110 protein-coding genes and 2 tRNA genes (1 of these 112 running past the window's edge) are annotated in these 113851 nt (G+C 62.3%); 66 read left to right on the top strand and 46 right to left on the bottom strand.

Features of this window, described 5'->3' with window-relative positions; all coding sequences use genetic code 11:
- From tkt to K328_RS0121215, 10 genes are all read left to right on the top strand, one after another.
- Positions 1-1788 carry the 3' portion of a transketolase gene (gene tkt, locus K328_RS0121265; protein ID WP_051285359.1) on the top strand. Its footprint begins 231 nt before the window's first position, so 1788 of the gene's 2019 nt are visible here — the last part of the coding sequence; its start codon lies beyond the left edge, outside the window; its stop codon occupies positions 1786-1788.
- 65 nt (positions 1789-1853) lie between these two features.
- Positions 1854-2861, top strand: a complete 1008-nt coding sequence (gene gap / locus K328_RS0121260) for a type I glyceraldehyde-3-phosphate dehydrogenase (protein ID WP_028467685.1) — start codon at positions 1854-1856, stop codon at positions 2859-2861.
- A 27-nt stretch (positions 2862-2888) separates the two neighbouring features.
- The gene (locus K328_RS0121255; protein ID WP_028467684.1) at positions 2889-3818 is read left to right on the top strand and encodes a class I fructose-bisphosphate aldolase; all 930 of its coding nucleotides are present in this window, start codon (positions 2889-2891) and stop codon (positions 3816-3818) included.
- A 76-nt stretch (positions 3819-3894) separates the two neighbouring features.
- Positions 3895-4536, top strand: coding sequence for a thiamine phosphate synthase (gene thiE / locus K328_RS0121250; protein ID WP_028467683.1), 642 nt, complete (start codon positions 3895-3897; stop codon positions 4534-4536).
- A 261-nt stretch (positions 4537-4797) separates the two neighbouring features.
- Positions 4798-5364 carry an elongation factor P gene (gene efp / locus K328_RS0121245; protein ID WP_028467682.1) on the top strand — a complete coding sequence of 189 codons (567 nt, stop codon included), beginning with the start codon at positions 4798-4800 and terminating at the stop codon, positions 5362-5364.
- Positions 5365-5438: 74 nt separating this feature from the next.
- Positions 5439-6242, top strand: coding sequence for an inositol monophosphatase family protein (locus K328_RS0121240; RefSeq protein ID WP_028467681.1), 804 nt, complete (start codon positions 5439-5441; stop codon positions 6240-6242).
- 150 nt (positions 6243-6392) lie between these two features.
- Positions 6393-8339, top strand: a complete 1947-nt coding sequence (locus tag K328_RS0121235) for a methyl-accepting chemotaxis protein (RefSeq protein WP_051285357.1) — start codon at positions 6393-6395, stop codon at positions 8337-8339.
- Positions 8340-8447: 108 nt separating this feature from the next.
- A complete protein-coding gene (locus tag K328_RS26510; protein ID WP_084608469.1) occupies positions 8448-9563 on the top strand; it encodes an OmpA family protein in 1116 nt (371 codons plus the stop codon).
- Positions 9564-9685: 122 nt separating this feature from the next.
- Positions 9686-10822, top strand: a complete 1137-nt coding sequence (locus tag K328_RS0121220) for a hypothetical protein (RefSeq protein WP_028467677.1) — start codon at positions 9686-9688, stop codon at positions 10820-10822.
- 12 nt (positions 10823-10834) lie between these two features.
- The gene (locus K328_RS0121215) at positions 10835-12427 is read left to right on the top strand and encodes an OmpA family protein (protein ID WP_028467676.1); all 1593 of its coding nucleotides are present in this window, start codon (positions 10835-10837) and stop codon (positions 12425-12427) included.
- 110 nt (positions 12428-12537) lie between these two features.
- Here the strand turns inward: K328_RS0121215 and K328_RS0121210 are convergent, their stop codons facing one another.
- Complete coding sequence (locus K328_RS0121210) at positions 12538-14328, bottom strand: ABC transporter transmembrane domain-containing protein (RefSeq protein ID WP_028467675.1); 1791 nt, start codon at positions 14326-14328, stop codon at positions 12538-12540.
- A 126-nt stretch (positions 14329-14454) separates the two neighbouring features.
- Between K328_RS0121210 and rpmE the strand changes: the two genes are divergently transcribed.
- Together rpmE and K328_RS0121200 are read left to right on the top strand one after the other, a co-directional pair.
- Entirely contained in the window at positions 14455-14673 is a 219-nt protein-coding gene (gene rpmE, locus K328_RS0121205) for a 50S ribosomal protein L31 (RefSeq protein WP_028467674.1), read from the top strand.
- A 225-nt stretch (positions 14674-14898) separates the two neighbouring features.
- The gene (locus tag K328_RS0121200) at positions 14899-15366 is read left to right on the top strand and encodes an Hsp20 family protein (protein ID WP_028467673.1); all 468 of its coding nucleotides are present in this window, start codon (positions 14899-14901) and stop codon (positions 15364-15366) included.
- A 138-nt stretch (positions 15367-15504) separates the two neighbouring features.
- Here the strand turns inward: K328_RS0121200 and K328_RS0121195 are convergent, their stop codons facing one another.
- From K328_RS0121195 to K328_RS0121185, 3 genes are read right to left on the bottom strand one after another with little or no spacing between them, the layout of a single operon-like run.
- Positions 15505-16113, bottom strand: a complete 609-nt coding sequence (locus tag K328_RS0121195) for a glutathione S-transferase family protein (RefSeq protein WP_028467672.1) — start codon at positions 16111-16113, stop codon at positions 15505-15507.
- Positions 16110-20663 (bottom strand): glutamate synthase large subunit, encoded by a 4554-nt coding sequence (gene gltB / locus K328_RS0121190; RefSeq protein ID WP_051285409.1) that lies wholly within the window; start codon positions 20661-20663, stop codon positions 16110-16112. The genes K328_RS0121195 and gltB overlap by 4 nt, the downstream gene beginning before the upstream one ends.
- A 16-nt stretch (positions 20664-20679) precedes the next feature.
- Positions 20680-22122 (bottom strand): NAD(P)-dependent oxidoreductase, encoded by a 1443-nt coding sequence (locus K328_RS0121185; RefSeq protein WP_028467670.1) that lies wholly within the window; start codon positions 22120-22122, stop codon positions 20680-20682.
- 352 nt (positions 22123-22474) lie between these two features.
- On the opposite strand from K328_RS0121185, the gene K328_RS0121180 reads away from it, so the two are divergent.
- From K328_RS0121180 to K328_RS0121165, 4 genes are all read left to right on the top strand, one after another.
- Positions 22475-23275: an undecaprenyl-diphosphate phosphatase gene (locus K328_RS0121180; protein ID WP_028467669.1), complete on the top strand. Its 801-nt coding sequence runs from the start codon at positions 22475-22477 to the stop codon at positions 23273-23275.
- A gap of 94 nt (positions 23276-23369) precedes the next feature.
- Positions 23370-24221 carry a fumarylacetoacetate hydrolase family protein gene (locus tag K328_RS0121175; protein WP_028467668.1) on the top strand — a complete coding sequence of 284 codons (852 nt, stop codon included), beginning with the start codon at positions 23370-23372 and terminating at the stop codon, positions 24219-24221.
- Positions 24222-24225: 4 nt separating this feature from the next.
- Positions 24226-25116 carry an MBL fold metallo-hydrolase gene (locus K328_RS0121170; protein WP_028467667.1) on the top strand — a complete coding sequence of 297 codons (891 nt, stop codon included), beginning with the start codon at positions 24226-24228 and terminating at the stop codon, positions 25114-25116.
- A gap of 188 nt (positions 25117-25304) precedes the next feature.
- Positions 25305-26225, top strand: coding sequence for an FkbM family methyltransferase (locus K328_RS0121165; protein ID WP_028467666.1), 921 nt, complete (start codon positions 25305-25307; stop codon positions 26223-26225).
- Positions 26226-26245: 20 nt separating this feature from the next.
- On the opposite strand, the gene K328_RS25330 is transcribed toward K328_RS0121165, so the two are convergent.
- The 4 genes from K328_RS25330 to K328_RS0121140 form a co-directional block, all read right to left on the bottom strand.
- Complete coding sequence (locus K328_RS25330) at positions 26246-26944, bottom strand: NUDIX hydrolase (RefSeq protein WP_036555305.1); 699 nt, start codon at positions 26942-26944, stop codon at positions 26246-26248.
- 356 nt (positions 26945-27300) lie between these two features.
- Entirely contained in the window at positions 27301-27771 is a 471-nt protein-coding gene (locus K328_RS25325) for an MmcB family DNA repair protein (RefSeq protein ID WP_036555302.1), read from the bottom strand.
- Entirely contained in the window at positions 27771-29216 is a 1446-nt protein-coding gene (locus tag K328_RS25320; RefSeq protein ID WP_084608468.1) for a pentapeptide repeat-containing protein, read from the bottom strand. The genes K328_RS25325 and K328_RS25320 overlap by 1 nt, the downstream gene beginning before the upstream one ends.
- 110 nt (positions 29217-29326) lie before the next feature.
- Positions 29327-30274 (bottom strand): hypothetical protein, encoded by a 948-nt coding sequence (locus K328_RS0121140; RefSeq protein WP_028467664.1) that lies wholly within the window; start codon positions 30272-30274, stop codon positions 29327-29329.
- A gap of 358 nt (positions 30275-30632) precedes the next feature.
- On the opposite strand from K328_RS0121140, the gene K328_RS25315 reads away from it, so the two are divergent.
- The 3 genes from K328_RS25315 to K328_RS25305 all read left to right on the top strand — a co-directional run bounded on the left by K328_RS25315 (position 30633) and on the right by K328_RS25305 (position 32313).
- On the top strand, positions 30633-31361 hold the full coding sequence (locus tag K328_RS25315) for a protein phosphatase CheZ (RefSeq protein WP_205620724.1): 729 nt from the start codon (positions 30633-30635) through the stop codon (positions 31359-31361).
- Between the two features lie 193 nt (positions 31362-31554).
- Positions 31555-32019, top strand: a complete 465-nt coding sequence (locus tag K328_RS25310; protein WP_036555299.1) for an Hsp20 family protein — start codon at positions 31555-31557, stop codon at positions 32017-32019.
- Between the two features lie 66 nt (positions 32020-32085).
- A complete protein-coding gene (locus K328_RS25305; RefSeq protein WP_051285351.1) occupies positions 32086-32313 on the top strand; it encodes a hypothetical protein in 228 nt (75 codons plus the stop codon).
- Positions 32314-32362: 49 nt separating this feature from the next.
- Here K328_RS25305 and ptsN read toward each other — a convergent pair whose 3' ends face one another.
- From ptsN to K328_RS0121085, 8 genes are all read right to left on the bottom strand, one after another.
- Positions 32363-32827 (bottom strand): PTS IIA-like nitrogen regulatory protein PtsN, encoded by a 465-nt coding sequence (ptsN, locus tag K328_RS0121120; protein ID WP_028467663.1) that lies wholly within the window; start codon positions 32825-32827, stop codon positions 32363-32365.
- Between the two features lie 97 nt (positions 32828-32924).
- On the bottom strand, positions 32925-33503 hold the full coding sequence (gene hpf, locus K328_RS0121115; RefSeq protein ID WP_028467662.1) for a ribosome hibernation-promoting factor, HPF/YfiA family: 579 nt from the start codon (positions 33501-33503) through the stop codon (positions 32925-32927).
- Between the two features lie 171 nt (positions 33504-33674).
- Positions 33675-35258 carry an RNA polymerase factor sigma-54 gene (rpoN, locus tag K328_RS0121110; RefSeq protein ID WP_028467661.1) on the bottom strand — a complete coding sequence of 528 codons (1584 nt, stop codon included), beginning with the start codon at positions 35256-35258 and terminating at the stop codon, positions 33675-33677.
- 11 nt (positions 35259-35269) lie between these two features.
- Positions 35270-36064: an LPS export ABC transporter ATP-binding protein gene (lptB, locus tag K328_RS0121105; RefSeq protein WP_036555296.1), complete on the bottom strand. Its 795-nt coding sequence runs from the start codon at positions 36062-36064 to the stop codon at positions 35270-35272.
- Between the two features lie 46 nt (positions 36065-36110).
- Entirely contained in the window at positions 36111-36950 is an 840-nt protein-coding gene (locus K328_RS0121100; RefSeq protein ID WP_028467659.1) for an LptA/OstA family protein, read from the bottom strand.
- Entirely contained in the window at positions 36950-37657 is a 708-nt protein-coding gene (gene lptC / locus K328_RS25300) for an LPS export ABC transporter periplasmic protein LptC (protein WP_156901539.1), read from the bottom strand. The genes K328_RS0121100 and lptC overlap by 1 nt, the downstream gene beginning before the upstream one ends.
- A gap of 172 nt (positions 37658-37829) precedes the next feature.
- On the bottom strand, positions 37830-38441 hold the full coding sequence (locus K328_RS0121090; protein WP_028467658.1) for a ribonuclease D: 612 nt from the start codon (positions 38439-38441) through the stop codon (positions 37830-37832).
- A 176-nt stretch (positions 38442-38617) separates the two neighbouring features.
- Positions 38618-38704, bottom strand: a tRNA-Leu gene (locus tag K328_RS0121085).
- 228 nt (positions 38705-38932) lie between these two features.
- Here K328_RS0121085 and K328_RS0121080 point away from each other — a divergent pair.
- Together K328_RS0121080 and K328_RS0121075 are read left to right on the top strand one after the other, a co-directional pair.
- On the top strand, positions 38933-39886 hold the full coding sequence (locus K328_RS0121080; RefSeq protein ID WP_036555293.1) for a complex I NDUFA9 subunit family protein: 954 nt from the start codon (positions 38933-38935) through the stop codon (positions 39884-39886).
- 566 nt (positions 39887-40452) lie between these two features.
- A complete protein-coding gene (locus tag K328_RS0121075) occupies positions 40453-40803 on the top strand; it encodes a hypothetical protein (RefSeq protein WP_028467656.1) in 351 nt (116 codons plus the stop codon).
- 413 nt (positions 40804-41216) lie between these two features.
- On the opposite strand, the gene K328_RS0121070 is transcribed toward K328_RS0121075, so the two are convergent.
- Together K328_RS0121070 and K328_RS0121065 are read right to left on the bottom strand one after the other, a co-directional pair.
- Positions 41217-41292: transfer RNA gene (locus K328_RS0121070), tRNA-Ala, on the bottom strand.
- A gap of 106 nt (positions 41293-41398) precedes the next feature.
- Entirely contained in the window at positions 41399-41830 is a 432-nt protein-coding gene (locus tag K328_RS0121065; protein WP_028467655.1) for a TIGR02300 family protein, read from the bottom strand.
- A 222-nt stretch (positions 41831-42052) separates the two neighbouring features.
- Between K328_RS0121065 and aroA the strand changes: the two genes are divergently transcribed.
- The 12 genes from aroA to K328_RS0121005 all read left to right on the top strand — a co-directional run bounded on the left by aroA (position 42053) and on the right by K328_RS0121005 (position 53435).
- Entirely contained in the window at positions 42053-43384 is a 1332-nt protein-coding gene (gene aroA / locus K328_RS0121060; RefSeq protein ID WP_028467654.1) for a 3-phosphoshikimate 1-carboxyvinyltransferase, read from the top strand.
- The gene (cmk, locus tag K328_RS0121055) at positions 43381-44013 is read left to right on the top strand and encodes a (d)CMP kinase (RefSeq protein WP_028467653.1); all 633 of its coding nucleotides are present in this window, start codon (positions 43381-43383) and stop codon (positions 44011-44013) included. Before aroA ends, cmk begins: the two co-directional genes overlap by 4 nt.
- A gap of 211 nt (positions 44014-44224) precedes the next feature.
- The gene (rpsA, locus tag K328_RS0121050; protein ID WP_028467652.1) at positions 44225-45943 is read left to right on the top strand and encodes a 30S ribosomal protein S1; all 1719 of its coding nucleotides are present in this window, start codon (positions 44225-44227) and stop codon (positions 45941-45943) included.
- A 236-nt stretch (positions 45944-46179) separates the two neighbouring features.
- Positions 46180-46461: an integration host factor subunit beta gene (gene ihfB / locus K328_RS0121045; RefSeq protein ID WP_028467651.1), complete on the top strand. Its 282-nt coding sequence runs from the start codon at positions 46180-46182 to the stop codon at positions 46459-46461.
- Positions 46462-46602: 141 nt separating this feature from the next.
- Positions 46603-46944, top strand: a complete 342-nt coding sequence (locus K328_RS0121040; protein ID WP_084608467.1) for a LapA family protein — start codon at positions 46603-46605, stop codon at positions 46942-46944.
- Positions 46945-46967: 23 nt separating this feature from the next.
- Positions 46968-47609 carry a phosphoribosylanthranilate isomerase gene (locus tag K328_RS0121035; RefSeq protein WP_036555291.1) on the top strand — a complete coding sequence of 214 codons (642 nt, stop codon included), beginning with the start codon at positions 46968-46970 and terminating at the stop codon, positions 47607-47609.
- Between the two features lie 125 nt (positions 47610-47734).
- Positions 47735-48964, top strand: coding sequence for a tryptophan synthase subunit beta (trpB, locus tag K328_RS0121030; RefSeq protein WP_028467648.1), 1230 nt, complete (start codon positions 47735-47737; stop codon positions 48962-48964).
- Entirely contained in the window at positions 48964-49800 is an 837-nt protein-coding gene (gene trpA / locus K328_RS0121025; protein ID WP_028467647.1) for a tryptophan synthase subunit alpha, read from the top strand. Before trpB ends, trpA begins: the two co-directional genes overlap by 1 nt.
- Before the next feature lie 37 nt (positions 49801-49837).
- Complete coding sequence (gene accD / locus K328_RS0121020; protein ID WP_028467646.1) at positions 49838-50758, top strand: acetyl-CoA carboxylase, carboxyltransferase subunit beta; 921 nt, start codon at positions 49838-49840, stop codon at positions 50756-50758.
- A 160-nt stretch (positions 50759-50918) separates the two neighbouring features.
- On the top strand, positions 50919-52094 hold the full coding sequence (locus K328_RS0121015) for a bifunctional folylpolyglutamate synthase/dihydrofolate synthase (RefSeq protein WP_245577622.1): 1176 nt from the start codon (positions 50919-50921) through the stop codon (positions 52092-52094).
- Positions 52095-52225: 131 nt separating this feature from the next.
- Positions 52226-52969 (top strand): SDR family NAD(P)-dependent oxidoreductase, encoded by a 744-nt coding sequence (locus tag K328_RS0121010; protein WP_028467644.1) that lies wholly within the window; start codon positions 52226-52228, stop codon positions 52967-52969.
- A 112-nt stretch (positions 52970-53081) separates the two neighbouring features.
- Positions 53082-53435, top strand: coding sequence for a cupin domain-containing protein (locus tag K328_RS0121005; RefSeq protein ID WP_028467643.1), 354 nt, complete (start codon positions 53082-53084; stop codon positions 53433-53435).
- A 136-nt stretch (positions 53436-53571) separates the two neighbouring features.
- Here K328_RS0121005 and gltS read toward each other — a convergent pair whose 3' ends face one another.
- The 3 genes from gltS to K328_RS0120990 all read right to left on the bottom strand — a co-directional run bounded on the left by gltS (position 53572) and on the right by K328_RS0120990 (position 57140).
- Positions 53572-54780: a sodium/glutamate symporter gene (gltS, locus tag K328_RS0121000; RefSeq protein WP_028467642.1), complete on the bottom strand. Its 1209-nt coding sequence runs from the start codon at positions 54778-54780 to the stop codon at positions 53572-53574.
- A 172-nt stretch (positions 54781-54952) separates the two neighbouring features.
- Positions 54953-56023, bottom strand: coding sequence for a hypothetical protein (locus K328_RS0120995; protein ID WP_051285345.1), 1071 nt, complete (start codon positions 56021-56023; stop codon positions 54953-54955).
- Between the two features lie 7 nt (positions 56024-56030).
- Positions 56031-57140 (bottom strand): S-(hydroxymethyl)glutathione dehydrogenase/class III alcohol dehydrogenase, encoded by a 1110-nt coding sequence (locus K328_RS0120990; protein WP_028467640.1) that lies wholly within the window; start codon positions 57138-57140, stop codon positions 56031-56033.
- Between the two features lie 168 nt (positions 57141-57308).
- Between K328_RS0120990 and K328_RS0120985 the strand changes: the two genes are divergently transcribed.
- Both K328_RS0120985 and K328_RS0120980 read left to right on the top strand, forming a co-directional pair.
- Entirely contained in the window at positions 57309-58079 is a 771-nt protein-coding gene (locus tag K328_RS0120985; protein WP_036555289.1) for an SDR family NAD(P)-dependent oxidoreductase, read from the top strand.
- Positions 58076-59167 (top strand): enolase C-terminal domain-like protein, encoded by a 1092-nt coding sequence (locus K328_RS0120980; protein WP_028467638.1) that lies wholly within the window; start codon positions 58076-58078, stop codon positions 59165-59167. Before K328_RS0120985 ends, K328_RS0120980 begins: the two co-directional genes overlap by 4 nt.
- Before the next feature lie 13 nt (positions 59168-59180).
- Here the strand turns inward: K328_RS0120980 and putA are convergent, their stop codons facing one another.
- A complete protein-coding gene (gene putA, locus K328_RS0120975; protein ID WP_028467637.1) occupies positions 59181-63068 on the bottom strand; it encodes a trifunctional transcriptional regulator/proline dehydrogenase/L-glutamate gamma-semialdehyde dehydrogenase in 3888 nt (1295 codons plus the stop codon).
- Positions 63069-63160: 92 nt separating this feature from the next.
- Complete coding sequence (locus tag K328_RS0120970; RefSeq protein ID WP_028467636.1) at positions 63161-64318, bottom strand: PQQ-dependent sugar dehydrogenase; 1158 nt, start codon at positions 64316-64318, stop codon at positions 63161-63163.
- Positions 64319-64567: 249 nt separating this feature from the next.
- Here K328_RS0120970 and K328_RS27115 point away from each other — a divergent pair, with 249 nt between their 5' ends.
- Positions 64568-66703, top strand: a complete 2136-nt coding sequence (locus K328_RS27115) for a protoglobin domain-containing protein (RefSeq protein ID WP_036555288.1) — start codon at positions 64568-64570, stop codon at positions 66701-66703.
- 39 nt (positions 66704-66742) lie between these two features.
- Here K328_RS27115 and K328_RS25290 read toward each other — a convergent pair whose 3' ends face one another.
- Both K328_RS25290 and K328_RS0120955 read right to left on the bottom strand, forming a co-directional pair.
- Complete coding sequence (locus tag K328_RS25290; RefSeq protein WP_051285343.1) at positions 66743-67609, bottom strand: S1 family peptidase; 867 nt, start codon at positions 67607-67609, stop codon at positions 66743-66745.
- A 5-nt stretch (positions 67610-67614) separates the two neighbouring features.
- Positions 67615-68028 (bottom strand): DUF350 domain-containing protein, encoded by a 414-nt coding sequence (locus tag K328_RS0120955; RefSeq protein ID WP_028467635.1) that lies wholly within the window; start codon positions 68026-68028, stop codon positions 67615-67617.
- 265 nt (positions 68029-68293) lie between these two features.
- Here K328_RS0120955 and K328_RS0120950 point away from each other — a divergent pair, with 265 nt between their 5' ends.
- A complete protein-coding gene (locus tag K328_RS0120950; protein WP_028467634.1) occupies positions 68294-69154 on the top strand; it encodes a hypothetical protein in 861 nt (286 codons plus the stop codon).
- A gap of 37 nt (positions 69155-69191) precedes the next feature.
- On the opposite strand, the gene K328_RS0120945 is transcribed toward K328_RS0120950, so the two are convergent.
- Positions 69192-69476, bottom strand: coding sequence for a putative quinol monooxygenase (locus tag K328_RS0120945; protein ID WP_028467633.1), 285 nt, complete (start codon positions 69474-69476; stop codon positions 69192-69194).
- Between the two features lie 39 nt (positions 69477-69515).
- Positions 69516-70253 (bottom strand): sulfite exporter TauE/SafE family protein, encoded by a 738-nt coding sequence (locus tag K328_RS0120940; RefSeq protein WP_281169444.1) that lies wholly within the window; start codon positions 70251-70253, stop codon positions 69516-69518.
- Between the two features lie 229 nt (positions 70254-70482).
- Here K328_RS0120940 and K328_RS0120935 point away from each other — a divergent pair, with 229 nt between their 5' ends.
- On the top strand, positions 70483-74070 hold the full coding sequence (locus K328_RS0120935) for an AsmA family protein (RefSeq protein WP_028467631.1): 3588 nt from the start codon (positions 70483-70485) through the stop codon (positions 74068-74070).
- On the opposite strand, the gene K328_RS0120930 is transcribed toward K328_RS0120935, so the two are convergent.
- Positions 74056-74292, bottom strand: coding sequence for a ribbon-helix-helix domain-containing protein (locus tag K328_RS0120930; RefSeq protein ID WP_028467630.1), 237 nt, complete (start codon positions 74290-74292; stop codon positions 74056-74058). The two genes, K328_RS0120935 and K328_RS0120930, sit on opposite strands and share 15 nt — an antisense overlap.
- Before the next feature lie 5 nt (positions 74293-74297).
- Entirely contained in the window at positions 74298-75692 is a 1395-nt protein-coding gene (locus tag K328_RS0120925) for a class I SAM-dependent RNA methyltransferase (RefSeq protein ID WP_028467629.1), read from the bottom strand.
- Positions 75693-75762: 70 nt separating this feature from the next.
- On the opposite strand from K328_RS0120925, the gene K328_RS0120920 reads away from it, so the two are divergent.
- Both K328_RS0120920 and K328_RS25285 read left to right on the top strand, forming a co-directional pair.
- The gene (locus tag K328_RS0120920) at positions 75763-76185 is read left to right on the top strand and encodes a DUF2946 family protein (protein WP_028467628.1); all 423 of its coding nucleotides are present in this window, start codon (positions 75763-75765) and stop codon (positions 76183-76185) included.
- Between the two features lie 68 nt (positions 76186-76253).
- Positions 76254-76781 (top strand): copper chaperone PCu(A)C, encoded by a 528-nt coding sequence (locus K328_RS25285; protein WP_051285339.1) that lies wholly within the window; start codon positions 76254-76256, stop codon positions 76779-76781.
- Positions 76782-76802: 21 nt separating this feature from the next.
- On the opposite strand, the gene K328_RS25280 is transcribed toward K328_RS25285, so the two are convergent.
- Positions 76803-77213: a YbaN family protein gene (locus K328_RS25280; protein WP_051285336.1), complete on the bottom strand. Its 411-nt coding sequence runs from the start codon at positions 77211-77213 to the stop codon at positions 76803-76805.
- 79 nt (positions 77214-77292) lie between these two features.
- A complete protein-coding gene (locus K328_RS0120905; protein ID WP_028467627.1) occupies positions 77293-78015 on the bottom strand; it encodes a S24 family peptidase in 723 nt (240 codons plus the stop codon).
- A 226-nt stretch (positions 78016-78241) separates the two neighbouring features.
- Between K328_RS0120905 and K328_RS25275 the strand changes: the two genes are divergently transcribed.
- The 22 genes from K328_RS25275 to K328_RS0120795 all read left to right on the top strand — a co-directional run bounded on the left by K328_RS25275 (position 78242) and on the right by K328_RS0120795 (position 96273).
- Positions 78242-78658 carry a DUF6362 family protein gene (locus K328_RS25275; RefSeq protein WP_051285334.1) on the top strand — a complete coding sequence of 139 codons (417 nt, stop codon included), beginning with the start codon at positions 78242-78244 and terminating at the stop codon, positions 78656-78658.
- A gap of 203 nt (positions 78659-78861) precedes the next feature.
- Positions 78862-79344 carry a hypothetical protein gene (locus K328_RS25270; protein WP_051285332.1) on the top strand — a complete coding sequence of 161 codons (483 nt, stop codon included), beginning with the start codon at positions 78862-78864 and terminating at the stop codon, positions 79342-79344.
- Positions 79310-80569, top strand: a complete 1260-nt coding sequence (locus K328_RS0120890) for a DNA-packaging protein (protein ID WP_245577621.1) — start codon at positions 79310-79312, stop codon at positions 80567-80569. Before K328_RS25270 ends, K328_RS0120890 begins: the two co-directional genes overlap by 35 nt.
- Before the next feature lie 88 nt (positions 80570-80657).
- Positions 80658-81359: a hypothetical protein gene (locus K328_RS0120885; RefSeq protein ID WP_028467625.1), complete on the top strand. Its 702-nt coding sequence runs from the start codon at positions 80658-80660 to the stop codon at positions 81357-81359.
- Positions 81360-81382: 23 nt separating this feature from the next.
- Positions 81383-82588 (top strand): DUF4055 domain-containing protein, encoded by a 1206-nt coding sequence (locus K328_RS25265; RefSeq protein WP_051285330.1) that lies wholly within the window; start codon positions 81383-81385, stop codon positions 82586-82588.
- Positions 82589-82703: 115 nt separating this feature from the next.
- Positions 82704-83513 (top strand): protein phosphatase CheZ, encoded by an 810-nt coding sequence (locus K328_RS26170; RefSeq protein WP_156901536.1) that lies wholly within the window; start codon positions 82704-82706, stop codon positions 83511-83513.
- Between the two features lie 89 nt (positions 83514-83602).
- Complete coding sequence (locus K328_RS26165) at positions 83603-84232, top strand: hypothetical protein (protein WP_028467624.1); 630 nt, start codon at positions 83603-83605, stop codon at positions 84230-84232.
- 127 nt (positions 84233-84359) lie between these two features.
- The gene (locus tag K328_RS0120865; RefSeq protein WP_028467623.1) at positions 84360-85511 is read left to right on the top strand and encodes a major capsid protein; all 1152 of its coding nucleotides are present in this window, start codon (positions 84360-84362) and stop codon (positions 85509-85511) included.
- A 110-nt stretch (positions 85512-85621) separates the two neighbouring features.
- Positions 85622-85909 carry a hypothetical protein gene (locus K328_RS0120860; RefSeq protein ID WP_028467622.1) on the top strand — a complete coding sequence of 96 codons (288 nt, stop codon included), beginning with the start codon at positions 85622-85624 and terminating at the stop codon, positions 85907-85909.
- Positions 85906-86376: a DnaT-like ssDNA-binding protein gene (locus K328_RS25250; RefSeq protein WP_051285326.1), complete on the top strand. Its 471-nt coding sequence runs from the start codon at positions 85906-85908 to the stop codon at positions 86374-86376. Before K328_RS0120860 ends, K328_RS25250 begins: the two co-directional genes overlap by 4 nt.
- Complete coding sequence (locus tag K328_RS0120850; RefSeq protein ID WP_028467621.1) at positions 86373-86735, top strand: hypothetical protein; 363 nt, start codon at positions 86373-86375, stop codon at positions 86733-86735. The genes K328_RS25250 and K328_RS0120850 overlap by 4 nt, the downstream gene beginning before the upstream one ends.
- Before the next feature lie 11 nt (positions 86736-86746).
- Positions 86747-87139, top strand: coding sequence for a phage tail terminator-like protein (locus tag K328_RS25245; RefSeq protein ID WP_036555285.1), 393 nt, complete (start codon positions 86747-86749; stop codon positions 87137-87139).
- 42 nt (positions 87140-87181) lie between these two features.
- Positions 87182-88351 carry a phage tail tube protein gene (locus K328_RS0120840; protein WP_028467620.1) on the top strand — a complete coding sequence of 390 codons (1170 nt, stop codon included), beginning with the start codon at positions 87182-87184 and terminating at the stop codon, positions 88349-88351.
- A 34-nt stretch (positions 88352-88385) separates the two neighbouring features.
- Entirely contained in the window at positions 88386-88844 is a 459-nt protein-coding gene (locus K328_RS25240) for a hypothetical protein (protein ID WP_051285324.1), read from the top strand.
- Entirely contained in the window at positions 88841-89143 is a 303-nt protein-coding gene (locus tag K328_RS0120830; RefSeq protein WP_425411532.1) for a phage tail assembly chaperone, read from the top strand. Before K328_RS25240 ends, K328_RS0120830 begins: the two co-directional genes overlap by 4 nt.
- Before the next feature lie 6 nt (positions 89144-89149).
- The gene (locus K328_RS0120825; RefSeq protein WP_028467618.1) at positions 89150-92131 is read left to right on the top strand and encodes a coiled-coil domain-containing protein; all 2982 of its coding nucleotides are present in this window, start codon (positions 89150-89152) and stop codon (positions 92129-92131) included.
- A gap of 10 nt (positions 92132-92141) precedes the next feature.
- The gene (locus K328_RS0120820) at positions 92142-93650 is read left to right on the top strand and encodes a hypothetical protein (protein WP_028467617.1); all 1509 of its coding nucleotides are present in this window, start codon (positions 92142-92144) and stop codon (positions 93648-93650) included.
- 6 nt (positions 93651-93656) lie between these two features.
- Positions 93657-94508 carry a hypothetical protein gene (locus K328_RS0120815; protein ID WP_028467616.1) on the top strand — a complete coding sequence of 284 codons (852 nt, stop codon included), beginning with the start codon at positions 93657-93659 and terminating at the stop codon, positions 94506-94508.
- Positions 94508-95542 (top strand): hypothetical protein, encoded by a 1035-nt coding sequence (locus tag K328_RS0120810; RefSeq protein ID WP_028467615.1) that lies wholly within the window; start codon positions 94508-94510, stop codon positions 95540-95542. The genes K328_RS0120815 and K328_RS0120810 overlap by 1 nt, the downstream gene beginning before the upstream one ends.
- 49 nt (positions 95543-95591) lie before the next feature.
- A complete protein-coding gene (locus K328_RS0120805; protein ID WP_028467614.1) occupies positions 95592-95840 on the top strand; it encodes a hypothetical protein in 249 nt (82 codons plus the stop codon).
- On the top strand, positions 95840-96016 hold the full coding sequence (locus K328_RS26890; protein WP_169721253.1) for a hypothetical protein: 177 nt from the start codon (positions 95840-95842) through the stop codon (positions 96014-96016). The genes K328_RS0120805 and K328_RS26890 overlap by 1 nt, the downstream gene beginning before the upstream one ends.
- Positions 96017-96036: 20 nt before the next feature.
- On the top strand, positions 96037-96273 hold the full coding sequence (locus K328_RS0120795; RefSeq protein WP_028467612.1) for a hypothetical protein: 237 nt from the start codon (positions 96037-96039) through the stop codon (positions 96271-96273).
- A gap of 30 nt (positions 96274-96303) precedes the next feature.
- Here the strand turns inward: K328_RS0120795 and K328_RS0120790 are convergent, their stop codons facing one another.
- Both K328_RS0120790 and ahcY read right to left on the bottom strand, forming a co-directional pair.
- Positions 96304-97107 (bottom strand): DUF3108 domain-containing protein, encoded by an 804-nt coding sequence (locus K328_RS0120790; RefSeq protein ID WP_028467611.1) that lies wholly within the window; start codon positions 97105-97107, stop codon positions 96304-96306.
- 88 nt (positions 97108-97195) lie between these two features.
- Complete coding sequence (gene ahcY, locus K328_RS0120785; RefSeq protein WP_028467610.1) at positions 97196-98497, bottom strand: adenosylhomocysteinase; 1302 nt, start codon at positions 98495-98497, stop codon at positions 97196-97198.
- Between the two features lie 172 nt (positions 98498-98669).
- On the opposite strand from ahcY, the gene K328_RS0120780 reads away from it, so the two are divergent.
- The gene (locus K328_RS0120780) at positions 98670-99851 is read left to right on the top strand and encodes a pyridoxal phosphate-dependent aminotransferase (RefSeq protein WP_051285322.1); all 1182 of its coding nucleotides are present in this window, start codon (positions 98670-98672) and stop codon (positions 99849-99851) included.
- Positions 99852-99868: 17 nt separating this feature from the next.
- Here the strand turns inward: K328_RS0120780 and K328_RS0120775 are convergent, their stop codons facing one another.
- The 12 genes from K328_RS0120775 to K328_RS0120720 all read right to left on the bottom strand — a co-directional run bounded on the left by K328_RS0120775 (position 99869) and on the right by K328_RS0120720 (position 109866).
- Positions 99869-100354: an RES family NAD+ phosphorylase gene (locus K328_RS0120775; RefSeq protein ID WP_028467608.1), complete on the bottom strand. Its 486-nt coding sequence runs from the start codon at positions 100352-100354 to the stop codon at positions 99869-99871.
- On the bottom strand, positions 100351-100818 hold the full coding sequence (locus K328_RS26160; protein WP_051285320.1) for an antitoxin Xre/MbcA/ParS toxin-binding domain-containing protein: 468 nt from the start codon (positions 100816-100818) through the stop codon (positions 100351-100353). The genes K328_RS0120775 and K328_RS26160 overlap by 4 nt, the downstream gene beginning before the upstream one ends.
- Positions 100819-100916: 98 nt before the next feature.
- On the bottom strand, positions 100917-101387 hold the full coding sequence (locus K328_RS0120765; RefSeq protein ID WP_028467607.1) for a GNAT family N-acetyltransferase: 471 nt from the start codon (positions 101385-101387) through the stop codon (positions 100917-100919).
- Entirely contained in the window at positions 101384-102565 is a 1182-nt protein-coding gene (locus K328_RS0120760) for an aminotransferase (RefSeq protein WP_028467606.1), read from the bottom strand. The genes K328_RS0120765 and K328_RS0120760 overlap by 4 nt, the downstream gene beginning before the upstream one ends.
- A 39-nt stretch (positions 102566-102604) precedes the next feature.
- Entirely contained in the window at positions 102605-104377 is a 1773-nt protein-coding gene (gene ptsP / locus K328_RS0120755; protein WP_028467605.1) for a phosphoenolpyruvate--protein phosphotransferase, read from the bottom strand.
- A gap of 13 nt (positions 104378-104390) precedes the next feature.
- On the bottom strand, positions 104391-104654 hold the full coding sequence (locus tag K328_RS0120750) for an HPr family phosphocarrier protein (protein ID WP_342665358.1): 264 nt from the start codon (positions 104652-104654) through the stop codon (positions 104391-104393).
- A gap of 34 nt (positions 104655-104688) precedes the next feature.
- A complete protein-coding gene (locus K328_RS0120745) occupies positions 104689-105114 on the bottom strand; it encodes a PTS sugar transporter subunit IIA (RefSeq protein WP_028467603.1) in 426 nt (141 codons plus the stop codon).
- 66 nt (positions 105115-105180) lie between these two features.
- Positions 105181-106080, bottom strand: coding sequence for an RNase adapter RapZ (gene rapZ, locus K328_RS0120740; RefSeq protein ID WP_245577620.1), 900 nt, complete (start codon positions 106078-106080; stop codon positions 105181-105183).
- A gap of 38 nt (positions 106081-106118) precedes the next feature.
- Positions 106119-106538, bottom strand: coding sequence for an HPr kinase/phosphorylase (locus K328_RS0120735; RefSeq protein WP_028467601.1), 420 nt, complete (start codon positions 106536-106538; stop codon positions 106119-106121).
- A 26-nt stretch (positions 106539-106564) separates the two neighbouring features.
- Positions 106565-108244: a stimulus-sensing domain-containing protein gene (locus tag K328_RS0120730; RefSeq protein WP_245577618.1), complete on the bottom strand. Its 1680-nt coding sequence runs from the start codon at positions 108242-108244 to the stop codon at positions 106565-106567.
- Between the two features lie 56 nt (positions 108245-108300).
- Positions 108301-109020 carry a response regulator transcription factor gene (locus K328_RS0120725; RefSeq protein WP_028467599.1) on the bottom strand — a complete coding sequence of 240 codons (720 nt, stop codon included), beginning with the start codon at positions 109018-109020 and terminating at the stop codon, positions 108301-108303.
- A 192-nt stretch (positions 109021-109212) separates the two neighbouring features.
- Positions 109213-109866: a tetratricopeptide repeat protein gene (locus tag K328_RS0120720; protein WP_028467598.1), complete on the bottom strand. Its 654-nt coding sequence runs from the start codon at positions 109864-109866 to the stop codon at positions 109213-109215.
- Positions 109867-110037: 171 nt separating this feature from the next.
- Here K328_RS0120720 and K328_RS0120715 point away from each other — a divergent pair, with 171 nt between their 5' ends.
- Complete coding sequence (locus tag K328_RS0120715; RefSeq protein ID WP_036555282.1) at positions 110038-110775, top strand: HugZ family pyridoxamine 5'-phosphate oxidase; 738 nt, start codon at positions 110038-110040, stop codon at positions 110773-110775.
- A 151-nt stretch (positions 110776-110926) separates the two neighbouring features.
- Positions 110927-112531 (top strand): phosphoenolpyruvate carboxykinase, encoded by a 1605-nt coding sequence (locus K328_RS0120710; RefSeq protein ID WP_028467596.1) that lies wholly within the window; start codon positions 110927-110929, stop codon positions 112529-112531.
- A gap of 183 nt (positions 112532-112714) precedes the next feature.
- On the opposite strand, the gene K328_RS26815 is transcribed toward K328_RS0120710, so the two are convergent.
- Positions 112715-113131, bottom strand: a complete 417-nt coding sequence (locus K328_RS26815) for a hypothetical protein (protein WP_156901534.1) — start codon at positions 113129-113131, stop codon at positions 112715-112717.
- Between the two features lie 332 nt (positions 113132-113463).
- Here K328_RS26815 and K328_RS0120705 point away from each other — a divergent pair, with 332 nt between their 5' ends.
- Positions 113464-113838: a SpoIIAA family protein gene (locus tag K328_RS0120705; RefSeq protein WP_028467595.1), complete on the top strand. Its 375-nt coding sequence runs from the start codon at positions 113464-113466 to the stop codon at positions 113836-113838.
- The last annotated feature ends 13 nt before the right edge of the window (positions 113839-113851 follow it).

Below are 113851 nucleotides of genomic sequence, written 5' to 3'. Positions count from 1 at the left end.
GCCGGCCACGGCTCGATGCTGATCTATTCTCTGCTGCACCTGACCGGCTATGAAGACGTCACGCTGGACGAGATCAAGAATTTCCGCCAGCTCGACTCGAAGACGCCGGGCCATCCGGAATACGGCCATACGAGCGGCGTCGAGACCACGACCGGCCCGCTCGGCCAGGGTCTGGCCAACGCGGTCGGCATGGCACTCGCCGAGCGCATGAACAACGCCCGCTTCGGCGACGATCTGGTTGATCACTACACCTATGTCATCGCCGGCGATGGCTGCCTGATGGAAGGTATCAGCCACGAGGCCGCCTCCATGGCCGGCCATCTGAAGCTCGGCAAACTGGTTGTGCTGTTCGACGATAACGGCATCTCCATCGACGGCTCCACCGATCTGTCGGTCTCCGACGATCAGCTGATGCGGTTCGAAGCCTATGGCTGGCATGTCAGCCAGGTCGACGGCCACGATGCAGAGGCTGTCTCCGCCGCCATCGAAGCCGCCCGTTCGGACGACCGCCCGTCCCTGGTCGCCTGCCGCACCAAGATCGGCTTCGGCGCGCCGACCAAGGAAGGCAAGTCCTCCTCCCACGGTGCCCCGCTCGGCACCGACGAAATCGCCGGTGCCCGCGAAAATCTCGGCTGGAGCGCCGCGCCGTTCGAAATACCGGCGGACGTACTCAAAGCCTGGCGCGCCATCGGCGCCGACCGGGCCGAGGCTCATATTGCCTGGACACAGCGGTACGACACGGCCGAAGCCGGAACCCGGAAGGCTTTCGACGCTGCCCTGTCCGGCAAGCTGCCCGCAGGTGCCGAGGCAGCCATCAAGGAGCTGATCGCCAAGCATGGCGAAGGAAAGCCGAAGCTCGCCACCCGCGTTGCCTCCCAGAAGACGCTGGAAGTATTGCAGCCGGCGATCCCGGCACTGGTCGGCGGCTCGGCCGACCTGACCGGCTCCAACAACACCAAGGTCGGCGGCCAGGATGCGGTCAGCGCCGGCAGCTATGGCGGCCACTATATCTATTACGGCGTGCGCGAGCATGCCATGGCCGCCGCGATGAACGGCATGGCCCTGCATGGCGGCCTGATCCCCTATGGCGGCACCTTCCTGGTCTTTACCGACTATTGCCGCCCGTCGATCCGGCTCTCCGCCCTGATGGGCCTGCGCGTCATCTACGTCATGACCCATGATTCCATCGGTCTCGGCGAAGACGGCCCAACGCACCAGCCGGTCGAGCATGTGGCCGCGCTCCGGGCCATCCCGAACCTGAACGTGTTCCGCCCGGCGGACGCGATCGAGACGGCGGAATGCTGGCTCGCCGCGCTGCAGGACGAGCATCGCCCGTCTGTCCTCGCGCTAACCCGGCAGGGTCTGCCGACGGTGCGCAGCGGCGACACCTCCGAGAACCTGTCGGCCAAGGGCGGCTACGTGCTCTCCGACGCTTCCGGTGATCGCAAGGTAACAATCCTCGCCACCGGCTCCGAGATCGAAATCGCCCTGGAGGCGCAGAAAACCCTGGAAGCCGACGGCGTTGCCACGGCCGTGATTTCCATGCCGTCCATGGAGCGTTTCAAGGCTCAGGATGCCGACTACCGCAAGCAAGTGCTCGGCTCCGGCACACTCATGGTCGCGGTCGAGGCCGGTATCCAGCAAAGCTGGGACGGTCTGATCGGGCTCGACGGTATCTTCGTCGGCATGAACTCATTCGGCGCATCCGCGCCAGCTGGCGACCTCTACAAACATTTCGGCATCACCAGCGATGCCGTTGTGTCCGAGGTCAAAAAACGTCTGGGATAATCCCATCTGCGCCGCCCATCGGGGCGGCGTTCTTGTAAGAGACTGTAAAATCTGGAGGAAAACTGATGAGCGTCAATGTTGCCATCAACGGGTTCGGGCGGATCGGCCGTCTGGTTCTGAGGGCACTCGCGGAAAGCGGACGGGATGACATCAAGGTCGTCGCCATCAACGATCTGGGTCCTGTTAAGACCAACGCGCATCTTCTTAAGTGGGACAGCAACCACGGCCGCTTCCCGTTCGATGTCACCGTCGTCGACGACACCATCGATTACGGCAAGGGCCCGATCAAGGTGACCGCCGAACGCGACCCGGCGAACCTGCCGCACAAGGAACTCGGTGTTGATATCGTGCTGGAATGCACCGGCCTCTTCACCAAGCGCGAAGACGCGGCCAAGCACATCGCGGCCGGCGCCAAGCGCGTCATCATCTCCGCTCCGGGCACCGGTGTCGATCTCACCGTCGTCTACGGCGTGAACCATGACCAGATCACGGCCGAGCACACGGTGATCTCAAACGCTTCCTGCACCACCAACTGCCTTGCCCCGGTCGCCTATGTGCTGAACGAAGCCATCGGCATCGAGCATGGCTACATGACCACGATCCATGCCTATACCGGTGACCAGCCGACGCTGGACACCATGCACAAGGATCTCTATCGCGGCCGCGCAGCAGCCAGCTCGATGATCCCGACCACCACCGGCGCCGCCAAGGCTGTCGGCCTGGTGCTGCCGAAACTGGCGGGCAAGCTGGACGGCACCTCCGTCCGCGTGCCGATGGCCAATGTCAGCCTGATCGATCTGAAGTTCGTGCCGAAGCGCGAAACCACCGTCGAGGAAGTCAACGCCGCCATCGTCAAGGCAGCGGGCGGCAAGCTGAAAGGCGTCCTCGGCACCAATGACGAGCCGCTGGTCTCCATCGACTTCAACCACAACCCGAACAGCTCCACTTTCGACCTGAGCCAGACCCAGGTGGTCGAAGGCAAGCTGGTCCGCGTGATGAGCTGGTACGACAACGAATGGGGCTTCTCCAACCGCATGCTGGACACCACCGCAGCGGTTGCGGCGACCCTTTAAAGACTTGAGAGAGAAGGACCGAAGGCGATGAAAATCACCCAACGCGTCAAGCGCATCCTCGACAATTACGAAAGCGATTGCCCGGGCACGAAAGCCAACCTCGCCCGCATCCTGATGCAGGGCAAGCTGGGCGGCACCGGCAAACTTGTCATTCTGCCGGTCGACCAGGGCTTCGAGCACGGCCCGGCCCGCAGCTTCGCACCGAACCCGGATGCCTATGATCCGCACTACCATTTCAAGCTGGCGATCGATGCCGGTCTCTCCGCTTATGCCGCTCCGCTCGGCATGATCGAGGCCGGTGCTGACACCTTCGCGGGTCAGATCCCGACGATCATGAAGGTGAACAGCTCCAACAGCCTCGCCCGCGACAAGGACGGACCGAGCCAGGCGATCACCGGCTCCGTGCAGGAAGCCGTGCGTCTCGGCTGCTCCGCCATCGGCTTCACCATCTATCCGGGCTCCGACAATGCCTTCGAGATGATGGGGCAGATCCGGGAAATGGCGGAAGAAGCCAAGGCATACGGCCTCGCGGTCGTGGTCTGGTCCTATCCGCGCGGTGGCGATCTCACCAAGAAGGGCGAAACCGCGGTCGATATCTGCGCCTATGCCGCCCACATGGCCGCCCTGCTCGGCGCCCACATCATCAAGGTGAAGCCGCCGACCGAGCATCTTGAGCTGGACGCCGCGAAGAAGTCCTACGAAGCCAACAAGATCGCCATCGGCACCATGGCCGAGCGGATCAGCCATGTTGTGCAGTCCTGCTTCAACGGCCGCCGCATCGTCGTCTTCTCCGGCGGCGAAGCGAAGGATCTGGACGGTCTCTACAACGAGATCCGCGGTCTGCGCGATGGCGGGGCCAACGGCTCCATCATCGGCCGCAACACCTTCCAGCGTCCGCGCGAGGAAGCAATGGCGATGCTGAACACCATCATCGACATCTACAAGGGCAAGGCGTAAACCTCGCCCCATACCGCTTAGACGCGGCGCCCGCTCGAAAGGGTGGGCGCCGTTTTCATATCCAGAGGCCTAAAAGATGTCCGCGAAGTCCGAGCCGCGCTGCGAGCTTTACCTGATCACCCCGCCGAAGATCGAGATCGACGCCTTTGCGGAAGACCTCGCCGCCGCCCTTGATGCCGGACCGGTCGCCTGTTTGCAGCTCCGTCTGAAGGAAGTCTCCGACGACGAGATCAAGCGGGCCGCGGAAACGCTCCTGCCGATCTGCCACGAACGCGGCGTGCCGATGCTGTTGAACGACCGCCCGGATCTTGCCCTGCTGACGGGTTGCGACGGAGTGCATGTCGGCCAGCAGGACACGCCCTACAATGAAGCCCGCCGCATTCTCGGCGACGAGGCCATGATCGGCGTGACCTGCCACAACTCCCTGCATCTGGCGATGGAAGCCGCGGAAGGCGGCGCCGACTACGTCGCCTTCGGCGCATTCTATCCAACAGAAACCAAGGAAATTCTCCACCACGCCGAAATCGAGACACTACAGAGCTGGGCCGCCATCTCCACCATCCCCTGCGTTGCCATCGGTGGCATCAATCTGGAGAACGCACCGTCGCTGATCGACGCTGGCGCGGACTTTCTCTGCGTGATCACCGCCGTGTGGAAACATCCGGAGGGACCGGCGGCTGCGGTGAAAGCGTTCAACGAGCTAATGGCACGCTCATAATCCGATCGCATCAGCTTCAAGAGCGGGAACCATCCCGGATGCGGGCCGATGGCCTCATGAGAGCGGCACTCCCTGCTAAATCAATCGTTCAAACCGTACCGGTCGCCCCTCTCCTACACAGGCTCAAGGCAGGTATGCACATGCTCCCGCCAATAGACTCCACCCGCGCAACCTGATAAAAGCGCGCCGCACCTGAAATACGAGCGCGCCTGCGCAGATTTGCGCAATATTGGCCACTTCGACTGATCGACGGACAGAGATATGAAAATCAACGGTAACGCCATCCGCATCGGTAATGTCATCGAACACAAGGACCGCCTGTGGGTCGCGATGAAGACCCAGGCTGTGAAACCCGGCAAGGGCGGCGCCTTCAACCAGGTCGAGCTGAAGGACATCCGGTCCGGCACCAAGCTGAACGAGCGGTTCCGCGCCGACGAGCAGGTCGAGCGCGTCCGTCTGGAGCAGCGTCCGGCCCAGTTCCTCTTCGCCGAAGACAATCTGTTGACCTTCATGGACAACGAGACCTACGAGCAGACCCAGATCGACAAAAACCTGCTTGGCGACAATGCGGTGTTCCTGCAGGACGGCATGGAAGTGCAGATCGAAAGCCATGAAGGCGAGCCGCTTTCCGTGCAGATGCCGGAAACCGTCGTGCTCGAAATCGTCGAGGCCGACGCTGTGGTGAAGGGGCAGACCGCCTCCTCCTCCTACAAGCCGGCAATGCTCGAAAACGGCGTGAAGATCCTGGTGCCGCCACATATCGAAAGCGGCACCCGCGTTGTCGTGCGGACCGAAGACAGCACCTACGTCGAACGCGCCAAAGATTAAGGCTGGCCCAAAAAACCAAGGCTGGATGCCGGGATAGCCCGCATCGCCCTGACCCTGTTTGAACTGGAGAGACCATGGCGAGCCGTTCGCCCGCAATCAACGTGATGGTGAAGGCCGCCATGAAGGCGACCCGCCAGCTGCTGCACGATTTCAACGAGGTCGAACAGCTCCAGGTCTCGAAAAAAGGCCCTGCCGATTTCGTCTCCAACGCCGATACCGCCGCGGAAAACACCATCGTCGACGAGCTGAAATACGCCCGGCGCAATTACGGTTTCCTGCTTGAGGAAGGCAACGAAATCGAGAGCAAGGACGAGTTGAAGCGCCGCTGGATCATCGATCCGCTGGACGGCACCACGAACTTCCTGCACGGCATCCCGCACTTCGCGATTTCCATAGCGCTTGAGGAAGCCGGCGAAATCGTCTCCGCCGTGATCTACGAGCCGACCCGGGACGAGCTGTTCTGGGCGGAAAAGGGCAAGGGCGCGTTCCTGAACGACCGCCGCCTGCGCGTGTCAGCACGCCGGAACCTCGAGGACAGCGTTTTCGCCACCGGCATCCCGACTCTGCGTGGCGGCGATCATGCATTCTACCTGAAGCAGCTTGAAGCAGTGATGACCCGCTGTTCCTCCGTGCGCCGCCTCGGCGCCGCCGCGCTCGACCTCGCCTATGTCGCCGCCGGCCGGTATGACGGTTACTGGGAACGCGGCCTCAGCCCCTGGGACATCGCCGCCGGCCTGCTGATCGTGAAGGAAGCGGGCGGCTATTGCACCGACTACCGGAACCGGGACAAGGCTCTGGAAACCGGCGAGATCGTCGCTGCCAACGATCAGGTGCACGGCAAGCTCCTGAAAGTATTGCGGGACGCGACGAAGGCCTGACCCCGCTGCCGGCCCCCTGAAAAGGGGGCCGCAACTAAACCCGCAATTACTACGTGGTATTTAGCATAATTTTTTATTAACTAATCCCCGCGATTATCTGCCCTTACTTGCGCGTCACCTTGAACGCGCCACAGGGAGCGGGGGTTCGGGATGAACCAGTTTAAGATTTCTCAGCGCGTTCAATTGATCAGCATCATCGCCCTGATCGGCTTCTTTGCCATCGGCGGTATCCTGTTCTGGGAGCAATCGGTCAGGTCGGCTAATGCGGAACGGCAGCAGGCTGCGCTTGAGCGCATGGAGAAAATCACGTCCCTCTCCATGTTTTTCCTGAATGCCCGGCGCCGGGAAAAGGATTTCCTGCTCCGTTTTGATCCCGCCTATGTCGAGAAACACAGTCAGGTTTCCGCCAAGATCCACACGACTGTCGACACCCTGGTGCCCGACCTGTCAGGACAGGACCTCGATCTCCTGAAGCAGATGACCGCGGAATACGATGCGTACAACGCACAGTTCAAAATCGTCGTGGACAACTGGAGTCGCATGGGGCTGGACGAAAATTCCGGCCTGCGGGGCGAATTGCGTAGCGCCGTTCACAATGCGGAAGAACTGATCCAACAGCATGCGACCGACGATCTCATGGTGAAGCTGCTGATGATGCGGCGGCACGAGAAAGATTTCATCATCCGCAAGGATCCTAAATATATCGGGCGGCTGAATGACCGGATCAACGAATTCGGCGAAATTCTCGAAGCCAAGGAGCTGGACGCAGCGATCAAGTCCGACATCCTGAACACCCTGAAAGCCTACAAGACGAATTTTGCTGCCTTCACGGATCTGTCGCTCGGCATCAACGAGCAAACCGCGATCATGTCCGATATCTATGCCCAGGCGGAACCGATACTTGCCAAGCTCGAAGCAAATGTTCTGGCATCCTATGAGTCCGAAATGGCGAGCGTCGCCGCGGCGAACAGGCAGACCGTGACCGTCACCTCCGCCCTCATCCTGATAATCGCCATTGCCTGTCTCGCCATCGCTCAGCTCGTAGGCCGGTCCATCAGCCGTCCGGTCGGAGCGCTGTCTGCCCAGATGCTGAAACTGGCCGAAGGTGACAAGACGATCGAGGTGCCGATACGAGGCAAGGACGAGATCGCCGAGATGGCCCAAGCGGTCCAGGTCTTCAAGGACAACATGATCCGGAACGACCAGTTGCAAGCCGAATCCCAGGCCAGGCAGCAGCAGGAACTGCAGCGGGCAAGCGATGTGGATGCCCTGACCAGCGCGTTCGACGGCGATGTCGGAAAACTGCTCGAAGCCCTCTCCGCCGCCGCCGCCACACTGCAAAGCACATCAGAGGAAATGACCGAGACCGCCGAGGATTCCGGCAACCGGGCGACCGCCGTTGCCAGCGCCACCGAAGAGACCACGGCGAACGTGCAGACCGTCGCCACGGCCACCACGGAACTGTCCGCCTCGATCGCGGAAATATCCTCGCAGGTCGCCAACGCGACCGCCGTCGCCAATGAAGCGGCACGGCAGGCAGGCGAAACCTCCACCGTGATCGACGCGCTCAGCGAAACCGCCAGCCGGATTGGCGAAATCGTCACCCTGATCCGCGAGATCGCGGAACAGACCAATTTGCTGGCCCTGAACGCGACCATCGAGTCCGCCCGCGCAGGCGAAGCTGGCAAGGGCTTCGCGGTGGTCGCCTCGGAAGTAAAAAATCTCGCCGGTCAGACCGGCAAGGCCACGGAAGATATCGCGGCCCAGATCGGCGCGATCCAGGAGCGGACCTCCGGCGCGGTCGAAGCCATCCGTTCCATCGTTCTCAAGGTCGAGGAAATGGAGAACATCACCGGCTCCATCGCGGCCGCCGTCGAGGAGCAGAATGCTGCAACCCAGGATATTTCCCGGAACATCGAGGATGTCGCGGCCGCAGCGCAGGAAGTCAGCCAGAATGTCACCTTCGTCGGCGAGGCATCGCGGAACACCAGCCGCATGGCTGGCGACGTGCTGGGCGCCTCGTCGGAGATGAACGAAAAGTCTTCCACGCTCGGTCAGCGCATCAAGGACTTCCTGCAATCGGTCCGGGCGGCTTAACTGACGATACATCAACGACACGGTAAACAGGATCGGCTGTTGTCGCGAAAAGGCCTGTTGCGATAAGGTCATCGGTGAGATTAACCCTCCACCCGAGGACGCGCTGACATGGCCGGATCAACTACCCAGGGCAAGAGCCCCGTGTTTCTTCTCCTCGCGGGCCTGGTCGGGCTGTCGGCAGGCCCGGCGCTCAGTCAGGAAACCGTCTATATCGGCGGCACCGGCAGTTCGGTCGAGGTCAATCTCGACGTGCTCGATCAGCTCGGCACGCCGCCGACGGTTCCGCAGATGCTGCAGACCGATATCCGCCGTGGTCAGGTTGCTTCCGGGGCACCGCTACCCCTGCCGGGCGAAGCACGCGCGGCAGTGTCCCGCGGTGCTCCAATGCCCCCGCCAACAAGGCCGGCCAGCAGCCAGAGCCGCCGCGTGGTCACAGCCGGATCAACCGCGACACCGCTTGCACCCGCGCCCAGGAAGCCGACATTGCCGAGCGCGCGTAGCCAGGTCAGTGCCCCGGCTCCGACAACCATAACCCCGCGCGTTCCGGCCCCGGCCCGTGTCTCCGCACCGGTCCCGAATGCACCGAAGGTGGCCAGGGCTCCAGCCCCGATCGTTGCGCCTCCGGCCAAAGTCGCTATCCAGGCACCGGCTCCGAAAGCCCCAGCCCAAGCACCGAGTAAAGCACCGGAGACGAAGACCACGATCCCGGATATCACGATCCCGGCCGCGCCCAAGGCAACCACACGGACTGCTGCCATCGTTCCGCCGCCGCCCCCCGCTGCCATAACCACACCAACCGTCGCCGCGCCGACGGTTACATCCCCGTCCGCGAAAACGCCGGAACCGGCCAAGCGGGTCGCTTCCGCCTCCCCCGCCCCGAAAGCCACATCTCCCGCACCGAAAGCCTCCAGTGGCAGCGCTATCAGCATTGCTTTCGACACCGACGCCAAATCCCTGCCGGCAAGCGCCAGCGGGACGCTGGGCGAGATTGCGGAGAAAATGAAGGCAGACACGTCGATGCGGATCCAGCTTCTGGCCTATGCCAGTGCCGGCGCACGCTCCGAAGCCAAGGCCCGGCGGCTCTCCCTGTCCCGCGCCCTTGAGGTCCGCTCCTACCTGATCGGCAAGGGTGTCGCCAGCACGCGGATGGATGTGCGCGCGCTCGGCAACCAGGCGTCTTCGGGCTCCCCCGACCGTGTCGATCTGACTCTGGTCAATCGCTAAGGACGCCGACAGGTGTCATCAATCGCCGGAAATCTGCCGCATTTCTCGTCCATAGAACCAAACAGACTACCGGGCATAAGGCTTAAGCGGCCGCGGCCGGCCACAATCAGGGGATCGATCAGGTGACCAAACCAACGCGTTTTCTCGTCCGGATGGCGATCTTTCTGGCGCTTGTCACCGTGGTCGCGGTGCTTCTGGTCGGCGCGTTGCTGGACGCCTTCATGGCGAATGCCGCGCTGAACGGCATGATCCTGGCGACACTGGTCATCGGTATCCTCTATGTCGTCCGGCAGGTCATGTCGCTCGGGCCGGAAGTCGCCTGGATCGAATCCTACCGGTCCGGTCAGCCCGGCCTCTCCATGCAGCAGGCGCCGGCCCTGCTGGCGCCGGTCGCCACCATGCTGGGCGAACGCCGGGACGACCGGGTCAGCCTGTCCGCCATGTCCCTGCGCTCCCTGCTCGACAGCATCGATTCCCGGCTTGCGGAAAGCCGCGACATTTCCCGCTACATCGTCGGCCTGCTGATCTTCCTCGGCCTGCTCGGCACCTTCTGGGGCCTGCTGCAAACAGTCGGCGCGGTCGGCACCGTAATCGGCAGTCTCAGTATCGAGAGCGGCGATATCGGCAGCGTCTTCGGCGATCTGAAGACCGGGCTGGAATCCCCTCTGAACGGCATGGCGACTGCCTTCAGCTCCTCCCTCTTCGGTCTCGCCGGCTCGCTCGTCCTCGGCTTCATGGAGCTGCAACTCGGCCAGGCCCAGAACCGGTTTTACAACGATCTCGAGGAATGGCTGTCGGGCCTGACCCGGCTCAGCTCCGGTGGTGGCGTACTCGCGGACGGAGAACATTCCGCCAGCGCCTACCAGACCGCGCTGTGGGAACAGACGGCGGACAGTCTCGACAAGCTGCAGCGGGTCATCCTGCGCAGCGAGGATGACCGCCGGCAGGCCAACACCAACCTGATGTCCCTGAACGAGAAGCTCGGCACCCTGGTCGAGCAGATGCGCAGCGATCAGGACCTGATGCGGAAGATCGGCGAGGCCCAGCTGGAGATCCGGCCGGTGCTGGCAAAGATCGCGGAAGGCCAGACAAGCGGCCGGGATGAGCTTATGCGCAGTCATCTGCGCAATATCGAAGCTTATGTCGCCCGTCTGGTCGAGGAAAGCTCCGAGGGCCGGAACCGCACCGTGGAGGAAATCCGCCAGGAGATCCGCTTGGTCGCCCGGACCATCGCGGCGCTCGCCGAAGAAGAACGCTAGGAGAGCGCGGCCATGTCCGCCCGCAGCCGCGCCTCGACGCGCGAAACCAATATCTGGCCGGGGTTCGTCGACGCGCTCGCCACCCTGCTGATGGTCATCATCTTCGTGCTGATGGTGTTCATCGTCTCGCAATTCTACCTGACCCAGGCGCTGTCCGGCCGGGACGAGGCCCTGCACCGGCTGGAAGCCCAGATCTCCGAGCTTTCCGAACTCCTGAACCTGGAGCGGGAAACCAACACCGAACTCCGCCTCAATGTCGCCCAGCTCTCGACCGAGCTGCAGGCCTCCATCTCCCGCCGCGATGCGTTGAGCCAACAGGTCACCCAGCTGGTCTCCCAGCGCGACCAGCTTGAGGATCGGCTGGCCGCTGCCGTGCACGACCGGGCAAGCATGACCCAGCGCCTGAGCGAGCTCGAGAACGGCCGTGCCGGGCTGGAAGAACGGCTGACCGAAGTCCTCAGCGAACGCGATGCCCTGATGGCCAAACTGCGCTCCGTCGAAAACGACATGGCGATCGCCAAAGCCGAGCGGGACGAAGTCACGGCCGGGCTCGAGGATGCCTTCAAGGTCATCCAGGCGGACCGGGAAACCATCACCACCCAGTTGAAGGATCTGGAGAGCCTGCGCCGCGATCTGGTCGCCCTGAAACAGGCCCGCCGGAATCTGGAAGCAGAGGTTGCCGACCTGGCCTCCCAGAAGCTCGCCCTGCAGAAGACCTTGGCCCAGAGCGAACAAGAGCGCGAGACAGCGGAACTCAGCGCCGAGGAACGCAAGCAGAGGATCGACGCGCTGGTCGCCGAGATGACCCAGGTCCGGGACCGCAGCAAGGAGCTGACCGCCGCGCTCAACGAGAGCGAGGAACGCACCCTGCTGCAGCAGAAGGAAATCGCCGAACGCGATGTCCGGCTGTCCGAACTGACAGCCGATTTCTACGATACCGCCTCCGCGCTCGGTGCCGAGAAGGAAATATCCTCCAAGGCGCAGGAAGCGGTCGCCTTGCTGAACCGGCAGATGCGGGCCCTGCGTCAACAGCTGCTCGCCCTGCAGGAGGCGATGGACGCTCTGGAAGCGAAGAACAAGGAACAGAATGTCGAGATCGTCGATCTCGGCGCCAAGCTGAACCGGGCGCTCGCCACCAAGGTGCAGGAACTGGCGAAATTCCGCTCCGAGTTTTTCGGCCGCCTGCGCGAGGTGCTGAACGACCGGCAGGGCATCCGCATCGTCGGCGACCGTTTCGTCTTCCAGTCCGAAGTGCTGTTCGACAGCGGCTCGGACCAGATCGGCCCGGCGGGCGAAATCCAGCTCCGCCAGTTTGCGGACGAGCTGAAGGATATCGCCGCCAAGATCCCGACAGGCATCGACTGGATCCTGCAGGTAGAGGGTCACACGGACCCGGTGCCGATCTTCAACGAGCGCTTCAAGAACAACTGGGACCTCTCCGCCGCCCGCGCCATCTCGGTCGTGCAGACGCTGATCTCGGAGGGCATCCCGGCCGGCAAACTCTCAGCCACCGGCTACGGCGAATTCCAGCCGATTGACGTGCGCAAGGACGAGATCGGCAACAGGCGGAACCGCCGGATCGAGATGAAGCTGACACAGCGGTAGATTTGTAACGATCATCCCGGTCGGAGAGCCGAAACCTAGACGATCACCGACCGCGCCCGCCATCCATGGATCCCGACCTGAATCGGGATCCACAGCGCCGAGGTCGCGCCCTACTCCGCCGAAATGGCCATACCCGCCGCCGCGGAATCCGCGAATTGCAGCTCGGCGAGGTGCCGGTAGAGCGGGTTGCTTTCCAGCAACTCGGAATGTTTGCCCTCGGCGATCAGGCGGCCGTCTTCCAGCACCAGGATGCGGTCGGCCTTCAGCACTGTCGCAAGCCTATGGGCAATCACAAGCGTCGTCCGGCCCGGCATGATGGCTTCGAGCGCCTTCTGCACGGCCCGCTCGCTCTCGGCGTCGAGCGCGCTGGTCGCCTCGTCGAGCAGCAGGATGACCGGATCGCGCAGAATGGCGCGGGCGATGGCGATACGCTGGCGCTGGCCGCCGGAGAGGCGCACGCCTTTTTCGCCGAGATGGGTCTGGAACCCTTCCGGCAGCGCCTCAATGAAGCTTTTCGCATTGGCGGCTTCGGCGGCGGCGATCACGTCGGCATCAGCGGCATCGGGGCGGCCGTAGCGGATATTCTCCATCGCATTGTCGGAGAAGATCACCGGCTCCTGCGGCACCATCCCGATCAGGGAGCGAAAGGCGCGCGGGTCGGCTTCGGTCAGATCGACACCGTCAATCCGGATATGCCCCGCCTGCGGATCGTAGAAGCGCAGCAGAAGCTGAAAGATAGTCGACTTCCCCGCTCCTGAAGGCCCAACGATGGCGACACGCTCGCCAGGCTTCACCGACGCGGTGAAACCGCTGAGCGACGGGGTATCAGAACGGGCCGGGTATGAGAAATCGACACCCTCGAAGCTGACGAGCCCCTTTGCCGGATCGGTCAGCGGCACTGGATTGCCTGGCGCGGAGACGTCACTCTCCGCCTGCAGGAGGCCCATCAGACGCTCCATGGCGCCCGCGGCCCGCTGCAGGTCGCCAAGGACCTCTGAGAGGGCTCCCGTGGAGCCTGCGACGACAGCAGCATAGAAGACGAAGGCGGAAAGCTCGCCGGCGCTGATCCGTCCGGCCAGAACATCCCTGCCGCCGATCCACAGAATGACGGCGATGGAGCCGAACACCAGCGAGATGACGATGGCGGTCAGGGCCGCACGGGCCCGGATCCGGCCGAGGGCGGCATTCAGCGCATTCTCGACCCGGGTACCGAACCGTTCCCGGTCCACCGGCTCATGGGCGAAGGCCTGCACGGCGCGGATGCCGTAAAGCGTTTCCTCCGCATAGGAGCCGAGATCGGCCACCCTGTCCTGAGTATCGCGGGAAAGCCGCCGCACCTTGCGGCCAAGCACGATGATCGGAATCACCACAATGGGCACGACCAGCAGGACATAGCCGGACAGCTTGGCGCTGGTGATCAGCAGCATGACCAGCGCGCCGGCGAACAACAGCGTGTTGCGCAGGGCGATGGAGACGGAGGAGCCGACCACGGTCTGCACCAGCGTGGTGTCCGTCGCAAGACGAGACAAAAGCTCGCCCGTGCGCGTGGTCTCGAAGAAGCCGGGGCTTAGGGAGATCATGTGATTGAAAACCGCCTTGCGGATATCGGCCACCACCCGCTCGCCGATCCAGGAGACGAGAAAGAACCGCGCATAGCTTGAGCCGGCCAGCAGAACCACCACCCCCATCAGGACGATCACCGCTCGGTCCAGCAGCGCCGGATCGCCCGCCGAGAACCCCTTGTCGACCAGCAGGCGGAGCCCGTTGCCCATGGCCAGCACGGTGACGGCGGCGACGATCAGCGCCACCGCCGCACCCGCGACCTGCAACCGGTAGGGCCGGACGAATGGCATCAAAGCCCTCAAGGGGCCAAGATTGCGCCGGCTATTCTGTTCGCTCATATCGGATTCCCGTAAAAACAGGTCCCTTCGCCCTTGCGCTCGGTCCCTGTCTCCTTTATATCGTCGCGCTCTTATTCACGGATTGATACCCGCGCCCATCAACGCTCGGGGGCAGGAGTACGAAAAATGAAGGCTGATATCCATCCCGAATATCACGCGATCACTGTCGTGATGACCGATGGCACCGAATACCAGACCCAGTCGACCTGGGGTAAAGAGGGCGACGTGCTTCGGCTCGAAATCGATCCGCTGACCCATCCGGCATGGACTGGCCAGCACCGGATCCTCGACAGCGGCGGTCAGGTTGCTCGCTTCAACAAGCGCTTCGCCAACCTCGGCATTTAAGACCATTTGCCGCAGGCTTCGGCCCGCGGAAACTGAAACGGGCGTCCTTCGGGGCGCCCGTTTTCGTTTGTGTATTTTTACCTCTTGAATCCGATTTTCCCCTTTCCCACGTTTTGGTCAGGCGTCGTTGCCAGTTTCGGGACGATGTCACTGTAACGCCACCCGGCCAGATATATGGCGGGTGACAGATTGACGACCATGTTGCTTGGAAAGGATATGGACCCTATGCGTACGATCGATTTTTCCCCGATGTTCCGTAATTCCGTCGGTTTCGACCGCATGGCGCAGCTTGCCGATACGGCGCTTCGCACCACTGCGGCCGGCAATCAGACAACCTACCCGCCTTACAATATCGAGAAGGTCAGCGATGACGACTACCGGATCTCGATGGCGGTCGCCGGATTCGCCGAACAGGATATCGACGTCACCGTGAACCAGAATTCCCTCATTATCACCGGTAAGGTCGAGAAGACCGACGACGGTGAGAATCGGGAATTCCTGCATCGCGGCATCGCCGAACGCGCCTTCGAGCGTCGATTCGAGCTTGCTGATTTCATCAAGGTGACCGGCGCCAATCTGGAGAATGGACTGCTCCATGTCTCCCTCGTGCGCGAAATCCCCGAAGAGGCGAAACCGCGCAAAATTGAAGTGCGCCCGTCTGTGAAGGCGATCGAAGGCAAGAAAGCGGCTTAACCCCCCACCGCTTTTCTGGCCTCGTAATGAAGAATGCCCGGACCGCTCCCCCTCGGTCCGGGCATTTTGTTTTCTGCGCGTCCGGCATCACATCACCCAACGCCATCATCCCGGTCGGAATAACGACGGGGGAGAAACTCAGGCCGCAGCGGGCTTCAGCTCGAGAGCCGTCTCGCAGCGGCTTATCCAGGCTGAGAGGTTCGGCCGGGTGGACAGGTCGAAACCGCCCTCTCCCGCCAGCCGCGTGTAAGCGAGCAAGGATATGTCCGCCACGGACAAGGCTTCACCGACCAGGAAGCTCTTGCCCGCAAGCTGGGCTTCCATATGGTCCAGCGCCGCCTCGGCCCGCTCCACCCGCCAGGCTTCGCGCTCGTCAGCCGACCGACCCTGATAGACCATGTGGAATCGGCAGACGGCGACATAGGGCTCGTGGTTGTACTGCTCCCAGAACAGCCATTCGTTCACCTTGGCCCGCAGGAACGGGTCTTCCGGCAGCAGCGCCGTATTCGCCGCCAGATAGAGCAGCACTGCGTTGGATTGGGCCAGCGTTTTACCACCGCCGAAATCCACCGCCGGCACCTGACCAGCCGGGTTCACCGTCAGGAATTCCGGCGTCCGGCTTTCCCCCGTCATGATGTCGACATCGACAAACCGGTAGCCGAGGCCGAGCCAGTCCGCCGCATAGACGATCTTCAGACAGTTTCCGGAACGCCGGTCACCATAAAGCGTGAAGGCTGGCGTACTCACGCACGCTTTTCCCGGCTGGAGTAGCTGAGCGGCTGCGGCAGGCGAGCGACCATTTCCTTCGGCACAATCTGCCAGAAATGACCCATCTCCTGGCCCCAATTGATCAACAGACGCTCGGCGAAGCGGGACTGGGTCTGCTCCACATGCTCCTGCACCAGACGCTTCAGGGCCGCTTCCCAATAATCCGTCTCGATCCGCTGCCAGAGCACCGACTCGGGATTGACGTTATGCTCGAAGCGGCCGTCCGAATCGTAGACGAAGGCCATGCCGCCGGTCATGCCCGCGGCAAAGTTCTCACCCACCGGGCCGAGCTGCACGACGGTACCGCCGGTCATGTATTCACAACCGTTCGAGCCACAGCCCTCGACCACCGCATCGGCGCCGGAGTTCCGCACCGCGAACCGTTCACCCGCCTGCCCGGCAGCGAAGAGCTGCCCCGCAGTCGCCCCGTACAGCACGGTGTTGCCGACAATGGTGTTCTCGTTCGAGGCAAAGCGCGCCGCCGTCATCGGCCGGATGACGATGGTGCCGCCGGAGAGGCCCTTGCCGACATAGTCGTTGGCATCGCCGAACACTTCCAGCTTCAGGCCCTGCACCGCGAAGGCACCGAGGGACTGGCCGGCAGAGCCGCGCAGGCGCACGGTGATGTGCCCCGGCTGAAGCCCGAACATGCCGTATTTCCGGGTGATCCGGGAGCTGAGCTTGGTGCCGATGGCGCGCAGCGTGTTGGCGATATTGTAGGTGAGCTGCATCTTCTCGCCGCCCTCGAGCGCCGGCTGCGCATCCTTGATCATCTGCGCGTCCAGCGTCTCCGGCACCTCGTTCCGGCCCTCGACCGCATTCATCACCGGCAGCCCGCCGCTATCGGCGCGCACCAGGATCGGGTTCAGGTCGAGATCGTCGAGAGACGGATCGCCGCGGCTGACCTGATGCAACAGGTCGGTCCGGCCGATCACTTCTTCCAGCGACCGGACACCGAGTTCAGCGAGAATCTCGCGTACTTCCTCGGCAACGAAGGAGAACAGGTTCACCACCTTTTCCGGCGTGCCGTCGAACTTGGCGCGCAGGCTCTGATCCTGGGTGCAGACCCCGACCGGGCAGGTGTTGCTGTGGCACTGGCGCACCATGATGCAACCCATCGCGACCAGCGAAGCCGTTCCGATACCGAATTCCTCGGCCCCGAGAATGGCGCCGATGACCACGTCACGGCCGGTCCGGAAACCACCATCGACGCGCAGCGAAACCTTGTGCCGGAGCCGGTTCAGGGTGAGCACCTGATGCACTTCGGAGAGGCCCATTTCCCATGGAATACCGGCATATTTTATGCTGGTCTGCGGGCTGGCGCCGGTGCCGCCGCCATGGCCCGAAATCAGGATCGTGTCCGCCTTCGCCTTGGCGACGCCGGCGGCAATCGTGCCGATACCGGAAGAAGCCACCAGCTTCACGCAAACACGCGCATCCGGGTTGATCTGCTTCAGGTCGTAGATCAGCTGCGCCAGATCCTCGATCGAGTAGATATCGTGGTGCGGCGGCGGCGAAATCAGGGTCACGCCTTCGGTCGAGTGCCGCAGCTTGGCGATCATCGAGTTGACCTTGATGCCTGGAAGCTGCCCGCCTTCGCCCGGCTTGGCGCCTTGGGCGACCTTGATTTCAAGCTCGCGGCAATTGTTCAGATACTCCGCCGTGACGCCGAAGCGGCCGGAGGCGACCTGCTTGATGGCCGAGCTCGGATTGTCGCCGTTCGGACGTGGCTTGAAGCGTGCCGGGTCCTCGCCGCCCTCACCGGAATCCGACTTGGCGCCGATACGGTTCATGGCGATGGAGAGGGTCTCGTGCGCCTCCGGGCTGAGTGCCCCGAGGGAGATACCCGGCGCCACCAGCCGCTTGCGGATCTCGGTGATGGAGGAGACGTCTTCCAGCGCCACTTCCTCGCCGGTCGGCTTGAAGCCAAGCAGATCGCGCAGATTGATCGGTTTCTGGGCGTAGATCTCGTTCGCATAGTTTTTGTAGAGGTGATAGCTGTCCGTCGCGACCGCGTGCTGCAGGGTATGCATCATCGGCCCGTCGAACGCATGCCGCTCGCCCTGGCGGCGGAACCGGTAAAGCCCGCCGATCGGCAGCGTCACCACCGTCTCATCGAACGCCTTGCGGTGCTGCTCAAGCGCCTTCTTCTGGATGCCTGGCAGGCCGAGGCCGGAAATCCGCGAGGACATGCCCGGGAAGAACCGGGCGACCAGAGAACGGGACAGCCCGACGGATTCGAAATTGTAGCCGCCGCGATAGGAAGACAGCACGGAGATGCCCATCTTGGACATCACCTTCAGGATGCCGTCCTGGATCGCTTTACGATAAGCGCCGACACAGTCGCTGAGCGTCTTGTCGCCGAACAGGCCGCGCGCATGCCGGTCGGCAATAGCTTCCTGGGCGAGATAGGCATTTACCGTGGTGGCGCCGACACCGATCAGCACGCAGAAGTAATGCGTATCGAGGCATTCACCGGTCTGCACGTTGATCGACGTGAATGTCCGGAGCTGCTGCCGCACCAGATAGGAATGTACCGCGCCGGTGGCAAGAATCATCGGGATTGCCGCCCGCGTCGCGCAGATCGCCTTGTCCGACAGCACGACGTGGGTGCAGCCACCACGCACCGCGTCTTCAGCCTCGCGCTGAATGCGGTCGATGGCTTCCGCCAGCGCAGATTCGCCGCCTGAGACGTCGAAGGTGCAGTCGATCTCTTCCGCCGTGTCGCCCATATAATCCCGCATCGCCTGGAACTCGGCGTTCGAGAGGACCGGGGATTCGAGCAGCAGGTGTTCGCACTGTTCTTCGGTCTCATCCAGGATGTTGCCGAGGTTGCCAAGGCGCGTGCGCAGGGTCATCACCCGGCGTTCGCGCAGACTGTCGATCGGCGGGTTCGTCACCTGGCTGAAATTCTGCCGGAAGAAATGGTGCAGGCCGCGATATTTCTCGGACAGCACCGCCAGCGGCGTATCGTCGCCCATTGAGCCGATGGCTTCCTTGCCACCATCCGCCATGGGCTGCAGGATCAGTTCCATATCCTCAAGCGACCAACCGGAAACCACCTGGCGGCGGCGCAGATCGTCGCGCTCCAGACCCGGCTTCTCCTCGTGGTGGCTCTTGATCAGCTTGTCGATCTTCGTGCTCTGCTTGATCCACTTGCCGAACGGCCGGGAGGACGCGAGGTGCGCCTTCAGTTCGGCATCGTGGTAGAGCTTGCCGCTGATCAGGTCGACCGCGATCATCTGACCCGGATCGAGCCGGCCCTTCTCGATAATGTTCTTGTCCTTGATCCGCACCATGCCGGTTTCGGACCCGGCGATAAGCAGGCCGTTGTCGGTTACGCTGTAGCGCATCGGGCGCAGGCCGTTCCGGTCCATGCCGCCGAGCACCCAGTGCCCGCCATAAGCGGCAATCGCCGCCGGACCGTCCCATGGTTCCATGACCGCGTTGCAATAGGCATAGAGATCACGCAATTCCTGGGTCAGGTTGCCGCCATCTGCGACCGCCTCCGGGATCATCATGCTCTTCACCATGGGCAGGGCCCGACCGGCCCGGACCATCAGCTCGAACACTGCATCCAGCGCGGCGCTGTCGGAGCTGCCGTCCTGGATCACCGGCTTGATATCCTCGATCTCGTCGCCGAACGTATCCGCCGCCATCCGGGTCTCGTGGCTGCGCATCCAGTTCCAGCAGCCCTTCAGCGTGTTGATCTCACCGTTATGGGCAAGCACGCGGAACGGCTGGGCAGCGCGCCAGGCCGGGAAAGTGTTGGTCGAATAGCGCTGGTGATAGATCGCGAAGTTGGAGACAAAACGCTCGTCCAGCAGATCCGGGAAGAACTCGGAAACCTGCTCTGCCAGGAACATGCCCTTGTAGATGATCGAACGGCAGGACAGGGAGCAGATGTAGAAATCGGTAATGTTTTCGGCCAGCGCGGCGCGCTCGATCCGGCGCCGGATCAGGTAGAGATCACGCTCGAACTTGATCTCATCCGCCCCGGCAGGACCGGAGACCATGATTTGCTCGATTTCCGGGCGGGTGGCGTTCGCCTTCTCGCCGATCACATCGACATTCACCGGCACCTGGCGCCAGCCGAAGATCTTGTAGCCGCGCGACAGGATCTCTTCCTCGACGATACAACGGCAGCGTTCTTGCGCTGCCAAATCGGTACGTGGCAGGAACACCATGCCGACGGCGATCAGGCTGTCGCCGACCGCCTGCCCGGCGCGCTCCACATGCTCGCGGAAGAAATCCTGCGGGATCTGCAGATGGATGCCGGCACCGTCGCCGGTCTTGCCGTCCGCATCGACCGCGCCCCGGTGCCAGATCGCCTTCAGGGCCTGGATACCGGCTTCAACAACGTCGCGCCGCGGCGTGCCGTCGATGGAGGCAACAAAGCCGACGCCGCAATTCTCGTGCTCGTCTGCCGGGTTATACGCGTGGGCGGCCTCAAGCCTTTCCACGTTCGCTTTCCAGTCAGCCACGAAGGCGTCGCCGCCGGTCATCGGAAATTGGTTATCCTGTTTCATATCGATCACCCTCGGCTCAGGAAGCGAGATCGAGCGCGGCGTTGGCCTTTTGCTCGATATAGGCATGCATTTGATCGGCAACGTCACGGCCGTCACGAACGGCCCAGACCACCAGGGAGGCACCGCGCACGATGTCCCCTGCGGCAAAGACGCCATCAAGGCTGGTCATCATGGTCGAGAAGTCGATTGAGAGCGTGCCCCAGCGGGACACCTTCAACTCGTCCTCGCCAAACATGGTCGGCATATCCTCGGGGTCAAAACCGAGCGCCAGGATCGCAATGTCGGCCGGGATCGTGAAACTGCTGTCCGCGACCACCTCAGGCGCCTGACGACCGGTCGCGTCCGGCACACCAAGATGAATCCGATGGCAGCGCACGCCGTCGACAACATCGTCACCGGTGAAGGCCTCGGGGGCCGACAGCCACATGAACTCGACGCCTTCTTCCTCGGCGTTCTGCACCTCGCGCTGGGAGCCCGGCATGTTGGCCTTGTCCCGTCGATAGACGCATTTCACCGACTTGGCACCCTGACGGATGGCCGTGCGCACACAGTCCATCGCCGTATCGCCGCCGCCGATGACGACAACGTTCTTGCCCTCGGCATTCAGGCTGCCGTCTTCGAAAGCGGGAACGCTATCGCCCAACCCCTTGCGGTTGGAGGCCGTCAGATAATCCAGCGCCGGGTGGACATTGCCGAGACCGACGCCCGGGCATTTCATGTCCCGCGCCTTGTAGACGCCCGTCGCCACCAGAACCGCGTCGTGCTTCTCGCGCAGCTCGGCGACGGTGATGTCCTTGCCGACATCGACGCCGGTATGGAAGTGAATGCCGCTCTCTTCCAGAACCCGGGTACGGCGCTGGACGACATCCTTCTCCAGCTTGAAATTCGGGATGCCGTAGATCATCAGGCCGCCGATCCGGTCATACCGGTCGTAGACATGAACCTGGTAGCCGCGCTTGCGGAGCTGCTCCGCTGCTGCGAGCCCGCCGGGACCGCCACCGATGATACCGACGCTTTCCTTACGCTCTTGCACCGGCTTCACCGGCTTCACCCAACCCTGCTCGAAGGCGGTCTCGGTGATATATTTCTCGACGGAGCCAATGGTGACCGACTCAAAGCCCTTTTCGATCACGCAATTGCCTTCACAAAGACGATCCTGCGGACAGATGCGGCCACAGATCTCCGGAAAATTGTTCGTCGCACTGGAGATCTCGTAGGCTTCTTCGAGTCGGCCTTCGGCAGTCAGCATCAGCCAATCGGGGATGTTGTTCGAGAGCGGGCAATGCACCTGACAATAGGGCACGCCACACTGGGAGCACCTGCCGGCCTGCTCCGCAGCTTGATCCTCGACGAACTCGTCGTAGATCTCGCCAAAATCCTGCCGGCGCGCATCCGCTTCGCGCTTGGATGGCATCCGCTTCGCGGTGTGGACGAACTTCAGCATACGGTCGGTGGTCATGACACTCTCTCCCATGGCCCTTCGGGCCTTATTCCTCTTCAGGCTTGCCGCCGCCCGAATTGTCATTCTGACGGCACTATACCTCATCGGGGAGCGCCTATCTACGGAAAGGAAACAAAAAGGTCAATAGTTAGGACTAATTTTCTTGACTGACGAGCATGCGCTTGCGGCGCACAACAGTATACGCAGACCATCACTAATATTTAGTACCGAAACGAGACTTTATGCAATATTCTTTCTGTCGCAACGGGATGTTATAGTCTTATGCACGTTATAGGCAGGAGATCGGGGGCTCCGGCGACATTCGTGGCATTCCTTACACCCTCGACAAAACCAAGACCGGAGCTCGACGGTGCCAATCCTTCATCTGGCTATTCTCGCCCTTGTTCAGGGCATCACCGAATTCCTGCCCATCTCATCCAGCGGCCATCTTGTCCTCGTCCCCCATGTGATGCAGTGGCAGGATCAGGGTCTCTTGCTGGACGTTGCAGTCCATGTCGGTACGCTCGGCGCCGTGATGGTCTACGCTTGGCGCGAAATCGGCATGATGCTCAGCGGCTCCTGGAAGCTGATGCGGGGGCGCGTCGATCAGGGCACACGCCTGATGCTGCAAGTCATCCTCGGCTCGATCCCGGTGGTCATTGCAGGCTACGCAATCGCCAAATATGCCGGCGGCATGTTGCGCAGCGTGGAAATCATCGGCTGGACCACGCTCGGCTTTGGTGTGTTGCTGGGGGTGGCGGACCGGGTCGGCATGACAGTCCGGCGGCTTGAGCACATGAGTTACGGCAGCGCACTTGCCATCGGCATGGCACAGGTGCTCGCCCTGATACCCGGCACCAGCCGTTCCGGCATCACCATGACCATGGCCCGCTTCCTGGGCTTCGAGCGAGCCGATGCGGCGCGCTTCTCTCTGTTGCTTTCGATCCCGGCAATCGCCGGCGCCGGCACCCTCTCCGGCATCGAACTCTGGCAAAGCGGCAATGTCAGCCTGACCCGTGACGCCCTGACAGCAGCTGGCCTCTCCTTTGCCTCGGCCCTCGTCGCCATCATGCTGATGATGACCTGGCTGAAACATGCCGGATTCATGCCTTTCGTGGTCTACCGGATCCTGCTCGGCGCCCTGCTGCTCTATCTGGTTTATGCCGCCTGACGGAAGGGATTGATGCCGGATAAGGCATCGACCGCACCCGGCGGGATTTCTAGACTTCCGACAAAACCAAACCTAATCGCCAGGGAGGCGGCATATGAAGTTCGCGACTTTTGAATTGGCGGGAAAACCGGTCTGGGGCCTGGCATCGGACAAAGGGTTGCACGCAGTCGATGCCGCCACACTCGCCCGCTATCCGAGCCTGAAGGCCGCCATCGCGGCGGACGCCCTGGCGTCGGTCGGCTCCGCCCTGAAAGACAGCGCCCCCTCGGTCACGCTGGCGGACGCGCATTTCCTGCCGGTCATTCCCGATCCGGAGAAGATTCTCTGTGTTGGCCTGAATTACGAGGCACACCGCATCGAAGGCGGCTGGCCAGAAGTCGAAAACCCAACGATCTTCGGCCGCTTTGCCAACTCGCAGATCGGCCACCGCCAGCCGATGATCAAGCCGAAGGTCTCCGACAAGCTCGATTACGAAGCCGAGCTCGCCGTCATCATCGGCAAACCAGGCCGTCACATCGCTGGGGCCAATGCCATGGATCATGTCGCGGGTTATGCCTGCTACAACGAGGGCAGCGTGCGTGACTGGCAGCGCCATACCACCCAGTTCACCCCGGGCAAAAACTTCATCGGCACCGGCGCGTTCGGGCCATGCCTGGTCACGAAAGACGAGATTTCAGATCTCGGCCCCCTGGTGATGGAAGCCCGCCTTAATGGCGAGGTGATGCAGCATACGAAACTCGACGATCTGATTTTCTCGGTCCCGCGCCTGATCAATTACATCAGCACCTTCACCGAGCTGGTCCCGGGCGATGTCATCGTCACCGGCACGCCGGGCGGCGTCGGCTCCCGCCGCGACCCGCAGGTCTGGATGAAGCCCGGCGACGAGATCGTGATCGAGATCGACAAGATCGGCTTGCTGTCCAACACCATCGTCGCGGAAGCCTGATCCAGTGGCGACGGTCATTCCCTTCGATCGGAATTTTGAGCCGCCCTATGGTGTGGTCGAGCGGCTCGCCCCCGGTCTCCGGCGGATCGTCGCCCGCAATCCCGGTCCCTTCACCTTCCGGGGAACGGCGACCTTCATCGTCGGCGAAGGGAACGTCGCCGTGATCGATCCGGGGCCGGACCTCCCCGATCACGTCTCCGCACTGCTGGCCGGGCTCGGGGAGGAAACAGTCAGCCATATTCTGGTGACCCACACCCACCTCGACCATTCCCCGGCCGCCGCGGCCCTCAAGGCCGCGACCGGCGCACCAACTTACGGCTTCGGCCCGCATGGCCGCGGTCCGGACGGCATTGAGGCTGGCGGAGACGCGGATTTCACACCCGATGTCACACTCAAGCATGGCGATGCGGTAGAGGGCAAAGGCTGGCGGCTCGAAGCCTTGCACACGCCGGGACACACCTCGAACCATCTTGCTTTCGCGTGGCCGGATCGGAAAATCCTGTTTCCCGGCGATCTCGTGATGGGCTGGTCTACCAGCGTGATCTCGCCGCCGGACGGCAATATGGGGGATTACCTCAGAAGCCTCGACTTTCTTCTGGAACGGGGCGACGAAATTTACTGGCCGACCCATGGCGGACCGATCCGAAACCCGAAACCTTTTGTCGAGGCTTTCATCGCCCACCGCCGAGACCGGGAAGAAGAGATCCTCGCCTGTCTGAGAGACGGCCTGGAATTCATTTCAGACATGATCCCGGCGATCTACGCCGATGTGCCGCCGGCCGTACACGGCGCCGCCGCACGCTCCCTGCTTGCCGCCCTGATCTACCTCGTGGAAAGTGGACGGGTACGTTGTGACGGCGCGGTCGATGAAGAGAGCCGGTTCGGCTTGCCCTGAATAGCGAGCCAAGTTTACCCCACAGCACATCACTGATAGCATTCAAATTTTAGAGCCCGCTTGCCGGGCCTAACTCGCGAGTGCCACTTCAGGCAGCGGGTCTAACCTCTGCAATCGGGGTATGTAGCTTGAGTCAAAATGAGGAAACGACCCCCAACACACATGAGAGCATTTTGGTCTCCGTCTTTATGGCCGAAAACGCAGAGCAATTTGATGTCGCGGAAGAAATCCTGTCAAAAGCGATAAGGCAACAGATTTCACCGGGACATACAGCCCTTTATCTTGGCGAACTCGCCCTTCTCAATCTTGTGCGCAAACGATACGACAAGGTACTGGATATCTGCAGGAGCCTGCTTGGCGAGGCGTCAAGTATCGAAGCACAACACCCAAGTCTCTTCATGAATCTCACCGCCAGCCAGGAGATCGCGACGTTCCTGCAGGCAGGAAACGATGTCGCTGAAGTCCCGTTCCACGGCCATACCCTGAAATTCGCGATCTCCGGGCACAACAGCGAACTCGAGATTCAGCATATCCGGCAGAAACTTTACGAGCCGGAAGAAATCGACCTTATTCTGAAGCATATGGGTGAGGACGATATCGTCCTCGATCTCGGAGCGAATGTCGGAAACCACGCCATTGCATTGGCAACGGCCCGCCCGAACGCAACAATCCACGTCTTCGAGCCGATCAAGAAAACCTGCGAGCTTCTGCGCCGGAACATTGCGCTCAACAACCTGAAGAACATCGACGCCTCGAACCTCGATATCGCGGTCGATGCCGAAGACGGTGTGCTCAACATGGTGCAGCGAATCAACCTGGCGAGCAGCCGTGAAGCCATCGAAGGCATCGGCCCTGCGATTCCGAAACGCGCCTTAAGAACGCTTTGGCCCGAGCGGGTCGATTTCATCAAGATGGACGTCGAGGGTGCGGAGCTACGCATTATCAAATCGGTGCTGGATCTCATCCGCAGAGACCGCACCAAAATCATTCTAGAATGCTACAAAACTACGGCAGAGCAGGATTTTGCAGACTTGGCCGCACTCGGCCTGGAACAGATCGAGTGCATCGAACGATCGGCCGTTTTCAACGTTCTCGTTCAACCAAAATAGCGCTCCGGCAGGCCGACTTCTCAGCTATAGCGGATATACGGCGCATCCGTTCTGTAGCTGAAGAATGGATATTTTTCCCGCGGCGCCAGGTTTTCCGCATATCTGCGCTGCACCTCCAGCAGCATGAACTCTGTCACGTCCACCAAGGGAAGCTTCAGGGCTTCAGCCAGAGGGAAAAAATCTAGGTCGCTCAGCTCACCGCTGCCGCCAATATCGCCCGTCATGTCGTCAGCCCAGGCGAAGAAGAACCGGGCATTGAAGCGCGCCTTGCGCTTCGCGGGCGTGATCGCGTGGCCAACATAGCCGAGCTTGCCAAGATCCGGCGCAACGCCGCGCTCGGCAAAATCCGTCCAGGTCTCGTGCTTGGTCGCGCCGACATCCGCTGGCCCCGCCAACAACAGGCCGGTTTCCTCGAACGTTTCCCGAACCGCCGCCACGGAGAATCCCCGCGCGCGGCGCTGGTCTTTGGATATGCGGGTGAGGACATCGGGTGCGAGATCGCTGGCGAAACCGACAGAGCGGTCCGCAGCATCGACCTTGCCGCCCGGAAAGACGTAGACACCGCCGAAGACGGCCTTCTTGGCCCGTCGCCCCATCAGGACGTTAAGGCTGTCACCCTGACGCTGGAGCACAATCAGGCTGCCTGAATCCTTCGGGCGTACAGGCTTCTGTCCGGGCTCGGCGAGGCTGGGCAGGGATTTCGGCGGGGCGCGTCTCATGAGAACTCATAAACCAAGCGTAATTGATACCGCCCAGTCTAGGCCGGTTGGAGCAAGACCTCCAACCCCGATCGCGCGCCCTTCCGAAAGAGCAGGTGTTAGATGTTGTTCATCGCACCGTAATAAGCGACGGAACCAAGCAGGCTGAGAATGCCGGCACAGGTCAGGAGGGTCTGGGTGATGCTGAACTGGTTCATGTTCGTGTTCCTTTCGAAGGTGAACGAATGCACAAACCGAATATAGGTCGCGAAGAGCCATGCAAGATTCGCATATATTGCAATGCACAATTGCGCAAAATTCATGGGTTGCACAAAACAACTTCCATTAACGCCCAACGATCACGAATAATGTCTTTCTTACACGGACACTCCCCCGCCCTCCCCGGCGGCGTCCATCAATACGGAAAGGCGTCGTGCGGCCGTTCTCGCCAGCTTCAAGGTAAGGGACTTGCGACGCGCGGCATTCAATTTCGTCATCTCCGCATCCCGGACAATCACAGCGTCATATTGATCCGCCAGAATCAGCCCGCAACGCGGATCGTCCGGCAGGATCTGGCGCGGGAACTCCGGCGTTACGGCGAAATAAAACCGGTCGCAGAAATCAAGGTACTCGTGCCATTTCCCGTCTGCATGATAGTCGGCCTGATCTGACTTAACCTCGACAATCGCGATGCCTCCGGAGGCATCCAGGGCCATGACGTCAACCCGGCGCCCGGACCGCAACGGCATCTCGGTCACATGACACCAGTCGAGATTGGAAAACAGGCGCGTAACCCCACGGGTAACCTTGAGAGTTATTTCGGGCCGGATCAGCATGCCCGCAGCCATCAGTCCAGAACGAGATTGGTCGCCCCGCGCGTATCCGCTCCGGAGAGGTCCGCACCACGCAGGTCCGCGCCGTCGAATTCGGCATCGCGGAGCACTGCCCCCCGCAGATCACAGTCCCGCAGATCGGCACCGGTGAAAACAGCGCCACTCATCTCCGCCTGATGGAAATCGCCACCGCGCAGCACAGCTTTGTCGAACCGGGCCCGATCGAAATGCGCAGGCCAATGTTGCGTTTTCGCCCCGACAATCTGGACCGGGCTTGCCTGTACGCCGACAAGCTGCGCTTCCATCAGGTTGGCGCGGCGCATGGTGGCTCCACGCAAATCCGCATTGGACAGATCCGCTGTCCGCAGATCGGCCAGCGCCATGTCCGCCATCAGCAGATTAATGCCGGAGAGATCGCATCCCGTCAGGACGCAGCATTCCATATTGGCCGCCGCCAGGTTAAGACGGCTGAGGCTCTGACGGCTGATGTCCCTGCGCGCAAGATTGGCCCGCTCGCCTTCCTTGCCGTTACTTTTGATCCAGACGTCATGGCGGACCATGATATCCGCCATTTCCGGACCGAGGGTATCCAGCAGCTTCGGCATCCGAGCAAGGCGGAACTGCGGGTCACCCGGGTTCATGTTGGAGAACACCGCTCCGGCAAGATCCGCGTCCGTCAGGTCCGTGCCGCTGAAGACCACATTGTAGAGGATGGCTCCGTTCAGGATCGCACCGGTCAGCACTGCCTCTGTCAGGTCGGCTCCTTCAAGGTCGGCCCCTGTCAGATTGGAGTGACTGAGATCTGCGCGAACGAAGCGTGTGTTGCGCAACTTCGCGTCGGTCAGGTCGGTCTGCACGATGAAGGCGTTGGAAAGCCGGGCCCTGCTCATATCCGCGCGGGTCGCGTTGGCGACAGCCAGATCCGCATCGACGGTATTGTAGGTCACCGCGACGAGATTACCCTTCCGGTCCGGCTTCAGCAGAACTCCGTCCCGGAGATCCGCCTCCATGAGCAATACATCGCAGAGATCGGCCCCGCGCAAGCAGGCGCCCCGGAGGTCGGCACGGGAAAGATCAGCGCCCTTCAGGATGGCTTCACGCATGTCGCAGGCGAAGAGATTCGCCGTCTGAAGGTTTGCCCCCTCGATATTGGCGTTTCGCAATGAGGAGCCGGACAACTCGGCACCGCGCAGGTCCTTGCCGGCAAGATCCATATATTTCAGATCGTAGCCCGGCAGGTTGGCGCGCCCGCCACCGCTCTGGCCTCGCAGAAACATACCGTGACGCTCGATAATATCCTCGAGCTCCGGAACAGAGATTTTCCTCAGGGGAAGGTCGCCAGTCGCGGAAGCGCCGAGATCCAAACGTTTTTCCGATGCCGCCCAAGCGACTTCGGACGGGATGCCCGTCACCGCATCGATGTCAGGGTCTTGATCGTTGTCAGGGTCTTGTCCTGGCAAGAAGCGCGCCTACTCTCCAACTCTGTGCATCGGCACGAAGCCTGAATGCGTATCTTTCAGTAAATTGTGTTTTGAACGTGGATTGCAAAACAATAGTGACGGAAGAGACGCTACATCCAATCCTGAGCTTGCGGAAAATTATACGCCACAAACCTGTAGGTTGATTGCACGGCCTCGCGAATCCCCTTGGAGCGCGTCGACAGATCAATCTCCCAGGTCTCAATCACCTCATCCCAGATCATGATCTTCTTGTGCAGTTCATCCCGCATCTCGCGAATGAAATTGATCTGCTTGTCGTAACTTCTCAGCACCGTAAGAATTTCACCGGTCTGGGCATCGACCTGATCGAAGATGAAGCTGAAATCGCGGATCGGCGGCTCCATCAGGGTGCGCACGCGCTGCACCTCACTGATGAACTGTCTGTCACCGCGATGCAGGGCAATCACCTGGACCAGTTTGGTTTGGATCGCACTCGCATGGGCAAAGCGGTCGCGCAGGGCTTCAATATAGGCGAGCTCACGTGCGACCCGGTCCACCAGGTCGAGCACTTCCTGTTTACGCTCCTTGCCGAGGCCCAGCTTTTCAGCAATGTCGGCAACGCCGTTCTGGATGCGTGCTTTGGTCTCTGGCTTTGCCAGCTCGGCCTGAATATCCGACTCCTCCATGGAGACATTTTCGCCGGAGACCCATTTGGCAATCTGCGCCATCAGGCGGTTCTTAGCGCGTTCGAGATGCTTTTCTTCAATCGACCAACTGGCCGAACCGTCAAGCAACTCGCGCGGTATAGTATCGCCAGGCCGGATATCCTTGACGTAATTCAGGCCCTTACGGACCGTGACAAGCAGTTTCCCGTCTTGGGAATCCTCCTCGATACCAAACTCCGTACACAGGGATTCAAGCGGGACCGACGCTTCAAGATCGCCGACTTTCACGCGCAAAGCCGGAATCCGGTCCTGACCGGTCAGCTTGAAATGCGCGCCGTTAACCTTGAAAATCTTATGCTCGAAAGCGAAGTGCGTGGACGGGTCCAGCGCGCCTTCTTCTTCAGCAGCGGTCATTTTCGCTCCAGATCACAGGGCCCAGATCACATGTAAAGGGCCGGTCGCCCTGTCTCATAATGCCGTCATACGCCAGAAGACTGAACGAATTGCTAACATCATTATCAATCTAATCCAACGTATGCCATCAACAGAACTTTGATAGACAAAATTGATTAACGGAAAATTAGGAACGCTCAGGTTATGGTGTAGTCTAATTGGAGTGGCGTCGCACAGAGTAAAAATCGGGCGCGCCCTGAAGTCTAACAAGTGCTGAGGTCGCGCCGTGGGTGATGCTAAGGGAAGAGTTTTCTCGGTGGAGCGCCGCGCTCAAGAACGCGGATATCCGGTCCAATCGCCAACCACTGCGAAGGACATCATGCCATCTTTCTCTTCCAGCGCGTTCGAAGAAGCCCTTCTCGCCGAGATTTCGAGCTTGAGAACCGAGCTTTCCGAGATTCGCAAGGCAATCGGAATGGGTGTGACGGCTCCCGAGCGGCTGCCCGAGCCTGAAGAAGAGACCCACGAAACCCAGGAAACCGGGGCGCATCAGGAAGCAAACCCGATCGACCACGATCTGCGAATCGAAATCGCGCAGATGGTCCGCTCGATCGGCAAGGCCAAGACCCAGATCGCAGCGATCAAACACCCGATGTCAGCGGAAGACCAGATGCAGACGGCTTCCCTGCAGCTGGACACGATCGTGCAGACTACGGAAACCGCGACCAACGAGATCATGGAATCGGTCGATGCCATTGAAGGCACGCTGAAGCAGATTCACGGCTTCACGCTCGACGATCCGGAAGTCCAGCAACTGATCGATCAGGCATCCAATCAGCTCATTTCGATCATCGAAGCCTGCAGCTTCCAGGACCTGACCGGCCAGCGGATCAATCAGGTGGTGAAGACACTGCGCTTCATCGAGAGCCGGATCCTGGCCATGATCGACATCTGGGGCGGCCTTGAGGCGTTCAAGGATCTGCCGATCCCCGAGGACGAATCCAGAACCGGTGACGGCGTGTCAGAGGAGGAAGCAGGCCTTCTCAATGGGCCTGCACTCGGGGCCCCGGGCCTCAGCCAGGACGATATCGACGCCCTTTTCGACTAGGGTTTCCCGCAAACGGCCTGTGCCGCGTGTCAGGGTAAATTCACCGGGAAACACGGGACTAAGGAGCCGGATCTTGATCCCGGCCCGAGGATCACCTACATGAAGTAGGCGCGTGATCAATGAGGATGCGCGCCCTGAGTGCCGCGAAGCGGGCTCGAAGATCGTCTCGCTCATGCCATGAGGGGTTGGTCCCATGTCACGTATGTCAGTTTTCAATTCTCCGCTCCTGCTCGGATTCGACCATTTCGAGCGGACGCTCGACCGGATATCGAAATCCACGGCCGACGGTTACCCGCCCTACAATATCGAGCAAACCTCCAGTGACGGCCTCCGCATCACGCTTGCCGTAGCTGGTTTCGGCTCCGACGAACTCAGTGTGCAGATCGAGGACAATCAGCTGGTCATTCGCGGCCGGCAGATCGAGGAAGACGACAGGATTTACCTGCATCGCGGTATTGCCGCGCGCCAGTTCCTGCGCACGTTTGTTCTGGCAGAGGGTATCGAAGTTCAATCCGCAGACCTCGACAACGGCCTTCTCCACATCGATCTCCGCCGCCCGATGCCCGAGGTGAAGGTTCAGACGATCGAGATCAATGCCGGCAAGAAGCCGGCGGCATCGAACACAAGAACAAAGCTCGATGTCGAGCGGGCTGACTAACGTCCGTCGACTTGCGGATTAGCAATCAGGACGTCAACAGGACATTGTCCGGAATCGGAGATGTAAATGGGAACCGAAATGAACGGATCTAACAGCGTGCGCCAGCTGAATACGCGGGACTTTGCCGCGCTCGGGCTGTTCGATATCGCTTTTGTTAAGCCGGTGACCAGTGATGGTGAAGAGAATTTCGAAATCCGCACCGCGGATGGAAAGCTGGTCGCCGACGCGCCGAGCTGGGAGGCCGCTGTCTCCCTGATCGCCGAGAACGAAATGCAGGCGGCCCGCATCCAATAGGATGCGGACACGCTTGAACCATTCAAAAAAATAAAGTGTAACGGAGGCGTCAGGCCGCGTTGCTGGCAGTCGCTTCAGTCAGAAGCGCATAGATCGCATCGACACTGTCCGCGCCGCGGATCTTCTCGCAGATCCCCTTGTCGCGCAGAAGGCGGGAGACCCGGGCCAAGGCCTTCAAGTGATCCGCACCGGCGGATTCAGGAGCAAGCAGCAGGAAAATGACGTCCACCGGCTTGTCGTCGATCGCATCGAACTCGACGGCACGGTCGGCGCGCGCAAAGATCCCATAGAGGCGATCAAGCGATGGCAGCTTGCCATGCGGTATTGCAATGCCATTGCCCATACCGGTCGTGCCCAAGCGCTCACGCTCCAACAGCACGTCAAAGATTTCTCTCTGCTCAAGTCCGGTCACGTCGGCAGCACGGCGGGAAAGCTCCTGCAGTGCCTGCTTCTTCGAGGTGACCTTCAGATGAGGGAGAACTCCCTCCGGAATTAGGATGTCCGCGATTTCCATCGGGTCTACCCTGCTCTCGTTTCATATCTGGCATCGCGCAGGCTTTCTCCATCGAGGGAGCAGCCTGGACGCCGTGCCGGTCCACAAAGGGACAAGCTCATCCCTGAGCCAGCCCCTTCGGATCGATCCAACCGATATTTCCGTCACTGCGACGGAAAATCACATTCAATTCACCGTGTGCCCTGTTCCGGAACATCACGACCTGTAGTTCCCCGAGCTCGAGACGCATTACGGCTTCTTCAACCGAGAGATCTTCAATCGAGGTCGTCATTTCTGCGACAACCACCGGCTGCCACTCATCCTCGACCACGGGTTCCGTAGCGGCTTGGTCCGCTGCGAGGACGTACTGCTGCGCTGCAACTTTTACGCCAGCCTCCCCGCGATGATGATCGCGGACGCGGCGTTTGAACCGGCGCAGGCGTTTGTCGATATGCTCGCCGGCCTTGTCCGCGGACGCATAAGCGTCCGCCGCGATACCCTGGCCGCGCACGAACATCTCGCGCCCGACATGGACAGCGATATCAGTACGGAAATCGCTCCCCTCCTTGGAAACGGTCACGCTGCCGTCGAGAGGATCGCCAAAGTATTTCTCGGAGATCGCAGTGACCAGACGCTCAATATGTTCATTGAGCGCCTCGCTGACCTGGACCTGCTTGCCTTTAATCGATAATTGCATGCTTCTTTCGCGGTCGATGAAATCGGACCTGTCTGTGTCTGGCTCGAGGCACGCAAGCCCAAAAAATCCAGCCTGAACGTCGCCCCTCCGACGAAGGCGCGGAACTTATTCGCGCCCAAGGGGAGAGTCAAGCGTTGCACTTACCGGATTCCTAAGTGCCCGACAACTAGATCAAATTCGCATCGATTTTTCGCGCCTCCTCTGAACCGACGAGGGAATTTTCATCGCTTCACGATACTTTGCGATTGTTCGACGTGCGATATCTACGCCTTGCCCCTTCAGTATTTCCACGATGCGATCATCCGATAGCACTTTGGTTGGTGGTTCCTCGTCGATCAATTTCTTGATTTTGAACCGGACCGCCTCCGCGGAAAGAGCATCACCACCCGCCGATGATGCGATGGCACTGGTGAAGAAGTACTTAAGCTCATAAATACCGCGCGGTGTCGCCATGAACTTGTTCGATGTGACTCGGCTGACGGTGCTTTCATGCATCTCGATCACCGTCGCGATGTCCCGCAGCACAAGCGGCCGGAGATACTGAATACCATGCTGGAAGAAGCCATCCTGCTGACGGACGATCTCGCCCGCCACTTTCAGGATCGTCGTCGCTCGCTGATGCAGCGAGCGCACAAGCCAGTTTGCCGACTGATGACACTCGCTTAGATACTCGCGATCGGATTTCTGTTTCGGTGCCCGGCTGATCTGCGAGAGATACGCGTTGTTCACCAGCACGCGCGGCAAGGTGTCCGGGTTCAGCTCCACAATCCAGGTTCCGTCCGGCGCCGGGCGTACCAGCACATCCGGGATGACCGCCTCGCTGGTATCCCGCTCGAAGGCGAGACCCGGCTTCGGGTTGAGGGAACGGATCTCCTCGACCATCTCGGTCATGTCCTCGACATCGACACCGCAGATCTTTAGCAGCCCCTGCATGTCGCGCTTGGCCAGCAGAGGCAGGTTATCGAGCAGGGCCTGGATCGCCGGATCGAGCCGGTTCCGGTCCTTCAGCTGCAAGGCGAGGCATTCCGAAAGGTTTCGGGCAAAGATACCGGGCGGGTCCAGGCTCTGCATTTTTCCGAGTACGGCCTCGACTGTTTCGAGGGGACAGGCAAGCTGCTCCGCCACGTCCTCGAGGTCGCCGGTATAATAGCCAGCATCGTCCAGAGAATCGAGCAGATCGGCGGCGATGATTCGCTCGTCCGGCTGCACGATATCGAGTGTTATCTGTTCGAGAAGATGCTCGCGCAGGGTCTTGTCCTGGCCGACGGACTCTTCCAGGCCCGGCAGATCCTCTCCGCCACGCCCGCCGCCGCTGCCCGCGTTCTCCCAACTACCGAGGGTCGGCGACAGGGACGGGTCCGCCTCCTCGACACTGGCACTGCTCCAGTTGTTGTCGTAATCCGCATCACCGGGATCATCGTTACCCGCAGGCAAGGATTCCGCACTTGTCCGGTCCATCGTATCGGGGCCGTCGGGCGCCTCTTCCCAGCCGCTGTCGGCGGCTGCATCGCTCGGAGCACCCTCCCCCTCGACCGCCTTGTCATAGGCCGCGATATTATCCGCCTCGAGCGCTTCAAGCGTCGCCGGCCCGTCGCCGTCATCCCGCTCAAGCAGGGGGTTCTGTTCGATTTCCGCTTCGACGAATTCGTTCAGCTCAAGATTGTTGAACTGCAGCAGCTTGATCGCCTGCTGCAGCTGCGGCGTCATGACCAGGTTCTGGGACTGCCTGAGGTCCAGTCTGGCTGAGAGCGCCAAATCCGGTCTCCCTAGAGCCTGAAGCGCTCGCCGAGATAAACCCGACGAACGTCATGATTGGACACGATCTCATCCGGCGCGCCGTCCATAAGGACCTTTCCATCATGCAGGATGAACGCTCGGTCGACGATATCCAGGGTCTCGCGCACGTTGTGATCGGTGATCAGGACGCCGATCCCGCGATCCTTGAGATGGGAGATCAGATCGCGAATTTCCCCGACCGCGATCGGGTCGATACCCGCCAGCGGCTCGTCGAGCAGGATGAAGTTCGGATGCGATGCCAGGGCGCGGGCAATCTCCACCCGGCGGCGCTCACCGCCCGACAGCGCGATGGACGGGGTCCGGCGCAAATGGCTGATCGAGAATTCGGCAAGCAGGTCTTCCAGCAACGCATCACGTTGGCTGGGATTGTCCTCGACGATCTCAAGTACCGCGCGGATGTTCTGCTCGACCGTCAGCCCCCGGAAGATCGACGCCTCCTGGGGTAGATAACCGATACCGAGACGGGAGCGCCGGTACATCGGCAGATCCGAGATATCGGCGCCATCGAGATGGATGGAGCCGTAATCCGCTGAGATCAGCCCGGTAATGACATAGAAACAGGTGGTCTTGCCGGCGCCGTTCGGGCCGAGCAAACCGACCGCCTCACCACGCTGCACGGAAAGGCTGACATCGCGCAGCACCGGCCGCGATTTATACCGCTTGCCGAGATTCCGCACGACAAGCCCGCGATTGCTGCTGACAAGGCGCGGGCCATCGCCAGCCCCCGCGGAGCTGTCCGTCTCACCGATATTGCTATCGCTCATCCCTAGCCTATGCCCCGCTTTCCGGTGTGCCGTTTGCCGTGCCGGGTCATTTCTTGCCCGACTTCGGATTGAACAATCCCCTGACCCGCTGCCGTGTGCCTTCCGGACCGGCCAGCAGTTTGCTGATACCAGTCTTGAGATTCACTTCGGCCCGTTCGCCGTTCAGCTGGTTCTCTCCCCGGGTAATCCGCACATTCCCCTGAAGGATGGCGGTCTCCGAATCAACATTGTAGATGCCTTCGTCCCCGCGCGCGACCTCCTCGGCCGTGGTGATCACAACATTGCCGACCGCGTCCATGCGTTTCGCGACCAGAGTACCCGCGGCATCTTCCTCGAAACGGGCAATCAGTGTATCGGCCCGGATCGTCCGGTCATCCTTCTTCGCCTCCGCATTTCCGCGGGCAACGGCGATCTGACGCTTGTCCCAATATTCCAGACTGTCGCGTGCCGTGATGGTCTCGGTTCCGGTTTCCAGCCGGGGCGGCTGCTTGGTGCCGAGCAGGACGGCAACCGCCTCGTCCAGATCATAAACCGCCCGCTCGCCATATCCGGTCTGCTTTTCGGAGGTAATCACCACATTGCCGATCGCCTCGATCCGATAGATGTCCGTGGCACCGCTCTGGTCGCGATAAAGCGCGGTCAACGTATCGGCGGCGACAACCACTCCGCCCCGCTCGGCCCTGGCATTGCCGCGCGCCACATACATCTGGTCTTCGCGGATCCATTCAATACCGTCATCCGCCTCGACAGTGACAGGCGCGTTGTCACCGTTGGCAGATTGAAGGGATTGGCCATAAGCACCAGCCGAGCCATAGACGATTACGGCGAGCAGGGACACGGCGCCAAAAACACCGCTGAAATACCGATGAAAAGACTGATTCTGCATTAATTCACGCCCTGGGGCTTGCCGCCCTGGAGTTGAGCCGGGAAGAAGATGATCTTGCTTTTGCCGGTGAACACAACGCGTGCGCCCCGATCATAGATCCGGAAACCCTCTCCGGTCGCGATGCCGCTCTGGCCATGGGCGCTGACCGGATCGTCGCTCCTCGCCATGCCCTTATCCAGCAACACCTGAGCGGTATCGGACGTCACCGTGTAGCCCTGATCGTGGAATACCGTCACACCGCCCGCCAGATCGATCGTTTTCTGCTTTTTATCGTAGATCCCGGTGGCGGCGGAAAGTGCCATCCATTCGTCGTCGCTGACCTCAAGGTCAGCCTGCGGATTGACCAGGTCGAGCCGGTCGTCGCCATGGGACTGCTGGCTGGCGCGGGAGGCCGTTACTTCATAGGGCCGGTGCTCCTCATCGACGCCGACATAGCGCGGCTGATCCATGCTGAGACCGTCCGTCGCCGCGACAAGGACATTCTTTACCTTGTCGCCGAGCCGGAATTTCGTGTGATCAGGGATCAATTGAGGCCAACTGACAATGAGCGCGATGATGGCCAGCGCCAATGCCGGAAGGATCAGCTTCATGAAGCCCACTAGGCGGCTGGCGCGGAACTGGTCTGCTCTCAGCGTGCGCGGGCCGTCCGGAATGAAACGCCGACCGTCGGGGTTTCCACCCACATTTTCCGCGATATGGTCGGCCATCCAATCCTCTTTCGTGAATCCCTCGGAATCACTTTGGATTCCCGCGTGCGGCACCAGTCCGTTCAGGTCGGCACCACCATGCGCGACGTTTTGGCCCGACAATTGCTTGTCTATACGGCGGAAGTATGGCGAATGAGCGCCAAAGGGTCAACGAATCCCGATGTTTCCGCCATCAATGAGAGAAAATATCCTCGCCGCCATAGCCGATCAGATCAAGCGCCGCACGGGTCGGCAGGTAGGCAAAGCTCGCAGCGGCGATCCCATCACGGCCTTCACGCACAAGCCGACGATCCAGCTCTTCGCGCAACTTGTGCAGATAGAGCACGTCCGATGCCGCATAGGTCATCTGCTCCTCGGTCAGCTCGTCCGCGCCCCAATCCGAGGATTGCTGCTGCTTTGACATGTCGACGCCGAGCAACTCCCGGCAAAGATCCTTGAGACCGTGGCGGTCCGTATAGGTGCGCACCAGCTTGGACGCGATCTTCGTGCAATAGACCGGAGCCGTCACCACGCCGAGATAGGCCTGCATGACCGCCACATCGAAGCGGGCGAAGTGGAACAGCTTCAGAACATTCGGGTCTGTCAGCAGCCGGGCCAGGTTCGGGGCGTCATGAGCGCCCTTGGCGAACTGAACAAGGTGCGCATTGCCGTCGCCTGAGGAAAGCTGGACCACGCAGAGCCGGTCGCGCTCCGGGCGCAGCCCCATGGTCTCGCTGTCGATCGCCACCACCGGCCCGAGATCGAGACCGTCCGGCAGATCGCCCTTGTGCAAAGTGATGGTCATGGGGCTCTCCTGCTCCATCTGGTCCAAGGCCTATGAACGGCCACACGCAAATCAGGTCCTACGACAGAATATCGGGACCCGCCAACGGTTTTGCGATTTCTTTCAGGAGAGATGGTGCGCCAAGGCGAAGTCGGACCGAGCACGTATCCGGGTATCAGATCGACTTTGAGGAGAGATGGTGCCCAGGAGAAGACTCGAACTTCCACGACCTTGCGGCCACTGGCACCTGAAGCCAGCGCGTCTACCAATTCCGCCACCTGGGCACAACCGGCGGGTAGGTGTCCGCCGGTGAGGCCGGGTAAATGCCAGCACGCGGCGCGTCTGTCAAAGGCTTTTTGCGGCGATATGACAATCCGGTTGCCCATCATGTCGTTGCCCGGGATTTTTGATCGCCCGGGCCGCTCTGCTATATTATAAGCGGCGGTAAGATTATGGAATGCGCCTCCGGTTTTTCTGGAACCGAAATGGCGCCCTTGAGAAGGACAACAACCATGTTCCGAGGCAAGAAGGTCACCGTTTTCGGCGGCTCCGGTTTTATCGGCCGTAACATCGTGCGCGAACTCGCGCAGCAGGGCGCCCGGGTGACCGTCGGCTGCCGCGATGTCGAGGGGGCCAAGCATCTCAAGGTTCAGGGTGTTGTCGGACAGGTGACCCCGGTGCATGTCGACGTGACCAAGGGCGATGGCATTGCAGCGGCCCTTGAGGGCGCGGATATGGCCGTCAACCTCTGCGGCATCCTGTTCGAGAGCGGGCGCAACCGGTTCGACGCCGTGCAGGGCACGGCCGCGGGCCTGATTGCTGCCGAAGCCGCGAAAGCAGGCGTCACCAGGTTCGTCCATGTCTCCGCCATCGGCGCAGATGCCAACTCGGCCTCCCGTTACGCCCGCAGCAAGGCCGCCGGCGAAGCCGCCGTGAAGAGCGCCTTCCCGACAGCGACCATCCTGCGGCCGAGCATTGTCTTCGGTCCCGACGACGATTTCTTCAACCGTTTCGGCACGATGGCGGAAGCATTTTCCTTCCTGCCACTTATCGGCGGCGGTCAGACGAAGTTCCAGCCGGTCTATGTCGATGATGTCGCCCGTGCCGCTCTTGCGGCCCTGACGTCCGACGCGGCGGAAGGCCAGACATACGAGCTCGGCGGCCCGACGACATACAGCTTCAGGGATCTGATGGAACTGGTGGTGGCGCAGACCGGTCGCAAATGCCGACTGGTCCAGATCCCGTTCTGGCTTGCCTCCCTTGAGGCAACCTTCCTCGAACTGTTGCCGACACCGCCGCTGACCCGCGATCAGGTGGTTTTGCTGAAATCGGACAATGTGGTTTCAGAAGGGGCGGCAACCCTGGCAGACTTCGGCATCAAGCCGACAGCCTGCGAGGCGATCCTGCCGACCTATCTCGACCGGTTCCGTTCCGGCGGCCGCTACAACCGCTTTCGCGCCGCCTAGAACCGTCAGCTATCGGTAGCCGGACCTGAAGGCCGGTGCGGGGCAACCCGCATCGGGGTTTCCGCGTCCAACGATGAATCTGCGTTCCCCCTGAGGATATGGCTGGGCTGCACCGGGTCGCCACGACTCCGGCAACAGAGCTCCAGAGTTGCAACATCCCTTCATGATGGGCCGGGCGATACCGGCCCACCCCGCGCGGGTCGTCCCTCATGAACGCTTTACCGCTCGTCGCACAGCGCGTCCCTCAACAATCTGAAAAAATCGCGCACACAACAAATAAAAAATCGCCTTCAACAAAAAAATTATTAAATACTTATTTTATAATACCCAGCATTTTCCTGTAATTTTATTTCTCGTCGTGCCTATATGTATAAAGTGAAGTTCTGTAATTATTTTGTTTATACGGAGAAGGGCGTCAGCATTAAAGCTGCGACTAGCTTCGGTATTTTCAAATTATTGCATCATTGACAAGACCGCGCTCACTGAGCGCGCCGTCTTCTGCCTGAAGAAACGCGACACCCGGATATGAACCTGCGGCCACGGCGCCGCCAGATGGAGTGAACACTTTGACATTACCTGAATGGGTTAAGCCGAGCATTCTTGGCTGCGGATTTGGTGCTATCGCCATCACAATAGTCGGCTTTACCTGGGGCGGCTGGATTACCAGCAGCAAGGCGGACAAAATTGCTTCCGACAGGGCGCAAACAGAAGTCGTTAAAGCCTTTGTCCCGGTCTGCGTCGCCCGATCCAAGACAGACCCGAATGCGGCCAAAATACTGGCCGACCTGGAAAAAGCGCAATCCTACCAGCGTGACGATGTCATGATGGATTCCGGTTGGGCCACACTGCCTGGCGCAGGAAGCCCGTCACGCCCGCTGGCGCTGGCCTGCATCGAAATAGTCATGGCAAAAGCCTGACCTACACCAAGCTTCTTGGCAGAATCTGCCCTTCACTAGATTTTGCCCGTTAGCGACAAGGCCCCGAATATCCCCGGCGCGCGGACCGCTTATAGATCTTGACCGGTCCCGCCCCGGGCGGCCTCTAGAACCTCTTCTGTACGCTTGGCCTGCCGATACGGCACCAAGGCGCATCAATGCGCCGAAGCTGTGAGACTCTCCGGAAGATACCTTTCAAACTGAGGCACTAACATTCGCGCCTCAAGAACGCCTACCCGTCACAAGCGCGCTGACCGCGACCAGCGGAGCCCTTTAAGAGTCCCCCACGGATCTGGCGAGCCCCAGACACGCGCCAAGCGGTTCTCAACACTCCATATTGTGAGAAATTGAGGCCCGAAATGGACGAAGCCCGCTGGTTTCCCAGCGGGCTTCGATGGTGGAGCCAAGCGGGATCGAACCGCTGACCTCTACAATGCCATTGTAGCGCTCTCCCAGCTGAGCTATGGCCCCGATAACCATGCGCCGGTTTGGGCCCCGGCGCGGGTGGGCTCGCTATGTAGCGAGCCCAGCCCAATGGATCAAGTGCTTTTTAACGATATCGTCAAAACACCCGTGATCAGAGATCTTCGTCGTCTTTTTTGACGACAACGACATCAGCGTCGTCATCGTCATCGTCATCGAGAAGAGAGTCGTCGACAACATCATCATCGTCGTCGAGATCGGCAATCAACGTGTCTTCACCGTCATCGTCATCGTCATCATCGCTGTCATCATCAGCGTCATCTGCGACGACGACCTTGTCCTCATCCGAGGCAAGCTCCTCGACACCATCGTCCTCTTCCTCGAGTTCGGCGTCCTCAGCCTCGGCTGGTTTCTTTTTCTTCACATCCGCCACCGGAACCGGACGCGCCCGACGGCTTTTCAGCACCGCCTCGGGATCGTACTCGGTTTCGCATTTTGGGCAGACGATGGGAGATTTCATCAGGTCATAGAAGCGCGCGCCGCAGGATTGGCAGGTGCGCTTGATGCCCCATTCCGGTTTCGCCACGTCGTTCCTCCGACAGTCACTTGACTCTGGATCGCTATTGCAAGAGGCGCCGAATAACTGTGATGCGCCCATCTGTCAAAGTGAAAATGCGCAACGGAGCCCCCGGAATCCCGCCAGTCGTGCCTATTTCCCCCAGACAGGCCGCCAGCCTCTGTGATAGAGAGCCTGCGGTCAACCCGAAGCCGACGCGATTTTGTCCGCGAAAAGCCCCGTGAGAATCCCATGACATCCCTTACCTCATCAAAAAGCGCTGCGCTCTCCGGAACCCTCAAGGTGCCGGGCGATAAATCGATTTCCCATCGCTCCCTGATTCTCGGCGGCCTCGCCATCGGCCGGACCGCGGTTTCGGGGCTGCTGGAAGGCGAGGATGTGCTCGCGACGGCCGCCGCCATGCGCGCACTCGGCGCCAGCGTGAACCGGCTGGACGACGGCACATGGGAAGTCTTCGGACGCGGCATCGGCACGCTCGACGAGCCGGAGGACGTGCTCGACCTCGGTAATTCCGGAACCGCCGCCCGGCTTCTTATGGGACTGGTCGCCGGTCATCCGATCAATGCCGTCTTCACCGGCGACGCTTCCTTGCGCCGCCGCCCCATGGGCCGCGTCATTACCCCGCTAAGCCAGATCGGCGCCGCCTTTCACGGCCGCGCCGGCGGCCGCCTGCCGCTGTGCGTCGAAGGCGCCACTGACCCGCTGCCCATCCGCTACACGCTTCCCGTCGCCTCGGCCCAGGTGAAATCGGCGATCCTGCTTGCCGGCCTCAACACTCCGGGCGAGACCACGGTGATCGAGCCTGAAAAAACCCGCGACCATACCGAAACCATGTTCCGCCATTTCGGCGCGGACGTGCGGGTCGAGGATCTTCCCGAGGGGCGCGTCATCACGCTGACCGGTCAGCCCGAGTTCAAGGCAAGCGATATCGTCGTTCCAGCCGATCCCTCCTCCGCCGCCTTTCCGGCCGTGGCCGCACTGATCACACCGGACTCCGACATCACCCTGCCGGCGGTCGGCCTCAATCCGCTGCGCTTCGGCGTGTTCGAAACGCTGATCGAGATGGGCGCGGATATCGAGATTTCGAACCGCCGTATCGAGGCCGGAGAGCCTATCGGCGACATCCGGGTACGTAGCAGCGCGCTGAAAGGCATCGAGGTTCCGGCGGAACGCGCGCCGAGCATGATCGACGAATATCCGATCCTCTCCGTCGCCGCCGCCTTCGCCGAGGGCGCCACCATCATGCGCGGGGTCGGCGAGTTGCGGGTCAAGGAAAGTGACCGTCTGGGAGCGATGGCACGCGGCCTTGCCGCCACGGGCGTCCGTGTCGAGGAGGGCGAGGATACGCTAGCCGTCACCGGCTCCTCGAATGGCGTGGCTGGTGGCGCAACCATCGCAGCCGATCTCGACCACCGGATCGCCATGTCCTTCCTCGTCCTCGGCATGGGGGCCCAGGCTCCGGTCGCCATCGACGATGCCAGGACCATCGACACCAGCTTCCCCGGTTTCGCCGACCTGATGCGCGGCGCCGGTGCGAAGATCAACAGCGGAGCCGTCACATGATCATCGCCATTGACGGGCCGGCAGCAGCCGGCAAGGGCACGCTTGCCCGGCGGCTCGCGGATCATCTGGGATATGCCTATCTGGATACCGGCTCGCTTTATCGCGCTGTTGCCGTGATGGTGCTGCACCGGAACGGCGCTCCCGACAATGTGGAGGCCGCCACGGAAGCGGCCCGCACGCTGGATCTCGACCTGCTGGGAAGCCCGGATCTGCGCACGGGCGAAGCCGGGGCCGCTGCCTCCAAGGTCGCGGCAATCCCCTCAGTCCGGGCAGCGCTGACAGGTTTTCAACGGCAGTTCGCCACGCATCCGCCGGGCAATGCGGGCGGGGCCATACTGGATGGCCGGGACATCGGCACGGTGATCTGCCCGGACGCCGACCGGAAACTCTTCGTCACCGCTTCTGTGGAAGCCCGGGCCGAACGGCGATTCAAAGAGTTGCAGGAACGGGGCGAGGCCGCTATATATGCGCGCGTTTTGCAGGATATGCGTGAACGTGATGCCCGCGACGCCGGTCGGAGCGATGCCCCGATGAAGCAAGCGGACAATGCGATCCTGATCGACACGTCTTCGATGACCCCGGACGAAGCTTTTACAGCAGCGCTGGACGTGATTGAAGACGCGGGCTGATCACCGCAGTCTGCGGAACGTGAGAGATGCCGGTCATTAGGTCCGATGACCGGTTTTGGAAACCAACGGTGGCTGACAGGCTCAGCCGCGTTCCAACCCTGGACCGGGTGGAACGGTTCCGCGATGCGGGACGCAAATCCAATTTGCACAGCCACCATGAACAGATGCCGGCAAACTTCGGTTTTCCGGCAAGATCCATTGAGGAGCTTACATGGCTGATACAGCCGGAGCGGTCCAAGAACCGGAAATGACTGAGAATTTTGCTGCCCTGCTCGACGAGTCGTTTGGCGACGTCACGAGCATCGAAGGCAGCGTCGTAAAGGGTACCGTTATCTCTGTAGATAACGATGCGGCCCTGATCGACGTCGGACTTAAGTCCGAAGGCCGTGTGTCGCTGAGGGAATTCGGCGACCCGGGCAAGAAAGCGGAACTGAAGCCCGGCGACATCGTCGAGGTTTATGTCGAGCGCATGGAAGACCGCAACGGCGAAGCGATGCTCAGCCGTGAGAAGGCTCGCCGCGAGGAAGCCTGGGCGGTTCTGGAAACCGGGTTCGAAAACAACGAACGCGTCACCGGCACCATCTTCGGTCGGGTCAAGGGCGGCTTCACCGTCGATCTCTCCGGCGCCGTGGCCTTCCTGCCGGGCAGCCAAGTCGACATCCGTCCGGTCCGCGACATCGGCCCGCTGCTGGGTACGCCGCAGCCGTTCCAGATCCTGAAAATGGACCGTCGCCGGGGCAACATCGTCGTTTCCCGCCGTGCCGTTCTTGAAGAGTCCCGCGCCGAAGCTCGCTCCGAGCTGGTCGCAAACCTCCAGGAAGGCCAGGTCCTCCAGGGTGTGGTCAAGAACATCACCGACTACGGCGCGTTCGTGGATCTCGGCGGTGTTGACGGCCTGCTGCACGTCACCGACATCGCGTGGCGCCGCATCAATCATCCGAGTGAAGCCCTGCAGATCGGTGCGACCGTCAAGGTCCAGGTCATCCGCTTCAACCCGGAAACCCAGCGTATCTCCCTCGGCATGAAGCAGCTCGAGGCGGATCCGTGGGAAGGTGTGGATCTGAAGTATCCGGTCGGCACCAAGTTCACCGGTCGCGTCACGAACATCACCGACTACGGTGCATTCGTCGAACTCGAGCCGGGCATCGAAGGCCTGGTCCACGTCTCCGAAATGAGCTGGACCAAGAAGAACGTGCATCCGGGCAAGATCGTCTCCACCAGCCAGGAAGTCGAGGTCATGGTCCTCGATGTCGATCCGGCCAAGCGGCGTATCTCTCTCGGTCTCAAGCAGTGCATGGCCAACCCGTGGGACGATTTCGTCACCAGCTACCCGGCCGGCACCGAGATCGAAGGCGAAGTCAAGAACATCACCGAATTCGGTCTGTTCGTTGGCCTCTCCGGCGAGATCGACGGCATGGTTCACCTCTCCGACCTCTCCTGGGAGCAGTCGGGCGAGGAAGCCATCAAGGAGTACAAGAAGGGCGACATGGTCAAGGCGAAGGTCCTTGACGTGGATACCGACAAGGAGCGCATCTCCCTTGGTATCAAGCAGCTCTCCGAGGACCCCTTCGAGTCCGGTGCATCCGATCTGCGCAAGGGTGTGGTTGTCACCTGTACCGTGACCACGCTGACCGACAACGGTCTCGAGGTTGCTGTCGGTGAAGGCCTGCACGGCTTCATCCGCAAGTCCGACCTGTCCCGGGATCGCTCCGAGCAGCGTCCGGACCGGTTCGCGGTTGGCGAAAAGGTCGATGCCAAGATCACCCAGATCGACAACAAGACGCGCAAGCTGACCCTGTCGATCAAGGCTCGCGAAGTCGAAGAAGAGAAGAAGGCCATGGCCGACTACGGTTCTTCCGACAGCGGCGCCAGCTTGGGCGACATTCTGGGCGCAGCCCTGAAGCAGCGAGAAGAAGGACAGCAGGACTAAGGCATCGCCTCTGTCCGACTGTTTCTGGAAATGCGGCGCCGCCCCTGTTTGGGCGGCGCCGTTTTCGTATTCATCGTGACAAATCCGCACTTCTGATTTCATGAAGTGCGTTTTTATTATGCAAAAGAGAGACTTACACTTGACGAACCACGATAAAATTCGGTTTTATTGTGGCGATGTCCAGTCCGGGCGCGACATGTGTGAGCTGGACTGTCAATTGGGGGAGCGTGGCAAACATGACCAAATCTGAGTTGATCATGCGTCTTGCCGAGGCAAACCCTCACCTTTACCAGCGTGACGTAGAGCGGATCGTCTCCGCTATCTTCGACGAGATCTCCGATGCCCTTGCCAGTGGCGATCGCGTTGAACTCCGTGGTTTCGGTGCATTTTCCGTGAAAAAGCGCGATGCCCGTGTCGGCCGGAACCCGCGCACCGGAGATTCAGTCCCGGTTCAGGAAAAGTTCGTGCCCTTCTTCAAAACCGGCAAGCAACTGCGTGACCGGATCAACGACGGCTAAGGCTTTTCGACTGCCTGGCAGTCGGTCGATCGAGAAAATTCACTCTGATACCGCGCCTCGGGGCTTCGATCTGGCTGTCTGATCGCCTATATTCATCTGATCGCCTGTATTCGATGGCAGTTTCGCAATCACGGTAGCGCCATGGCCCGCAGATCCTTCATCGCAAGAACAATGAGCATGCTGATCGGGCTACCGGTCGCGCTGGTCATCGTCCTGTTCGCGATCTCCAACCGCCATCTTGTCGAGGTCGGCTTCTGGCCTCTGCCGGTCATTGTCGAGGTGCCGGCCTATATTCTCGGTCTGTGCACGATGGCGTTCGGCTTCATCCTCGGTGTCGTCGCCACCTGGATCAGCGGCGGCTCGACCCGCCACCGGGCCCGTCTGGCCGAAGGCAAGGCGCGCCGGCTGGAGGAGGACCTCGATCACAAGGCGCACGAAGTCGAGGATCTCCGGAAAGCCCTGCCGGCACCGGAAAAACGCTGATCCCCGGGAAAGTCGATACATCAATGGATGTCAAAATCTGCGGGCTGAAAACGCGGGAAGCCGTCGAGGCCGCCGCCGCGTCTGGAGCCAGTCACATCGGCCTGAATTTCTTTCCGCCCTCCCCGCGCTCGATCACGCCGGAAGCGGCGGCGGACCTCGTCGCCCACGTCCCGGACGGGGTGAAGGTCGTCGCCCTCGTGGTCGATGCCGACGACGCGCTGCTCCAGGCTATCTGGGATGCAGCCCATCCGGACATCTTCCAGCTACACGGTACGGAGAGCCCGGACCGGGTGCGGGAAATCAAGGCGCGTTTCGGCGTATCGGTCATGAAGGCTATACGGGTCGCCGATGCGGCGGACGCGCGCAGCGCCGAAGCCTATGACGGGATTGCCGACCTCATCCTGTTCGATGCCAAGCCGCCGAAAGACAAGGACAAGCTGCCCGGCGGCAACGGGCTTATTTTCGACTGGATGGCACTCAAGGCCTACAAGGGCACCACGCCTTGGATGCTGGCTGGTGGGCTCGATGCGTCGAACGTCGCCGAAGCCATCCGGGTGACCGGTGCGAAAGCCGTCGACACCGCCTCCGGTGCCGAGGATGCACAGGGTGAGAAGAACCCGGACAGGATCCGGGCCTTCGTCAGTGCCGCTTTACAGGCACAATAGCACCCGAAATGCCCTTCCCAGCCTTGCCTTACAAAAGCGCTCAACGCATTATGCGGCGTTTCGCGAGCCGTCCTAAACCCGCGCCTCGAGTCCGCAAGCCCCGATCCGACGAGGAAGCCTGATAAATGGCAAGCTCCACGCCAGCCCTGAACTCATTCCGCAACGGCCCCGACGAGAACGGCCATTTCGGTATTTTCGGCGGTCGCTACGTCGCCGAAACCCTGATGCCTTTGGTCCTGGAGGTCGAAAAGGCCTACCTGACGGCGAAGGGCGATCCGGACTTCTGGGCGGAGATGGAATATTACCGGAAGCACTATATCGGCCGTCCGAGCGCGCTTTATTTCGCGCCCCGGCTGACGGAGCATTTCGGCGGCGGCAAGCTCTACTTCAAGCGCGACGAGTTGAACCATACCGGCGCGCACAAGATCAACAACGTGATGGGTCAGGCCCTGCTCGCCAAGCGCATGGGCCGGACCAAGATCATCGCCGAGACCGGCGCCGGTCAGCACGGCGTTGCGACCGCGACTGCCTGTGCCCTGTTCGGCATGGAATGCGAAGTCTTCATGGGCGCCGAAGACGTGAAGCGGCAGAAGCCGAACGTCGACCGCATGCGCCTGCTCGGGGCGAAGGTGGTTCCAGTGACCTCCGGCTCCTCCACCCTGAAGGACGCCATGAACGAGGCCCTGCGTTACTGGGTCTCGAAGGCGGAAACCCATTTCTACATCATCGGCACGGCCGCCGGCCCGCATCCCTATCCGGCCATGGTCCGCGATTTCCAGAGCATCATCGGCGAAGAAGTCCGCTGGCAACTTGAAGAAGCCGAAGGCAAGCTTCCGGACGTGCTGGTCGCCTGCATCGGCGGCGGCTCCAACGCCATCGGCCTGTTCCATCCGTTCCTGGATGACGAGAGCGTCGAGATCTTCGGCGTCGAGGCGGCCGGACACGGCATCGACAGCGGCGAGCATGCCGCTTCGCTGACCGGCGGAAACCCGGGTGTGCTGCACGGCAACCGGACTTACCTCCTGCAGGACGATGACGGGCAGATCACCGAGGCGCATTCGATCTCGGCCGGTCTCGACTATCCCGGCATCGGGCCGGAGCATTCCTGGCTGCATGAGAGCGGTCGGGTGAAATATGTCAGCGCCACCGACACGGACGCACTGAAAGCCTTCGCCCTGTGCTCCAAGCTGGAAGGCATCATTCCGGCTCTGGAGCCGAGCCATGCGCTGGCTTATGTCGGCACCATGATCGGCGATCTGGCGAAAGACAAAATCGTGGTCATGAATCTCTGCGGCCGCGGCGACAAGGATCTGGATGCGGTGATTCCGCGGCTCGAGGAAATGGGCGAACTCTGATGAATTATACCGCTTCCCGCCTGGACAAATGCTTCGCGGCTCTCAAGGACGAAAACCGCGCCGGTCTCGGCATTTTCGTCACCGCCGGCGATCCCGATGCGGAGACCTCGCTCGCCATCATGAAAGCCCTGCCCGGTGCCGGTGCCGACATGATCGAATTCGGCATGCCCTTTTCCGATCCGATGGCGGACGGCCCGTCGGTCCAGGCGTCAAGCCAGCGGTCGCTGAAGGCCGGCGGCAGTATGGTGAAGACCCTCGCTCAGCTCCGTGCTTTCCGGGAAGACGACAAGACCACGCCGGTCGTGCTCATGGGCTACTACAACCCGATCTATATCTACGGGGTCGAGCGGTTCCTCACCGACGCAATCGAGGCCGGAGCCGACGGTCTGATCGTTGTCGATCTGCCGCCTGAGGAAGACGAAGAGCTGTGCCTGCCCGCCGTCAAGCGCAACCTGCCTTTCGTCCGGCTGGCAACGCCGACAACGGACGATGCCCGCCTGCCAACGGTACTGACCAACACCAGCGGTTTCCTGTATTATGTCTCGATCGCCGGGGTCACCGGAACAGCCGAAGTTCCGATCGACATGGTCACGGCGGCCTTGGCACGCTTGCGCAAGCATACCGATATTCCGATTGGCGTCGGTTTCGGTATCAAGACGAAAGAGCAGGCCGCAGCCGTTGGCACGGTCGCCGATGCCTGCATTGTCGGATCGGCCGTGGTCGATGCCATCAGGGATTCGCTCGACGGATCCGGCAAGGCGACCGGCAAGACCGTCGGCGCCGTGACCGCGCTTGTCTCCGACCTTGCTGCCGGTGTACGGAACGCCCGGTCTTAGAACAGTATAATCACCGCAGCCTGCGGAGAGGACGGATATGAACTGGATCACCAACTCGGTCCTGCCGAAGATCAAGGCGCTGGTACAGCCGCGCGATGTTCCGGACAATCTCTGGATCAAGTGCGGCGGCTGTGGCGAGATGATCTTCCACCGCAATCTCGAGGAAAATCAGCAGGTCTGCCCGAACTGTCAGCATCACATGCGGATCGGCGCCGAGACCCGGATGAAAATGCTGTTCGACGACGACAGCTTTAACCGGATCGAGCTGCCGAAGCCGGTTCTCGACCCGCTGAAATTCCGGGATCGCAAACGCTACACGGACCGCCTGAAGGAAGCCCAGCACAAGACCGGCGAAGATGATGCGATCATCGTTGCGCATGGCAAGATGGGCGGTGCGCCGGTGGTGCTGGCCCTGTTCCGCTTCGATTTCATGGGCGGCTCCATGGGTGTTGCCGTCGGCGATGCACTTGTCCGTGCCGCCGAACTTGCGAAAGCCCAGAAAGCCCCGCTGGTGGTCTTCCCGGCATCGGGCGGCGCCCGCATGCAGGAAGGCATCCTGTCGCTGATGCAGATGCCGCGCACCGTGATCGCGCGGGAGATCGTCCGCGAGTCCGGCCTGCCCTTCGTCGTCGTGCTGACCGATCCGACCACGGGCGGCGTCACCGCCTCCTTTGCCATGCTGGGCGACATCCATATCGCCGAGCCGGGTGCCATCATAGGCTTCGCCGGGCAACGCGTGATCCAGGAAACCATCCGCGAGCAGCTTCCGGACGGCTTCCAGCGCTCGGAGTACCTGCTTGAGCACGGCATGGTCGACATGGTCGTGCACCGCAAGGACATGCGCGACACGCTGATCCGCGTCTTCTCCATGGTCCGCGATCCGTTGCCGAAAGCAGTGGTCGTCTCCCTGCCGAAAGCGGACAAGCCGGAGAACGAAGAGGACGACAGCGAGAGCTGATCGCCCGCCGGAGGATCCTGAAATTTCCGTACCCGCGCTTTCGCCGCAAACGATCCTAGACCGGCTGCAACGCCTGCATCCGAAGCTGATCGACCTGTCTCTGGACCGCCTTGAAAGGCTGCTCGGCCTGCTCGGCAATCCCGAACGCACGCTGCCACCTGTGATCCATGTCGCCGGTACAAACGGCAAGGGCTCGACCATTGCCATGCTGCGGGCGATCTACGAGGCTGCGGGCCGCAAGGTCCACGCCGACACCTCGCCGCATCTCGTCCGCTACAACGAGCGTTTCTATATCGCCGGCAGGGAGATCGAAGACGCGCCACTGGTGGATATTCTGGAAGAGTGCGAGCGGGTCAATGGCGGCACGCAGATCACCCATTTCGAGATCACCACGGCGGCAGCTTTCCTTGCCTTCTCCCGCACCCCGGCGGACGTGCTGCTGCTTGAAGTCGGGCTCGGCGGCCGGTTCGACGCGACCAACGTGATCGACAAGCCCGCCGTCTCCGTCATTACGCCAATCTCGATGGACCATATGGGTTTCCTCGGCGACACGATCGAGAAGATCGCTTTCGAGAAGGCCGGCATCCTGAAGCCCGGCGTCCCGGCGGTAATCGGCCCGCAGGACCCGGCGGCGCTCGCCGTGATCGAGGCCCGCGCGGCCGAAGTCGGCGCCCCGCTCCATCGCTACGGCCATGAATGGACGATAGCCGAGGGCGGCGACGGCATGCTTTTCAGCACCGGCGGCAAGACCCGGCGCTATCCGCGCCCGGGGCTGCTCGGCGCGCATCAGGTTCTCAATGCGGGACAGGCGCTGATGGCGGCCGATCTCGCGGAGCACTCCGTCAAGACAACCGAAGGCGCCCGCGCCAAGGGCATCGCCGAGGCGGCCTGGCCGGCCCGGATGCAGCATCTGGAAAGCGGCGCTCTGACAGAATATCTCAATCCCGGCTCCAGCCTCTGGGTTGATGGCGGCCATAACGAGAGCGCCGGCGAAGCGGTTTCGAAAATCCTCGACGGCTGGGCGGCCGAGCCCGGCGCCTTGCCGGTCTATCTGCTGTTCGGCTCGCTCAACACCCGCGATCCGGCGGCCTATCTGAAACATATGCGCGGACGGGCCCAGCGGCTCTACGTCCTGCCGATCCCCGGCGAGGAAAACAGCCTCACCGAGGACGCACTGATGGACGGCGCCAAGCGCGCCGCCCTGCCCGCCATTCCGGTATCCAGCGTCAAGCAGGCGCTGCGCGACAGCCAGAAAAAGGGCAAGTCCGTGCGCTTCCTGATCTGCGGCTCTCTCTATCTCGCCGGCCATGCGCTCGGTCTTAATCAAAACGCCTGATCTCTCGGGCGTTACCACATTTTCAGTCGTCATCCCTGCGAAAGCAGGGACCCAGCGGTCGTAGGATTGTTCCTGCGTTCCCTCGGTTCCCGTATGCACGGGAATGACAGTTTTCAAATGGGAGCAGCAGTATGGACCTCGGACTCAAGGGCAAGAACATCATCGTCACCGGCGGGACACGCGGCATCGGGCTTTCGATCGCCGATGCCTGCGCGGCAGAAGGGGCTGCGGTATCCGTCTGCGGGCGCAGCGAGGAAAGCCTGAAGAAGGCCGAAGCCTTCCTCTCCCGCCATGGCGGCAAGGTGCATACGGCACCCTGCGATGTTGCGGACGCGGATGCCGTAGCCGGTTACATCGCGGGAGCGGCCGAGACATTCGGCGGCATCGACGGGCTGGTGAACAACCCCTCCGGCTTCGGCTCCACCGACGATGAGGACGGCTGGAAAAAGAGCATGGATGTCGACCTGATGGGCGTCGTCCGGGCAACCTGGGCCGCCTATCCGCATCTCGTCACCAGCCAGGGCGCGGTACTGACCATCTCCTCGATCTCCGGCATCGGCGCTTCCGGCTCGATCCCCTATGGCGCGGTCAAGGCCGCCGTGATCCAGCTGACCCAGAGCCACGCCAAGAAATTCGCCGCCGACCGGGTCCGGGTGAACTGTATCGCCCCCGGCTCCATCGAGTTCCCCGGCGGCAGCTGGGAGCGGCGCAAAACCGAAGCGCCGGACGTCTACACCTCCACCCTCGCCGGCATCCCGTTCGACCGCTACGGCACGCCGGAGGAAATCGGCACCGTCGCCGCCTTCCTGCTCTCCCCCGCGGCACGCTGGGTCACCGGCCAGACCATCGCCGTCGATGGCGGCCAGAACCTGTAGACACCGGCGCACCGTCTCACATCGTCATCCCGACCTGCATCGGGATGACGCCCAGGGCGGGGCACGTCAAAACGGGCCGTGGCTTCCACATCTCATGAAGCAGGAGCAAGCAATGCCTCAAGCGATTAATCTCGCCGAAAAACTCACCAAGTTCAGCGATCACTGGTCGCCGAAAATCGTCTCCAGCTTCAACGGCCACGACATCATGGTCGTGAAGGTGAAAGGCGCGTTCAACTGGCACGACCATGCCGACAGCGACGATTTCTTCCTCGTCCTGAAAGGCTCCATCCGGATCGAGACTGAGCAAGGCAATGTCACGCTCAATCCGGGCGAGCTCTATGTCGTCCCGCGCGGCGTCAAACACCGCCCGGTCGCCGAAGAAGAAGCGCATCTGCTGCTGATCGAACCGGCAGGCCTGCCGAACACGGGCGATGCAGAGACGGCGGCGGTCAAAGCCACGATCTAAGCACGCCACCGTCATCCCGTTGAAAAACGGGATCCATGCTCGGCGGTTGAGCCGTGGATCCCGACCTGCGTCGGGATGACGCCGAGGCTGGGTTCGACAAAACGAGCCCCTGTCAGAACGGCCCTCCCCTCCGCTCTTAGAGCAGCAGGAAGAGCTTGATTACGACTGCATTCGCGATATCGATGAAGAAGGCCGAGACAAGCGGCAGAACGATGAAAGCCAACGGTGCTGGACCATAGAATTTGGTCACGGAGGACATATTGGCCATGGCCGTTGGGGTCGCGCCGAGTGTAAAGCCGGCGAGACCGGCACAGAGAACAGCAGCCGTATAATCGCGTCCCAAAAGACGGAAAAACAGAAACACGGTCATGACGGCGACTGCAGCCACCTGCAAGACGAGCACGAATACCAGGGCCCCGCCGAGTCCCTCGAGCGTCCAGAGCTGCATGCTCATCAGCGACATCGCCAGGAAAATTGACAGGGTGTAGTCGGAAACGATCGCCATGGCCCGGGTCCGGGACGGGAAATGGATCTTCCGGAAGATCAGCGGAACCAGGTTCGACAGCGCAATGCCGACAAAAAGACACGAGACAAAAAGCGGCAGCTTGATGCCAAACGTCTGAAGGCTCTCATCCAGCAGATAGCCAAGCATCACAGCCACATTCGTCCAGAGCAGCACCCGCATGATCGAAATGTGATTGATCCTCGGCTCGGGACCGTCGTTTTCCTCGTCCGGATGAGGAAGTCCGACGGTCAGCACACGTTCGGAGCCGCCTTCCAGGCCATTTCGTTCGATCAGCAGTTTCGCGATCGGCCCGCCGAGCAGGGCGGCCGCAACGAGACCGAGCGTTGCCGATGCGATGCCGATCTCCGGTGCCGCGGCAAAGCCGGTCGTCTCCGCAATCGTGGTGCCCCACGCGATCGAAGTGCCGTGCCCGCCGATCAGGGATGCCGAGCCGATCAGCACCGCGACGGGGGTCGGCAGGTCGAACAGGAAAGCGCCCAGCACCCCGATGCAGTTCTGCACCACCATCAGGAAGATCGCGATCATCAACAGCGTCGCCAGCAGAAAGCCGCCCTTTCCCAGGTCTTTCACCCGGGCATTCAGGCCGACCGTGGCAAAGAAGATCACCAGGAACTCGTCCCGGGCCGCGAGGTCGAACGTGATCTTGATATCGAGTGTGGCGTAGATCAGCCACGTCGCCAGCGCCACGACCAGCCCGCCCGAAACCGGCTCGGGGATGCTGAATTCCTGCAGGAAGCGGACATTCCGCGTCAGGAAAGCCCCAAGGAAAAAGACCACGATCCCCAATGTGACGGCGGGCAGTGCCGGTACCTCGATCATTTGGCTTCCTCGCGCCCTGAGCGTAATCCTTGCTTCGGATCAGTATACCACCACGCTGCGGATACTCTTGCCCACATGCATCCGCCCGAAGCCCTGTTGATGTTTTCCCGCGGCATGGTAGGGCGTCAGGCTATTGGCCGCCCCGACACTCTCAGGCACAACGGTCCGGCCCCTAGCGCGCCTTCGGACGTATCGCCAGCAGTGAGGCCGGCATGGACCGTTCCAGCCAGCTCTCGATTGCTGCACGCCGCCGCTGCAGCCATATCCCCAGCAAAACGACAAATGCTCCAATGACGGTCAATGCAATCGGGAACAGCGTCTCGTCCGGGAAGATTTTTACCGAGAGATGGCCGAGATACCAGGTCACACCCAAAGCCCCGAAGACGACGAAGATCCTGCGCCTGAGGTAGACCGAAGCGAAAATCAGCGCGAGGTTGATCAGAAAATAGCCGAAACGGGACAGCTCCGATTGCGACCCCAGCAGACTCAAGCCGCCCCAGAAACTCATTGCACCGAACAGATAGAGCCAGAATGCGAAATCGTTCCGGGTCCGTAGGTCGACCAGATAGGCAACCGTGATTATGGCAAGACCGAAAACCAGAGAAACAAGTCGCCGTTCATGCCAGGCGAATTCCTTCGTATCAAAGATAATAGGCGTCAGATCCATCGACAGATACCAGAGCATCAATCCGATGATCGCAGTGAGGAACGGAAACCGCACCCTGGTCAGCACCAGCGCGGCAACGGCTATCGTTGCCACCTCCATCGCGAACCAGCCGCCGCGAATCCAGCGGAAGAAGTCCCGGTACTTCCCCGGATCGTCGAACGCCCATAAATCGAAATGGCGATGAAGGCCGTAGACAAACAAGGGCGTGATCGCCACCGCCATAGAGATCCAGAGACCGCCGGGCGTCTTCGTCTCGGGTCCCTTGCGCCAAAGATATGTTCCGACAGAAGCATAGAACGCGGCATAGGCGGCCGCGATCAACGCGATCGTTCCGCCGCTCAGGTCTTCCCACCTGAGACCGAGCCACCAGCCCATGGCGCCGATGGCGATGAGCGCGCCCATGTAATAGAGCACGTGAACCATGTCGAAACGCCGCTCGTAAGCGGCATCTCTCGTGAGTTCCTGCCACATCCGACCGGCAACGTCTGGCGCGGCACCGACCTTTGCCGCCGCCTCGACCAGTTTGTGCCGGTCGAGGCGGATCACGCGATTGTCTGAACTGTCTTGATCACTCATCTGGGCCTCAATAAACCACCACGCTGCGGATGCTTTCGCCCGCATGCATCAGGTCGAAGCCCTTGTTGATGTCTTCCAGCGGCATGGTGTGGGTGATCAGGCTGTCGATGTCGATCTTGCCGTCCATGTACCAGTCGACGATCTTCGGCACGTCCGTCCGGCCCCTTGCGCCGCCGAAGGCGGTGCCACGCCAGGACCGGCCGGTGACCAGCTGGAACGGGCGGGTGGAGATTTCCTGGCCGGCACCGGCGACGCCGATGATGATGCTTTCGCCCCAGCCCTTGTGAGCGCATTCCAGGGCCTGGCGCATGGTGTTCACGTTGCCGATGCACTCGAAGCTGTAATCGGCGCCACCGCCGGTGAGATCCACCAGATACGGCACCAGGTCGCCCTCGACTTCCTTCGGGTTGACGAAGTGGGTCATGCCGAATTTCTCGGCGATCTCCTTGCGGGCCGGGTTCAGGTCGACACCGATGATCTTGTCGGCACCAACCATACGGGCGCCCTGGATCACGTTCAGGCCGATCCCGCCGAGGCCGAACACGACCACGTTTGAGCCCGGCTCCACCTTGGCCGTGTTCACCACGGCGCCGACGCCGGTGGTCACGCCGCAGCCGATGTAGCAGATCTTGTCGAACGGCGCGTCCTTGCGGACTTTCGCCAGCGCGATCTCCGGCATCACCGAATGATTGGCGAAGGTCGAGCAGCCCATATAGTGGAAGATCTTCTCGCCATTGATGGAGAAGCGGCTGGTGCCGTCCGGCATCAGGCCCGCGCCCTGGGTGGTACGGATCTTCTGGCAAAGATTGGTCTTCGGGTTGAGGCAATATTCGCACTCACGGCATTCCGGCGTGTAGAGCGGAATCACGTGATCGCCCTTTTGCAGGCTGGTCACGCCCGGGCCGACTTCAACCACCACGCCCGCGCCTTCATGACCGAGGATCGCCGGGAAAATACCTTCCGGATCGTCGCCCGAGCGGGTGAATTCGTCCGTATGGCAGAGGCCGGTCGCCTTCATCTCGACCAATACTTCTCCCGCGCGCGGGCCGTCCAGCGTGACGGTCTCGATGCTGAGCGGTTTGCCGGCCTGGAATGCAACGGCGGCTTTGGTTTCCATGGGATGCTCCCTCTCGTGCCTCTATCGGAATTGGAGGCATACAGTCTTTCATCAGTCCCGCTTTTGCAATGCGCGTCTCCGAGCATACTGAAACCGCCACCGCTCTCGACCTGTTCGAAAAAGCAGGGAAAGATAGAGGCAACAATAAAATTGGGAGGAGCCCGGACAATGAGTATCAAAGCAGTGATTACCGGCGGGGCCAGCGGCATTGGATATGCCACCGCGAAGAAGATCCTCGCGGACGGCGGAACCGTCTGCCTGCTGGATATGAACGAGAAGGCGCTGGCGGACGCGCAGACAAGTCTCGGCGGCGACCGGGTGATGACGGCCGCAACGGATGTCCGCGACGCGGCGGCACTGGATATTGCCATCCGTGCCGGGGCCGAGTTCATGGGCGGGCTCAATGCCTGCGTCGCCAGCGCCGGGATCGGCTACCGGGTGCCGATCCTCGAATCCGACACCAACGAATTCGAACGTGTCCTGTCCATCAACCTGACCGGCGTCTATTCGACACTCCGCGCGGCAGCATTGGTCATGGTCGAGCAGGGAAGCGGCGGGTCCATCGTCACGCTGGCGAGCGTTTGCGGTGTGCGCGGCTGTGCCGACCGGGCCGCCTATGGCGCCGCCAAGGCCGGGGTGATCAATCTGTCTGAAACCGCCGCCATCGAGCTCGCCCAGCACAAGATCCGGGTCAACGCACTCTGTCCGTCACCGATCAACACACCGCTGATCGAGGGTGTACAGGACGAACAGGCCGTCGCCGACTGGATGGTCGGCATCCCGATGGGCCGCTATGGCGAGCCGGAGGAAGTCGCCGAGCTCGCATCCTTCCTCTTGAGCGACAAGGCCTCGTACGTCACCGGCCAGTCCATCGGCGTCGATGGCGGCTGGATGGGCGCAGGATTGCATAATGCCGCCTATCGGGTGGCCGCCCAATGACCGGCGGAACAAAGGACATCAGGATTGGCGCTTTCCGGGTCCGCACCGTCACGGCGCCGCTGCCACAGCCGCACAAGACCGCGTCAGGGACACTGGATGCGGCGCCGCTGGTGCTGCTGGATATCGAGACCGATGCGGGCGTCACCGGCTCGTCCTATCTGTTTCCCTATGCCGCCTTCTTCCTCCGCCCCCTCGCGCTTCTGGTCTCGGAACTCGAGGAGCTGATAAAGGGCCAGCCCCTGATGCCGCGCGACATTTGGACAATGCTGAAGACCCGCACCCGGCTCGCCGGTTATCCGGGACTGATGGCCTGCGCCGTCGGCGGCATCGACATGGCGCTTTGGGATGCCCTGGCAAAAGCACATGGACTACCGCTCGCCTCCCTGCTCGGCGCAGAACCGCGCCCGGTCTGGGTCTATGACAGTCTCGGCCAGATGGGGCCGGAGGAGACTGCCCGGGACATCGAGCGCTCCCTGAAAGACGGCTTCCGGGCCTTCAAGGTGAAGTCGGGCGATCCCGATCCACGGGTCGATGTCGCCGTTGCCCGCGCGATCAAATCGGTCGCTGGCGACGACGCCTGGACGGCGATGGACTTCAATCAGGCCTTCACCGCAGAGGAGGCCGTGAAGCGCATGCATCTGCTCGACCATGAAGGCATAGCCTGGATCGAGGAGCCGGTCGCCTGGGACGATTTCGAGGGGCACGCGAATGTTCGCGCGGCGATTTCAACGCCAGTGCAGAGCGGCGAGAACTGGTACGGCGCCCGCGACATGGCGAAGATGGTTGAGGCCGGTGCGCTCGACCATGCCATGCCGGACGCCATGCGGATCGGCGGTGTCACCGGCTGGATGGAAGTCGCGGGCCTTGCCGCCGCACATAACATCCCGGTTTCAAGCCACCTGTTCCCGGATCATTCCGTGCACCTGCTGGCGGCGACGCCAACCGGCTACATCCTCGAATGGTTCGATCTCGCCGCCGGGATTCTGGCGGAGAGGCCGAAGATCGTGGACGGCATGGTCAGCCCGCTCGACCTGCCGGGGGCCGGGATCGTCTGGGACGAAAAGGCGATCGCGGAATACGCGGCCTAGCCGCGAATCTGCCCTAGCCGATCGACATCAGACTGGCATTGCCGCCGGCCGCCGCCGTGTTGATGCTGATGGATTGCTCCTCGACCAGCCAGTCGAGGCAGTAATCCTCCCGGCCGGATGCGAGTCCTGCGGATGACACGCCCTGCACGCCGACCAGCGGGCCGTCCCGGTCCGCCGCCTGCTTCTGCACAGTGATCAGCGCATCCGCGTCGCCCTCGAACAGCACGGCGGCCAGATCGGTCTCGGCGTGCCAGTCCGGGGTCAGGTGCACCCGGTCCTTCAGATCGGCGGGCAAGCTGCCGACCAACGCGCTGGCCGCATCGCTTTCCTGCAAGACGACCTCGTCCCCCGCCGCGAGAATGGCGGAGATCTGCCGCAGCAAACCGGCCTCGCCCGGCGCAATGGCCGCGATACGGCCTTTCGGATGCACCAGATAGCGGTTCCGCTCCCCGACCGGCCCCGGCAGGTCGAGATCGGTGCCAAGCGGCGAGCGGGCGATATAGGCCGCCGTCATCTCCGCTTCCTTCGTCCGGCCAGCCTCGCGCAGCCAGGCTTCGAGCTGGTGCGCCGGCTCCGGGCCGACATCCGGCGCCCGGTCCGAGATGGCCGACGTGAAGGGGCGGCGGGCCAGAAGACGGGTGAGATAGAGCGGGCCGCCCGCTTTCGGGCCGGTGCCGGAAAGGCCCCGTCCGCCGAACGGCTGCACGCCGACGATGGCGCCGATGATATTGCGGTTCACATAGACATTGCCGACACCGATCCGGCGGGCCACCCGGTCGATGGTCTCGTCGATCCGTGAATGCACCCCGAAGGTCAGGCCGTAACCGGTGGCGTTGATATCGTCCACCAGCGCATCCAGCCTGTTCCGCTTGAAGCGGACAACATGCAGGACCGGGCCGAACACTTCCCGCTCCAGCTCGGCGAGACTGCCAATCTCGATCAGGGTCGGCGGGATGAAGGTGCCGTGTCTTGTGTCGGCGGGCAGATCCAGTTGCTCCACCTTGTTGCCACGCTCCCGCATGGTCTCGATATGCGTCCGGATACCCGCCTGCGCTTCCGCCGTGATGACCGGGCCGACATCGGTAGAAAGCCGGTCCGGGTTACCGATGGCCAGCTCGTGCATGGCGCCTTTCAGCATCTCCAGCATGCGGTCGGCAACGTCTTCCTGCAGGCAGAGCACGCGCAGGGCCGAGCAGCGCTGACCGGCACTGTCGAAAGCGGACATGATGACATCGGCGACGACCTGTTCCGGCAGGGCCGAGCTGTCAACGATGAGGGCGTTCTGGCCGCCCGTCTCCGCGATCAGCGGGATCTGCGTGCCGTCCGGCGCGAGACGCCCGGCGAGACCCGCCTGGATCAGCCGCGCGACTTCGGTCGAGCCGGTGAACATGACACCGCGCACGCGGCTGTCAGCAACCAGCGCCGCGCCAACCTCGCCCGCGCCCGGAACCAGCTGCAACGCATCCTTCGGAATTCCGGCCTCATGCATCAGCCGGACCGCCTCGGCGGCGATCAGCGGGCTTTCCTCCGCCGGTTTCGCCAGCACCGGGTTACCCGCAGCCAATGCCGCCGACATCTGGCCGGTGAAGATCGCCAGCGGGAAGTTCCACGGGCTGATACAGACCACGGGCCCGAGCGGACGGTGGCTGTCCATGTTGAATTTCGTCTCCACCTCCATCGCGTAGTAGCGCAGGAAGTCGACGGCCTCGCGCACCTCTGCGATGGCATTGGCCATGGTCTTGCCAGCTTCACGCACGCAGATGCCCATCAGCACCGGCATGCGGGCTTCCATCAGATCGGCGGCACGCATCAGCAGGGCGGCACGCTCCGCAGGCTCCGTCGCCGCCCAGACCGGCGCCGCTGCCTCGGCGATCTCGAACGCCTTGTCGATCACAGCCTCGTCCGCATCGCGCACGGTACCGACCAGATCACGACGATCGGACGGATTGCGCACTTCGCGCACCGGGCCGGTCTCGGCGGCGCCTTCCACCGTCGGTGCCGATTGCCAGAAGGTCTCTGCGCTGGACAACAACGCGGCGGAGAGTGAGGCGAGCCGGTGTTCGTTCGACAGATCCAGACCCTGCGCGTTCGGCCGTTCCGGTCCGTAGAGCGTGCGCGGCGCGCTGATCTTCGGATGCGGTGCGCCGACCGGCTCGACCTTTAGGGCCTCCGCCACCGGATCGGCGATCAGATCGTCGATTGAAAAGGCCGGATCGGCAATCCGGTTCACGAAGGAAGTGTTGGCGCCATTCTCCAGCAGACGCCGAACCAGATAGGCGAGCAGCGTCTCGTGGCTGCCGACCGGGGCATAAACCCGGCAGGGCCGGTTCAGCTTGTCCCGCCCGACGACTTCCTCATAAAGCGGCTCGCCCATGCCATGCAGGCACTGGAATTCGTACTGCCCGGCATAATAGTTCGGCCCGGCCATCTGCATGATTGCGGCGAGGCTCTGGGCATTATGGGTGGCGAATTGCGGATAGACTGCGTCCGGCGCCGCCAGCAGCTTCTTGGCGCAGGCAAGGTAGGAGACATCGGTGTGAATCTTCCGGGTGAAGACCGGGAAGTCCTCCAGACCGTCCACCTGCGCGCGCTTGATCTCGCTGTCCCAATAGGCGCCCTTCACCAGCCGGATCATCAGCCGGTGGCCGCTGCGCCGGGCCAGGTCGATCAGGTAGTCGAGTACGAAGGGGCAGCGCTTGGAATAGGCCTGCACCACGAAGCCGATGCCGTTCCAGTCAGCCAGATCCGGATCGAAGCAGACCGCTTCCAGCAGGTCGAGGGAAAGCTCCAGCCGGTCCATCTCCTCGGCATCGATATTGAGGCCGATATCGTAGGAACGGGCGAGCAGGGCCAGCTTCTTCAGGATCGGCAGCAGCTCCTCCATCACCCGGTCCTGCTTCATCCGCCAATAGCGCGGATGCAGGGCGGAGAGCTTGATCGAGATGCCGGGACCTTCGTATATCCCTCGGCCCTTCGATGCCTTGCCGATGGCGTGGATCGCCTGCTCGTATTCCTTCAGATAGCGGGCGGCGTCCTCGGCCGTCGTCGCCGCCTCGCCCAGCATGTCGTAGGAGTAGCGAAAACCCTTCTTCTCCATGGACCGGCTGTTGGCCAGCGCCTCGGAGATGGTCTGCCCGGTGACGAACTGCTCCCCCATCATCCGCATGGCGACGTCGACGCCGCTGCGGATCAGCGGCTCGCCACCGCGCCCGATCATCTTGGTCAGGGCCGCGCCCATGCTGTCCTCGCTCTGGGTCGCGGTCAGACGGCCGGTAACCACAAGCCCCCATGTCGCGGCATTCACGAACATGGACGGGGAATGGCCGAGATGGGATTTCCAGTCGCCGTTCGAGATCTTGTCGCGGATCAGCGCGTCGCGGGTCTGCCGGTCGGGGATCCGGAGCAGCGCCTCGGCGAGGCACATCAGCGCGACGCCTTCCTGGCTGGAAAGATCATATTCGTGGATCAGGCCTTCGACGCCGCCGCGCACGCTCTTCTCGCGCAGCTCTTCCACCAGGGTTCGGGCCAGGCTTGCCGCCGCCTGCTGCCTGGCGGGCGTCAGGGATGCCTCGGAGATCAGATAGGGCAGGCATTCCATCTCCGGCTTGCGATAGGCCGCCGTGATTCGGGCCCGCAACACGCTCTGGGCCTGCACACCCTGGGCGAATTCCAGAAACGGCCGGGGGAGCTGTTCGCCGGCAGGCATGTTTTCATCGAACTCGAGATCCGCGTTGCCCGCGAGATAACCGTCCAGCGGCTCTCCCCGCTCGATCCGCTCGATGGCGCCGACGAGAGACTGCTTCACCAGCCAGTGCGGCGTGCGACCGATCCTGTCGGCGGCGGTCTTCAGCCGCGCCCGCAAGTCCTCGCTGACTTTCACGCCTATGGTCTGCGCCGCCATTACCGCCCCCCTGGATCGATCCGAAGGCGAAGGTTACACCAACAACACCACACAGGTGCAACCTGATTCTTTCAAAGGGTAACCCGAGCCGATTACATCGGCTCCAGACGCAGCAGATCGCCTGCGGAGCTGTCCGTCAGAACATAGAGATAACCATCCGGTCCCTGCTTCACCGCACGGATGCGCTCCTCCAGCCCCTCAAGCAGCACTTCCTGCTCCGTCACCCTGTCGCCATCGAGCACCAACCGGCGCAGATGCATGTGCGCCAGCGCGCCGACGAAGAGATTGCCGCGCCAGTTCGGAAATTTGTCGCCGTCATAGAATTCCATCCCGCTCGGCGCGATGGACGGCACCCAGTAGACCACCGGTTGCTCCATGCCCGGCATCGCGGTCTTGTCCGAGATAATCGCGCCGCTGTAATCGATACCGTAGGTGATCGCGGGCCAGCCGTAATTCCGGCCGGGACGGAGGATATTCACCTCGTCACCGCCGCGCGGCCCATGCTCCTGCGCCCAAATGGTCGAAGTGCCCGGCCGCAGCGCCATGCCCTGTACGTTCCGGTGCCCGTAGGAATAGATCTCCGGCAGCGCACCCGACCGGCCGACGAACGGATTGTCAGGCGGCACCGAGCCGTCATCCTCGATCCGGGCAATGGTTCCGATATGCGTGCCGAGGTTCTGCGCCTCGCTCATGTAACTGCCCCGGTCGCCCATGCTGACGAACAGCGTGCCGTCCGGCGCAAATACCAGCCGTGAGCCGAAATGCCTGCCGCCACCGACCTTCGGCGTCTGCCGGAAGATCACGTCGAGGTCGACAAGGGCATCATCCACCAGCCGTCCCCGCGCGACTTCCGTTCCGGCACCGCCGTCGCCCCGCCCGGCAAAGGACAGATAGACCAGCCGGTTTTCGCTGAAGTCCGGGTGCAGCACCACGTCGAGCAATCCTCCCTGGCCCGAGGCATAAACCTTCGGCGTGCCGCGCACCGGCACCGGCTCCAGCCCGTCCGGCCCGACGATCCGCAACGCCCCTTCCCGCTCGGTGACGAGAATGCGGCCGTCCGGCAGGAAGGCCAGACCCCAGGGATGGTCCAGGCCGCCAGCAAGCTGCGTCACCCGGAAATCATGGACATCGGACCGCTCGACCTGTGGCACATCGGCACCTGCCGCGCAGGCCGCCACACCGAAAAGGAGAGCATTTGCGGCAAGCCGCGACGACACCCGCAACAATCGAGAGCACAGATCCAATCCCATGACTTCCTCCGTTCGGTCACCTGACATCTAGATGGCGCCGCAACGCCTTCCAGCAAGGGGAAGGCCAGGAAGCGGGTTACAGGAACGCGAGGCCACACAGGAGATTCCGGGAGCTACGAACAAATTTCCGAAAATGTCCTGAACATTATTGTACTATTAACAAAATCAATCTCAGACTGAGGAAAGTCAAAAATATTTGGGGCAAGGCTGGATCAACGGCCAACCAGAATAACAAGGGGGAAACAACCCATGGCGGAACAGACTGAAACCTCGCGGCAGGCATTTAACGAAATCGATCAAGGGGCCCTGCTGGCCCTCAAGCAAACCTGGCCTCTTGTCGAAAAGGGGCTGCCGTCCATCCTGGATCAATTCTACCGCCATATCGCCTCCGACCCGGAAATCGCCGCAAACCTGGAACAGGGCCCGGACACTGACACCCTCAAGCAGGCGCAGAGCCGGTTCTGGGAATCGCTCTTCAATGACGGCTTCAACGACGATTATCTCGCGCGCTCCCGAGAGATCGGCGAGCTTCATACCGGGATCGGCCTCGGCCAGCGCTGGCATACCGCCGCAGCCGCCTTCATCCAGCCACGCCTTTTCAGCCTTATCGCCCGCAAGCACAAACGTGCCGACGATACGGTGCGGTATTGCAGCGCCGTGGCAAAGGCCGTCGCGCTGGACATGGATCTTGCGCAAGGTGCCGCCGGATCGTCTGATGAGGCAGAAAAACTCAAGCATCAGGTCCTCAACCTCGCCGACACCCTTGAACGCGAGATAGATCAGACCGTGGAAGAGGTCATGCTGCAGGCCGGTCGGGTTGCCGAGCTGACAAACGGCCTGGCCATCGCCGCCACCGAGATGGCGACGCTGATCAACGAAGTGCGCGGCGCGACCGACATCACCGCGGGCAACGTGAACTCCGTCGCCGCAGCGACCGAAGAGCTCAGCGCCTCAAGCCAGGAAATCGCCACGCAAGTCTCGGACTCCGCGCGGCTGACGGCAGAAGCGACCGACAGTGCCGAGGGCGCGCGTGAGCGGGTCGCGGCGCTGGAAGAAGCCACGAAAAACATCAGCTCCGTCGTCGGCCTGATCAACTCCATCGCCGCACAGACGAAGCTGCTTGCCCTGAACGCGACAATCGAGGCCGCCCGCGCCGGGGAGGCCGGGAAAGGCTTCGCGGTCGTCGCCTCCGAGGTAAAATCGCTGGCACAGCAGACCGAAAACGCCATCCAGGAGGTCAGCCAGCATACCGCCGGTGTGCAAACGGCAACCCGATCCTCGGTCGAGGCCATTACGGGTATCGCTGCAAAAATCGCGGACGTAAACGGCATCTCTTCCGGGGTCGCTTCCGCCGTCGAGGAGCAATTGGCCGCGACCGGCGAGATCGGACGCTCCTCGAACGAGGCATCGGAAATGACCGGCCAGGTTGCCGCCTCCATCGCCAGGGTGGCCGAGCATGCGGAACGCACCAGCCAGTCGGCGACCGCGATCGAGACGCTGGCCAAAAATGTCAGCACGAATGTGAGCGACATGAAACGCCGCCTCGGCATCGTCGTGCGGGCGGGAGAGGACGCGAACCGCCGGGGCAGCGATCGGATCCCGACCGTGATCAACGGGACGATCCAGTTCGGCGCCATCAATACAGAGGGCTTCATCGCCGATCTCTCGCCACGCGGCGCCCTGCTGCTGTGCGACGGGCAGGAAACCGCAGAGCCGGCAACGCTCGGCAGCGTTACCCTCGCCAACGGGGTCCGCATTCCGGCCCGCGTCGTTGCCGCCACGTCTCTCGGTATCCATGCCGCGTTCGAGGATATCGACGCCATGGCGGCCGAAATGGTCGGCGCCATGATCGAGCAGGCCATGGGCGAAAACGACGTTTTCCGGGACATCTGCGTGACAGCCGCGAGCGAAGCCGAGAACGCCCTCGCCGCCGCCATCAGCGCGGGCCGGATTTCCATCGAGGACATGTTCGACAGTCAGTACGCGGCAATGCCGGGCACCAACCCGCCGCAATATTCAACCAGGTTCGTCGATCTGACCGACGAGTTGCTGATGCCCATACAGGAGCACCACAAGGACCGGGACGACCGCATCCGGCTGCTCTGCGCTACCGACAGGAACGGCTATATCGGCACGCACAACGCCGCGGTCTCGCAGCCGCAACGCCCGGACGATCCGGTCTGGAACGCCGCGAACTGCCGCAACCGGCGGATCTTCGACGACCGGGCGGGCTTGCTTGCAGCGGGCAACAAGGAGCCGCATCAGCTGCAGACCTATGTCCGGGATATGGGCGGCGGAAAGAAAGTGCTGCTGAAGGAAATCGATGCGCCAATCACGCTTTCCGGACGCCATTGGGGCAACATGCGCTGCGCCTTCGTTCCCTGAGCACGCCCGGTCAATGGCGCTAACCGGCATACCGCCCGGTTAGCTGCCCACCTTGCAATAGAGCTGCCGGACGGTCCCGATCTGCTCCAGCTCGGAGAAGGACGGGGCCCCGGCCCACCCGGCCTGCTTGGCTTCCTGAACCGGAACTTTTCCGCTGTTCAGCATCTGCTGGATCGTGCGCGGCGCAACCGTTGAGACACGCCCGCGCCTTGTGTTCGAGGCTATGGCGATGCCGACCAGACGCCCCGATGCATCCAGCGTTGGCCCACCGCTGATTCCGCCGAGGCTGCCCGGTGCCACACCTTCACGCCCGGTTTCGGCCCAGACCAAAACAAGACGACCTATGCCGCGCAACGACTTTCCATGAAGCTCACCGCGCCCAAGCAGCGCAGAGGAAACACGCCCCTTCCCGGTTCCGGGAAAACCATAATGGTATCCGACATCGCCGATATCCGGCAGCGGACCAAGAGAGAGCGCTGGTGACCGCCCGGCATCAGCGCGGACAAGCGCGATGTCAGCATCCGGATGCAACACCGCATCACCCCTGATAGGCACCACATGCTGCCGGTCGACGACAAACCCCAACCGGTCACATCCCTCGACGACATGCCGCGCGGTCAGCCAGTAATCCGGCGATACAACGAACGCTGTACCAACGCCGCTACCGATCTTTTCGCGCTCTTCGATCCTCAGCTTTATATCGTACAGGCTCGGTGGCGGCAGAGGCCGGCGCGGCGTCCGGCCCGCCGGCAGATCCCGAACCGGCGGCGCTGCATATACGGAGCGCTTAGGAAAAGCTTCCGGTGCCGGCTGCATGAGATCCCCGCCCCACTCGAACAACCCGGCCAGCACAATAGCTGCCACGGCGCCGAGTATTCCCAGTTTCTCAGGCGGAAGAGAGCGCATAGCCGCTAGCCCGAAACAGCCGCCGCATTAAGGGCAGCAACCGAGAGCTTGATCGAGACAAGGAGCGTTGCGGCCCCGATCTCGCCTTCTTCAATGCGCGTGGAAAGATTGCGTATGGCAAGATCCGTCACCCTGAAGACTAGGATCTGGATCACCAGAGTCACCGTACCCCAGATCAGGATGTCGACAAGGCTGACGCTGGCGGCCAGACAGAAAGCCAGCGGGATCGCCAGGCCGAGTATGGCGCCGGCAAGCGACAGCGCGGCGGCTGCGTTACCCTCCCGGATCAGCTTCAGCTCGTCATGTGCCGTGATCCGCATATAGATCAGGGTTCCGATCAGAAGCATGCCCAAGCTCGCCGCGAAATGCGCAACCAGATACGGAAGACCAGCCATCAGACTGCTGAAGACACCGGACATTTTCGCACCTCACCTTAAAACAACCCCGCCGGGAATGCGGCAACCCAAGCATCCCCCCTACAGACACGACATATGCGTCAGACCGGGCGTGGGCGCCACTAAATATTCGAAATTTTAAGGATATTCATCGTAACTTCAGTTTATAATAAACGTGCCGCTGGACAATCATAGGTCTGGTTTGATATTTTAAGTCAATTGATCAAAAATGGTTTAAGATCAGAATCTAAATTTTAAAAACGCCTTCAAAAGGAAACGATTTCCGCTAATGCCACGCTATCTCATCCTTGACGAGCAAGCCGAACGTGAAGCGCGCGTCATGCACCGCTATCGTGTCGAGGTTGCAGCATACTGGATGAAGTGGCACCTGTGCGCCGGGCTGGCCTCCGCCCTCGGAATGATCTTTCTGACTGGTCTCGTTGTCGCCCTGTACAACGCGGCCATCCTCGGCATTGGCCCGACCCTGAATGACTGGGGCGATTTCTCGTTCCTGCTCCACATCAACATCTTCAACTGGCGGGTCGATCCGGACTATTACCACCGTCTGGTGACCTACCCGATGACCCCGGTCACCCTCGACCATATGCCCTGGGCACATCTGTTCGGCTTCATCACGATGGGCACGTGCCTGATCACGGCGATGATGAGCGTGCTGCATTTCGAGCCGATCGTCAGCCACGACCCGAACCGGTATATCCGGATCGAGCCGGTACGGCTGACGCCGCCGATCGAGGTTTATTTCGAAAGTGATCGCGGGCTTGACCAGAAATTCGTGATCGACGTCATCTTCACCGCGCCGGGCCCAGCCAGCGCCCAGGTCATCCGCGAGAAATCCAAAGCGATCTCGCTGCATTGCCAGACCGAGATCCAGCGTCTGGTCGATAGCGCGGTCTGGCAAATCCGCCTGCCGCAGCTCCGGCGGCAACTGGCCCGCATCGCCGTGGAATACGTGCCGCGCGATGCGATCCACGATCTGAAGATCCGCTCGATCAAGATGCATCCGGTGGTCCGCCCGATGCCGCTGACGGCTGCTGTTGCGGCGGTGGTGCAGGGCGTCGACGTGGAAGGCTCAGCAGAAATGCCCGCGAGCGTCGAAGGCATCTCCCCGGAACCGGTTCCGGCGGAATAGCCGCCGCCGGTTTCGATCTGACGATCGCCGGTCAGACTCAGGCACGCTCCCAGACAGTCACATTCTTTTGCTCGATCATCGGCGCGACGCGACCGTCGAATGCCTTGAAATGGTCGCTTGCGAGATGGTCCTTGAAGGCCCCTTCGTCGTCATAGAGCTCATAAAGGAAGCAATGCGCCGGGTCCTGCGGATCGAAGCAGACATCGAACTGATTGCATCCGGGCTCGAACCTCAGCGAGGCCGCCGCATTCTCCAGCATTGCCTCCCTGAACGCCGCCGCCATGGCCGGCCGGATATGAAATTCGACGGTGATGACATACATCGCTTTCGTCCCTCCAAGGGCAAAGTGGATCGGTCCGGATCAGGACCCGATCAGGCTGCTGACACCGACCCAGAGCAGACGCGCCGCCAGCAATGTCAGAACGGTCTTGAATCCGATCGCAAAGGCACGCTCGGGCATCCATTCCAGCACTTTCTTGCCGGTTGCCGTGCCGAGGAATCCGGTCGCGATCATGGCGACGATCAACGGGATCCATTCCGGAAAGGCGAAGCCGACGATGCCGAACGCGACGACCTTCACACCGTGCTGCACCGTCATGCAGGCACTGTGGGTCGCCACCGTGACCATCTTGCCGTAGCGATCAGGCGGCAGAAAGGCGGCCAGCAGCGGGCCGGTCGCGCCAACGAACATCGTGGCGAAACTGGTCACTGCGCCGACCCCGACAAAGCCCGCCGCCGGCACCTTGTGCTTGCCCAGCTTAGGCCCCCAGACCGTGTAAAGGATGAAGCAGGCCAGCACCGCCTGCAGAGCCGCCTGCGGCAAGGAAACGACAATCTGCGCCGCAAGCGCGACACCGATAAGGGCCCCGATCAGAAAAAACCAGAAGAGCTTCCGCTCCGTGTGCTCACGCATCACGAAGGCTCGCCCGGCATTGGAGCCGAACTGGACAACGCCATGTACCGGGATCACCGCCAGCGGCGGCAGCACGGAGCCGATTGCAACCAGCATCATGACCCCTCCCCCAAGACCGAAGGCCACGGTCACAGCGGACGTCACATAGCTGAAAAGGATCAGCGATATACACGCCCATAGCGGCACGGAGTCAGGCAATAAGGCTTCAATCACGGACGGCGTCCCCCAACGCAGGAATTCATCAAAAGCGGCCGCAGCTTACCCCATCACCGCCCCGCTGCCACCCTGTCGCTTTGGTGACTTGTGCCAGAGCACGCGCCATGTAGATTGAGGATCCGATTGCGGGCATATTGCTACCGTACTCTGCATCAACCCGGCACCGTCTCCCCATGGACGGCACCAATTGGAGACCACTGTGAAGAAACTGGTTCTCACGGTTCTGGCGCTGATTGTCGTTCTGGGCGTTGTTGTCCTTGTCGGGCCCAGTTTTGTCGACTGGAACAGCTACAAGGCCGAGATCACCCGGACCGTCGAGGAACAGACCGGCCGCCGGCTCGAAATTGACGGCGATATCAGTTTCCAGGTGCTGCCGGCCCCCCGGCTGTCGGTTGAAAAGCTGAAGCTCGCAAATGTCGAGGGCGGCAGCGCCGACACCTTCGTTTCGGCGGGCGCGCTGCAAATCCATGTCGCACTCGCGCCGCTGCTGAGCGGCAAGGTCAAGGTCGCGTCCGTCACCCTGAAAGACCCGGTTGTCGCGCTTGAGCAGTTTCCGGACGGCCGCAACAACTGGACATTCAGCACCCCCGCCAGCAAGCCGGAAGAGACGGCGGGCTCCGCCGGGAACACGAGCGCTGACGGCGGAGGGGATATTGATTTCAGCCTCGATGGCGCTACCATCGCGAACGGCCGCATCTCCTTTTTCGATCACGCAACGGGAGAAACACATAGCGTTGCCGACCTGGATGTCGCCCTCAGTGCCAGCAGCCTGAACGGCCCCTTCAAGCTGACAGGCGATTTCACCTACAAGGACGTCCCGATCACGCTGTCCGCCGCGACCGGCACAATCGACGCCGGTCACGCGACACCGCTGGAGACCATCGTCACCCTCGGCAACAAGGCGGCGGAACTGAGCTATAGCGGCACCCTCGTGCTTGGCGACATGCCACGGCTGATGGGAACCATCAGCGCCACCGGCAAGGATCTGATCTCCGCCGGCGCGGCACTGGCCCCGCTCGGCACGGGCACCGACGCTCTTCCGGCCGCACTGGCCGGACCGTTCAAGCTGTCAGCGAAACTGGAAGCCTCCGCTGAGCGCGCCGTTCTCGATGAGCTTGCCCTGAGCGCGGGCGGACTCTCCGCGAAAGGTGTCGTAACGGCCCTTCTCGCTGGCGGCATAGACGTCGACGCGAGACTGGCCCTGGAACGGTTCGTGCTGGATGACGTGCTGGCAGCACTGGACAGCGGCAAAGAAGCTGGCGGAGCTACACCCGCCGCCACACCGGCCCCCACAAACACAGCCACTGCGAATTTCGCCCTCCCGTCCGGGATCAATGCGGATCTGGTTCTGACAGCCGATGCCGTCGATTATCGCGGCGGGGTCATTCGCCAGCCTCGGCTCGAGGCCTCGCTCGCCCATGGGGCGGCAGTGCTGAAAGTGTTCAGCGCGCAAATGCCCGGAGGCTCCGACCTCAGCCTTTCCGGCACCTTGAAAAGCGCAAGCGGCAGCCCGCAATTCACCGGCCGTGCCGACTTCGTTTCAGACAATCTGCGCGGAACGCTCGGCTGGCTCGATATCGAAATCGACTCCATTGCCGCCGACCGGCTGCGCAAGGGCAGCCTCGGCGCCAACATTACGGCAAGCCCGGAACAGATCCAGCTGACCGACTGGACCATGGATCTCGACAACACCCGGGTCCGTGGCGGCCTTACCCTGCTTCTGCGGGAACGTCCGGCATTCGGCCTGGCGCTGGATCTCGGCAAGATCAATCTGGATGCCTATCTGCCCCCGGAAGATCAGGCGGGAAAGACAACGCCCGTCGCATCCGGCAAACCCGCTTCGTCCGGCCCCTCCCCGATGGAACAGGCTGCGGTTGCCCTGAACAGTTTCGATGCGAATATCCGTATCGGCTTTGACGAAATCACGGTGCGCAAGACCCCGATCATTGGCGGTCAGCTTGAGGCACGCATCCAGAACGGGGCGCTCTCCGTCAGCAAGCTCGCCATCGCCGACCTCGGCGGCGCGAAGGTCACTCTGAGCGGCTCGCTCGCCGGGGCCGTATCGGACCCGAACACGAAATTAGAGTTCCAGATCGATGCCAAGTCGGTAACCCGCCTGGCACGCCTCGCCGGCATTGAGCCGAGCGAGACGCTGCAGCGCATCGGTGCCGCCACATTGAATGGCAGCATCCTCGGCGACCTGTCGGCCCTGACCATCGATGCGACGGCAAAAGCAGCTGGCGCAACGGCGTCGGTCAAAGGCATCCTGCACCCGCTGGCGCAACCGCTGAATGTCGATCTGGCACTCAAACTGCAGCATCCGAGCGTGGACAAGCTCGCAGAAACCCTGTCTCCCGGTGCGATCCCGAAGGACATAACGCTCGGCTCCCTGGCGCTTGCGGCGACCGTAATGTCGGCGCCTGACGGTGCCTATGGCGTCGACGCGACGATGGATCTCGGCGGTGGCCAGCTTGGCCTGAAGGGGACGATCGCTCCCGGTCCCGACCAGACGGCGCTTGCACTCGACACGCGCTATGCTCACCCGGATGTGGTTGCCCTGATACGCGGGTTTTCGCCGGGTTACGCCCCGACCAAGCGCGATCTTGGTCCGGCAACCCTGGTGAGCCGCCTGGAAGGCAATACCGATACTCTGAAGATCAACGGCCTGCGGCTCGGCCTTGGACCGATCTCGCTGACCGGTGATGCCTCGCTCGCCCTGACCGGACCGCGTCCGAAACTGACGTTCGCCGCTGAATCAGGCACCATCGCCATCGATCCCTGGCTACCCAAGGGCAGTGCCGCCCCCGCCGGCGGCGTTGCCCCTGTTGTGCCGGTGAAAAGCAGCTCCCGGACATGGTCGCGAGAGTCGATCGACACATCGGGGCTGCTCGCCGCCGATGCGAATATCAGCCTGAAGGCGGAAAAGGTTCTCTACGGCGCCTATATGCTGGACAAGGTGGACCTGGCGGCGGCGCTGGAGAATGGCGCATTGACCGTGTCCCGCCTGAGCTCCGGTCTGTTCGGCGGAACCCTGAACGGCACGGCCTCCCTGAAACACGGCGCCACGCCATCGGCCGGCCTCACCCTCGCGGTCAAAAACGCCGATGTGAAACAGGCCGCGGCCTCCGCTGCGACCGGCGCGCCCCAGGTCACCGGTACTCTGGATTATGAAACCAGCCTGAACACCACAGGCCGCAGCGAATACGCGCTGGTTTCCGGATTGCAGGGCAGCGGCGCCGTGAAGGTGATCGACGGCAGCGTCGAAGGCTTCGACCTGCCTGCGGTGAGCGAGCAGTTGAAGCAGCTCGACCGCTCCGTCGATTTCCTGGTTCTGGCCCAAAGGGCCATGCAGGGCGGCACGACACCGTTCGAAAGCCTGACCGCGAGCTACAAGATCACCAACGGGGTGCTCCAGTCCGAAGACATCTCGCTCAAGTCGAAGGCCGCCGAGGGCCGCGGCACCGCCGTCGTCAATCTGCCGCCGCAGGAAATGGATGTCCGCACCCAGTTCTGGCTCAGCGAGCATCCGAACTCGCCGCCCATCGGCCTGCGGCTCACCGGGCCACTCGACAATCCGCGCCAGATCCTCGACGCCAACAAACTGCAGTCTTTCGTCCTGCAGCGGGTAATCGAACGCGGCATTCTCAGGCAGTTCAACAAGAGCCCGGACAGCAGCAGCGACGGCACAACCACAACGACGCCTGATTCCGCGCCGAGCCAACCGGTCGAGAAGATCGATCCGCAGAAGGCGCTGCGCGGCGTGCTGAAAGGGTTACTCGGGAACTGACGGTTTTCCGGTCAGCAGTTCAGACAGAACGAACACGCGCAGCGCACTTGAAAGATTGCCGCTGCGCGTTGCATCCACCTCGGAGACGAGACCGTTGATCGAGAGATCCCTGGCAGCGGCAATCTCCTTCAACACATCCCAGAACGCCTCTTCCAGCGATACTGAGGTGACATGGCCGGAGACCGTCACGGTTCGCTTTCGAATGCGGGCCGGATCCGGCATCCCGTTCACCCGTCACGCCGAACGAAATGGGCAACAAGCTCGATATGCGGCGTCCAGAGAAACTGGTCGATCGGGGTGACTTCAACGCAGTCATAACCGCCATCCACCAGCGTCCGCGCGTCCCGGGCAAAAGTCGCCGGATTGCAGGACACATAGACGATCCGCTGCACCTTCGATGCGGCCAGCGCGACCGCCTGCTCCCGCGCACCGGCGCGGGGCGGATCAAGCACCACAGCATCGAACTTGCCGAGCTCCTTTCCGGCAAAGGGGCGCTGGGTCAGGTCGCGCCGCTCGGTCCGGACACGGCCGCCGAGCCTGGCCGCATCGGCGCCAGACCGGATCGCCGCGAGCAGACTATCGTCGCCTTCCACCGCGAGCCGCTCCGCCGTTCCGTCCAGCGCAAGGCACAGGGTGCCGCATCCGGCATAAAGATCGAGCACAGAGCGGGCGCCGTCCGTGCCTTCGCGGACCAGCTCCTGGATCGCCGCTTCGCCATCCACCGTCGCCTGCAGAAAGGCGCCGGGTGGTGGCGCCACGGAAACCGGGCCGAACTTGATCGTCGGCGTGCGGCGCTGGGCCAGCGGCACCGGGTCCGGCAAAGTGTCGCCCTCGGCATGATAAGAGAGCCGGGTCAAATCCTGCTCTTCGGCGAAGGCCGCGAGCCGCTCGCGGAAATCGAGATCGGGATGGTCCGGCAGGCGGAGCAGCAGATCAAGCCCGTTATCCAGCTCGTTCACCACGCAATCGACGGATTGCCCGGACTCCAGCACACCGGCGAAAAGCTGCCGCAGCGGCGTCATCAGGGCGAAGACGGCCGGCCGCAAGACCGGACATTCGCGGATCTCGACAATCCGGTTGCTGCCGCGTTCATGGAAACCGGCGACCAGTTTCTTGCCGGTCATGCGGAGCACGAAATCGGCCCTGCGCCGGGCGCCGGGCGCGCAGGTCCGCAGTGCCGCGACCGGCACCGATCCGAGGCCGGCGCGGCTAAGATATTGCGTCACCTGATCCCGCTTCCATGCCTGATAAGCGCCGGTTTCCAGATGTTGCACGGCGCAACCGCCGCAGATCATGAAATGCTCACAGGCCGGATCGACCCGCTCCGGAGCCGGGTCCACCAGCTCGATCAGATCGCAGGCCACGCCTTCACCACGGTCGGACACCGGGCGCACCCGGACCCGCTCGCCGGGCAGGGCAAAGGGAATGAAAAGCGGACGGGTCTCGCTGACATAGCCGGTCTTGATCTCTGCCTGGGCCAACCCGTCGCCGCGCCCGCCAAGCCGCTCGACCACGACTTCGAGGAGCGGCGTATTCGCTGGATATCCCCGACGTTGTGCCGGCCGTTGTGCCGACCGTTGTGCCGACTTCCCCCGCTTGCTTCTCTGCCGTCCTCGGCCCATAAAGCGCGCCCTTTCTGCATGCGACGTATGGCGCCTAACCACTTCCGGCGGCGCCTGCTATGGTGATGACATGCGACATGCCACGCTGACAACAACCGAACTGCGGAATCCGGCGGGACACAGCCATGCCCGGCGCCGGGTGATTGCGGCTATTTTTGGCATTCTGGCCCTCTTGACCCAGGCCGGGTTCACCCTCGGCGCCTCCGCCGCCCTCACTGCGGCGCCTCCCGGCAGCCTCACGGCGGACCTCGCCGAACTCTGCCTCGGCGCCATCGATGATGCTGCCGGCGGCCGGAAAGACAGCCAGCAGGAAAACGCGCCCGATTGCGGCCTTTGCACGCTCTGCGGCGTGGCGGCCGCCACAACACTGCCCTCCGGCAACCCGGACACGGCCGGGCGGATCTCCGCGGCGGGCCATCTCGCGACCGGGCCGTATCAGGCCGATCGTCAGAGTTTCACCCGGTTCCGCAATCCCCGGGCCCCTCCCGCCTGAGCTTTCAATTCATCTTGATGACAAGCGGCGTCACTGCCGCCGCGCCCCAAAAATTGAAAGACAGATCAATGATCCAGTTTGCAAAAATCGCCACGCGGTTCGCCGCACTCGCCATCGTGACCCTGCCCCTGTTCGGCGGCATTGCCTCAGCCGAAGAGTTCAAGGTGGGCGACATCACGGTCGAACATCCCTGGGCCCGGGCCACACCCGGCCGCGCCAAGAACGGCGCCGCCTTCATGAAATTGGAAAATCACGGCGGGACGGATGACCGCCTGATGGCAGCGTCCGGCGACGTTGCCAGCCGGGTCGAGCTGCACACCCATCTGCATGAGAACGGGGTGATGAAAATGCGGCCGAGCGGCCCTATCACGGTCCCGGCGCACGGCCATGCGATGCTGCAACCCGGTAGCTTTCACGTCATGATGATCGGCCTGAAGGCACCGCTGGTGGAAGGCGAAATGTTTCCGCTAACGCTGACCTTCGAAAAATCCGGCACCGTGACAGTCAAGGTGATGGTCCAGTCCGTTGGCGCAGGCGCCGGTAACAACGCCATGAAGCACGGCATGAAACACGGCCACGGCGTCAAAAAGAACTGATCTTCCCCATTCGGAAAGTGGTCAGGCGGGATCTTCCTGCCTGATCGTTCCCGGACGGGTCGCGATCCAGGTCGCGACAAGCGCCAGAGTGACACCGGTCGCCGCCGCCAATCGCCAGTCCTCCAGCACAAAGCCCCAGAGCAGCGCGAAGGAAAAGCCGATCATCGTCACGGCGGCGATCTTGGCCCGCGGCGGGATCACCCCATGCTCATGCCAGGCGCGCACGCCGCTGCCGAAATGCGGATGGTTGTAGAGCCAGAGATGGAACCGTTCGGAAGAGCGGGAAAAAGCCCAGACCGCAATCAGCAGAAACAGCGTCCCCGGCAATCCCGGCAGCACGATACCGGCAACACCCAGCACTGTGCACAGCATGCCGACGCAAAGCAGCACATAGCGCCAAGGGTCGCATATGGTTTTCGGGGTTTCGCTCAACTCTCGTCTCCGCGCGTTCTGGCTCGCGCGCCGATTATGGTACCGATCCGTTAAAAATTAGTTCGGGCCTGGCATTTTCCTAGAGGCGCCGGGCGAACCATATCACGCGGCCGACGATATTCACTTCTTCAATCGTCCGTTCGTAATCCTGATATCGCGGGCTTTCCGAGCGGATCAGCACCCGTGGCGGGTCGCTGTTGGGAATATATTCGAGCTGCTTGGCAACCAGGCCAATGCCGTCATGCAGCACGAAAATGCCCGGCGGCGAAGGGGCGGTGCGGCTGAGATCGATCATCACCTTGTCGCCGGAATACAGCACCGGCTCCATGGAATCGCCGTCGATGGAAATCACCCGGAGATCCCGGGCCGATGCCCGCAGCTCGTACCGAAGCCAGCCCGCGTCGAAATACCAGTCGTTGCCGCCCGGCTCCTGTTCGAGATTGGCGCCGCCACCGGCCGACGCGGAAATCCGGACTTCCGGAACCGCGACGACTCCCGCCGGATCGACAGACCCGGAGCCGGAAAAAGGCGGCATGATCGCTGAAGGGCCGATTCGGCGCGCCGGAGAAGGCGGAGAAACCGACCCCTGCTCCGGCCGCAGAACAGCCTCGTCGACGCCGAGATGCCGGGCCAGCGCATATCGCACGTCTTCCGGCAACTTCCGTGGCGTTCCGCGATTGATGAATTGATGCAAGTAGGCGTGATTCTTGCCACAAGCCAGCGAGGCCTTCTTCAGATCCGTCGGCGGATCACGATGCGCCACCAATTCCAGGATGCGCTTTCGCTGGAGATCGAGCTTCATAACCGGAACCTAAACTTCCACAATCGGATGATCAAGAGTTTTTTTCCTATTGCCGAATTTTAATCTTTCGCCTAGAACAACCTAAGCGTCAGTGGCAAAGGAATTTTTTGACCGGGAAAATCCGATCTCGTCGCAACTTAACGCTTTCAGCGCAGAAAAGCCACGCCTACACGTTTAACGACGCCTGTTCATCGCGACGCTGATCGGTTCCGATTGGAGGGAGTCAATGACGAGCACGCAGATTGTGCCGGATCCAAAATGGATCAAACACTACCTGAAAGAAGCAGCGGACACTTTGCACCGATTGCCACGGGCATATGGCAAAGCCCGGCTCACAGGATGGCCGGATGTGGCGCAAAACAGCTTTGCGCATGAATTGGCGCCGGGGAGAACACGGCCGGCATCACCAAGCCCGGCGGCCATCGACCGGCTTGATGAAAGCCTCGGCTGGATGTTCGCCTGCGATCAGGAGCAACGGATCGTGGTCTGGGCCCGGGCTTGCGGTGTCGCCTGGCGAAAACTGGAGGATATTGACGGGCGCAGTCACGTCACGCTGCGCCGGATAGAGGACCGGGGACTGGCCGCAATCCGCGACCGGCTTCGGAAAACACCCCCGCCGCACGTTTTTCGCAGGCCCGATTAATCGGTTTTTTCCGATTAATAGAAACATCAATATGTTGATTTTAATGGATTAATTACGAATATCCTCTAAGTCAACATACATACAAATGACGCTCTATCGGAAAAAACCGCTTTACAAGGTTTATAAAATCGGCTAAATACTATTCTATCGTCGGCGCCTTGTGGGAACACCCCGCAGGGCGCCTTTTTTATTGGGTGAAACGCATGGCCGAATCCGCAGCCCGGACACGCAAGAAGCGGCATTTTCTGAAAGCTCTCGCCGAAACCGGAAATGTCAGTGAAGCCGCCCGCAAGGCGCGGCTCGATCGCAGTAATGCCTATCAGATAAGACGTCAGGATCAGGCCTTCGCCGACGCCTGGGACGACGCACTGGACATGGCCGTCGACCTGCTTGAGGCCGAGGCCCGAAGCCGGGCCGTCGAGGGCGTGGAACAACCGCGTTTCCATCAGGGCAGGATCTGCGGGACGGTCCGGAAGTACTCCGACTCGCTCCTGATGTTCCTATTGCGGGCACACCGCCCGGAAACTTTCCGGGAGGGCCGAGATGCCGGATCAGAAGACCTCGAGCGCCACCTCAAGGGAGCCAAGGAAAAACTCGCCGCCCGCCTCAAAGCCCTCTCTCCACCCGCAACCCTACCGGATGATGAGTCCGATGGAACGGACCCGGTTCCTGAGCGGGATCAGTGACGCCGAAGCCGCCCTTCTGCTGTACGACTGGTCGTTCTGGGCGCGCGAAAAACAATTGCCGCCGGCCGGAGATTGGCGTGTCTGGCTGATCCTGGCGGGCCGCGGTTTCGGGAAAACCCGAACCGGCTCTGAATGGATCAGAGCCGCGCTCGAAAGCGGCCGCTGCCAGCGCGCAGCCGTCATTGGGGCGACCGCCGGCGATGTCCGCGACGTCATGGTCGAAGGCGAAAGCGGCCTGCTGGCCATTGCCCCGCCATGGGAACGGCCACACTACGAGCCATCGAAGCGCCGGTTGACCTGGAAGTCCGGCAGCATCGCGACCTTGCTCTCGGCCGACGATCCGGACCAGGTGCGCGGACATCAGTTCGACATGGCCTGGGCCGACGAAATTGCCGCCTGGCCCCAGCCCGAAGCCTGGCACAACCTGATGATGGCCCTGCGGCTCGGCACCCGACCGCAATGCATTGCAACCACGACACCGCGTCCGAAGGACTGGCTGAAGCGTATCGCGGAGGCTGACGGCACAATGCTGACCCGGGGCCGCAGCACGGAGAACCGTCTCAACCTTGCCCCGGGTTTCCTGGCCGCCATGGAAAGTGCCTATGGCGGCACCCGGCTTGGACGGCAGGAACTCGACGGTGAATTCCTGACCGATGTGCCGGGTGCACTGTGGCGCCGGGAGCGGCTGGAAGCCGCCCGCTTGGCCCCGGGAGAACAACCCGCTCTGGACCGCATCGTGGTCGCGATCGATCCGGCGGCAAGCCACCATTCCGCCTCGAACGAGACCGGCATCCTGGTCGCCGGTCGCGCCGCCGAGACCGCTTTTGTCCTGGAGGATCTTTCCGGACGGCTTGCCCCGAACGACTGGGCGGCCCGCGCCATCGACGCCTATCACCGGCATGCAGCGGATCGCATCGTCGCCGAGGTCAATCAGGGCGGAGACATGGTGGAGCAGGTGCTGCGCAGTGTCGATCCGTCCGTACCGCTGCGCCTGGTGCGTGCCAGCCGCGGCAAACAGACCCGGGCCGAGCCGGTTGCGGCCCTCTACGAACAGGGCCGCGTCCATCATATCGGCCGCCTTGATTTGCTTGAGGATCAGATGTGCAGCTTCACCGGGGCTTCGGGCGGCAATGGCTCACCCGACCGGGTGGATGCGCTTGTCTGGGCCCTGACGGAGCTCTTGTTGAGCCGAAACCGGACTCAGACCGGGCAATTCCTGGTTTGAGCCCAATCGAACCGAACCTGAACGCTTGGCCTTTGGGCCAGCCACTTGAGGCCAACCACTTGAGGCCAGCCACTTGGGGAGGTGGGAGATGCCTGTAATCACGTACCTCGAAACAAGCGTCGGGCCCGGCACCGGGCAACCGCACGATATAGCTCTCGTTCAGGCCCTGCTCGCCCATATCAAGGACCTGTTCGGACAACCCTACTGGCCAGGCGGGATCGATGGCTTCGCCAGCGATGCGCTGCTGGATGCCATCAACCGTTTTCAGGAGGAGTTCGGCCTGCTCGACGACGCCGGTGACGATATCCGCGCGGTGATCTCGCCGGCCTCCGTGACATTCCAGTGCCTGCGGGAAACAACGGCCCCTGTCCTCGCCGGTCTGCACGCCGTGACCGGCACCCCTACTCTGTATGTTCCGCCCCGCTGCAGCGAGCAGGTCCTGGGGGTGATGACCACGAAACTGCGCAGCCTGGGCTACCAGGGCAATGCCGTCCTGGGCCGGCGGCTGGCAGCCCTGGCCGAACGGGTCTTCGACAGGCACCGCTTCCTGATCAGGTTTCCGGTACCGGAAGACCGCAGTACCGGAACACAGCGTGTCCGGGTCCATTTTCACGGCCTGAAATGGCTGACCGAACAAGGACGGCTGACGTCCTCGGAGCAGCCGCACAGCCCGGTTCCAGACGCCATCTGGTCCCTCGTCGCAGCGGAAACCCGACCTGTCGGGGGGCTGACGCCGGAACAGATAGACTATGCCGGCTGCCGGGAACTTTGGCTCAGGCATGACGGATAAGTATACCGCAGAAAGGCCAAAAAATGAGTTCCGACGTCGCAACACCGAATGCCGCCTATCAGGATATGGCCACCGATTGGGAGCTGATCCACGACCTGCTCGGCGGCACCCGCATCATGCGGCAGCGCGGAGAAAAATGGCTGCCCCGGGAGCCCGGAGAGACACGAGAAGCCTATACAATCCGGCTGAACCGGAGCGTGCTGTTCAACGGATTGCAGCGCACGATCCAGACCCTGCTCGGAAAACCGTTCCACCGGCCTGCCAGTCTGACCGGCACGCCGCCCGACGCCCTGACGGCGCTGACGGACAATGTCGATCTGGGCGGCCGCAACCTCACGGTGTTCGCCCGCGATGTGATGCAGGCTGCATTGACCGATGGCCTCACGCATATCCTGGTCGACCATCCCCGGATCGGGGAGGGCGGAAAGGATACCGCCCGGCCCTATCTCGTTCATATACAGGCGCCGGACCTGATCGGCTGGCGCGGTCAGGAGAGCGGCATCGGCAGCGCCCTGACGCGGGTCCGCATCCGCGAGACCGTCAACCGGACGTCCGGCACATGGGAAGACAAGACCGAACGCCAGATCCGGGTGCTCTATCCCGGCCGCTTTGAAATCTGGCGGCGCGGTGTCGACGGTCACGGCCCCTGGCATCGTGACGATGCCGGGGACAGCAGCCTCGACTGCATCCCGCTGGTCACCATCTATGCCAACCGGGCAGGCTTCATGACGGCCCACCCGCCGCTGATGGATCTGGCCTGGCTCAATCTGGCGCACTGGCAATCGGCAAGCGATCAGCGCCACATCCTGCATGTGGCCCGGGTACCGATCCTGTTCGGGCGCAATCTGACCCTGCCCGAGGACGGCCTGGCGCTTGGGCCCAACCGGATCGTCACCGGCGAAGGAGAAAGCGCGGACCTGCGCTTTGTCGAGCATAGCGGCGCCGCCATCGCCGCCGGCCGGCAGGACCTGATCGATCTGGAGGATCGCATGGCGGTCATGGGTCTCGATCTCATGACCCGGCGCGGCGGGGCCGGATCGACAACGGCGACGGCGCGGGCCATCGACGCGGCGGAAAACACCACATCCCTGCTCGGCCTGATTCATGCCGTCGAGGACGGGTTGACCACCGCATTCGGCTTTATGGCGGACTGGCTCGGCGTTCCAAGGAGCGAGGCGGGACGGGTCGCACTGCATGGCAAGGAATCGTCCGATCTCCCGACCAGTTGATCAGGAAACCCGTTGCAACCCATTGATTGCAGTGGCATTGCCCTGCAATGAAATCGTCTTTACCGATTGATAACCTCATTCGGGTATTACTTGGGCGAGTTAGAGGAGTAGCGCTTTGCCTAGGTATATGAAAACGCCGTACAGCATCGAATCGCGCCGCGCACCCAATGCGGGTGCGAAGAATGGTGCCAAAAGCAATCTCAGCGGCAAAAACACCAATGGCGCCAGGAATGCGCTGGTTGCCGAGAGTGTCGTCACCGCCGCCGAGGTCGATCTGTCCGAAGTCATGAATGCGATCCGCGATCTGGAACGCAAGATCGATGGGCACCGGCCTGCGGCGTCAGATACCGCAGCAGCAGAATCCGCAGCGGCAACGGCTGCAGCCAATGTCGGTCAGCAGGACCAGAAGATCGACGAGATCCGGACCGAGATCGCCGAGATCGCCGGTCGTATCCAGGCCACCAAGGTCGAAATCGCCGCTCTGCGCCATCCACTCTCGAACGAGGACAAGTTCGAGTCGGCGACGGAGGAGCTCAGCGAGATCGTGCGCCAGACCGAGACCGCGACCGACGGGATCATGAACTCCGCCGAGAGAATCGAGGAAGTCGTCGCCGATCTTTTGACGGTCACCCAGGACGAATACGCGAACTCACGCCTTGGCGACATCGCGGATCTGATCACGGGGATATACGAAGCCTGTAACTTCCAGGATCTGACCGGCCAGCGCATCAACAAGGTGATCAAGGTTCTCAATTACATCGAGGAACGGGTCGACGCGATGATGGCGACCTGGGATATCCGCGAATTCCAGACCATGCCATTGCCGGAAGACATTACCCGCAAGGACGAGGATCTGACCCTGAGCGGCCCGATGGCGGAAGGCCAGGCGATCTCGCAGGACGAAATCGACGCCCTGTTCGACTGACGCTTTTCCTTCCAGGACTTTTCCAAAACGCCCCGCTCAGCGGGGCGTTTTTCGTTTCAGCCCTTTGTTTTCGCCACTGGAGTACAGCCATGCCCTTGCCCGCCGAAACAGACTCTCTCGACGCCGTCCCGGAAGCGGCCCGCGCCTTCTATGTCGAAACGGACGATGGCCGTTACCGCCTCGATGCCGACGGCGTGGAAGATGTCTCCGGCCTGAAATCCGCACTGGAAAAGGAACGTGCCGCCCGGCGGGAGTTGAAAGCAGAACTCGACCGTCTGGGGAGCGAACAGCGCGCGGGACAGGAAGGCGAAGCGTCCCTAACCCAGGTAAAACTGGAAGCAGCGCTGATTGCCGCCGAGGCCCGCGCTGCGATCCATGCCGAGCACGGCATCGCCGAGCTGCTTCTGCCGGTCATCGTACCCCGGCTGATCCTGGCCGAGAGCGAGGCCGGTATCTCCGTAACGATCCGGGGCGAGGGCGATGCCCCGGCGGAGAACCCCGAAGACGGCACCCCGCTCACCCCGCGCGATCTGGTGCGCGAGTTGCAGGCCAGCCCGGTTTATGGCCGGGCCTTCGAGCTGCCCGCTCGTGGCGGCAGCGGTGCCCCCAGCCTTGGCCAGGCAGGCGGCAACGAGAATGTCATCGCGATGAGCGACCAGAACGCGCTCGACCGCAACATCGCCGCCATCGCCAGCGGCCGGGTGCGGGTCTCCCGCTAACACCAATCACTTAACGTTATGACCTGACATAACCGGCGGCCGGGATGGCCGGCGGCGCTTTGTGCTGCGCGCGGGCCGAGCGGCACGGCATCAACATGCCTTTTTCACACATCGAGGAGCCTTCGAAATGGCAAACGCCATGACCGAAATCATGCCGAAAATCCTGGCCCGCGGCCTGCTGGCCCTGCGCGAGCAGGCGATCATGCCCCGGCTGGTGAACGCGGACTATTCGAACGACGCCGCCCGCAAGGGCGACACGGTGGACGTGCCCCTGCCGAGCGCCATCACGGCAAGCGACGTCACCCCGTCCAACACCGCCCCGCAGCCGGACGACATCACTATCTCCAAGGTCCAGGTACCTCTCGACAAGTGGAAGAAGGCGGGCTTCTACCTCACGGATAAAGAGGTGATGGAGATCGACCGGAACGAGAATTTCGTGCCGATGCAGATGAGCGAGGCGATCCGGGCACTGGCCAATGCGGTCAATGCCTCCGTCCATGCCGAATATAAAGGCGTCTTCGGCCTTGTCGGCGGCGCGGGCGTGACGCCTTTCGGCTCCGACGTGTCCGACGCCACCTCCGCCCGGAAACTGCTGAACAAGCAGCTCGCCCCGCGCGGCGACCGGCGGGCCGTGCTGGATTTCGATGCCGAGGCCAACGCGCTGGCCTTGGCACCCTTCTCCGACGCGGAGAAAGTCGGCTCCGCCTCGGTGAAGATCGACGGTGAGATCGGCCGCAAGTTCGGCATTGAATGGTACGCCGATGACGGCGTGCTGACCCATGCCGCCGGTACCGCCAGCGACAGCGGCAGCTTTACCATCACCGCCAATGTAGCGAGCACCGGAGCGGCGAGCGTCAGCCTGAAATCCGACATCGGCAGCCCGACCCTGAAGGTGGGCGATATCGTCAGCTTCGCCGGACACGCCCAGAGCTACGCGGTGACAGCGGACACGGTGCTCGATGGCATCGGCGTCTCCGTTGCCATCAATCCTGCTCTGAAAGCGGACGTCGCCGCCGATGCGGCGGCAACCGTTACGCCGAGCCATGTGGTCAATCTGGCCTTTCACCGGGATGCCTTCGCGCTCGCCATGCGGCCGCTCAGTGCAGGCACCCAGGACCTCTCTCTCGGCAACCAGATCCTGTCCATGACCGATGCCGAGACGGGCATCTCGCTGCGACTGGAAATCTCCCGGCAATACAAACAGACCGTGTGGGAATTTGATGTGTTGTGGGGTGTGAAACTGGTGCGCCCGGAACTCGCCGTCCGCATCGCCGGCTAGCGCCTCCCCTGCCTTCACCACCTTCCCTGCGCCCGCCTGGCCCGGGTCTCCGTCCGCCGGAGCCCGGGCCATTTTTTTATTCAGCATTGCCAGACCGAAGGGGCCGTTCCATGTCCGAGCCTGAAGCCGACCTGCTGCCAACCGTCACGCTGCAGCACCGCTACGGCGAGCAGCGCCTGCTCGCGAACCGGGCGGATTACATCCACGAGAAAGACGGCCGGTTCCGCAACTGGCTGCTGTCGGACGACGATCCGGAAGTGCAACCCCCGCCCTGCCAATCCGCACCTTGCGAATCCGGACCGGCACCTGTCCTGGCCCTATCGGCACCACCCGTGCCTGTGCCTCCGCCCGCACCCGTTCTTTCCGGCAAACGGCGGCGCCGGGGGAGGCGGAAATGAGCCTCGCGGTCGGCGAAGACACCTATCTCACGGTCGCGGATGCGGATGCCTATTTCGCCGCCCGCAACGCGTCGGGATGGGCGGCGGCGCCGTCGGTCGCGCGGGAGGCGGCATTGTTGCAGGCCACCGCCTATATCGACGGCAGCTACGCCTTTCGGGGCCGCATCGCCGATCCGGGCCAGCCGTTGTCCTGGCCAAGGCGGGATGCGGTGGACAGCGAGGGCCGCACTCTTTCCGGCATCCCGCGCCGGGTCGAGCACGCCACCGCCGAGCTGGCGCTGATCGCGCTGGCCGGCGACCTGGCTCCGCCACTGGAAAGGGGCGGGAAGGTGCTGCGGGAAAAGGTCGGCCCGGTCGAGGTCGATTACATGCCCGACGCCGTGTCCGGCCGGTCCTACCCCTTGATCGATCTGCTGCTGAAGCCGCTGCTGCGGCCGGCCGCCAGCCATGAGGTGATACGCGCATGACCCCGTTCGGCTCTTCTCTCTCGGGCGTAGCCGCCCGTTTGATCACCCGCTACGGCGCCCCGATGGTGCTCAGCAAGACGGAAGCGGCCAGCTATGACCCGGCGACAGGAAACGTCACCGGAACGCCGTCCGACCATCCCCTGCTGGGCATCGTCGAAAGCGTCTCGGCGGCCTTTGTCGGCGGGCTGATGCAGAACGGCGACCTGCTGGTCACCGTCGCCGGAGAGGATCTGTCCGGCATCCGCCCCGCACCGGGCGACCTGCTCCGGATCGACGGTGCAGCGCATGACGTCGTCAATGTCACCACCATCGCCACCGGCACCGAGCCCCTGCTGTTCCGCCTGCTCGTCAGGCGCTAAGGAGAGAACTCATGTCCTTCACCAGTGCCCGGCGTGCGGTCGAGAGTTTTTTCGGCGCCAACTGGCTGCTCACACCGATCGCCTTCGAGAATGTCGCCTTCAGCCCGCCCGAGGACGGACGCTGGGTGAAACTGATGATCCTGCATGAGCAATCGGAGCAGGCCGCGCTCGGCAGCCCGGCCCTGCACCGCTACCGGGGCCGCATCATGATCTACTGCTTCACCCCGCTTGGCGGCGGCGCGCAACAGGCAACCGCCCTCGCCGATGCCGCCGCCGCCCTGTTCAACGGCGCACTGATCCCAGCTCACGTGCTGCTGCCGCCTGAAATCACCGCGGACGAGGATATCGACGGCGCCTACCGGGCCGCCGTGGCGATTCCGTTCTGGCGCGACGAAATCCATTGATCTTTCACCTCTACCCCAAACCTCACGCCCAAGGAGACCACCATGGCGGATTCAAGCCGCACGGAACTCGCCTATGCAAAGGAATCGCTCTGGGGATCGACCCCGGCCTCGGCCCTGACAAAACTTCGCTTCACCGGCGAGAGTCTCGGCTACACGATTGCCACCACCAGCTCGTCCGAAGTCCGGGCCGACCGTCAGGTCCCGGACCTGATCCAGACCGGCGCCTCCGCCTCGGGCGCTGTCAATCTGGAGCTTTCCTATGGCGCCTATGACACGCTGATCGAAAGCGCCCTGTTCTCCGTCTGGTCCACGCCGCTCGCCATCTCCGTCGCGGACGATATCGCGGCGGATGCGAGCGGCAGCGCTTTCACCAGTACCTCAACGGATTTCGTGGCGGCCGGGATCAAGGCGGGACAATGGGTCCGGGTCGGCGGCTTCGCGGCGAACAGCGGCGAGAATAACGGCCTCTACCAGGTCAGTGCCGTGACCGCGAACAGTCTCACCGTGTCCCCCGCTCCGCAGAATGACGAGGCTGCGACCGGGCTGACCGTCAGCCTGGACGGCTCGATGATCCGCAACGGCGTCTCGGAAACCGCGCTGACGCTGGAAAAGGCCTTTACCGATATCGGCCAGTATATCGCCTTCACCGGCATGGTCGCCGATACCATGGACCTGCAGATCCAGACCGGCCGGGTGCTGACCGGCAGCTTCGGCTTCATGGGCGCTTCCGCCTCCATCGGCAGCGCCACGGTCGGCACCGGCGCGGCCATTCCCGCCATGACCAACCCGGTGCTCAACGCCGTCAACAATATCGGCCAGGTGATGGAAGGCGGCGCCCCGCTCTCCGGTATCTTCCTGCAATCGCTCTCGATCTCGCTCGCCAACGGGCTGCGCGGGATCGGTGCGGTCGGCAGTCTCGGCAATGTCGATATCGGCACCGGCCGGTGCCAGGTGACGGGCCGGGCCAGCTTCTATTTCGCCGACGGCGCGCTCTACGAGAAATACCTGAACGGCACCCCGACCAGCCTGTCCTTCCGGGTCACGGACGCGGACGGCAACGCCTATGTCTTCACCCTTCCACGTGTCCGGCTGACCCGGGGCAGCATCGCCGCCGGCGGCCCGGACCAGGACGTGATGGCCGACTTCCAGTTCCAGGCGGTGCGCGATCCGGCCACCGGCGCGACCTTCCAGATCGACCGCATCGCCGCCTGACCCCAGACACAACCTAATCTCCAAAGGACAGATAATGGATCTCTCGAAATTCAAGGCCGACCGCACCGCTGAGGATGAAGGTGTCTGGGTTGCACTGGACGGCGACGACAGTGGCGCCCGGGTCAAGCTCGCCCGGATCGGCAACCGGCGCTATCGCGAGGCGATGCAGCGCCGGATGAAGCCTTTCCGCCGGGCCCTGCGTGCAGGCACGCTGGAGGAAGCGACGGCGGAACGGGTGACCGCCGAAGTGCTGGCGGAAACCGTGCTGCTCGACTGGCAGGATCTCGCCCTGGACGGCGCAGCGCTTGCCTATTCGCCGGACCGGGCGCGCGAACTCCTGCTCGACCCGGCACTGCGCGACTTCCGCGATCTCATCGTCGAGATGGCGACCGATATCGAGCTCTACCGTCAGCAGGATCAGGAGGAGGCGGAAAAAAACTTGCCGCCTTCGTCCGCTGGCAAGTCGCCTGGGGCGGGCGGCAAGACTTCCTGAGTCTTCTCGCCGAGCAAAGCGGCACAGCGCCATCGGCCCTCAGCGAGAAACCGGAGCTGTTTCCGGATCTTGAGCGGGTGGCCCACGCTTTCGCCTTGCTGACGCGCGGACGCCCGCTTGTGTCCACGCCGTTCGGAACGGCGGAAGGGGCCATCCCGCTGGCCGAGATCGCCGCCTATTGCGGGCTCTTCGGCATCACGGACCCGGACGAGTTCGTGCCCCTGCTCCGCACCATGGACGAGGCCTATCTCCGCACCCGCGCGGAGCAGGCTCCCCCGCACACCAACAAGAAGGACTGATCCGCCATGCCGATCCGCCGCCTGCCCGAGGACGGTGCCGCCGCCGGTATCTACACCCTGCTGGAGGCCATTGACACCATGCCGCCGGTGCTCAGCCGCGCGGAATCAGCCTTCGACCGGCTGGCCGATAGCGTCACTGGCGCTCTCGACCGGATCGGCGCAGCGCTCGACATGTTCGAACGCCGGAGCCTGACGCCGCCCACTCCTGGGGTGCAAAATCCGAGCATTCAGAATGCCGCCTTCACCTCCATCGACGCCGATCTTCTCTCCCTCGGCGAAGACCGGCTTCATCTGGAAGACCTGATTACGGAGTCCATGGTCGAGCAACTGACCGCGTCGGAGAACATCGCATCCGCCCAGGAAGATGCCGCCCGGCGCAGCGACGCGGCATGGGGTACGCTCTCCGATGATATCGCCCAAGATTTCGACCGGGCCTTTGCCGGTATTTCAGAGAACGGTGCCGAGGCCTTCTCCTCCATCTGGCAAAACATGGCATCCGGCCTCGACCAGACCCTCTCCGCAATAGACTGGGACGGTATCCTTGGCGACGGCGCGGGCAGTCTGGCATCCGCAGCCTCCAGCATTCTCGGCTCTCTCGGAGGCGGCGGCGGCGGTTTTTCCGGACTGTTCGAGCTCGGCGGCTCTCTGCTGTCCAGCTTTTTGCCTGGAATGGGCGGCGCGGGTGCGGGCGGCTCCCTCCTCTCCGGCAGTGCAGGCTCGCTTGGCAGCATGGCTTCACTTGGCAGTGCAGGCACGATCGGTGCCATCGCCGCCGTTGCAGCCCTGGGCTTGAACGAGCTTTTCAAGGACAAGGACTATCCCTTCGCCAAAGCCGTGATCGGCATCGAGGGCGGCACCCCAACCGCTGAAAGCTCCTTTGAGCTTGATGACGGGCCGCTGGACGATCTGCTGCAATTGCAGGACCGGGTTCTGACGGCGCTGGATGCAATGACGGACCGGCTCGGAGTCGCCTTTTCAGGCAACGCCGCCAACTTCCTGCAGATCGGCTATTCCAGCGGCCGGAAATCCAACCTGCCAACCGGCTATTTCGTTGGCGGTCTGGAGACCACCGGCGATTTTGCCACCGGCGCCGACCTCAGCGGCATCGAGGATGAAGAGGAGCTGATCGCCCGCGCTATCGAGCTGTCCTTCGCCAAAGCAGTGCGGGACGGCAATCTGACCGGGCTGTCGGACGATCCCGGGGCGGACTCTCGCAGCCAGAAGACTTTCGAAGCCGGTATCGAAAAACTGCTCGCGGCACCGTTCGAAAGCCTCGAGACCTCTTTGCGCCGTATCGATTTCCTCGCCAGCTTCGAGGAGACCGTCGCGCTCTTCAGGGATGGTACCGAAAGTGTCGATGCCTATACCCGCTCCCTGCAGGCCCAGCGTGCCGCAATTGAGGCCGTCGGTCGGGCCGCTGCGGGCGATGCGTTCGCGCCTATCCGGTCGTTCATGGAAGATGCGGCCCTGCTGTTCGGCGGCGACGAAGAGCCGGACGCAGCGGCGGATCTCCGCCTTGACCAGGCAGGCAGCGCCGTCCGGGGCATGGCCCGTGATCTGCTCGACACGCTCTCGCTAACTGGCACTGCGGCGCCGCTCGAGGGCTTTGCCTTGCTGTATGAACAGCAGGCCGCCCAGATCACCGCCCTGGTTCCGGCTCTGGAAGCTCTCAATCAGGAACTGGAAGCGCTCGGGCTTGAAACCATTGATGTCGCCGCCGAGATCAATGCCGCCAACGACGCACTGACCTCGGAAGTCCGGACCCTTTTCCTGCAAGAACTCAATGCCGGGCTCTCTCCTGAAAGGGCGGCCGCGCAACAGGTCCTGGATGAAAGGGACAGCCTGCTGCAACAGGCCGAACAGATCGGCTTCGGCCAGGATCAGGAGGTCCTCGGGCAGATCGAGGCAAACTTCACCGCGCAACTCGACCGGATTGGATTTGCGTTCAGCGAAAGCGGCGATCTGGTCCAGACCTTTGCCGATAGTATCGAGGCGGCGACCGTTGGGCTCGACCGGCAGATCGCGGCGCAGGAAAACTCCGTCGGAGAGTTCGTCCGCCTGGCGGAGAACCTTGCCGCCACCCGGCAGGATCTGGCTCTCGACAGCTCCCTCTCGCCACAATCGCCGCTGGACCGGCTGGCACAGGCGAGGACCGGGTTCGAAGAACTCGCCACCACCTCCGCCGATGGCGATCTTGAGGCGCGGGAGGATCTGGCGGCCAGCGCCCGCACCTATCTGACACTGGCACGGGAAGTTCATGCTTCCAGCCAGGCCTATACCGACATCTTCTATCAGGTCGATGCAGTGCTCGCCTCCGCGCTGCATGATACGGAAGCCCAGGTCACGGCGGCCGAACGCCAGCTGGACGTGCTGATCGAAATCCGCGACCGGCTCGGCCCGCCGAGCGCCACGGGCGGCGCTTTGGAATTCCGGGCGGACAGTGACGGACAATACCTGTCCGAAAGCGGCGGTCCGGTTGGGGCCGGATACGATCTTGGCTACAACCCGGAACGCGCCATAGCCATCCTGACGGCGCTGGATGCCGCCGGGCTGCCCCTGCCGAGCGGGTTCGGTGAAGGCCAGCTCTCGCGGCTGCGGGCTGACAATCAGGCCGTGAACGCGGTGGTTACCGCCATGGGCTTCGCCACCGGCGGGATCATGACCGCGAACGGCCCGGCCCAGACCGCACCGTACGATGGCGGCATAACCAGCGACGTGTCCGTCGCCCTGTTCGGTGAAGGCAGCCAGCCGGAAGCCTATGTGCCCCTGCCGGACGGACGCTCCATTCCCGTCACGCTCAGTCTGCCCGCCAACGACGATAGCGGCGGCAGCGGTGAGACGCGGGACGCTCTGCGCCTGCAACGGGCTGACAGCCGCGAGCTTGTGCAGGAGATGAAGCGTCTGAACAGAGAGGTCGCCGCATTGCGGGACGACAACGAACGGCTCAACCGCGTGCTTGGCCGGGCCTTCTCGCGCCAAACAGCCTGAAGGAGCAAGCATGTCCCTCTATGACGCGTTGATCGCCGATCCCTTTTCGATCCGGCGTTATCTGGCCATCCTGGAGCCGTATGACCCGGAGACCGAAACCACTGTTCCGCTCTACCTGAGCGACCACGGCTTCACCACGGAACCGGACGAGGTGCCGGGCAACCAGTATTTCGACGCCCGGTTGCTCTCCGCCATCAGTTTCGAACGCCACCTCTATCGCAGCGGTCAGCTTGAGGGCCGGTCGGTGCCGGGCTTCGGCACGCTCGACATCAACAATGCGGATGGCGCACTCGATGATTGGCGCAGCTTCGCGTTCGATGGCCGCCGGGTCCGGCTTCTGCTCGGCGGCGACCGGTTCCGCCTCGCCGACTACCGAGCTGTGTTCGACGGCACAGCAGAGCGTATCGAATTCGATGACGACCGGATCCGCCTGCATCTCCGCGATCTGCAGGTGCTGTTCGAGCGGCCGTTGCAGCAGACCCTCTATCTGGGCACGGGCGGAAGCGAGGGTGATGCCGGACTGAAAGGCCGCCCGAAGCCGCTGTGCTATGGGCGCTGCTTCCATGTACCGGCGGTGCTGGTGGATGCCGCCGCCCTGACCTATCAGGTGCATGACGGCCAGATCTCCGGGATCGACGCCGTATTCGACAGCGGTCTGGCCTTGACCGCCGGGACTGAACCTCCGGCGCCGTCGCATTATGCCGTGGACCTCGTCGCCGGCACCTTCCGGCTTGGCAGCGCGCCGAACGGTCCGGTCACGGCCCATGTTCATGGCGATGCGACGGGCGGCGCCTATGCCGAAGACGCGGCCAGCCTGATGCTGCGTATCGCCATGCGTGCCTCCGGGCTGACGCTCATCGACTGGACGGCTTTCGCGGACCTTACCCTCGCCGCCCCCATGGCCACCGGTTTCTTCGCCGGACAGGAGACCGGCATGCTGTCCGCTCTCGACAGTCTTGCGGACAGTATCGGTGCCCATTTCGGTTTCGACCGGCAGGGACAGTTCACCGTCGGCAGGCTGACGGAACCGGCGGAAACCGCGACGGAAAGTTTCGACGACAGCGCCATCGTCAGCCTTGAACGCGAGCCGTCCGCCTTGCCCCTCTGGCGCCAGAAACTCGGTTACGCCCGCTATTGGCGCCCGCTTTCGGACGGGGAAAGCGCGGCCGGTCTCGGTGCGGAAGCGCGGAGCGATCTGGCTGAGTCCCACCGCTATGCGGACTCCTCGGACCCGGCCATCCAGATCCGGCACAAACTCGCCGGCGACATTCAGAAAGACGGATTGCTGGCAACAGAACCGGACGCTGCCACGGAAGCGGCCCGGCGCCTCGCCCTTTTCGGCACGGCGCGCGACCTCTTCAGGGTCCGGGTAAAAACCCGGCCCTACAGCCTCACCCTCGGCAGCACCATCCGGATCACCTATCCCCGCCACGGGCTGACCGGGGGACGCAATCTGGTGCTGGCCGGACTGTCCGAAGACAGCGCTTTCGACGAAGCCGAACTCACCCTCTGGGGATAGCAACCGATGAGCAACATGCTGATCGTCTACCGGAACTATCTGGACGCGGCGGCCCTTTCCGGCGGGGACTGGAGCAGCGGTCTGCCGCTGGACAATCTCGCCCACCCGCATCCGAGCCGGGTCGCCCGGTCCACCGACACCGATCCGGCGTCATCCTGGTTCGAGGTGGATTTCGGCGCACAGCGTCCCGTCAGTTTCGCCGGTATTCTGAACCACAATCTGAGCCAACGCGGCACCTGGCGGGTACGGCTGTTCAATACCTCACTGGAACAACCGGAACTCGACACCGGCGCCGTGCCGATCTGGCCCCGCGTGGTGCCGTTCGGCACCGGGCACTGGGGTGAATTCCAATGGGGCGGCCATCTCGATACCGCGACGGCGGAGACTTACGGCATCGGGTCCTACGCCATCCTGCCCGCGGCGCGGCGCGTGCGTTATGTACGCGTGGATCTCGAGGACCCGGACAATCCCGCCGGCTATCTGCAAGCGGGACGCGCCTTGCTGGCACCGGCATGGACGCCCAGCGTGAACCTGCAATATGGCTGGAGCATCGAGCAGGTGGACGAAAGCCGGATCGTCAAGTCGCGCGGCGGTCAGGCCTATTTCGACGGCAAACCGAAATACCGCCGCCTGCGCTTCCGGATTGAACATCTGGATATCGACGAGATGCTGGCCAACGCCTACGAGCTGGAACGGCTGAAAGGCACCGGCGGCGACATCCTGGCGATGGTCGATCCGGACGACACCGCCCACCTGCATCGGCGCACGGTCTATGGCCGGATCGCTGAGACCACCCCGATCGTGAACGATTTCAACGCGCGCTATTCCAAGGAATTCGTCATAGAGGAGCTGTACTGATGACTTGGTCCGTGACCATCGGCGACCGCACTTTCACCGACGCCAATCTGGACGGCAACGCCTACGCCGAGGAAGAATCCGGCTTCCCCGCCATCGTCCGCGCGGTTGCCGAGGAAACCGCTGTGCTGAAGGGCATGGCCGGGCTTTCCGCTTCCCCGCTCACCCCCGCGACCGGCCCCGTCACCTTCACCCTGCTGGCCACTCCGCCGCCCGGCTGGAAGACCGGACAGGTGTTGCGGGTCACCAGTGCAAGCGAGGCGACGCACCTCATGGCCGGCACGATCACAACGCTCGATGGCACGGCCCTGACCATGGAGGTCAGCTTTGCCGAAGGCGCTACCGAACGGAGCGACTGGGTGCTGAGCTACCCGCTCTTCACCGCCTTCCTCGAACGCGCGGGCGGGACAATAACCGGAGCCCTGAAGATCGACGGCCATTCTCCGGCCCTGAACGCCCCGCCCGGCCAATATCTTAACCTCCGGATGATGCGGGATGATCTGCCGCATCTGGATTTCGGCCTCGACGATACCCCCCTGTCGGATACGGCAGGCGGCAGCCTGATCTTCCTGCACACCTTCGACAATAGCGGTGCCTGGACAGGCCGGCCTTTGGAGATCAACCGGGCAACCGGCGAGATCAAGACCATGGGCCTGAATCTTCAGGGCTATGCGCTGGCCGACGGGAACCTGCGCGGCACCCGGATGAGCATCGAAGACCTCGGAGAAATCGGCACCGGGACAGTGTCCATCGATGCGGCACGCTGGAATGCGCTTGCCGTCACCCTGACCGGAAATGTCGGTTTCGATTTCGCGGCACTCGGCCTCGGCTTCGAATACACGCGAAGATTTCTCATCACCCAGGGCGGCGCCGGAGGGTTCGTGCCGTCATGGACCCTCGGCGGCAGCGCAGGTGGAGTCAAACGCATCGGCGGGATCCCGAACTATGCAGGCCAGGCGCCGGGCGTTGTGACCCGTGTCACCGCCGAGGTCTGGGGCAACCAGCTCCGGCTCTGGGAAGCGGAAGAGAGCCCGTAGTTCCACAGGCGCCGCCTATTCGATTTTCCCACAAGATGAGGAGTTGCCTATGCATGTCAGATCGATGCTGGCTGTCGTGAGTCTGCTGACGGCAGTGCCGGGATGTGCGGACCCCAATGCCGCTGCGGAGATTGAAATCCGCAGAACCAATGCCCTCGCCGCCATCCGCGCCGTGCACGACGGATATTGCGCCCTATCCCCCGCAGTCCGGGCACGGTTGCGGGATGCCGGGGAGATCGATCCCGCGCTGGATAGCTGTACCACCCCACCCGAAACCAATCCTCAGGAGACAAAGTGATGACCTTCAACACAAGCTGGCTACTGGACCGTTTGGGTGAACGAAGCACCTGGATCGGCCTGACAGGATTTCTCACCGCCACCGGAGTGTCTCTGGAGCCGGAGATCGGCGAGGCGATCGGGGCCCTCGGCATCGCCCTCGCCAGCCTGATCGCCATGCTTACGAGAGACCGCTAGGTCGGTAAAGGGAGTGCCCCATGGACCAGGACGATGCCCGCCGCGTGGTGCGGGCGACGCTGACTGAACTCGGCCTCGACGTCACCTCGCCGGAGCGGGTGATCCAGGCGCAGCACGATTTTGCCTACCTGCGCCATCAGCGGAATCTATCGGAGAAAATCGGCGTCGGTGTCCGGCTGATGGTGCTGACCAGCATCATCAGCGCCGGGCTCGCCACCATCTGGCTCGGTATCCGGCACTCCCTGCTCCTGAAGTAGACGGGCAGGCTCATACCGTGTGAGGTCTTGCTAGGGTTTCAGCAAGACCCGCTCGGCCAGATCGAGGCGCTCCGACGCTCCGGTGATATGGCCGACGATCATGCCGAAAGGCCCTTCCGATTCCAGGCGCACCGGTATCCAGGAGCCGTCTTCCGTCAGCCGGGCGACCCAGAGCCGTGTCACGGCATCTGTCTTGTCCTCGCCGAACCAGGGCTTCTTGTACCCTCCGGCCAGCGTCTCGTATGCCACCTCGCACCGTTCAGCCCGGCCGTCGAAAACGCTGTAGTCCGTCTTCTTCAAAACATCTGAGCCAGCGTGGGACAAACGGAAATCCGTCCGGGTGCGGCCATTGAAGACCCGCAATTCTTCCTGGCATGGATTGACCTTGGACGTCAGAGCCAGCGAGACAACGGCCGCATAGGGATCGATCGTGCCCAGTTGCAGATCTTCCGGCACCGCATCCCGCTTTTCCGGATCGCGCGGCGGGTGCATGGAGACTGACGGCGCCGCACCGTCACGGGCCGTGAGCGTTATGCGGCGAGGCTTGCCGTCAAAAGTTCCATTGCTGCGATATGTCTCGGGTTTAATGCCACTGCCTGTCACCAGACCAGTGCCTTCGCTGGTCACCTCGATCGGAAAGAAGAAGTCGAGGATGCCGAGGGAACGGGCGTTGGTCGTGACCCGGTAGGCCGAGCGGTCGACTGCGATTTTTGAATCGAACGCGGCGACGGAGAAGCCGCCGAAATAGATCGTATAGGAGAGATCAAGCTCGCGTGCATCGGCTTTTGAAGCCAATAGAGCGCCGCCGATCAGTCCTAAAAAAAGCCACCGCATGCCCCGCCCTCATGTGCGTGTTTGCGTATGGCTTTAAATAAGGGAACGCGGCGGCGGATCAAGTGCCGCCGCCGCGTGCATGCTGTTTTTAGTAGCGGTAGGCCTCGGGCTTGAACGGGCCTTCCTGCGTCACGCCGATATAGGAAGCCTGCTCTTTGGAGAGCTGGGAAAGCATCGCGCCGACCTTCTTCAGGTGCAGAGCGGCAACCTTCTCGTCCAGTTTCTTCGGCAGCACGTAAACCTGCTTTTCGTATTCGCCGGCATTGTTCCAGAGTTCTATCTGCGCGAGCGTCTGGTTGGTAAAGGAGGCGCTCATCACGAAGCTCGGGTGGCCGGTGGCGCAGCCGAGGTTAACCAGGCGGCCTTCGGCCAGCAGGATGATCCGCTTGCCATCCGGGAATTCGACTTCGTCAACCTGCGGCTTCACATTGTGCCAGGTCAGGTTACGCAGCGGCTCGACCTGAATTTCGTTATCGAAATGGCCGATGTTGCAGACGATGGCGCGGTCCTTCATGACCCGCATATGGTCCATCGTGAGGATGTCCTTGTTGCCGGTCGCGGTGACGAAGATGTCGCCACGCGGCGCGGCCTCTTCCATCGTCACGACTTCGTAGCCTTCCATCGCCGCCTGCAGGGCGCAGATCGGGTCGATCTCGGTGACCAGCACCCGGGCACCGCCGTTGCGCAGGCTGGCGGCCGAGCCCTTGCCGACATCGCCGTAACCGGCGACGACCGCGACCTTGCCCGACAGCATGACGTCGGTTGCCCGGCGAATGCCGTCGGTCAGGCTTTCGCGGCAGCCATAAAGGTTGTCGAACTTGGACTTGGTGACACTGTCATTGACGTTGATCGCCGGAACCTTGAGCGTTCCCGCCTTCGCCATCTCATAGAGGCGGTGCACGCCGGTCGTGGTCTCTTCCGACACGCCGCGGACATCGTCCATCAACTCCGGATAATCCTCGTGCATCATGATCGTCAGATCGCCGCCGTCATCCAGCAACATGTTCGGAGCCCAGCCGTCCGGACCCTTGATGGTCTGGCGCAGGCACCACTCGTACTCTTCCTCGGTCTCGCCCTTCCAGGCAAAGACCGGGATGCCGGCGGCCGCAATAGCGGCTGCGGCCTGGTCCTGAGTGGAGAAGATGTTGCAGGAGCTCCAGCGGATGTCGGCGCCGAGATCGACAAGGGTCTCGATCAGCACGGCCGTCTGGATGGTCATGTGCAGGCAACCGGTGATACGCGCGCCGGCCAGCGGCTTCTTGCCGGCATTTTCCTCGCGCAGCGCCATCAGGCCCGGCATTTCGGTTTCGGCGATCGCGATTTCGCGGCGGCCCCATTCGGCGAGCGAAATATCGGCAACTTTGTAGTCGGTGAAAGCGGCGTCAGCCATGCGGCAGCTCCTTGCACTTTTTCTATCCGGCGTCACTGCCGGTACCCGGTCGCACTGGGCTATATCAGTCCGGGAAAATAGGGGCAAGCAGGCAAAGGACAAGAGGTGGCATTGACAGCGCAACCCGGCCCGCCTTATCTGGCCGCCCCGTTGCCTGCTGAAAGACTTTTTGATGCCCCACCATTCCTCCTATATCGCCGCCATGGGCGGAAGCGACGCCGACGATGCCTGGGCAATTCACACCGAGGCCCGCAAGCGTTATCGGGCAGGCGAGACGGACGTCATCGTGCTGTCGGTGGGCGATCACGATTTCACCACCGACGAGCGCATCGTTGAGACAGCGGTCAGCGCGCTGCGGGACGGCAAACATCATTACACCGCAAGCATCGGCTTCCTTGCACTGCGGGAAAAGCTTGCCGCCTACCACAGCGCACGGATCGGCGAGACGGTCACGGCGGAGAATGTCGCCGTCATTCCAGGCGCCCAGTGCGGCGTCTTTACGTCCGGGCTGGTGACGCTCAATCCGGGCGATCACGTCATCGCCTTCGATCCGATGTATGTCACCTATCAAGGCGCGCTGATCGCCCGCGGCGCATCGTTGAGCCAGGTGCCGCTGCTCCCCGAGAACAGCTTTGTTCCGGATCCGGCCGATATCCGTGCCGCCCTGCGCCCGGAAACCAAGGCGATAGTGATCAACTCGCCGAATAACCCGACCGGCGCCGTCTGGCCGCGCGAGACCATGGAAGAGATCGCCCGGATCTGCATCGAGCACGATCTGTGGCTGATTTCCGACGAGGTCTATTGCTCCATGACCTACGAGCAGCCGCATTTCTGCCCACGCCTGATCGACGGCATGAAGGATCGCACACTGTCGGTCTACAGCTTCTCCAAGGGCCATGCGATGACCGGCTGGCGGCTGGGCTGGATCGTCGCCGATCCGGCTACCATCAACGCGGTCGAACAGGTCATGAGCTCAATGCTGTTCGGCTCACCGCCCTTTATCCAGGAAGCTGCCATGACTGCGCTGGACGACGCGGTCGACACCGTGGACCGCATTCGCGATCTCTACCGGCACCGCCGCGACCGGGTCTGCGACGCGCTGTCCGCCGTGCCGAAAGTGAAGGTCCGCAAACCCGATGCCGGCATGTTCCTGATGCTCGATATCCGCGAGACCGGCATGGACACCACCGATTTCGCATGGAAACTGCTGGAAGAACAGAAGCTCGCCCTGCTCCCGGGCGAGGGCTTCGGCGACATGCTGGCGGGGCACCTCCGCCTCAGCTTCGGCGCCTCGGACGAGACACTGGATGAAGCGGGACGACGGCTGTCAGCGTTTATTCAGAAGCACGGATAATCATGAGCCGTTTGGGCTCAGCGCGCGAATAGCCGGTCGTCCCACCAGACCGGCGTTTCCAGTCCGACATCAACCCGCACGAAATCGGCATGTCCCGTATGGAAGACGAAATTGCGCTCCATACGCGCGACAGCCGAAGGGACAATCAGGATTGCGGAGCGTTTCTCCGCATACCATTTCCGGCCGTATTCCCGCGCGGCAATGCCGGAAATATCCGCCCACCCATCGAGAAGATCCGGATTCACCACCTCGTAGGAGAGTCCCGCCGGGAGCGTGATTTCGATGAAATGCTGATTACCCGGCAACTCGCCGCCAAAATGCACCAGCTTTTCCAGCATCGCGGTCGAGTAATGCTCCGAGGCATAAATCACCCCTGAGCCGGCCTCGTGCCAGCGGCCGAACGCTTGCCGGGCTCCGCCGTCATCCCAAATCGGGAACTCGCCGTCCGGATCGCCGATCCTGTAACCGGTCAATTGTGCCGGCAGTGTCCGCAAGGCAGTCATACCGCGAAACCGGACTCCGCACGCCGCAACAGATTGATGACGGCATCCGCCCCCGCCGAGCTGGATCGCGCGAGATCGAGTGGCGCGCGGCCATGCAACAGGGGATGGGGTCGATTGAGGAACCGGGAGATTGCCGGCATGTCACCGCGATAGAGCCGGCTCGCGGCATCAATGACACGCGAAACCTCATAGAGCCGCTCGCTCATTTCCCGCGAAAGCACTTTGCGCTGTTTTTTCGCCCGGCGCAGTGTCGCTTCCGGGATGAGCGGGCCGACTATGCTGGCTCGGCCAAGAAGAGTGCCAAGAGCCTCGGCCGCCGACACGTCCAGTCCAGATGCCACATGGTCCGCCAGCAGGATGTCATCCAAGGAAGCGGACTCTTTCAAACCCAGCAATTTCCCGACCCGTGCGGCTTCTGTGCCCGGAAGATTTTCAGGGCTCATATAGACATCAAGCGCGACCATGGCATGCATCTCCATCAATCGTCATTTGACGATAATATAAGCGCCAATTGACGATTTTTCAATCATCATGCACTTCAATGCCTGTCGCTATGGGAGTGTCAGAGCCGCTTTTCCATATCCATCGAGGTCGGGGCGTCGAAGCCTGCATGGGTCTGACGGCCCGTTTCGACAAAGCCCCAGCGCTGGAAATACTCGATATTGTGCTGCAGGACGAGGCGGACGCCGAGGGTGATCCGGGCGGCGCCGGTCTCGCGCGCATGGGCCTCGACCGTCTCGATCAGCCGGCGGGCAATGCCGCGGCAGCGCACGTCGGGATCGACGGCCAGCCGGTCGAGATAAACAGCGTCTCCTTTTTGCGTGGCGAAGACGGCGCCGCTGATCCTGCCGTCATCCTCAGCCAGAAACAGCCGGTTCTTTTCCAGCCGTTTGCTCAGACTGTCGACCGTTTCCGTCAGCGCCCCACTTTCAGGCTCAAGCTTGCCCCTGTACTGCGCGAAGGCGCGATGAACCAGAGTGACAATCTCGGCGAGATCATCGCGTGCCGGATCATAGGGCCGGGTTCCGGTCATGCAACGAGACTCGCCCGCAGGCGTTTCGCCAGCTCCGGCATGTCTTCTGCTTTGGCGTTGGCGAAAGCCAGGCGCAGAAAGCGCTCTTGACCGGGCCCGAAGAAGCTGCCCGGCAGGCACAGGATATTCTGCTCGTCCGCCAGCTTGCGGGCCACCTGCTTCGCGCTCAGATCCTCGAATGGATGCCGGACATAGGAGAAATAGGCACCGGCGGAAACCAGCTCGTAGCCGAGATCGTTTGACCGGAAAGCCGCCTCCAGCGCTTCCTTGCGCCCCTTCAGCATATCCCGCTTCTCAGCAACCCACGGCCAGACATGGCGCAGCCCGTAAAGCGCGGCATATTGCGAGATACGCGGCGTGCAGATCTGGATCGTGTCCATGATCTTGGTGACCGCATCGATGGTTTTCGCCCCGGCCATCACGGAACCCGCGCGGTAGCCGGTCAGACTGAAAGTCTTGGAGAAGCTGTAGAGTTGGATCAGCGTCTCACCCCACTTCTCGTCCCGGAACAGGTCATGCGGCGGGCCGTTCTCGTCTTCCAGAAAATCCCGGTAGGTCTCATCCAGGATCAACGCGATGCCGCGTTCGGCGGCGAGATCGCGGAATTCGGCGATGACTTCTGGCGGATAGACGGCGCCGGTCGGGTTGTTCGGCGAGACCAGCACGATGGCTTTGGTCTTGTCGGTCAGCATCTTGCGGGCCTCTTCCGGGTCAGGCACACCGGCCCGGTCGAAACGGAACGGCAGATGGATCGGATCGATCCCCTGCATTTCCAGCCACATCTGGTGATTGAAGTAATAAGGCACTGGCAGCATCACGGCATCGCCGGCCCGCGCAATGGCGAGAACGGCCATGCAGAAGGCCTGGTTGCAACCAGCCGAAATCAGCACGTTCTCCGGCCCGATTACACCGCCATAGCGGGTCGCGACGTGGTCCGCCAGTTCCTGACGAAGCTCCACCACGCCGCGGATCATGGAATATTGAGCAGTCTCGAAATCGGCCGCGCGGGCGGCAACGTGATCCGTCAGCTCTTTTGCCGGCGGATAGCTCGGCACGGCCTGGGACAGGTCCAGCAGCGGCTTTTCCGCCGGAAAGGTCCGGCCGGCAATCCAGGTCTGGGACTCGGCAATCGGCGGTTCGATTGCGCTGAGCACATCGGCATTCAAGACGAAAGTCATGGGGCTCACCCGAAGGAGCAGGAAGGGAATTGGCGCAGACTAGAGACTGTCGTTGAAATCGTCCAGCAGCGCGGAGATCCGGCCCTCATCGCCCTGATCCATGATCGCCAGCGCCCGGCGCGTCGCCGCACCAGTGTCGAGCGCACGCACCCTCTGCTTCACACGCGGAATGCTGTGCGAGGACATCGACAGCTCCCGTACGCCGAGCCCTGTAAGCAACGGCGTATAGCGCGGGTCGCCCGCGATCTCGCCGCAGATGCTGACCGGGATACCGGCCCTGTGCCCGGCATCGACGGTGAACTGGATCAGCCGCAACACCGCTGGATGCAGCGGATTGTAGAGCCCGGCCACCGCATCGTCGCTGCGATCGATGGCAAGCGCATAGCTGGTCAGATCGTTCGTCCCGATGGCGAAATAGTCGACCTCGCGGGCCAGGCTGTCGGCCATCAGGGCAGCGCACGGCACCTCGATCATCGCGCCCAGCGGGGGGACCGGATCGGCGATCCGCACGCCCTTGCGCTTCAGGCGTTTGACCACCTTTGTCAGAATACGCCTGGATTGACGGATCTGCTCCGCTGAGGAAATCAGCGGCAGCAGCAGCCGGACCGGGCCGTGCGCGCCCGCACGCAGGATTGCGGCAAGCTGGGTTTCGAACAGTTTCGGCTCCGCAAGGGACAGCCGGACCCCTCGCAGCCCGAGCGCGGGATTGGGCGAAATACCGATCTTGCCGCCGAGCGCCGAAGAAATCTTGTCGCCACCGACATCGAGCGTCCGGATCGTTACCGGCAGACCGCCCATGCCTTCGACGATGCCCCGCAACACGGCATATTGCTCGTCCTCGCTTGGCAGCGTGTCCCGGTTCATGAACAGGAATTCGGTGCGCAGCAGGCCGACACCTTCGGCCCCTGACCGCATTGCCCCTTCGACATCCCGTGGCAATTCAAGGTTCGCCAGCAGGGAAATGCACTCCCCGTCCCGGCTTTCCGCCGGCAGCGACCGCAACCGCGCGAGCTGACGCTCCAGCCGCTTGCGAGCCTCCGCTTTCCGCTCGAACTCCGCCAGGGTCGCATCACTCGGCGCGACGACGACACGGCCACGCTCGCCATCAACCAGCACCCGTTCGCCGGACCTGACCTTCCCGAGCAATCCCTGCACACCGAGAACCGCCGGCAGCCCCATCGACCGGGCCATGATCGCCGAATGACCCTCCGGGCCGCCCGCCGTCGTCACCAAAGCCGCCACTCTTTTCGGGTCCAGCAGCGCGGTGTCCGCGGGACTGAGCTCGTCCGCGATAATCACCGCGTCTTTCGGCAGGACGGAGAAGGCTTGATAGGGCTTGTCTGCGAGGTTGCGCAAAATCCGTCCCGCTACATCCCGCACATCCGTGATCCGGGCCGCGAGATAAGGGTCCTTCATTGCCGCAAAGGCTTCGCTGATTTCATGCACGACCGACTGAACGGCGGCTTCCGCGTTGATCTTGCGTTTGCGGATCAGTGCCTCGGTGCCCGCCCCCACCCGGCCGGAGCCGAGCATCGCGGCATGCGCGTCGAGCAGCGGGGCTAATTCCTCCGCGACCGATTCCGGCATGTTCGCCGTTTTTTGCCGCAGCTTGCCGACCTGCTTTTGCGCCTTGACCAGAGCCGCGCGAAACCGCTCGGCTTCGGCCTCGACATGCGCGTCTTCCAGTTCGTATTCCGGCAGCTGACCGAGTCCGGTCTCGACGACATGGGCAACGCCAATGGCGATCCCGGCGGAAACGCCGACCCCGTCAATGATCCGTTCCCCGCCTTTTTCGGATGCCCGTTTTATCATGGCGGTCAGATCCTCAATCTTCGTCGAATTTGTCGTCCACAAGTTTGGCGATGGCCTCGAGCGCGTCTTGTGCGTCCGCCCCTTCGGCAGCGACATGGATGGAACAGCCCGGCGCGGCGGCCAGCATCATCAGCCCCATTATCGAACGCCCCGAGACGGTCATATCGCCCTTGGTCACGGAAATTTCCGCCGCAAAGGTATCCGCCAGCTTTACGAATTTCGCCGCCGCCCGCGCATGCAGGCCGCGCTGGTTCACGATGGTCAAATCCCGTTCCATTGCGGACGAAGCCGCCGGCCGGTTTCCCATTACGTCATTCACCAGCAAGAACCTGGGATGCGATACGGATATATTTCCGTCCCGCCTCCTGCGCCTCGTTCGCCGCCGCCGCAAGATCCATGCTGTTCCGAACGCTCGCCAGCTTGATCAGCATCGGCAGATTAGCGCCCGCGAGCACTTCCACATGCGCCTTTTCCATGATCGAGATGGCCAGGTTCGACGGCGTACCGCCGAACATGTCGGTCAGTACGATGACCCCCCTGCCCTGATCCACCGCCCCGACACTTTCCAGAATCTCGGCCCGGCGCTGTTCCATATCGTCCTCGGGACCGATACAGACCGTCGCCAGATGCTCTTGTGGTCCAACAACATGTTCCACCGCTGAACGGAACTCATCCGCGAGTTTTCCGTGCGTTACCAATACGATGCCAATCGGCAATTCGGTCGCCTCCGCGTCCATCTGGTTAGCCCCTTGCCTTCAGTGTTCTATGCACTGTTCCGTCCCGCCGACTCATTAACCGGCAGATCATTCCTGCCCGGCGCGATCGACATCGCGGTGCAACAAAGTGACAGCTAGGCCGTCCGCCTTCAACTCTCTCGCCAGCTTTTCCGCCACGAATACGGATCGGTGCCGTCCGCCGGTACATCCCACCGCGATGGTAAGATAACTTTTCCCCTCGGCCTGAAAGCGCGGCATCAGCGGCTTCAGAAACCCTTCAAGACGCTCATAGAAGGCCGAAAAATCAGGATCTTCGGCGATGTAATCCGCGACCTCTCGGTTCCGGCCGTCGAGCGGCCGCAGGCCCAGGTCGTAATGCGGATTCCGGAGGAAACGCACATCGAACACCATGTCCGCCTCGCGTGGCACGCCGCGCCGAAAGCTGAAAGAAGTGACCGTGATCGTAAGCCCACCCTCGCCCGCGATACCAAGCTGCTCGGCAAAGACCCGCTTGAAATCGGCGGTGGAGAGACGGGAGGTATCGATGGTCACATCGGCCTGTTCGCGCAGCGGCGCCAGCATCTCAAGCTCGGTGCGAATACCGTCCGCCACCGGCCTGTCGACTGCCAGCGGATGGCGGCGACGGGTTTCGGTAAAGCGGCGGATCAATACGTCCGTATCGCAGTCGAGGAAGACCACGGTCAGCGTGATATCTCTGCGCTGCCGCAAGGCGCCGATCTCAGCGGTCAAACGTTGCGGTGTGAAATCGCGGGTTCGTGTATCGATGCCGACGGCAATCCGGTGATCGCCGTCCGGCTCGGCGCGCGGCGCCAGCAATGCCGGCAGCAGCGACAAGGGCAAATTGTCGACCGCCTCGAACTCGGCATCTTCCAGTGCTTTCAGGCTCGTCGTCCGGCCGGCACCCGAAAGGCCCGTCACCAGCACAATCCTCAGCGGTTGTCCCGTTGCATCAGCGGATGCCTGCACGTCACTCTCCCCCTCAACGCGCATTTCCGATGGCCGCATTATTTCGCCGGATAATGAGTGAGTGCAAGGCGGACTTTTGCCGGGGCGGATGCCTCGAACGGAGCAAGCGAGAGCAGAGGAACCGTGAGCTCTAGATAGGTACAGGCCCCGGCCTCCGGGAAGCGTTCAACCTGCTCGGGCGGCACCAGGTCGATGACGAGATCGAGTGGCGCCCGCCGAGTATTTGCCACGGGCACGATACCCACGCCGCGGACCTCCAGCTGGCCAGCAATCGCATCCGGTGCGCTTGCCACCAGCCGGTCCGATTCCCGGATCAGCCGGGTTTGATCGTCTGACACCAGCATGGCCCCGCCCTCGATCAGACGCAGCGCCAGATCGGACTTTCCGCTACCGCTCGGACCGCGCAGCAGTACCGCGCGGCCGTCGATTGCGACCGTCGTGCCATATACCAGTTCCATTGAACCCCGCCGCGGATCGTCCCGCCTCAGTTCACCACGCGGGGCAACCGTATGACGAACCGCGCGCCAATAACAGAGCCATCAACGCCCGTGCGATTCTCTGCCCAGAGACGTCCGGAGGACGCATCGACAATCTGCCGGGATATGCTGAGCCCGAGACCCGAATGGGTGCCGAACTTCTCGCCTGTCGGTCGCTCCGAATAGAACCGGTCGAAGATGGCCTCGAGCTTGTTTTCGGGAATTCCGGGCCCGTCATCCTCGACCGTGATGATCACCTCGCGGCCATCCACCGGGTCCGCCCCCGCCGTCAGACGCACCGATCCACCTTCCGGCGAAAAGGTAATCGCATTGGCGACCAGATTGCGGATCACCTGCACCAGACGGCTTTCGCTGCCCCGGACGCGAAGGTCCGTCGAGCCGTTCACGGCCGTTTCAACGCGCACTCCCTGGCTATTGTCCGCAGCGTCATAAACTTCGGAAAGGATCGCCAGGATCGCCGCAAGATCGACGGTCTCCGCGCCGGAACGGGACAGCTCCGCATCAAGCCTGGACGCTTCGGAGATATCGCTGATCAGCCGGTCGAGGCGCTGCACATCGTCGAGAATGATCCCCATCAGCTTCTTCTGTTTTTCCGGATCCTGCACACGCGCCGCCGTCTCGACTGCACTGCGTACGGAGGTCAGCGGGTTCTTGATCTCGTGCGCGACATCGGCGGCAAACCGGTCGATGGCATCCATCCGTTGCCAGAGCGCCTCTGTCATTTCCCGCATTGCCCGGGCCAGATCACCGATCTCGTCGTCTCGCCCTTCGAACGCGGGGATCTCGGTCTCCCTGGTACGGTCTTGGCGAATGCGCTCGGCCGCAGCGGCAAGCTTCTGTACCGGCCGGGTGATGGTCCCCGCGAGATAGAGCGACAACAGAATGGTGATGGCGAAGACGAAAGCGAACACGCTCAAAATCCCGAATCGCACGTCCCGCATGGCCTTGTCGACCTCGTGTCCGTCGACACTCAGCATCAGGGCGCCAAGCACCTGCTTGTAGCGACGCACGGGCACGGCGGAAGTCAGGATAAGGCCGCCATCCGGGGCTGTCCTGACGGCCTGCGCCCGGAGCCCCCGCAATGCGTCGACAGCCTCCGGGTAGTCTTGCGCCCGCTGGGCAGCCGTTTCCTTGTAACGCGGAAAGTCGCCACGCCGGGGCAGCCAGTTCACCAGCAAATCGTACGCCGTATCGGCCCAGTGGCCGGGATCGAAGCCGGCCTCGCGTGGCGGCGCCAGCGGCCGGATCTGCACCACACCGCCCGATCGCCCAAAACTGTTGCTGTCGGCCATCAGGTGGCCGTCCGGCGCAAACAGGCGCAGGCGGGTGCCGAACTGGTCCGAGGCATGCCGCACCATGCGGCGCACCAGTTCCTTGGACAGTTGCGTTGCTTCGGAAAACTCAGGCTCGACGGCAAGCGCGGCGACACCCTTGGCGAAAATGCTGCCCTGGCGCGTCAGCGCCTCCAGTTCGGCCTCGATCAGGCTGTCCTGGTATCGATCCATGTAAAGGAGGCCAAAGAGCGGAATCGCCACCGCGAACAAATTGATCGCGAGGATGCGCAGTGTCAGCCCGGAGATTCTGGATCTGCGGCGCGGGCTCTCTCCCGTCGACCGATCCATGACTGAACGGTCCGCCGCCTCCGCCTTCTTGGCACTGTCAGTCATACCTTCCGGGCTGCGTCGTCCGAACACTGCTCGAAGCCCATCCCCCCAGGAAAGGCTCATGCCGGGCCGGCGGCCACCAAGGCCGGGTCTCGGTACCGGTAGCCGACCCCGTACAGCGTTTCGATCTGCTCGAAATCGTCATCCACGCTTTTGAATTTCTTGCGAATGCGCTTGATGTGGCTGTCGATGGTGCGGTCATCCACATAAACCGCATCGCCATAAGCGGCATCCATCAACTGATCCCGGTTCTTGACGTGGCCAGGCCGGGTGGCGAGTGAGCGCAGGATCAGGAACTCGGTCACGGTCAGCGGCACCGGACGACCTTTCCAGGCGCTGAGATGGCGCGAGCCGTCCATCATCAGATCGCCACGCGCGAGCACGGAATCGCTGGCTGGGTTGGCCTCGTCCTGGGCCAGTTCCTGGCGACGCAGCAGGGCGCGAATACGCTCGATCAGCAGGCGCTGGGAGAACGGTTTGGTGATGTAATCGTCGGCGCCCATCTTCAGACCGAGCATCTCGTCCAGTTCATCATCCTTCGAGGTCAGGAAGATCACCGGAAGCGCACTCTGGCGACGCAAGCGCGACAGTAACTCCATGCCATCCATACGGGGCATCTTGATATCGAGAATGGCAAGATCCACCGGCCGCTGGGTCAGCCCGCGCAGCGCCTCCTCACCATCCTTGAAAGTCCGCACCTCGAAGCCTTCGGCCTCTAGAGCGATGGAAACCGAGGTGAGAATATTCTGATCGTCATCGACCAGTGCGATCGTGTTCATGTCTGTAACCCTTTCCGCCGAAGTACGGCGCCCCCGATTTTGCACGTTTCCGTCCGCCGGAACCAGCCGGAGAGGTACGTGTAATCTTCTACAGCTGCTTCAATGATGCCGGATTAGGGCAAAGCTGTGACATACGTGCGGCAATATCTCGGCGGCGCGCCTATTTAAGGAGAAACTCCCTGCTGCCCAGCCTCAATCACCGCAAGTAGCCTGAAATTCTGCTTCTGGCACATACGACTCACCGGCTGACCTGGCTCGCCGGGCCCATTCGCATCCAAGCGCTCGCTCACCGAGCGAAAGATAGGCCGCCGCCATCTGATTTCGGGCGTTATAAACATTGCCATCCATGGCAAGGGCCCTCTCGGCTTGGGTGATCGCGTGACGCGGACGCCCCGAGAGGTTCAGAAAACGAGCATAATCAGACAACGTCCCGGCACTCAGGTCTTCCTTGCTCAGTGCTATTTCAAACAGTTGATCGATTTCCGAAAGAGGGGCCTGCTGGACCACCCGGGCCAAAGCGAAACCATGATAAGCACTCGATTTCTCCGGCATTAATAACCAGGCTTGATTGAAGCGCCGGACAGCTCCTCCAAGGTCCCCTGAGTTGAAATATTGCCAGCCGCGCTTGACGAAATGCTCGTAAGCCTGCTCGTCCGTGTATCCCTTCTGTTTGACGCTGGCTCTGAACGCGGCGTCGGCATCCAGCATCTCCTGCGTCTTCTGAATGTTGCCAAACATCGGACGCTGGTTGATCGGACGGTAGGTTTCAGCACCTGCCGGAAAGATCGCCCCCAAAGCCACCGCGAATACGAAAATCACTGAAAAAATTAAGATGGCTTTGGACATTTCAATAACTCGCAAAAACCGGAAACGGCGCAAAAATGCTTACACAGTAGGCTACAATTCTTCTGCTCCACGGCCAACCGGTATCCCCGAACGGATCATTCAACTGGAAATGTCGTTGGATCGAAGGTATCCCGTGACGTAACTCGCACGGTGTCCTGATGGAGGCGACTGATGAGCGCTGACAACACTGCTTCTCCGGCCCCCGGCGCCCATATCCGCTCCCTGATGCGCTCCCTCGACCGAGCGACGCTCTCTACAGGTATGGAAAACGAGGTTGGCTGGCCTTACGGCTCTCTCGTTATGGCCGCGGTCGATCAGGATGGCAGCCCGCTGATGTTGTTATCCGATCTCGCCGAACATACCGCCAACCTGAAGGCCGATCCCCGTGTCTGCCTGCTTTTCGACGGCACCGCCGGGCTCGCCGAACCGCTGACCGGCGCGCGTGCTTCCGTTCTGGGCCGGATAGAGAAGATCGACGACGAGCGCATGGCCGAACGCTACCTGCGTCGTCATCCATCTGCTCGCATGTTTGCCGAATTCAAGGATTTCAATTTTTATCGGGTGACTGTCGAGCGGGCTCATATCGTCGCCGGGTTCGGCAAGATCCACTGGGTCGAGGCGGCGGATATCCTGTCCGAGCGGGTGCCGGAACTGGAAGAGGCTGAAGCCGGGATCGTCGCCCACATGAACGAGGATCACGCCGACGCGAACCAGCTCTATGCCTCAATCCTGCTCGGCCGTGCCGGTGAGGGATGGGAAATGACGGGCTGCGATCCGGAAGGCTGCGACCTGCGGCTCAGCGGCGAGGTTGCCCGGATCGACTATGACGCCCCCGTCCGCGATGCGGACGAAACCCGGAAGGCTCTCGTCGCCCTGGTGAAGCGTGCGCGGCAGAGTGACGCGGGCTAATCGGCATTTTTTCGTGAAAACCGCCCCCCGGGCGGTTGCAATCGCTGAAACAGACCCGTAACAATTTCCGACCCGAGCGGAGCGGGGCCGTACAAAAGAGTTAAAAATTCCGCGCCGAGTTAGAAGAAGCTAGATCGAGGAAACGAGTCACATGGGCCAGGAACGATCCGCGCAGGATCTGGAGCAGCACGGGCTGTTCAATCTCGGAACCGCTTACTGGAACCTCTCCGAGGCGGAACTGTACGAACATGCAATCCGCAATGACGAGGGCCAGATCGTCCCCGGCGGCGCACTTGCGGTCGAGACAGGCAAGCATACCGGCCGCTCTCCCAAGGATAAATTCATCGTCGACACACCGTCGGTCCATGACCAGATCAACTGGGGCGGGGTGAATCGGCCCTGCACGCCGGAGCTGTTCGACGAAATGCACCGGCGCCTCGCCGGATACATGCAGAGCCGCGACTGCTACGTGCTCGATTGCTATGCCGGCGCCGACGAAGATTACCGCCTCCCGGTCCGCGTGGTGACCGAGACCGCCTGGCACAATCTCTTCGCCAAAAACATGTTCCGCCGCCCCGAGCGCAAGGAGCTCAACGGTTTCGAGCCGCAGTTCACCGTGCTCCAGGCTCCCGGCCTGCAGGCGGCGGGCGAGGCGGACGGGCTGAATTCCGAGACCTTCATTCTGGTCAATTTCGATAAACGTCTCGTCGTTATTGGCGGCAGCTGGTACGCGGGCGAGATCAAGAAGTCGATTTTCGGCATCCTGAACCACCTGCTGCCGGACAGCGGCGTCATGCCGATGCATTGCTCGGCGAATGTTGCGGAGAACGGCGACAGCGCCATTTTCTTCGGGCTCTCCGGCACCGGCAAGACGACGCTCTCCTCCGACGGCACCCGTATCCTGCTCGGTGATGACGAGCATGGCTGGTCCGACAAGGGCATCTTCAATTTCGAGGGCGGCTGCTACGCCAAGGTGATCCGTCTCTCCGAAGAAGCAGAACCGGAAATCTACGCCGCCTCGCAGCGTTTCGGCACAGTGCTGGAAAACGTGGTCTACGACCCGGAATCCCGGGAAATCGACTTCGACGACGGCAGCCTGACCGAGAACAGCCGGTCCTGCTATCCAATCCACTTCATTCCGAACACTGACCTGTCCGGCACCGCCACCCACCCGAAGCACATCATGATGCTGACGGCGGACGCGTTCGGCGTGTTGCCGCCGATCTCCAAGCTGACCCCGGAACAGGCCATGTACCACTTCCTCTCGGGGTACACGGCCCGTGTGGCCGGGACGGAAAAAGGCCTCGGCAACGATCCGCAGGCGACCTTCTCCACCTGCTTCGGCGCCCCCTTCATGCCGCGCCATCCGAGCGTGTATGGTGAGATGCTACGCGAACGCATCGCCCAGCACGGCGCGACCTGCTGGCTGGTCAACACAGGCTGGCAGGGAGGCCGCGCCGGCAGCGGTGCCAACCGCATGGAGATTGCCTTCACCCGCGCCATGGTTCGCGCCGCGCTCGCCGGCAAACTGGATGACGTGCCGGTGAAACAGGAGCCGCATTTCGGCCTCTTCATACCGGAAAGCTGCCCGGGCGTGCCGTCGGACGTGCTCGACCCGCGCAACAGCTGGTCCGACAAGGCAGGCTACGACGCCACCGCTTCGGACCTCCGTGCCCGCTTCCAGGAGAACTTCAAGCAGTTCGAGAAATACGTCGAAGCTGCCGTGATCGAAGCCGGGGTCAAGGCCGCCGCGTAAGCGCGACAGTTCACAAAATTATCGAAAGGCCGCCCATTGGGCGGCCTTTTCTATTTTCGTTCTCCACCAAGTCGCATCGCCGGTTGAATGGCAGTTTAAACAGCTGGAACGCGGCCAGCGGCCGCCTGTAGTATTCAATCTGTGTTAGGCTTTGGCTCGCTTCTCATAAGCGAAGCTCTTCAATCACATGGACCGGGAATGACATGGACCTGGGGCATTAGGAACCGGACCGGTATGAAGCTCTAATTCAACGGTTGCGAGGCCTGATCCAATGGTTCGCGCGCCATAACAATAATACTCCCCGTCGAGATGTAACTGCCGTAGCTCGTTGTTTGTCAGGTCAATCAGGCAGGAGGATTGACCTTGTTGAACGTTGAAAAAACCACGGTTGTCCACTCTTACGGTGGCCAGGGAATCAATCGGACCACCGGTGCTGAGTTCCAGCCATGTGTGTTCGTCTCCTATCTGGATGGTCACGCGATCATTAACAGCGCAGCTTGAGCTATAATTGAGAACCACGGCATCAGCTTCCCCACTTACGGCTCCAAGCAGAAAGATGGAAAACAGCGGTGCAGATATCCATTTCAGAATTTGTTTCATGGTGACAAGCCTCCATTTGCAGTTCTTCAGTAGTCACCAAACGCATACGTCGCCTCTTTGTGAAATTTGTCCTACCTGGACCCGCTCATTGCTGGGTCAGTCATAGCGTCGAGATTGAAGCAGGCGAGCCACGCCCCAAGCGGCGTCTGATCGTAAGAACTTCCAGCACTAAGCGGGCTGTTTGACCAAACCGTCATTCCGACGAAAGTCGGAAGCCATAGCGCTGCCGGAGAAATGGATCCCGATTTTCATCGGGATGACGTCCGGGTGGATACCATTCCGCCCCCACCGTCCCCATATGCAGTTCAGACCAGACGGACCGGAGGCCCCAGATGATCAAGATCACGAAAACCGCACCGAACCGCATAGACATGGAATTCGATGGCGCCTCCATCGACGAAGACACCATGCGCAGCGCTATCGAAGAGCTGATCGAGAAATCAGAAGGTATCGAGCATGGCCAACTGCTCTACCGCCTGCACCACTTCCCCTGGCCGTCCCTCAGCGCGATCGCGGTGAAACTCGGGCATCTGCCGAAGCTCTTCGGCATGCTCGGCAAGTTCGACCGCTGCGCCGTGCTCAGCGACGAAACCTGGCTCCGCAAAGCAGCCGATATCGAAGGCGCGCTCATTCCTGGGCTGGAGATGAAGGGGTTCTCGATGGATGAGACGGAAGCGGCGGAAGCGTGGCTGAATACGCCTCTCTAGCGCCAGCTTAAAG

The sequence above is a fragment of the Nisaea denitrificans DSM 18348 genome, assembly GCF_000426505.1.
Classification (GTDB): domain Bacteria; phylum Pseudomonadota; class Alphaproteobacteria; order Thalassobaculales; family Thalassobaculaceae; genus Nisaea; species Nisaea denitrificans.
Note: the sequence above shows the minus strand (reverse complement) of the source record. Positions and strands in the feature narration are given on the sequence as shown.

What these genes read in the sequence shown, in the direction of transcription:
- K328_RS0120925 (WP_028467629.1), bottom strand. Translation starts at nt 75,692, where the DNA reads ATGGGCCGAGGACGGCAGAGAAGCAAGCGGGGGAAGTCGGCACAACGG.
- K328_RS0120990 (WP_028467640.1), bottom strand. Translation starts at nt 57,140, where the DNA reads ATGGAAACCAAAGCCGCCGTTGCATTCCAGGCCGGCAAACCGCTCAGC.
- K328_RS25270 (WP_051285332.1), top strand. Translation starts at nt 78,862, where the DNA reads ATGGCCGAATCCGCAGCCCGGACACGCAAGAAGCGGCATTTTCTGAAA.
- ihfB (WP_028467651.1), top strand. Translation starts at nt 46,180, where the DNA reads ATGACCAAATCTGAGTTGATCATGCGTCTTGCCGAGGCAAACCCTCAC.
- K328_RS26165 (WP_028467624.1), top strand. Translation starts at nt 83,603, where the DNA reads ATGCCCTTGCCCGCCGAAACAGACTCTCTCGACGCCGTCCCGGAAGCG.
- trpB (WP_028467648.1), top strand. Translation starts at nt 47,735, where the DNA reads ATGGCAAGCTCCACGCCAGCCCTGAACTCATTCCGCAACGGCCCCGAC.
- K328_RS0120860 (WP_028467622.1), top strand. Translation starts at nt 85,622, where the DNA reads ATGTCCGAGCCTGAAGCCGACCTGCTGCCAACCGTCACGCTGCAGCAC.
- K328_RS0120750 (WP_342665358.1), bottom strand. Translation starts at nt 104,654, where the DNA reads ATGGAACGGGATTTGACCATCGTGAACCAGCGCGGCCTGCATGCGCGG.
- rpmE (WP_028467674.1), top strand. Translation starts at nt 14,455, where the DNA reads ATGAAGGCTGATATCCATCCCGAATATCACGCGATCACTGTCGTGATG.
- K328_RS0120795 (WP_028467612.1), top strand. Translation starts at nt 96,037, where the DNA reads ATGGACCAGGACGATGCCCGCCGCGTGGTGCGGGCGACGCTGACTGAA.
- putA (WP_028467637.1), bottom strand. Translation starts at nt 63,068, where the DNA reads ATGGCGGCGCAGACCATAGGCGTGAAAGTCAGCGAGGACTTGCGGGCG.
- K328_RS0120815 (WP_028467616.1), top strand. Translation starts at nt 93,657, where the DNA reads ATGAGCAACATGCTGATCGTCTACCGGAACTATCTGGACGCGGCGGCC.
- K328_RS0120950 (WP_028467634.1), top strand. Translation starts at nt 68,294, where the DNA reads ATGCCACGCTATCTCATCCTTGACGAGCAAGCCGAACGTGAAGCGCGC.
- K328_RS0120745 (WP_028467603.1), bottom strand. Translation starts at nt 105,114, where the DNA reads ATGGACGCGGAGGCGACCGAATTGCCGATTGGCATCGTATTGGTAACG.
- K328_RS26510 (WP_084608469.1), top strand. Translation starts at nt 8,448, where the DNA reads ATGGCCGGATCAACTACCCAGGGCAAGAGCCCCGTGTTTCTTCTCCTC.
- trpA (WP_028467647.1), top strand. Translation starts at nt 48,964, where the DNA reads ATGAATTATACCGCTTCCCGCCTGGACAAATGCTTCGCGGCTCTCAAG.
- K328_RS0121165 (WP_028467666.1), top strand. Translation starts at nt 25,305, where the DNA reads ATGGCCGAAAACGCAGAGCAATTTGATGTCGCGGAAGAAATCCTGTCA.
- K328_RS25275 (WP_051285334.1), top strand. Translation starts at nt 78,242, where the DNA reads ATGACGAGCACGCAGATTGTGCCGGATCCAAAATGGATCAAACACTAC.
- K328_RS0120985 (WP_036555289.1), top strand. Translation starts at nt 57,309, where the DNA reads ATGAGTATCAAAGCAGTGATTACCGGCGGGGCCAGCGGCATTGGATAT.
- K328_RS0120930 (WP_028467630.1), bottom strand. Translation starts at nt 74,292, where the DNA reads ATGCCGGATCCGGCCCGCATTCGAAAGCGAACCGTGACGGTCTCCGGC.
- hpf (WP_028467662.1), bottom strand. Translation starts at nt 33,503, where the DNA reads ATGCAATTATCGATTAAAGGCAAGCAGGTCCAGGTCAGCGAGGCGCTC.
- K328_RS25325 (WP_036555302.1), bottom strand. Translation starts at nt 27,771, where the DNA reads ATGGCTGCGGGCATGCTGATCCGGCCCGAAATAACTCTCAAGGTTACC.
- K328_RS0121215 (WP_028467676.1), top strand. Translation starts at nt 10,835, where the DNA reads ATGTCCGCCCGCAGCCGCGCCTCGACGCGCGAAACCAATATCTGGCCG.
- K328_RS0120715 (WP_036555282.1), top strand. Translation starts at nt 110,038, where the DNA reads ATGAGCGCTGACAACACTGCTTCTCCGGCCCCCGGCGCCCATATCCGC.
- cmk (WP_028467653.1), top strand. Translation starts at nt 43,381, where the DNA reads ATGATCATCGCCATTGACGGGCCGGCAGCAGCCGGCAAGGGCACGCTT.
- K328_RS0120720 (WP_028467598.1), bottom strand. Translation starts at nt 109,866, where the DNA reads ATGTCCAAAGCCATCTTAATTTTTTCAGTGATTTTCGTATTCGCGGTG.
- gap (WP_028467685.1), top strand. Translation starts at nt 1,854, where the DNA reads ATGAGCGTCAATGTTGCCATCAACGGGTTCGGGCGGATCGGCCGTCTG.
- K328_RS0120805 (WP_028467614.1), top strand. Translation starts at nt 95,592, where the DNA reads ATGCATGTCAGATCGATGCTGGCTGTCGTGAGTCTGCTGACGGCAGTG.
- K328_RS0120995 (WP_051285345.1), bottom strand. Translation starts at nt 56,023, where the DNA reads ATGAGTGATCAAGACAGTTCAGACAATCGCGTGATCCGCCTCGACCGG.
- K328_RS0121080 (WP_036555293.1), top strand. Translation starts at nt 38,933, where the DNA reads ATGTTCCGAGGCAAGAAGGTCACCGTTTTCGGCGGCTCCGGTTTTATC.
- accD (WP_028467646.1), top strand. Translation starts at nt 49,838, where the DNA reads ATGAACTGGATCACCAACTCGGTCCTGCCGAAGATCAAGGCGCTGGTA.
- K328_RS0121140 (WP_028467664.1), bottom strand. Translation starts at nt 30,274, where the DNA reads ATGACCGCTGCTGAAGAAGAAGGCGCGCTGGACCCGTCCACGCACTTC.
- K328_RS0121175 (WP_028467668.1), top strand. Translation starts at nt 23,370, where the DNA reads ATGAAGTTCGCGACTTTTGAATTGGCGGGAAAACCGGTCTGGGGCCTG.
- ahcY (WP_028467610.1), bottom strand. Translation starts at nt 98,497, where the DNA reads ATGGCTGACGCCGCTTTCACCGACTACAAAGTTGCCGATATTTCGCTC.
- K328_RS0121010 (WP_028467644.1), top strand. Translation starts at nt 52,226, where the DNA reads ATGGACCTCGGACTCAAGGGCAAGAACATCATCGTCACCGGCGGGACA.
- rpsA (WP_028467652.1), top strand. Translation starts at nt 44,225, where the DNA reads ATGGCTGATACAGCCGGAGCGGTCCAAGAACCGGAAATGACTGAGAAT.
- K328_RS0120725 (WP_028467599.1), bottom strand. Translation starts at nt 109,020, where the DNA reads ATGAACACGATCGCACTGGTCGATGACGATCAGAATATTCTCACCTCG.
- thiE (WP_028467683.1), top strand. Translation starts at nt 3,895, where the DNA reads ATGTCCGCGAAGTCCGAGCCGCGCTGCGAGCTTTACCTGATCACCCCG.
- K328_RS25315 (WP_205620724.1), top strand. Translation starts at nt 30,633, where the DNA reads ATGCCATCTTTCTCTTCCAGCGCGTTCGAAGAAGCCCTTCTCGCCGAG.
- K328_RS0120850 (WP_028467621.1), top strand. Translation starts at nt 86,373, where the DNA reads ATGACCCCGTTCGGCTCTTCTCTCTCGGGCGTAGCCGCCCGTTTGATC.
- K328_RS0121040 (WP_084608467.1), top strand. Translation starts at nt 46,603, where the DNA reads ATGGCCCGCAGATCCTTCATCGCAAGAACAATGAGCATGCTGATCGGG.
- K328_RS0120980 (WP_028467638.1), top strand. Translation starts at nt 58,076, where the DNA reads ATGACCGGCGGAACAAAGGACATCAGGATTGGCGCTTTCCGGGTCCGC.
- K328_RS0120780 (WP_051285322.1), top strand. Translation starts at nt 98,670, where the DNA reads ATGCCCCACCATTCCTCCTATATCGCCGCCATGGGCGGAAGCGACGCC.
- K328_RS0120730 (WP_245577618.1), bottom strand. Translation starts at nt 108,244, where the DNA reads ATGACTGACAGTGCCAAGAAGGCGGAGGCGGCGGACCGTTCAGTCATG.
- K328_RS0120810 (WP_028467615.1), top strand. Translation starts at nt 94,508, where the DNA reads ATGACTTGGTCCGTGACCATCGGCGACCGCACTTTCACCGACGCCAAT.
- gltB (WP_051285409.1), bottom strand. Translation starts at nt 20,663, where the DNA reads ATGAAACAGGATAACCAATTTCCGATGACCGGCGGCGACGCCTTCGTG.
- K328_RS0120775 (WP_028467608.1), bottom strand. Translation starts at nt 100,354, where the DNA reads ATGACTGCCTTGCGGACACTGCCGGCACAATTGACCGGTTACAGGATC.
- K328_RS0121005 (WP_028467643.1), top strand. Translation starts at nt 53,082, where the DNA reads ATGCCTCAAGCGATTAATCTCGCCGAAAAACTCACCAAGTTCAGCGAT.
- lptC (WP_156901539.1), bottom strand. Translation starts at nt 37,657, where the DNA reads ATGGCCGACCATATCGCGGAAAATGTGGGTGGAAACCCCGACGGTCGG.
- K328_RS0120760 (WP_028467606.1), bottom strand. Translation starts at nt 102,565, where the DNA reads ATGACTTTCGTCTTGAATGCCGATGTGCTCAGCGCAATCGAACCGCCG.
- K328_RS25265 (WP_051285330.1), top strand. Translation starts at nt 81,383, where the DNA reads ATGAGTTCCGACGTCGCAACACCGAATGCCGCCTATCAGGATATGGCC.
- K328_RS25240 (WP_051285324.1), top strand. Translation starts at nt 88,386, where the DNA reads ATGGATCTCTCGAAATTCAAGGCCGACCGCACCGCTGAGGATGAAGGT.
- K328_RS0120765 (WP_028467607.1), bottom strand. Translation starts at nt 101,387, where the DNA reads ATGACCGGAACCCGGCCCTATGATCCGGCACGCGATGATCTCGCCGAG.
- ptsP (WP_028467605.1), bottom strand. Translation starts at nt 104,377, where the DNA reads ATGATAAAACGGGCATCCGAAAAAGGCGGGGAACGGATCATTGACGGG.
- K328_RS25305 (WP_051285351.1), top strand. Translation starts at nt 32,086, where the DNA reads ATGGGAACCGAAATGAACGGATCTAACAGCGTGCGCCAGCTGAATACG.
- K328_RS0121210 (WP_028467675.1), bottom strand. Translation starts at nt 14,328, where the DNA reads ATGAGCGAACAGAATAGCCGGCGCAATCTTGGCCCCTTGAGGGCTTTG.
- K328_RS0120840 (WP_028467620.1), top strand. Translation starts at nt 87,182, where the DNA reads ATGGCGGATTCAAGCCGCACGGAACTCGCCTATGCAAAGGAATCGCTC.
- K328_RS0121240 (WP_028467681.1), top strand. Translation starts at nt 5,439, where the DNA reads ATGGCGAGCCGTTCGCCCGCAATCAACGTGATGGTGAAGGCCGCCATG.
- aroA (WP_028467654.1), top strand. Translation starts at nt 42,053, where the DNA reads ATGACATCCCTTACCTCATCAAAAAGCGCTGCGCTCTCCGGAACCCTC.
- K328_RS26815 (WP_156901534.1), bottom strand. Translation starts at nt 113,131, where the DNA reads ATGAAACAAATTCTGAAATGGATATCTGCACCGCTGTTTTCCATCTTT.
- K328_RS0120920 (WP_028467628.1), top strand. Translation starts at nt 75,763, where the DNA reads ATGCGACATGCCACGCTGACAACAACCGAACTGCGGAATCCGGCGGGA.
- K328_RS25245 (WP_036555285.1), top strand. Translation starts at nt 86,747, where the DNA reads ATGTCCTTCACCAGTGCCCGGCGTGCGGTCGAGAGTTTTTTCGGCGCC.
- K328_RS0121100 (WP_028467659.1), bottom strand. Translation starts at nt 36,950, where the DNA reads ATGCAGAATCAGTCTTTTCATCGGTATTTCAGCGGTGTTTTTGGCGCC.
- K328_RS0120710 (WP_028467596.1), top strand. Translation starts at nt 110,927, where the DNA reads ATGGGCCAGGAACGATCCGCGCAGGATCTGGAGCAGCACGGGCTGTTC.
- K328_RS0121255 (WP_028467684.1), top strand. Translation starts at nt 2,889, where the DNA reads ATGAAAATCACCCAACGCGTCAAGCGCATCCTCGACAATTACGAAAGC.
- K328_RS0121200 (WP_028467673.1), top strand. Translation starts at nt 14,899, where the DNA reads ATGCGTACGATCGATTTTTCCCCGATGTTCCGTAATTCCGTCGGTTTC.
- efp (WP_028467682.1), top strand. Translation starts at nt 4,798, where the DNA reads ATGAAAATCAACGGTAACGCCATCCGCATCGGTAATGTCATCGAACAC.
- gltS (WP_028467642.1), bottom strand. Translation starts at nt 54,780, where the DNA reads ATGATCGAGGTACCGGCACTGCCCGCCGTCACATTGGGGATCGTGGTC.
- K328_RS25250 (WP_051285326.1), top strand. Translation starts at nt 85,906, where the DNA reads ATGAGCCTCGCGGTCGGCGAAGACACCTATCTCACGGTCGCGGATGCG.
- K328_RS0121035 (WP_036555291.1), top strand. Translation starts at nt 46,968, where the DNA reads ATGGATGTCAAAATCTGCGGGCTGAAAACGCGGGAAGCCGTCGAGGCC.
- K328_RS0120790 (WP_028467611.1), bottom strand. Translation starts at nt 97,107, where the DNA reads ATGCGGTGGCTTTTTTTAGGACTGATCGGCGGCGCTCTATTGGCTTCA.
- ptsN (WP_028467663.1), bottom strand. Translation starts at nt 32,827, where the DNA reads ATGGAAATCGCGGACATCCTAATTCCGGAGGGAGTTCTCCCTCATCTG.
- K328_RS0120865 (WP_028467623.1), top strand. Translation starts at nt 84,360, where the DNA reads ATGGCAAACGCCATGACCGAAATCATGCCGAAAATCCTGGCCCGCGGC.
- K328_RS0120735 (WP_028467601.1), bottom strand. Translation starts at nt 106,538, where the DNA reads ATGGAACTGGTATATGGCACGACGGTCGCAATCGACGGCCGCGCGGTA.
- K328_RS0120905 (WP_028467627.1), bottom strand. Translation starts at nt 78,015, where the DNA reads ATGAAGCTCGATCTCCAGCGAAAGCGCATCCTGGAATTGGTGGCGCAT.
- K328_RS25330 (WP_036555305.1), bottom strand. Translation starts at nt 26,944, where the DNA reads ATGAGACGCGCCCCGCCGAAATCCCTGCCCAGCCTCGCCGAGCCCGGA.
- K328_RS0120885 (WP_028467625.1), top strand. Translation starts at nt 80,658, where the DNA reads ATGCCTGTAATCACGTACCTCGAAACAAGCGTCGGGCCCGGCACCGGG.
- K328_RS0120820 (WP_028467617.1), top strand. Translation starts at nt 92,142, where the DNA reads ATGTCCCTCTATGACGCGTTGATCGCCGATCCCTTTTCGATCCGGCGT.
- K328_RS0121185 (WP_028467670.1), bottom strand. Translation starts at nt 22,122, where the DNA reads ATGACCACCGACCGTATGCTGAAGTTCGTCCACACCGCGAAGCGGATG.
- K328_RS25310 (WP_036555299.1), top strand. Translation starts at nt 31,555, where the DNA reads ATGTCACGTATGTCAGTTTTCAATTCTCCGCTCCTGCTCGGATTCGAC.
- K328_RS27115 (WP_036555288.1), top strand. Translation starts at nt 64,568, where the DNA reads ATGGCGGAACAGACTGAAACCTCGCGGCAGGCATTTAACGAAATCGAT.
- K328_RS25285 (WP_051285339.1), top strand. Translation starts at nt 76,254, where the DNA reads ATGATCCAGTTTGCAAAAATCGCCACGCGGTTCGCCGCACTCGCCATC.
- K328_RS26160 (WP_051285320.1), bottom strand. Translation starts at nt 100,818, where the DNA reads ATGGTCGCGCTTGATGTCTATATGAGCCCTGAAAATCTTCCGGGCACA.
- K328_RS0121090 (WP_028467658.1), bottom strand. Translation starts at nt 38,441, where the DNA reads ATGACCATCACTTTGCACAAGGGCGATCTGCCGGACGGTCTCGATCTC.
- K328_RS0120945 (WP_028467633.1), bottom strand. Translation starts at nt 69,476, where the DNA reads ATGTATGTCATCACCGTCGAATTTCATATCCGGCCGGCCATGGCGGCG.
- K328_RS0120705 (WP_028467595.1), top strand. Translation starts at nt 113,464, where the DNA reads ATGATCAAGATCACGAAAACCGCACCGAACCGCATAGACATGGAATTC.
- K328_RS0120955 (WP_028467635.1), bottom strand. Translation starts at nt 68,028, where the DNA reads ATGTCCGGTGTCTTCAGCAGTCTGATGGCTGGTCTTCCGTATCTGGTT.
- K328_RS26890 (WP_169721253.1), top strand. Translation starts at nt 95,840, where the DNA reads ATGACCTTCAACACAAGCTGGCTACTGGACCGTTTGGGTGAACGAAGC.
- K328_RS25290 (WP_051285343.1), bottom strand. Translation starts at nt 67,609, where the DNA reads ATGCGCTCTCTTCCGCCTGAGAAACTGGGAATACTCGGCGCCGTGGCA.
- K328_RS0121235 (WP_051285357.1), top strand. Translation starts at nt 6,393, where the DNA reads ATGAACCAGTTTAAGATTTCTCAGCGCGTTCAATTGATCAGCATCATC.
- K328_RS0120825 (WP_028467618.1), top strand. Translation starts at nt 89,150, where the DNA reads ATGCCGATCCGCCGCCTGCCCGAGGACGGTGCCGCCGCCGGTATCTAC.
- K328_RS0120890 (WP_245577621.1), top strand. Translation starts at nt 79,310, where the DNA reads ATGGAACGGACCCGGTTCCTGAGCGGGATCAGTGACGCCGAAGCCGCC.
- lptB (WP_036555296.1), bottom strand. Translation starts at nt 36,064, where the DNA reads ATGAGCGATAGCAATATCGGTGAGACGGACAGCTCCGCGGGGGCTGGC.
- K328_RS0120970 (WP_028467636.1), bottom strand. Translation starts at nt 64,318, where the DNA reads ATGGGATTGGATCTGTGCTCTCGATTGTTGCGGGTGTCGTCGCGGCTT.